This is a genomic window from Rhizobium sp. KNZ14-9A, from assembly GCF_056755015.1.
On record NZ_JBPGXB010000001.1, the window covers coordinates 1,006,967 to 1,117,596 of the forward strand.

Genomic DNA, 110,630 nt, shown 5'->3' on the forward strand with positions numbered 1-110,630 from the left:
GGCCCTGAAGGAAAGTTGGGAAGATGTCACCTCCGGGAGACCACAAGAAGTGGACAAGCAGTTTTCGCCGTTCTCGGATAAAAGCTGATTATCATAGGGCGGATTCGAAGCTGACGAATTTCACGATGAACCTGAAAGGATACCGATGGCGCGGTCGAATATCTTCTGATCGACATGTCCTGCGTCAGGGATGATTCCCTTCGGAGAAGGAAAGGGGCCGGAATGCTGGTGATATTCGACTGTGACGGCGTGCTAATCGACTCAGAAGCCATTTTTTGTTCGGTCGACGCTGAGGCTCTCACCGAGTTGGGCTATCCAACATCCGCATCGACTATTTCCGAACGTTTTGCAGGAATTCCCCATCGGACGGCATGGCAGAAGCTCGCCGAAGAGCACGGTCTGAACCTAAGGGATGATTGGGTTGACGATATTCTGCGCGAATGCGACCGCCGCTTTGCAACAGAGTTGAGAGCGATAGCGGGCACGTCAGAAGCCATAACAAAGATTAAGAACTATGGGCACGAGGTATGTGTGGCGTCATCAACAGAGTTGATGCCATTGGCCGACAATCTTGAGCGCACTGGAATTCTGAAGCATGTCACACCCAATGTCTTCTCTGTCAGTCAGGTCAAGCGTTCGAAGCCTGCGCCGGATGTATTTTTGTTTGCTGCGTCGCAGATGGGATTCGATCCGAACGAATGCATCGTCGTCGAGGATTCTGTCGCCGGTGTGACCGCTGCAAGGCGCGCAGGAATGAGGTCCATTGGCTTTATCGGAGGCGGGCATACTTATGACGCCCTCCAGGCGCGCCTGTCGGAAGCCGGGGCAGCGTCGATCTGCTCTTCAATGGCGGAGATCGGCGATGTGATTGGGTCGATTTAGAACGCATCCTGCCGGGACGCCTTAGGAACGCCCAGCAAGGCGGCTGAGGAGCTGAAGTTCACGATGCTGCTGCCGAGTGGAGACGAATACCCTGAGCCTGGCAAACTGGTTGGGGGCAGCTATGCTTTCGACGCCGCCACACAGACAGTTGCCATCGCTGTGGAGTTCCCCAATGCCGATTACCTGTTGCGGCCAGGGCTGAATGTGCGACTGCGGTCTACGCTGACGGCAGAATGAACGCGTAACCGTTCAACGCGTTCGTTAGGGCCGTTCAGCCATTGAAGGTCAAAAGCGGAGCGGCGGAGCGCCGCCCGGCGGCGGCCGCCGGCAGGGTGGCTTTTATCGATCGCACGACCTGAGATTTTCTCATCTGCCCGTTTCGAAATCGTCGCTTGGAAATATCGTCGGGCCAGTGAACTCTTGTTTTGATTGAAAACAAGAGGAACCGGACCATGACAAAGATCGGCGTATTCATTCCAATCGGCAGCCGCGGATGGCTAATTTCCACGACGTCTCCGATGACAATGCCCAGCTTCGATCTCAACAAGGCTGTCGTGCAGCGGGCCGAGTTCTACGGCCTCGACTTCGCACTCTCGATGATCAAGCTGCGAGGCTATAACGGCCCGAGCGAATATTGGGTGCACAATCTCGAATCGTTCACGCTGATGGCGGGGATTGCCGCCGTCACAAAGAAGATCCAGCTCTTTGCCTCGGTGGCGATGCTGACGATGCCGCCAGCGCTTGTCGCGCGCATGGCTTCAACCATCGATTCCATTGCGCCCGGCCGTTTCGGCATCAACATGGTCACCGGCTGGCAGCCCAAGGAATACCAGCAGATGGGTTTTGAATTGACGCCGGAGCATTTCTCCCGCCGCTACGACTATGCGTCGGAATATGTGCAGATCATGCGCGATCTCTGGACGACTGGTGTTTCAGACTTCAAGGGCGACTTCTTCCAGATGGACGACTGCAAGCTGTCGCCGCGTCCCTCCGCCTATATACCGATCGTCGGCGCCGGCCAGTCCGAACGCGGCATGCAATTCGTGGCGGAATACGGCGACTATAATTTCATCGGCGCCGGCGGCGATCTCAACCAGACGAGCGGCGCGCGCGACATGGTCGCCAAGGTGGAAGCGGCGGCCGAGAAGACCGGACGCGATACGGGCGCCTTCCTGCTGCTGATGGTGATCGCCGACAGGACCGACGAAATGGCATTCGCCAAATGGGAGCACTACAAGGCCGGCACCGATATCGAGGCGCTGGAATGGCAGGCGAGCCAGGCCGGGCAGGATACGGTCGCCAAGGAAGGCTCCACCGCCTCAGCCCTCGTGCGCCAGATCAAAAACCCGCAGCCGACAGGCATGCTCAAGCTGATCGGATCCTACGCCAATGTCGCGCGCATGCTTGATGAGATCGCCTCGACCCCCGGCCTCAAGGGCATCATGCTGACCTTCGACGACTTCGTTACCGGCATCGAACAGTTCGGCGAGCATATCCAGCCGCTGATGAAGACGCGCAATCCTGATCTCCAGGTCGAAAAATCGGCAGCCTGAACAGGCTGCCATGCTCACAAACATAAAAGGGAACGTCATATGGTAAAGATGGGTGTGTTCATCCCGATCGGCAGCCGCGGCTGGCTGATTTCGACAACCTCGCCGGAAACCTATCCGACTTTCGATCTGAACAAGACAGTGGTGCAGCGGGCAGAGCATTATGGCCTCGATTTTGCGCTGGCGATGATCAAGCTGCGCGGCTTCAACGGCCCGAGCGAATATTGGCAGCACAATCTCGAAGCCTTCACGCTGATGGCGGGCATTGCCGCCGTCACGCAGAAGATCAAGCTCTACGCCTCGATCGCACTTCTGACGCTGCCGCCGGCGCTTGCGGCGCGCATGACCTCGACGATCGATTCCATCGCCCCAGGCCGCTTCGGCGTCAATATCGTCACCGGCTGGCAGCCGAAGGAATACCAGCAGATGGGCCTCTGGCCCGGGGACGAGCATTTCCGCCGCCGCTACGAATATGCCAGCGAGTATGTGCAGGTCATGAAGGATCTCTGGGAAACGGGCGGTTCCAATTTTCAGGGCGAATATTTCAAGATGGACGACTGCAAGCTCAGCCCTCGCCCGTCCGGCCGTATCGACATCGTCGCAGCCTGCGCCAGCGATACCGGCATGCGCTTCGTCGGCGAGCATTGCGACTATAATTTCGTCGGCGCCGGCGCCGGCATCAACAATGTCCAGAATTCCGGCGCGAATGCGCAGCGGTTGCTCGACGTGACCGCGCCCTACAACCGCAAGGTGGGCGCCTATACGCTCTTGATGATCATCGCCGACCGCACGGACGAGATGGCCTATGCCAAGTGGGAACACTACAAGAAGGGCACCGACCTGCAGGCGATCGAATGGCAGCGCGACCAGTCGGCGGCCGACAAGAATGCGACCGCCAATTCCACGGCCGGTATGATGGCCAAGCGCGCCGGCGACATGCTGGCGAAGCCGGAGACCGCCGAGCCGACCGGCATGCTGAAACTCATCGGCTCCTACGAGAAAGTCGCGGCCATGCTGGACGAAATTGCCGAAAAGCCCGGCATTGAGGGGATCATGATGACCTTCGACGATTTCATCGTCGGCATGGAGCAGTTTGGCCAGCATATCCAGCCGCTGATGAAATCCCGCAATCCCGACCTGACGATGAAGAGGGATGCGGCCTGAGCCGCGTTCTTTTATCACTGCAAACCCGCCGGGAGCGCTCCCGGCGAGTTTTTGTACGGTCCCGGTCGGCCTTGGGTCAGGCCGCCTGCCGTTCGGCGGCGTTAAAGGCGGCGCCGGCGAGCCGGGCATAGGCAATAACCTTACGGTCGTCGTAGCGGCGTCCGGTCAGCGACAGGCCGACGGGAAAGCCGTTCGGCCCGACCATGCCGGGGACGTTGACGACGGGAACCTGTAACAGCGTCCACATCGAATTGAAGGAGGCGTCACCGGTAAGCTCGATGCCGAGCGGCGCTTCACCTGTCGCGCTCGGCGTCAGGATCAGGTCGTAGCCTGCGGCGATGTCATCGAAGATGGCGCGGCATTCATCGGCGAGCCGATAGGCCCGGCGTGTTTCTTCCACGCTGTAATCGTCGCGGTTCTCGACGATTGCCTTGAAATCCTCGTGAATTTCGGGCGTGGCGGCATATTCGTTGAGGAAGGCGGAGCGGCCTTCCCTGCGCAGGATCTTGCGATGCGCATCGTGGATCGCCTCGAAAGGCGCCGGCAAATCGAGATCGACCGGCACCGCGCCCGCCCGTTTCAGCGCCTCGATGCCGGCCTTCAACGCGGCCTGTGTGGCGGGCTGCGCCTTTTCCCAGACTGGCGAACGGCATATGCCGATGCGGGCGCCGGCAAGCGTTTCCGGCGGCTTTTCAGGCGGCTCGAGCCGGAAGATCTCGGCCAGCAGCTCGAGGTCGCCGGCGGACCGCGCATAGAGACCCAGCGTATCGCAGGTCGCCGAGTACATTTTCAACCCTTCGCGACTGATGGAATTCCAAGTGGGTTTCCAGCCATAAATGCCGCAGAAGGAAGCGGGCCGGATCGTCGAGCCGCCGGTTTGGGTTCCAAGCGCAACTGTCGCCTGGAAATCCGCAACGGCCGCCCCTGAACCGCTGGACGAGCCGCCCGGCGTGCGCTCCGGGGAATGGGGATTACGGGTCTTGCCGCCGCGATTGGTGGTGGCGAATTCGGTCGTGACGGTCTTGCCGACGATGAGCGCGCCGGCCGAACGCAACATGTCGACGCAAGCCGCATCCACGCCGGGCCGGCAACGCTCATAACGCGACGTATTGTGCGCGGTCGGCATATCCCTGGTATTGATGACGTCCTTGACGCCAACAGGAGCGCCGTGCAGCGGCCCCCTATCCGTTGCCTCATCCAGACGGCGCGCCTCGGCCATGATCTGCTCCCGGTCGAAATAGGCCCAGGCCTCCACGTCGGCATCGCGCTCGTCCACCCGCGCGATGATTGATCGCGCCACTTCCTCCACCGTGAGTTTACCCGATCGCGTGAGCGACACGAGCGATGCGGCATCGAGTTCATTCGGCTTTGTCATGATCGGCCTCCGACAATCTCAATAGGTGTAAAAGATGCGCATGATCTCATCAGGATCACGCGTGATGGTCAGCGCCAGCGCCAGGAGCAGCCTGGCCTTCTGCGGATGAGATTATCGGCCGTCAGGAAGCCGAGTTCGGAAAACCGCTTGCCGCGATGAACCAGCCCGCTTCCGACTCGGGTGCCCTGCATGGCGACCAGGCCAGCCTCGCGGGCGCGCACAAGGGCCTCGAGCTGTTCGGTGTGACGATGGCGGGGCAAAACCTGCCGAGACGATCCCTTGAGCACTGACTGCAACGAAGGCGTCGACCTCCGCCCTGTCTGCGCCGGCATAGGCATAGCTGATATCGACGCGTGGGAGTATATCGAGATTCGCCACATCGAATTCGGTGTCGGGTGCGCTGCGCCGCTCGGCGCGGCGATAACAGCCAACGGTATCGCCATCGACATAACCCAGCATTCCGAAATCCGGCGCGCGAAACGTCTGCAGGCGGAAGGTTGCCGTCTTCGTCACCTCGCGGGCGGCATATATCTCGTCATTGAGCAGAACCAGCACGCCGCGCCCGGCAGAAGCGGGGGCCTCAGCCACCCTGACGGCATTGACGAGATTGAGCTTTGCATCGCTCGACAGGCCGCTGAGCGGCCGCTGCGAGCCGACGACGACCACCGGCAGGGCGATCTTCAACGTCAGCGACAGGAAGCAGCCCGTCTCCTCCAGCGTCGCTGTGCCGTGACCGATGACGATGCCGATGCCGGAAAAATCCTCGCCACTCTCTTCGATCGCCTTGCATTGCGCGGCAAGCGCCCGCCATTCTGCAAAGGCGATCGCCACCACATCCGCGACGGCCTGGACCTCCGGCACCGCCTCAAGGATCGCGCCGGCCTGAAGCATATTCTGCTGCTCGCCATAAAAGATGATGTCGAGCGGATCGAGGCCGAGCGAGTAGATTGTTCCCCCGGTTCCGATAAAGGCAATCTTCCGACGCATGGATTCCCCGCTTCCTTCTGCCGCTGCGAAGCGCAGGCTAGTCCGAACGGACGTTACACGCGCGTCAGAAATTCTCAGCGTGGACGTGAGAAATGGTCATTTGGTTTGCGCGCTGCACCGCAGCATAGTTTTCCCAAGAGATCGCGGTCCGGCAAGCAAAGGAGCGGGTTCGGAGCGCCAGGAAGGAGCGAGCCCCATGGATATCAACCAGTTCAAGCTCGGGATGCGAAGATTGGCATCCGGCGTCTCATTGATCACCACAGTCGCGGACGGCAAGAGGCACGGGCTTGTTGCAACGGCTGTCAGCTCGGTGACGGGAGAGCCGCCCTCCCTATTGGTTTGCGTCAACAAGAATGCATCCGCGCATGACCATATCGCCCGTTCGGGTATTTATTGCGTCAATATCCTGTCCGAGGCTGCCCAGTCGATCGCAGCGAATTTCTCAAGTGCCATCGACCGCGACAAGCGCTTCGACAACGGCACCTGGCGCGTGATGAAGACCGGGGCGCCGGCGCTGATGGGCTCGCTCGTCAGCTTCGACTGCGAAGTGCGCCAGGCCATGCCCTACAAGTCGCACACGATTTTCATCGCCGAAATCGTCGCGACGGAAATCTGGGAGAGCGACAGCTCGCCCCTGCTCTATCTCGACGGCCGATATCGCCAGATCCTTGTCGAGCCCGACATCGCGATGACGGCATAGGCGGCGCCTAGAGAACTTAGCCGGAAAAACAATAACGATATCCATCGCCGGCCCGCATGCATGAATTCTGATGAGTGGGAACAAGACAAGGGCCAGAAGGCCCGCAAACGGAGAGACACATGGCTGAGAAGAAAGCTGGCCGCATAACCCGGCGTGGCCTGTTGAAAGGTGCCGCCGCCGCGGCAGGTGCCGCCGCAGGCTCGGGCGTCATCACGGGCTTCCCGACGATCTGGGCGCAGAACATCAAGGACATCAAGATCACCCATGTCGGGCAATCCTATTCGACGATCAAGAACATCCAGGAACAGGCGAACAAGGATCTCGGCTTCCAAATCGAGATGCAGACGGTCGACGTGACCACGCAGATGAACCGCATGCTGACGCAGCCGGAGACGATGGACGTCGCCGACCTCGGCAATACCTCGGTGAAATATCTGCTCGGCAAGCATATCGTGCAGCCGGTCACCACCAAGGAATACAAGTGGTGGGATCAGACGGTGTCGCTCTTCCGCACCGGCAAGTATCCGAACGGCAACGAGGCCTCGCTGCAGGGCTATGCGCCGATCAAGGCGCAATATTACAGCGACGCGAATGCGACGGCCTATTCGATGACCCCGACCGACTGGCTGGTCGGCGTCCCGCTCTATTACAATGCCGATACGCTGGGCGTCCGGCCCGACCTCGTCGGCGACGTGAAGATCGACAGCTGGGCTAAGCTTCTCGACCCGGCCTTCAAGGGGCGGGTGGCGCTGCAGGAAGGCGTCAATGTCGGCCTGCCGGATGCGGCCATGGCGCTCGAGGCGCTGGGCGAGGTCAAATATGTCGACAAGGGCAACATGACCCGCGACGAAATCGACAAGACCATCGCCAAGCTGATCGAATACAAGAAGGCTGGCCAGTTCCGCTCCTTCTGGCTGAATTTCGACCAGTCGGTGCAGCTCATGGCCTCCGGCGAGGTCGTGCTGCAGTCCATGTGGTCGCCGGCGGTTACGGAAGTGCGCACACGTGGCATCCCCTGCACCTTCCAGCCGCTGAAGGAAGGTCATCGCGGCTGGTACATCATGATGTTCGCGATGAATCACCTGACCGGCCTGAAGCGCGACTGCGCCATCGAATATATGAACTGGTACAATTCCGGCTGGGCAGGCGCCTTCATCTCGCGCCAGGGCTTCTACAACACGGTGCCCGAGAACGTGAAGCCGTTCATGACGGCCGATGAGTATGGTTACTGGTATGACGGCAAGCCCGCCCAGGCCGATATCCTCAATCCCTTCGGCAAGATCATGGAGAAGGCGGGTGCGGTGCGCGACGGCGGCTCGCTCTGGGACCGCATGGGCAATATCGGCATCTGGAACACCCTGATGGATGAGGACCGCTATCTCGTCCGCCAGTGGCAGAAGTTCATCGCTGCCTGACCCCTCGGCGGTGGCAGCCATTGCCGCCGCCGGCCCCGGCATCACCGAAAAACAGGGAAACCGCCGATGAGATTGCAAGCGGGAGCAGGAACATCCGTTCTCCAGGTCGCGCCCTTGGCCCTTATCATGATCGGCCTTGTACTGGTGCCGCTCGCCATGATCCTCGCCGTCAGCTTCATGGATTACGGCTTCGCGGAGGTCATCCCGGAATTCATCTGGGACAACTATGCCGACATCTTCACCTCGAGCCTGACGCTCGATCTCTACGAAACGACCTTCAAGTTCGTCGCGATTGTCTGGGCCATCACCCTTGTGCTCGGCTTCACGATTTCCTATTACCTGATCTTCCATGTGCGCAGCTCAGCGATGCGGGCAATCTGCATGGCGGCCTGCGCGATCCCCTTCTGGACCTCCGGCCCGATCCGCATGGTCTCCTGGGTGCCGCTGCTTGGCCGCGAAGGCCTCGTCAACCAGGCGCTGCTGCATCTCAATGTCATCGATCAGCCACTGACCTGGCTACTCTATTCCGATTTCTCGGTTATCCTCGTCTACGTGAATATGCTGACGCTGGCGATGCTCGGGCCGATCGCCAACTCGATGGCGAAGCTCGACCATTCGCTCGTGCATGCCGCGCGAGACCAGGGCGCCAGTGAATGGCAGATCATCACGATGATCATCCTGCCGCTGGTCAAGCCGGGCATCGCCATCGGTTCCATCTTCATCGTCACGGCGGTGATGGGCGACTATTTCGTCGTCAAGCAGATGGGCGGCGGGCAGATCAACACGGCCGTCGGCGCCATCACTACCGAGCTCAATGCCTTTCAATATCCGCCCGCGGCCGCCAAGTCCGTCGTCATGCTGGTCATCGTGCTGACCTTCGTCACGGCGCTGCTGCGGCTGGTCGATATCCGCAAAGAACTGGCGAACTAGGAGACCGGACATGCGCGAAAGAGGACAACCACGCCCCCGCTCGTTTTATCTGCTCTTCGGGATTTTCGTTGTCTACCTCGCCTTCCTCTACGGGCCGATGCTGTGCGTCTTCGTCCTGTCTTTTCAGGGGTTGAACGGCGGCATGAGTTTCCCGATGGTCGGCGTTTCCACGCATTGGTTCCAGGTGCTGTTTTCCGGAAGCGGTGGCGAAGGCGTCGGCGATATACACGAATCCTTCGTGCGCTCGATGCGGCTTGCCGGCATCGTCGCAGTGCTGACGACGCTGATTGCCCTTGCCGCCGGCCTTTCCTATCGCCGCAAATTCCCGGGCGCGAATTTCGTCTTCTACTCCGCCATCACCTCGATGGTGCTTCCCGGCATCTTCGTCGGCTTCGGCATCGCGCTTGCCTTCAACCTGCTCGGCTTCCAGGTGCAGTGGTTCACCTCAGGCATCGGCGCCCAACTCACCTGGTCGCTGCCCTTCGGCCTGCTGATCATGTTCATCGTTCTCGGCCGCTTCAACAGGTCATACGAAGAGGCGGCGACGGATCTCGGCGCGACCAGCTGGCAACGCTTCCGCGAGGTGATCTTCCCTATCATCCTGCCGGGTGTCGTCGGCATCTTCATGGCGGGTTTCACCTCGTCCTATGAGGAGGTGGCACGCACCTCGCTGAATGTCGGCACCGGCAACACGATGCCGATGGAAATCACAGGACTGCTGACGGCCGCGACCTCGCCCGTCCTGTTTGCGATCGGCACTGTCACCACCCTTTTCTCCTTCTCGCTTGTGATCGGTACCCTTCTGCTCGGGACCTATCTCGCCAAGCGACGCCGTCTGCGGGCGCATGCGCATTGACGGAAACTTTCAAGCCAGAGGTGATCCCATGAGACATGAGACAAAGATCGCGCCTGAAACGCCTGCCGCCGAATGGAAGACGCAGCCCCGGCGCAGCAACGACGTCGAGCTGGTGGCACTGACCAAGCGCTACGATTCAAGCGTCGTCGTTGACAATGTGTCGCTGCGCATTCCGGCCGCCTCCTATTGCTGCCTGCTCGGACCGAGCGGCTGCGGCAAGACGACTACCTTGCGGATGATTGCGGGGCACGAGGTGGTGAGCGACGGTGACATTCTGATCCAGGATAAGAACGTGACCGTCGCACCCGCCGTCAGCCGCGGAACCTCGATGATGTTCCAGAGCTACGCGCTTTTTCCACACCTGAGCGTTCTCGACAATGTCGCCTTCTCGCTGAAACTGAAGAGGGTCGACAAGGCGACGCGCCACAGGCAGGCGATGGACTATCTCGCGCTGGTGCAGATGGAAAAGCTCGCCGACCGCATGCCCTCGCAGCTTTCCGGCGGCCAGCAGCAGCGCGTCGCCCTGGCACGGTCGCTGATCACCAAGCCGCGCGTCCTTCTGCTCGACGAGCCGCTGTCTGCGCTCGACCCATTCCTGCGCATCGCCATGCGCGCCGAGCTGAAGCGCATCCAGGCGGAGCTCGGGATCACCTTCGTGCATGTGACCCACAGCCAGGAAGAGGCGATGGCCCTGTCCGACATGATCGTCGTCATGAACGGCGGCAGGATCATGCAGGCGGCGCCCGCCCGCGACATCTTCGAGAAGCCGGCCAATGCCTTCGTCGCGCGTTTCATCGGCGGCCATAACATCATCCATATGGGCAGCCGCCCAGTCGCCGTGCGCGCCGACAAATGCCATGTCTCGCATGCGACCGACGGCCGTCACCTGATGGCCGAGGTCATCGGCCGCGAATATCAGGGGCCGGCCGTGCGCATCAATCTTTTGTCGGTGGACAAGCAGCCGCTTTCGGTTCTGGTGCCGGACAGCGAATTCTTCGCCGAGCCGCATGCGATCGGCGACCGGGTCACCGTCTCATGGTCTCCCGACGACGAATGGTCGCTGGATGCCGCCTGAAAGAGCCTAAGCCAATCTGCGGCTGGTGCGAGCGGTGCCTGTGCCGGCTTTTCCGTTTCGCAAGAAAAGGAGAAGTGGCCCGCTTCGTTCGGGCCATTTAATCGTCAGGAAGCGTAGACGCCGGGCCGGCTGCCGGCTTCGGCGAAGATCCAGTCCTTGAAAGTGTTGATGGCCTGCGAAGAGGCCTGCAGCGGCGAGATAATATAGTAGGGATTGCGGACCGGATAGGGTTCGCCGAGCCTGACGAGCTCACCGCTCTTCAAGGCCTTTTCGATGAGGATGGAACGGCCGAGCAAGGCGCCCATGCCGGCTTTCGCCGCTTCGATCGCCGGGCCGCCCTGATTGAAGCGGGGTCCCTTGGCAACGTCTGTTCGATGCATACCATATTCCCTGAGATAACGCTCCCAGTCTGGATATTGGCCATTGCTGTCGGGCTTGGCCCTGTCGACATGGACGAGGGGCAGCTCGCGCAAGGAATCGAAGCTCAGCTCGCCATATTCTTCCGCAAGCTGCGGCGAACAGACGGGGATGATTTCCTCTTCCAGCAGCAGTTCGACACGGCGGTCGAGATTGGTGCGCCAGTTGCAGATCCAGATGTCCGAAGTATTGGATTCGATTGCCGAGCGCTCGATGAAAGTCGTCAGCGAGATGTCGATATTGGGCGACGTCCTTATGAAGTTCTGCAGTCGCGGCATCAGCCAGAGCGAGGCGACCGAGGCGGAAGCGCCGACCACGACGCGCTCCGGCATATCGAGCGGCTTGCGCAGAGAGTCGATCGCATCGTCGATCAGATCGAGCGCTTCAGTCAGGCGCCCGAGATAGGCCCGCGACTCCGATGTGAGCTCCAAGCGGCTGTTTTTACGAAGGAAAAGCTTGGCCTGCAGGAAATCTTCTAACAGCCGGATCTGATGACTGAGGGCTGTTGGCGTCACGCAAAGCTCATCAGCTGCCCGCACGAGGCTATTATGCCTAGCCGCTGCCTCGAAGGCACGGACCGCGTTCAGAGGTACTCGTCTTCTCATCGACAATTCCCCTTTACAACGTCCTCCCGCGCGTAGAAAAACACGACGGATTTGTTACGGCAAGCATAATTTCTGATCAAACACAGTTACGGTTCATTTTTTAGGCGATCCCCGCCAACGGATTTATTCTGCGGCCGTGACAACCGGCGGCAGCGGCGTTTCCTCCCGCTTGGCGATGCTGCCGAGGTCGAAATTCGTGTTTGTCCGGCTACGCCGGAAATAGACAAAAGAGATTGCCATGCCGACGCAGCAGAGCGCGCCATTGGCAAAAATCGACACCCAGACACCGAAGGAATGGGCAATGAAACCGGTCAGCATAGCGCCGATCGGCGAGGAGCCGGTTATCAGCAGATGGACCATGGCGGCGAAACGGCCATGCATGTCGGGCGGCGACTGGATCTGCAGCGACGCCGTCACCGAGGCGGAGAACGTCACGGCCGAGGCTCCGACGATGAGGAATAGGAAGCAGCTGACGAAAAGATTGCCGGTGAGCGAGATCGCGATCAGCATGATGCCGAAGGCCAGTCCCGACAGCAGCACGCGCCCTACCGAAGGGGCGCCACGGCTCGTCAACAGGAAGGCGGAGATGAAGGAGCCGGTGCCGAGGCAGGAATTCAGCAGGCCGAATTCGGCAGCGCTTGCGTGCACGATATAGTTCGCCACGAGTGGCACGATCGTCGTGAAGTTCTGGCCGAACATGCCGATGAAGGCGGTTGCCAGCAACAGGAAGAGGATCGTCGGCGTGCGCCAGGCATAGTCGAGGCTCTCGCCGATCTGCGAAATGACGCTGGGCTTGCCGGTGAAGCGGCTGGGTTCAAGCTCCTCCGGCCGGATCCGCATCAGGGCGATCAGGATGGCGGCGAAAGTCACGGCATTCATGAAGAAGGCTGCCTCCACGCCGAAGGCGGCGATGACGACGCCGCCAAGCGCCGGACCAATGATGCGCCCGAGATTCTGGACCATGGACGTCAGTGCAATCGCGTTCGGAACGAAGGGAAGCGATACGAGTTCGCTGACAAAAGCCTGGCGCAGCGGTGTGTCGAGCGCATTGATGACGCCGAGGGTGAACGCAAGGACGTAGATATGCCAAATGGTCACCGCGCCGGTTGCGACGAGGACACCGAGGACGACGGCCTGGACTGCCGCGAAAGCCTGGGTGGCAAACATCAGCTTGCGCCGCGGGAAACGGTCGGCCACCGCTCCGCCGACCAGGGCGAAGAGCATGATGGGCAAGAATTGCAGCGAGGCGACCGTCGCAAGCGACAGCGAAGAATTCGTCAAATTGAGGACGAGCCAGGCCTGCGCGGTGGTCTGCATCCAGGGACCGGTCACCGAGACCAAAAGCCCGGAGAAGAAGATCCTGAAATTTCGAACGCCGAGCGCGGCGAACCTGCCCTTCGTCAGCGGCAGCTCAGTGAATGACGCCATCTCGCACCATCAGGCGGTCTGGGTCATCACATAATCGGCGGGTCGCCGATTGACTGCGAAGGCCCAACGTTCGCGAATGGAGGCCTGTTTTTCCATGTCAATTTCTGCGATCACCAGTTCGTCGCTCATGTTCCTGGCCTTCCTGACGATCATGCCGTCGGGACCGGCAATCAGGCTCCCGCCGATATAGCGCACGCCGTTTTCCACGCCGGCCTTGCCGGCGGCGATGACATAGGTCCCGTTGGAATATGCGCCGCCGCACATGGCAAGCTCGGATGCGCGGCGGGCAACGGAAAGGGTGCCCTTCGGCATGACCGGGGTGTTGTAGCCGACGCAGATGATGTCGGCACCGTTGTGAACGAGCGAGCGGTAGGCTTCCGGAAACCGCCTGTCGTAGCAGATCAGCCCACCGAGCTTCAGCGGCCCGGTGTCGTGAACGGTAAAGCCGAGATCGCCCGGCGTGAAATAGCGTTTCTCCAGGATGGTGACTTCGCCATTCGGTTTCGGCTCGACGAAGCCCGGAATATGCATCTTGCGGAATGTCCCGACATGGCGCCCTGACGTGTCGATGAAGGCCATGGAATTGTAGACCTGATGGCCGGAAAGCTCGGCGAAGGGCAGGACGACGGCCATCGCGTGCTGCCTGGCCTTGGCGCCGACGGCGGCGATCGCCTCGTCATTTTCGGCCTTGGCGGCATACTGGCCAGAGAGTTCGTGCACTGTCGCACCGAAATAGGGCGTCAGCGCAAGTTCGGGGAGGACGACGAGCTTCACGCCCCGGTCGCCGACCTGATCGAGGAGCGGCAGGATGCGGGACAATGTGGCGCCGATGCTCGGCCCGGCGGAACCGAGCTGCAGGGCCGCAGCGAGGAATTTCATGACACAGTCTCTTTCTGGATGGCGAGGAGATCAGGCAGCCGCGCTTGCCGGCGCAGCACCGGCGGCGATCTGCTTTAGGGCCTGCTGCACGGATATGACATCGCAGATCTTGAATTGCATGTCGAAGAGCGCAGCAGCATGCGAGAGTTCGATGCGATCGAACACCGCCTCCTCGATCACCTGCATCTTGTAGCCGAGCGCCATGCCTTCCACGCAGGTCGCACGCACACAGCCGCTGGTGCTGTTGCCGCCGACGAGCAGGCCGTCGACGCCTAGATTGTTCAGCATCATGTGGAGATTGGTGAAGGTAAAGCAGCTGGGCGTCTGCTTTTCGACGAGTAGGTCGCCGGGCTGCATCGCCACCTCTACCGGGACTTCCGAATTGATGTTGCGGGCGCTGAAATTGTTCGATGGGTCGGCCGAAGGAAGGCCGCTCAGCTCGTAAAAGATATGTTTGGAGTAGATCACCGGCATTCCCGCCGCGCGAGCCGCCGCAAGCAGCTCTTGCTGGACGGGAATGGCTTTCCAGGCATGAGGGCCGCAGGCGCCGGAATAAACGTCGAGCTGCTCGTATATCGGCTTGTCGAAGCCGCAGGCGGTGACCTGCATGTCGATAAGCAGGAGGGCGTTGCGCCGGCCGGGACCGCTCAGCGTCCGCGGCTTGCGCTTCTCCATGACCTTCTTGTCGTCCTCAGTCAGAAACTTGTCCCAGACAGCCATGTTCCTCATCCTCTTTTTTGCGATAGGCTGAAGGTTAGTCGGGACTTTCCGAAGTTGCGAATGGCTATTTCTTCGGTTGGCGATGAGAAATGCTCAGGCCGAAAATCGAAGAGCTTGTGCAAGGATTGTCGCCAACGCCCCAACTGGCGCTGATTGATGACAGGTGACGAAAGAAAACCAATGCTGATGGACCAGAATTCCGGCGGTATCGAAGACCTGCTGTTCACCAAAGCCCGCACCTTCAACAAATGGCATGACCGTCCGGTCAGCGACGCGCAGCTCGAGGCACTCTATGATCTGATCAAAATGGGGCCGACTTCGGGCAATTGCCTGCCGGCCCGCTTCTATTTCGTCAAGAGCCGGGAGGCCAAGGATCGCCTTGCACCTGCGCTGTCGCGGGGCAATCTCGAAAAGACGATGACCGCGCCGGTGACCGTCATCGTGGCCTACGACAGTGAATTCTACGAGAAACTGCCGCAGCTTTTTCCCCACGCCGATGCCCGTTCCTGGTTCACCTCGAGCCCGTCGCTGGCGCAGGAGACGGCCTTCCGCAACAGCAGCCTGCAGGGAGCGTATCTCATAATCGCGGCGCGCCTGATCGGTCTCGATGCTGGCCCGATGTCCGGCTTTAAAACGGAGATCGTCGATCAGGCCTTCTTTTCCGGTACGCCGATCAAATCCAATTTCCTCGTCAATCTCGGCTATGGCGATCCGAGCGGCAATTTCGATCGCCTTCCCCGTCTGGCATTCGCGGAAGCTGCCGCCATCTTGTGATCGCGGCTGGACAAGACATCGAGATAACTCATCAAGGAGAGCGTCGGTGCACGGATCGTTCAGCGGTCATGGTGTAGCCGAGCGGTGGTTGAACTATCGGATCTGTCAGCTTCATGCCCTTCAACTACAATGCCTCCCGTCGCCATCGCCGGTCAGCAGGATGGGGTCAGAACAAGGTGCGCCGGTAGAAACCGGTAAGGAGTAGATGGTGAAAGTCCATTACAATGAAGAAGTAGCGATCCACATTGACCCCGAGTCATGCGCGGTCAGCCGTGAGGCTGGGCGTGAAGCGTTGACAGGGGAGCGTGTAGGCCAGCCATTGAACCGCGAAATTGACGCTTCTCGGATGCCGACGTTCGTCTTGTGTGCGGAAGGCAATATGAATCGGTGCGACAGCGCGAGTGTCGATTCAACCCGGCGTGAGACGGTTCTCGAAACGGCTCGTGGCTGCAGGTAACCACGCATTTTTCCTTCCTGCGCGGCGCGAGTTCGGCACAAGAACCTTTCGAGACCGCAAAGGCTTTGGGTATCCAGGCGCTTGGCGTCGTGGATCGCAATTCCCTGGCCGGTATCGTCCGGGCCGCGGTTCGACAAGGGTCCTGGCCCTTTGGCATTGGAGGCTGCAAAACGATGAAAATCTCGCGGCAGCTATATCTGCGCGATGTAAAAGTTGGGCGAAGCCCCGCCCACGTGAACGATAAGCTGCGGGTCGGCATTGTCCATGATTGTGAGCTTTAGAACGCTGCAGTCGTCGTGCTCTCCATTCACGTCGGCGTCGCGGCCATCGATTACGGCAAGCTGCTCATGTGCTGACAGTTCGGCCCAGAAGCCATCCGTCGAGAGTAAATAGACGCCAGGCGAGCTGTCCGTTTCCAGGATTTCAGGTGTCATATACTCACGTGAACGAAAGCTCCTGGTGAGGAGATGTCTGGCCGGTGTCTTCGACAGTTCGTCAACTGCGACGTAACCAAACGCATTGGCAAGCGTGTGAGGCTGAGTCCGCCAGTGAATTTTGTCACCTCGATCAATTTGGCCTAGGAGACAGTCGCCGGTATGGATAACTGTCATTCGTACTCCCGGGCCGGTATGCATAATAGCAAAACTGGCCGAGGCCCGAGGGTAACGCGCGCGCAAACCAAGATGGATTCCGCGCAGTTGTTTCGTAAAGTCATCGACATCAAGCCTTCCTTGTAGACCGTTGAACCAGTCGATCACTTCGCGCACAATCGCTTCGGCATATTCTCCACTGTTTTCGCCTGCGGTGGAGCCATCGACAATGATCGCCATCACACCATTGGTATTTGTGCCAATCCCCGCGTGGTCGCGGTTGTCAGCAGTCATTGTGCCCTTGCGGCTATACCAGCTAGCTTCAATGCGCATGGGTGCCGCCATCTGCGCAGTGGCTTATTGTAACATAGCGCTCGCGCACGATAGCTACCCGACCGGTCTGCCCGCGCAAATTTCCCTCAAGGAAATCGTCAAAGTCGCGATGCCTGAGGAGCGCCTGGAATTGTTCAGCGATGTATGTCTTGACGTCGAGATCAGCATTGACCAGTTCCTGACCAAGTTCCTCTCTCCCATCAACGACGAGAAGTATGTCCTCGGCATCTCGACTTGAATAAAGATCATCACCGCCTCTGCCGGCGAATGCTTCCAGCTTTGTCGCTATAAAAAGGGCGGGCGTGAGGAGCCGGATGGTGAGACTTTCAGTGAGTTGGTGAATCTCAGCCGTCTCGATACCTTTTGCGTACCAGCGATTGCTAAAGCCAAGAATTGTTTCATCATCCGGCATGAAATCGACTTTGAGCGGGCCGAGCCGCATTCGGCAGATGACGTCGTCATCCGGGAACTCTTTGAACCCCCTTTCTCGCAGCTGCTCCAGTAGTTGGCCCCATTCGGCAAGCCCCGCAAGATCGACAATAAGGTCGATATCGTCGGTGGCCCTGACATCTTCGAGGGTCACCGGGTCCGTGATGAAAAGTGCGGTCGTACAGCCCCCGACGAACACAAGACGATCGCGCAAATCCTGCTCCAGAGCCGTTGCTACGACTTTCAACATTTCGAGCAGCTGGCCATGGACAGTCGTCATTTATCGAGCATCCTTTTCGAGAGCCGATCGCTTGCCAAACCCACTTCTCGTTGGTTTCCAAGGCGGATTGCGTCGCAGAGTGCCAGATATTCGTAGAGGCGCACGTCCTTTTGGACTGCTTCCGGTACACTCTTGAACAGCGGTTCGACGGACTGACCCATTTCGCGCGCGCTTGGGTGCGGCCAGACGTAAATATAGTTGCCGGCACTGACCAAAAGGCCCTCGAGCATAGGTGCCGCAAAGGCGGTTGGAATGCCTCGCTGCATTGACCCGGGCTTTACCGGAAACGCGAATTTTAGGCCGTGGACGATGAAATTGAACAGGTTCCGCCGGCTGGGCCTGGGTCTGCCAAGCTCGCGATCTTTGCTTGCAATGCCAGAGGCTAGGCTCCTCTTGATCAATTCGTTGACCTCGGTCTTGCTTATACCGAGAGATGCCTCCAAGTTCCGAACGGAGTATGGGTCATCGCCCTGCGCCTCTAGGCGCATGCGTTCGACCCCTTGCTCCTGTTCCTGCTCCTGGAGGCTGATGAGCTTGAGCAGTATGACGATGTCCTGGCTTTTCATAAATTTTTCCAGCTTGCGTCCTCTGTCCTAGGACCAAGGACAGGGAAGCACGACAAATCCCTGTTGTCAAAGCCTGCGCCGTCTCCAATTTTTGTGAGCATCCGCTCTGACCTGATGACCGTAGCGAAAAGAAGAAAGCATCAGGTACCGAAGACAGCGATAAGATCCGCATAAGCACGATCTTTGTTGGTCGGAGGCGGATCTGTTGAGGCGCCCCAATCCCGCTCTTGATGGATGGCTTCCTGGTCCAGCCCCGGATCTCCGTCGATCAACCCGCTGACGGGGTCCGCTAGGCAAGCTGCGGCCGCTTCGGCTTTGCCTTCGCGGTGATCGCGACCGGTTCCGGACACTGACGGGAGCCATCGAGCGGGAATGGCCCGCTCCAAAGATGGAGCCTCAGATGAACACCGATCTTTCGCTTGCGCAGAACCACGCCTTCCAGCTTTCCCGCACCCTGATGGTTCCAGTCACGCTGTTCAGGTCCGGCGACGAGTTCGGCGTTCTGCCGAGCGACGAACTCGATGACGAAGACGATCTGGAGATCGTGCATGAATTCCATCCCTGGCCGGCTCATTGAGCCGGCATTTTCCTCTTCAAGGTGCCGCTTGCGAGCGGCAGGCGGTGAGGGAAGCTTCGCCGCGCCTTGGCACCGACGGTACCGTTGATCTGCAGATCAGCAGATTGCCAGGGCGCGCCCTTGCCCCTTTGCTCTTCGCGGACGCCGGAAACGGTCCCGCGAATTGCGGGAAGGATTAATCTGGAGAGAAGGGCGGACGTGAGAGCGCCGAAAAAAATAATGGAAAAACAGAAACTGGAAGACCTTCGGGACCGTGTCCCGTGCGCCGCGGTGCTGGAACAAGTTGGCTTTGCCATCGATGTCAAGGAAAGCACCCGCAAGGCAGTGAAATACCGGCGCGGTGCGGAAATCGTCATCGTCATCCATGGGGGGCGAGGATGGTTCGATCCGCTGTCCGACGCGAAGGGCGATGTCTTCGCTCTTGCGGAGCATCTGGATGGCGCCACCTTTGTCGAAGCGCTCGACCGCGTGGCCAACCTCGTCGGCGTCAGCGCCACGGATTCTGTTTGGTCTCGGCCGGCCAGAAGCCTCGCTCACAGCATTTCCGTCCCGGAACGCTGGGCAAAACGATGGAGTCCGTGGCAGGGGTCGATGACCTGGCGCTATCTGCGAACCGAGCGCTGCCTTCCGGCAACAATCATCCGGGATGCCATGCGCAGTGACGTCCTTCGGGAAGGCCCTTATGGCAGCATGTGGGCAGCGCATGTCAATGACGATGGTGCTGTCACCGGCTGGGAAGAGCGCGGTCCCGATTGGCGGGGGTTTTCGACAGGCGGTTCGAAGATTCTGTTTCGCCTTGGTTCTTCCGATGCCACTGGCCTTTGCGTCACTGAAGCGGCGATCGACGCCATGAGCCTTGCGGCATTCGAGGGACTTCGCGAGGGCAGCCTCTATCTCAGCACCGGCGGTGGTTGGTCGCCGGCGACAGACGTCGCGGTCCGCAAGCTGGCCGCGCGCGCCGGTGTTGTTCTGGTCGCGGCCACCGACGCCAATAGCCAGGGTGAGAGCTTTGCCGGCCGCCTTCGTGACATTGCCGATGAGGTTGGTTGCGACTGGTTGCGACTGACGCCGCCGGCCGAGGACTGGAATGACGCGCTGAAAGCGCGGGAAGAAGAAAAGAAGGAAAGGACGATGAGGGCGGGACGAGGAGGCCTGCCGCATGCGCGCTGGTCGCGTCAAGGGTAAAGCTTCGCCCGCTTGATAGCGGCCCTTGACCCGCCCGGACGGAGAGGCGGCGTGAGGGGAGGGGTCGTGAAGGACTGAAGGGGAATGGTGAGCCGACAGGCAGCGCCGCGCTTCGGTTCGGACAGGGCCAAAGGAGCCGTCAATGAACACCCCTTCCGCAATCCGTAAAGTCTACCAGGGCCTCGCCGACCGCCATCAGATGTTCAGGTTGTTCGATCGTCACGCACAACGTCCTCATCGGTTCGACGGTGACACGAACGCGCTTTATGCCGGCGAATGGTTCGAAATCACCGAGCGTGAGCATGACGATATGTTCGAGATCCTGCCGCCATTGTGGATCCGGGGCTCGATGTTCGCAATGCGCGAATTCCTGACAGGATCCGTCACATCGGTTTTCTTCGCGCTACGGATCGACGGGGTCATCCGTCACTTCCATGGATATTGCGATCTCTCCGACGGTGGGTCGGTAGAACAGATGCGGCTGGCAATCATCGAGAGGGAAACGCGACCTATGCGATCGATGACGCGGGACGAACGTCTCGAGCATATCTGGAGCGCCACTGCGGACACCTATCGCGGTTACTCCGATGAAACCGCCGCCCCGCAATATCTGCCGGGGCAGCGCGTCATCGCTCTCTACAGCGGGGCTGGGTCTGCCAGGTCAAAACTGCTCGACGACCTGACCGACGATGAGATCGCCAGCAAACTGCCCGTCCAACTGCGGCATCTTCCCGATGCGGCAGCCGCAGCGTTCGAGTGGTCGTAACGTCCCCGCTGCAGCGGGATCCCCAACGTCAATCAGCCTCCCTTCGCCGCGCATGAAGACGATCAATATGCCGTCCGTCGTCAGATCCGCGACGCCGAGCGGGAGATCGAAGCCGCCACGCGGCGCATCGGCGAGATCGGCCAGGACATCGCGCGGCTACGGCCGACCGCCGGCCATGCCTTCACCATGATGGTGCTCGGCCAGGAATATGCCGAGCGCAAGGAGGCCGGCCGGGCGCTAATGAAGGAAATCCTCATGCTTCTGCAGCTTCAGAGCCAAGGCGAGGTTCATCTGGCAACGATCGGCGGCTTCGATTTCGTTTACGAGGGTGAGCGGTTCGGCAAGAGTAAGGGCGATGGCTATCGTTACGAAACGTTGCTCCAACGCACTGGCGCAGACTCCAAGATCGATCTGGCGATCACGGTCACCCCGCTCGGCGCCATCTCACGTCCGGAGCATGCACTCAGCGGCTTTGACGAGGAACAGCACCAGTATCGCCGGCGGCTGGAAGATGCCGAGCGGCGATTGGTTTCCTACCGCTCGCGAGACGGAGGCGCTTTCGCGTTCGCAGGCGACCTGGAGGAAAAGCGCCTGAAGCTGCGGGCAATCGAGGCTCAGCTGTCGGCAGATCTGGACAACGAGACCGTCGCGGCAGCTGCATAGCTGTGTTGCACAATAAATGTTTTCCTGGTGGTCAAAAATCAGGCATAACGCTTTCAGCTGATGCACATGGCGGTCACCTCCCAGTTCCGTCGCAGCAGCTGTTCCCCTCTGGAGGTTTTAGATCTCCACACTTCATGGGCCGCGCTTTCCGCAGGCCCATTTTTTTATTCATCGTTCGCCTCATCGGACGATCCCGAGCGACTTATGCCGCGACCGCACTTGGGCAGCTAACTCGGCCATTATCGTTGCGAGCTCCACGTCAGGAAGGTCTCTGGTTTGACGCCATCCGTCCGCGCCTTCTCGATAAGCGGCTTCAGGGTGTCGTTGACGAATTCTTCCATTGTCGTGGGTAGCGCCGGACGATCATCGCGGAACTTGACTCGCCCATCGTTAAGAGCCGCCGCGGTGTTCTTGTCATAGACCCACCGATCGAGCGTTCCGAATTTTTCCCGGAATACCGTTTCGACCTCGCGATCATTCGGATTGATGAAGCCATAATCCACCCCTCTACCGAGTGCCCGGCCGATCAGCGCGGCGATCTCGGTCATCGTGTAGTCGATGCCCAGTTGCTTTACGGACCGGTGCTGCTCAGTCGGCGTGTCGAACTCCTTCGCCGCAAAATCCGCGAGGTCCTGAATGGAAACCCAAGGCGCTTTGACATCGGGGGCAAGCGTAAAGCCGATCCTATCGTGGTGCGCGATTGCATCCGCCCACCTCCCCAGGTCCTCCATGAACCAGCCACCCTGCAGATGCACCAAGTTGATGTCGCGTAACCGGTTGAGGATCTGGTCCAGGATATGGAAGCCCTGGAAATGGCCAGTGTTTCCGCTGAGCTCGGACCCCATTGCGGTCAGGCTCACGACCAATTTCACAGGAGAATCGCGAAGCGCGTCAAAAAACCGAAGCGCGACCGCAGGGTAGTGCCCATGGAAGTCCTCCGCCGCCCAAAGGGTTTTGACCATCAGGAAGGCAGCGTCAGCGTCTTCGAAGAACCTGCCAAGCTCGCCATCGCCCGTATCGAAGCTCCCCACGAACGGCTCTGCGCCTTTCGCGACAAGTGCTTCGAGGGCGAGCCCCCCTCTCGAAAGAGCTTTGACTGAATGGCCTTTGGCCAAGAGGTTCTCGGTAAGTCGGGCACCGATCCTGCCGGTCGCCCCAACCACAGCAATGCGCATGGCTCATCTCCTACAGTTTGCTGGGCCGATTCTTACAGGATTGCTTGGTGGGCAAAAGTGGAGATAATGCCATATGATCTCGAAATCAGGCCAACCGTTGATGAAGCCAACCTGCAGCACTGCCATAGATCTGAGCCTCTCGCATGGGCAGGCGATGGCGTTCAGAGTGGACTTCGCCGATTATGAAGCCGAGGGGCATCAGCATCAGCACCCGCAGGGTCAACTGATCCTGGCGCTCCATGGCGCGGTGACATGCACAGCGGAAAGCGGGGTCTGGGTCGTTCCACCCGACTGTGGGCTTTGGGTACCCGGCGGCGTTCCGCACAGCAATCAGGTCACATCCAATGCTCGACTGACATACTTGTTTGTCGAGCCTGGCGCGGCGGAGCTTCCGGATGAGTGCTGCACGCTTTCGGTATCGCCAATGCTTCGGGAAATGATTCACCGGATAGCGGACTTATCGGAGAGGGACGCGCGCGACGCTCATGTCGATCGCCTCATGCGGGTCATGCTCGACGAGCTCGCCCTGATGCCGCGGGAGAGGCTGGAGCTACCTGTATCCGACCATCCAAAGATTGCCTTGATCGCTGCGGCGCTTTTGGCAAACCCGAGCGACCGGCGCACGCTCGGCGAATGGGCCGAGCATGTCGCCATCAGTGAGCGAACGTTGAAGCGGCTTATGGTCCAAGAGACGGGATTGAGCTTTGGCCGTTGGCGGCGTCAGCTACATCTGGTCATCGCCCTGCGGCAACTTGCCGGCGGTGCGACAGTCCAACATGTAGCAGGCGACTTAGGGTACGACTCCACCACGGCTTTCATCGTCATGTTCAAGAAGGCGCTTGGGACCACGCCATCGCGCTACTTTGCCGATCGGCTCTTGAGCGCCGAGCGCGCGTGACACGTTGCCCATCCGAAGTCTCGGCGGCTCTGGCTCAATCGATCGGCTCTGACCCTAGATCACGACTTGAAATTGCTCTTCGTCAACAATATCTGAGCATCACTTCCCGATGAGACGATGTCCTGCTCGCTGCAATCGCCGCGGCGTTTGACATAGTCCCGGGATACAGAAGAAGGCGCTCCCCTCACGGGTCGAGCGCCTTTTTATTTCGGAGGCGACCGCAAATCCGGTGCTGCATCTTGACCGCACCCGCTTGGCGGATGAGATCTGCACTCAAACATTGCGTGGGAACATATGCCGTTTTTTCTGGTGACGCAGACATCGCTGGTCGAAGCTCAAGACGAGCAGGAGGCCGCTCAAACGGGCGTCGACCGCCTCCGTTCCGGAGGACAGGTCACTGTCGCGGTTAAATCGGATGAGACAACGGTCACGCACGTCGTTGTCGCCGCACTGGTCGAACAGCCGCTTCCGGTCTCACCTTCCGAAACCATCAATCCATCGCCTTCTACCGTTGCTATCCCTAAAGCTGCTTCTGCCGCACCGGAAAGCAGGAAAGTCATCTTGAAGCGTATGATGGCTGACGCGCTGGCCCTTCTTGGGCGGCGAGCTTAGGTGATCCTCGCGACGTACGGCTGCTGCCGGATCCAATTATCTTCGCGCCCAGCTTCAAATTGATAAGTGAGAACTGAAAAGAGGGAGGGATGAACCCGTCGCAGATCGGTCCTCCTGCCGACGCTGTCGCTCAACCGCCGCCTGCGTCATCCCGGCCGCTTGTTCTTCGCAGGGCTGGCAGCCCCGCTTGAACTTCCCAGCAGGGATGCTCGGCCGCAGTTGCCGCAGTCCGGCCGCTCTGCGGTCCAGGAAGTGTCTTCGAGAAAAAATGAAGACAGGAAGGGCTAGCAAGGCGCCGGTCCATGATCCTCCCGAAAGGAACAGGCCATGCGGATCATGAAGGTTGACCCGCGCGCGCTCAAGGAAAATCCCGACCGGATGCGCCAGTCGACGTCGTCGCCGCAGGCCGAGCACGAAATCCTGTACGAGCAGGATGAACTGGAGGGGAATGATGTCCCAAGCTCGATGCGCTTCGAGAATCCGCGCGCGAGCACGCCGATAGCTTCATCGTAAAAAGCGATCTTGAGGATGCCGATCAACGGGAGGCGACGCCCGGCGTGCGGGAACAGCCTTGAACAAAATACCGACCTCAGTTGATTGGTGCGTAGCTGTTTCTCCACCAGAGAACTGATCAATTCGACCTGAGCCGGCGGCACAGCCCTCCCGTGTTCCGCTGCTTCGCGCTGCCTTGCAGTCAGGCGCCGATCTGGCAACCGGGCGAAGCGATGAGGAGACCGAAATCCTGGAAATAAAACGCGGCTATGGAGCCCTTGGCGAATGCCCGCAGAGGGCGCGCCACCTTCTTGCAGGCCGCAGGAACATTTAGATCAGACCGAAGTTTGCTTAAAAGGCGCGGCGGCCATGTCTCCTCTCGATGTGTCACGAGAGATGTCGCGTCTCCTGCACGACGCCCTCGATCCCGCCGGATCGGGGGTGTTGCATGATCCGGCCGACCCGGCAGCGCGGACAACCCGTTTGAAGCGCCATTTTGTTGAGAAAACCGGTGCTGGCATGATGACCGATCGAAAGTCAGCGATCCGTGTCGGTGACGGCGCCGCATTGAGGAGAAGTGAGAAGACTCTGTCCCCAATCGCCGACGCCTCGGCAGAGGACGTAACGTTTTGAGTTCAGCTTCTACCCAACCATCGAAACCCGCTTTCTTCGGCTACTCGACACGCTCCGACCGCTGCGCGAGTTGACGCCGTTATCCACTCTGCTCGACGTTTAGCATTCCTGCTTTGACGGAGCGCGTCAGCGACGTCGCAAGAGCCGACCGCTTTGGCTTCCCAGAATTTCTTTTTCAAGTGGAGCTGGAACCAAAGGAGACGTTTTGAGGTTCGTTGACCGACTCGCCGGCCTTGACCTCCCACAAGGCGAGATCGCCCCCCGATCGCTACGTCGCCTTGTTCCTCCGGCGCGGTCTCCCCCAGTCGGAGGAATTTTTATCGTTCGGAAGAGGAAATATGTGGGTCTCAGTTGGTCAACTGACCTGCGGCTCCTGTACGAACCACCAGACCGGAAGTACTGGTGTCACCGATATGCGAGCGAGCATGATTAGGGCAAGCCTCAGTCTCGCCCAATATCGATCGGGTATCGGATCCCGGATCTGTATGGACAGAGTCGGTCGCGGCGACGACTCGAAAAATATCCGCAAACTGGCAGCGACGGTGTTGAGAGGTCGGCAAAACACAAATTACGAGAAAGGGCGAGGTGTCTGAGGAGCGGCGAACCCTGCACCGGGACCAACCGATAGTGGAATTCGCTCGGGGCGTGGAGCAGGTCAGAACTGAAACGACCAGATCAACTTGCGAACTTGTCACCGCTTCCGCGCTGTGGGTTGCTCCAGTTGTTATCGGTCAAAACACGTTTGAGGCGCGCTTGTTCCAGGGCGTGCGTTGATTGAGATCACGAGCTGTGCCGTTAGGGCCTACCAGCCGAGAAGAGGACACGTTAGCAGCTGTAAACGGGCGATCGGACAAGGAACGAATTTGGTCGCCCGAAGTTGAGCTGCGAGCCAATAACGAGGTGCTACGATGGTTGAACATCAGCTGCCGAGCCGCCAAACGCAAGAACGGCCCGAAGTGCCTAAGACGCAATATGCCGAAGGGGGTCATCTCGACTACCCGCCGGTCGCCGATGCCGCAATTGCGCAACAGCGGAAGAAATTGTCACTGCCTGACTACACGCTTTTGATGAAACAATCCCTTGAGGGCCGTGCTTAAGCGCCCCGCCGGCAGTTCCTGCTTATAAGTTCGGCTGGAACGAGAGGCGCATGTGCTGGCGGGAGGTACAGCATGAGAGAAGTGTCACCGGCGGGGCTCAGCGATTCAAAGGATATACCGAGCCTATTGTCAAATTTGATTGAGGTTGCATATTACCCGCCTTGATTGTCCCCTTACGGTCTGGTGCTGTGAAGCTTAATCCTTGGAAAGAGTTCGAGCCGATTGTTCTCGTGTTCGAAAACAAGAAGAGGCTGATCAGTACCGCGCATGAGGCGGCCGCCGTACTGATCAAAGATTGGCCTGGTGACGACGGTGACGAGTACTGCGTAGCGGTCCGAACTTGCTGGGAAGTTATCCTCGGAAAGATGGACGCCTTTGAACTACGGCGCGCGTTGTTACGTGCCGCAGAAGAGGCGGGAATTGCTGCCATCGCGGCGGTGCATTGATCGACGTCACCGCTTGCGAACGGGACGCCGCTGCCCATACATTCAGATTTGTTGGATGCCCCTGCTCTCCTGGCCGGTGCCTATCCGTTCAAGCGGCCGGTCCGGCTCCTTGGCGTAACATTGTCGTCGCTGATCAATGACAAAGAATCCAAAAACGAGGAACAATCGCAACTCGGCCTCCGTTTCCGAGCAGAAGAAACTGGAGCAAATCAAGCATTGAAAGCCGAAATGTTCCTATCCTGTATTCGCGTTATCGACCTTGAAACTGCCGGCAACGGGCCGAGCGATGTCTGCGAGATCGGATGGCAGGACGTCGTTCAGGACAAAGATGGGCGGTGGGAAGTTTCGGAGGAGCGTGGCTCGGCGCTCGTGAATCCAGGCCGGCCGATTTCGGCCGACACCATGGCGATCCATCATATTCAGGATTACGAAGTCGCGAGCGCACCGTTCTGGAAGGATATCGCGCCCAGCATCTTGCGGCCACCGCACCCGATCGCCGCGCTAGCCGCGCACCGTGCTGCCTTCGAGCAGCGTCATTGCACGCCAAGACTGGCCGGCGTTACGCCCTGGATCTGCACGTGGAAATGTGCTTTGCGTATCTGGCCGGAGCTTCCAAGGTTTTCCAACCAGATGCTGCGTTATCAGCGCAGGCCCGAAGGCCTGATCCATGAGATCGGCCTGCCCGCCCATCGGGCCATGCCCGACGCCTATGTCACGGCCCATCATCTGCGTGACGAGCTAAATGCCGCTTCATTGGATGAGCTCCTGTTTTGGAGTTCTGAGCCGGGCTTGTTACCGCGGGTTCCGGCGGGTCCTGATCGCGGCAAAAGCTGGGATCGCCTATCTATGGAGACACTCACCGCCTTCACAAGGGATCGCGACGGCGACATTCGCTTCAGCGCCGAGACGGAGCTTCTGCGGCGAGGAGAGAAAGCACCCACGGTGTCGGTTCCCGCCCAGCAGACGCTTTTGTGACTGATTTGACATTACATGATGAGCCCGGACCGCCAACTTGAAGACACGCCATCCGATGATCGTGACAGCCCAAATTGCGGAGCATGATCTCATCCCTTTCGATCTGCTACGTCAGAAACATTTTCCCCAAGACCGGAATTTCCTGCGGGCTCATCTGACGATGTTTCACCGGCTGCCGGGCGAATATGTTGGAAGGATCGTCGCAAGCCTTCAATTTGTTGCGAAGGAGACGCGCACGATTTCGGCCCGCGCTAGCGGCGTCCGTCATCTCGGAGCCGGCGTGGCATTCACAATTGAAAGCACTGAGCTGAACTCGATCCGCGATGCCCTACGCAGCGATTTCGTCCACTGGTTGGGGTCACAGGACATGCAGACGTGGCGGCCGCACATCACGATCCAGAACAAGGTCTCCGTCGCCGAAGCGAACAAGCTTCATCGCGAACTCGCCGGCAATTTCCATCCCTACGACATCACGATTGTGGGTCTCGATCTATGGAGATATCTCGACGGTCCTTGGGCAAGCGAAGCCACAATGCCATTCGCTGATTAGTTCACTGATACCTTCAGAACCGTTTTATGGCTCGGATCCAATCGAAGGAAACTCGGACTGGGTACAAGTCTGGATTTGCTCCGCCTCCGGTCAAGGACCAAAGGCAGAGCGAACAAAGCCTGCCGTGGGAGGAGGGCTTAAGGAACCGACCAGCGTTCTGAGCCAAGCTGCAACATCTGCCATCGGCCCGGCGATGTTCGACGAACTTTTCAGCAGGCTTGGTAAGATCGAAGGGGCGTCCACGCAACTTCGCGGGACGTTGTCGAATACCTCGCACCCGACATAGTCCGTAAAACTATTTCCTGGGACATCAAGATGAACCGCATCCTCAAGGATGATGCGAACAAGAAGCAGGCTGAGGTGGATGTCGTAGCGATCAATGGCAATGCATCAATCACCTCTTCGAGTGCAAAGGCTACAGTCCTATGGCGAAATCCCGGACAGTGATTCTAGCGATGGTTACAGCACAACGTGCCGACGGCCTTCAGTGCCATTAAAAACCATCTCCAGGCTCGAGCGGGAAAAATGCAGGTTCGCTTCGGCTGATCAAGCCGCCTGAATGGATCCGTCTTCATATCGCTCGCCGAAATGCGGATCGGTATAGGCCCTCAGATCTTGCGGAGGATGTCCGAACATGCGCTTGAACGTCTGGCTGCAGGACGTCCGCGATCGGTATCCATTGTCTTCTGCGATCGTCGCGAAAGCGAGATCCGTCTCGATCAAGGCTCGGCGCACGCGCTGCATCCGCCACCGCGTCACATAGTCGAGAGGTGCGACACCCACGACGGACTTGAACTTCTGTGCAAATGACGACCGTGACATGCCGGCAGCCGATGCCATTGATGCGACCGACCAATCCGCGGCCACATTGTTGTGGAAGCTTCGCATGGCGCGCGAGAGCTTTGGATCAGCGAGACCAGCGAGCCAGCTTGCCTGGCCCGGGCCATTTTCGGCGAGATAGGCCCGCAGAGCCTGAACCAGAAGGATATCGGCAAGTCGATCAACGATCACATTCTCGCCGGGTGCGCCTCCACCCGCTTCAAGGCCAAGAAGCTCCAGCGTTCTCCGTAGCGGGCCGGCCCCCGGCGATGAGGCTTTGATATGAATGATCGGAGGTAGGGCGCTCCTCAGCCAGACGGCCCCTTCTTCGTCGAAAACGAACCGTCCGCCAATCACCACCTTGTCGATCGGACCGTCGCCCAACCGGATCGTTCCATCCTCGCCTCGCGCGCCAGCAAAATAAATGTTCCCGTCGATTTCCTGGGCGTTCTCCGAGTTCGAGGTCCTGTAGGGCAGGCCGTCCGTCAGCAGATAGCAGTCCCCAGGACCAAGCTCGATCGGTATCGGGTTCCCCTTGACCCAGAGTCGGAGACTGCCGGAGAGCACAGCCCCGAACTTGATGTGGTCGTATCCCGCGAACCTGAGAGCGTAGGGGCCGGAGGACTCGAACCGGATCGTGGCAACGCGCTGGACCGTGAACATCGTCAAAATATCGGACAGGGGATCCATTTTACACCTTTGGACGATTGGATACTCATTGCGGACTGTAGAAGACGTAGCGTCCATCGCGCAAGTTTCTTGATGGTGTTATCTGTCACTTCAACCGCAGGAGAGACAGATGCAATACAGTCAACTCGGCACGACTGGCACGTTCGTTTCCCGGCTTTGCCTTGGAACAATGACGTTCGGCGGGACGGCCAATCCCATCGGCAATCTCTCGTTGGAGGAGGCCGACCGGATTGTCGGCAGGGTGATCGATGCCGGCATCAATTTCATTGACACGGCGGATGTCTACACGGGCGGCGGTTCGGAAACCGTGCTTGGAGACGCGCTGTCCGGTCGTCGCGCAAATCTGGTTCTGGCCACCAAGGTCAGCAGCCGCGTCGGACCCGGACCGAACGATGTCGGCCAGTCCCGGATCCATATCATGGCCGGGCTCGAAGCAAGCCTGCGCCGGCTGAAGACCGATTACATCGACCTCTACCAGCTCCACAACTTTGACCGCTTCACACCTTTGGAAGAGACACTTGGCGCTCTTGACGATGCCGTCCGGCAGGGAAAGGTTCGCTACATCGGTTGCTCGAATTACATGGCTTGGCAGGTCATGAAGGGCTTGGGCATCTCAGATCTCAATCGATCTGCCCGTTTCGTCTCCGTGCAGTCCTACTATTCTCTGGCTGGACGCGACATCGAGCGTGAACTCGTTCCTGCGGTGACTGATCAGGGGCTTGGATTGCTATGCTGGAGCCCGCTTGCAGGCGGGTTGCTCTCGGGTAAATTCGACCGAAGCGGCACTGAGGACAAGGACTTGCGCCGCGCCAAGCTTCAGTTCCCACCTGTAGACACCAAGCGGGCGTTTGAAATCGTCGATGTTCTTCGCGACCTTGGTCCCAAGCATGCCGCGACGCCGGCGCAGATCGCGCTGGCTTGGCTCTTGTCCCGTAAAGCCGTGACAAGCGTCATCGTCGGCGTCAAGCGCCTTGACCAGCTCGAAGACAATCTCGGAGCGACTGGCGTCTCTCTCGACGCCGACGATCTGCAACGGCTCGACGCGGCCAGCCGACTGACGCCGTCCTATCCGGGATGGATACAGACCTACCGTGCAAATTCGCGCGTCCCGCAAGGCCATCCGTTTGCCGGCCCGAGCTGGGGACCGGGCGACGAGCCTGTCTGATTTCTCAACAATACGAACACATCAAGGAGATGATCATGAAAGCCTGGCAGATCGACGGGTTCGGGACCCCGTTTCAACTTCGCGAAGTCCCCATGCCGGAAGTGCGACCGGGCAGCGTCCTGGTCAAGATCGAGACGTCCTCGCTGATGTCGTATCTGAAGGAGTATGTCGAGGGGAAACTACCCACATATCGGCCACCACACGGCGCGTTCACGCCCGGCGGAAATGGATTCGGCACTATCGAGGCCGTCGGCCGCGACGTATGGCACCTGAAGCCCGGCCAGCGCGTCGTTCTGTCATCACACCTCGTTACCAGCGAGAATGTGGCTGACAAAACGCAGATCCTGATCGGTGTGACCAACTTCGGCGGCGCTGGCGAAGCCCAGATGGCTGACTGGCCTGACGGCACCCTAGCAGAATATGCGCTGTGGCCTGTCTCGGCCGTGACGCCTGTAGACGGCCTTGATCACATTCCAGCAGAAGAATTCTCGATCTTCAGCCGTTGCGTGGTCCCCTACGGCGGGCTCATTCGCGGCCGCTTGGCTGCAGGTGAGACTGTCATCATCAACGGCATCACCGGCGCTTACGGTACCGCCGCCGCACTTGTTGCGCTTGCCATGGGCGCGGGTAAGGTCATCGGCGCTGGACGCAACAAATCGAAGCTCGACGCAATCGCGAAGGCAACCGGTGGACGGGTAACAACGGTGGCGATGAGCGGTGATATCAAAGCTGATGGCGAAGCTCTCCGGGCCGCTTCCGGCGGCGGCGCAGAACTCGCTTTTGATATGGTTGGCCAGGCAAGCGATCCCAGCACGACGCTCTCGGCGTTGGGGAGCCTCCGGCGAAACGGTCGGCTTATCCTCATGGGCAGCATGACGGTGCCGGTACCAGTTGACTACATGCAGATGATGGGCAACAACCTGGAGATCATCGGTCACTTCATGTACGAGGCTGATGCACACCTGAAGCTCCTCAACCTTCTGAGGATCGGCCGTCTCGACATGAGCCCGATCAAGGCGAATGTCTATCCGATGATTGACCTGCCTAACGCAATGGAAATCGCCCGATCGGCCGACAGCCTCGAATGTGTAGTCGTTCGAAACGATCTTGGCTGATCTCGGCCGGGAACAGTATCAATTACCCAAATCTGAAAGGAGAACGCGATGAAGGTCGCTGACATGGTATTCCGTCTTTACGTGGAGACGGACCAGTTTGAAAGCACGATCGCATTCTACGAGACGGCCCAGGCAATCGCCTGCGAGCTGAAATTCGAAAAATACCGAAAAGCGCATCAAGGGCGCCAAGATCGGCAAGGTTCTGATCCTCGCCGGCGCCAAGGAGAATCTCGCAGCCGTCAACGATATCTCTGCGATTTTCTATGTCGACTCGCTCGATGCGTTCATTCCTTGGCTGAAGGATAATGGGGCGGTGATCTTGCATGATCCGGTGACCATCCCCTTCGGCCGGAACATGACTGTCCGCAATCCCGATGGCCTTGTCGTCGAATATTTCGAGCCAAAAGCTGCGCCGTGATCAAGCCGTCCTTCTCTGGCGCTCAACGGAACTGAAGCGTCAGATTTTATTTGACTGATCGTTCAAGAATTCATAACGTTCCGGTATGGCAAGACCAAAAGTTTTTGATCCCGACGTTGCCCTCGATGTAGCGATCGAGATTTTCTCTCAACATGGATATGAGGGAACCTCTGCAGCGGCGCTGACAGCAGGGATGGGCGTCGGTCGGCAGAGCCTCTATGATACATTTGGCGACAAATGGCAGCTCTATCTCATGGCGTTGCGCCGATACGTCGACAGAAGTGTTGCGAAACAGGTCAAGGAGCTCCGGGCAGCACCCAATGCTCTTGATGGTATCGCAGCCCACTTTTCTGTTCTTATCGATGAAGCCTGCGCATCGATCCGACCGGCGTGCTTGGGCGTGGGCGCGATTTGCGAATTCGGCCGCGAGAAGCCGGAGGTCACGGAAATCACCGACGCGTCGAACCGGGTTCTGACACGGGCGCTTACAGCACGCATCATGGAGGCCCAGGCGGCAGGCGAGATTGACGCTGAGTTGGATCCAGAAAGCGCGGCAGCGTTCCTGGCCGCTAACCTTGTTGCGATCAAAATGGCGGCCAGGGCAGGGGCTGGACGTCAGAAACTTCAGTCAATTGCAGCGATGGCTGTTCGAAGTCTGCGGTAATTTTTTTGGCTTATTCTGGAATGATCGTTCAATTACGGTATCGGATGGTCCGCTGCCTAGAAGGAGCATGAATGTGGTGAAGGCAATTGTGTTAAGACAGCGCGGAGCTGCCGAAACGCTCGTCCTGGAAGACATCGAAGCACCGGTTGCTCGCGCCAACGAAGCGGTGGTCGACGTCTCTGCGTCCGGCGTCAATTTCATGGATATCGGGGTTCGCAATGGACTACTCTGGAAGGACAAGGCTCTTCCGCTTGTTCCCGGGGTAGAGGGGGCGGGTACCGTCGCCGCAGTCGGCTCTGGCGTCACTGATCTTCGACCCGGGCAAAGAGTTGCCTGGGTTTACGGCCCCGGTAGCTATTCTAAGCAGATCGCACTTCCGGCCGCATCCCTCGTTCCTCTGCCTGACGACATTACGGATGAGACGGCGGCTGCCCTGATGATGCAAGGGATCACGGCAAGCCACTTCGCAACACGGTTCTACGAGACAAAGCCGGGTGACGTGGCGCTTGTGCATGCGGCAGCGGGCGGCGTCGGTTCCCTTGTCAGTCAGATCGTCAAGCTTAGGGGAGGAACCGTGATCGGCCGCGTCTCAAGCGAGGAAAAGATCGGTGCCGCCCGCGCAGCGGGCGCTGACCACATGATCGTCGATAGGGAGGGGAAATTCGCGCAGCAGGTTTTGGATCTGACTGACGGGAGAGGAGCCGATGTCGTCTTCGATGGTTCCGGTGCATCAACGTTTCAGGATTCAATGGGATCTCTGGCAAGACACGGCGTTCTCGCCTACTACGGCCCAGTACTCGGTGCTCCTCCACCGATCAACGTCGCCACATTGCCGCGTAGCATAAAGATCGGCTTCCCAACCTTTGCCGACCATATTCCTGATCGTGATGCGTTGCTGGAGCAAACCGCGATTTTGTTTGAATGGATCCGAAGTGGCGAGCTCAAGATCGAGGTCGGAAGCCGTTACGCGCTGTCGGACGCGGCTCTGGCTCACGCCGATTTGGAATCGCGCCGCACGACGGGTAAGCTCCTGCTAATTCCCTAATGTCGTCGACCCCTCCCGTAACTGTTTGAAGAAATTCACTTTCACGGGTCGGTGGTTCCAGTCCCTTCAACCCAGCCAGTTGCCAGACCGAACAGTCAGGCGGCGGCAACGGCCCTTGAATATCTAATCATTTGAGTTATATTAATGCTCAAAGGAGCACGGCAAGCGATGTCGTGATATTCATATGGAACCTGCAACAGCAAGAGTTACATCGAAGCGCGAAGTCAAGTCTGATCTCGATCAGATGACCCCGGAGGAAAAGCTTCTGCGGGCGATTTTCGGCGAGCCATCGGAACCCGCGCGTCGCGGTAAGCGGAAGAAGACTGTTTCTGTTTCCGACTTCGAGGAAATCTTTCGAGCACCGGCTTGGCAGCGGATTGAGATGATTCGAGAAGGGATTAGCGCACGAGATGTGAAGCATCTGCAGGAGCGGCTTGGCATACCTCAGAGTGTGCTTCTAGAAAGCCTCAGGATGTCAATCGCCACGTTGAATCGAAAGGTGAGTAGGCAGGAAAACCTATCCCCGGAGGATAGCGAGCGTGTGTTGGGCGTTTCCAAGCTCGTGGGCCAAGTTACCGAAATGGTAAAGCAGTCTGGCGATACAAAAGGATTTGACGCTGCAAGCTGGCTGGCCGGCTGGCTACAGCAATCCGTGCCGGCTCTTGGCGGTGCCCGTCCACTCGATTTCATTGATACGCTCGAAGGGCAGGCAATGGTGTCGCAATTACTCGCCCGGATGCAAAGCGGGGCCTACTCCTGATGCCCGCAGCGTGGCGGATCGCGGCGGACACTCCAGATTACGAAGCGGATGACCTCACAGGAACGGGTGCGAAAGTTACCGGAGGGCGATGGAATGCGCCGGGCTTCGCTTTGCTTTACTGCACGGAAAACATCTCCCTCTCGGCGATGGAGACGCTCGTGCATTTTGCTGCATCTAGCTTACCTTTAAACCGCTACCTCGTCAGAATCGACATCCCTCAAGCCCTATGGGAGGCAAGCGAGCGGCTGGATGCCAAAACGGCGCCGGTAGGATGGGATGCGCTACCAGCGGGGCGCGCCAGCTTGGCCTATGGCTCGACCTGGCTGGCTGAACGTCGGTCTGCCTGTTTGTTCGTTCCTTCGGTCATTGTACCCGACGAGTTGAATGTGCTCGTCAACCCGCTGCACCCAGACGCTAGTAAAATTTCAGCCATGAAGGTCCGCAGGTGGCTCTACGATTCGCGCCTGAAGTCGAAGGCCTAAATCACCTGCAGCCAACCAAGATCAGGCTTCGCGCCGATGAGGCGCGCTCGCGCCCATCGCTGCGTTGACCGTGCGGCTTACGCTCGGAACCGCAAGAATGGCTTGTAGAACCTGACGTCGTACCCTTCGGTCGAAGTACGCAGTTGCGGATCGCAATGAGACCAGACCTCCGCTTGCATGTCGACGATCGCCAGCATGCCGGCGACATTTTCGCCGAGGTTTGCCAGATGCTCCAGTCGCGCGGCGGGATTCACGAACTCTTCGTACACGACTGTTTCGGTCTCGTTGTCATCGAAAAGATGTCGTAGCGGATCGTGCCCGTGTCTTTTTCGCGTGCCAGCCTGATGCTGTCTGCAGCGATGCGCTTGAATTCCTCCAGGCTGCCGACTGGGACGCTTCGAAGGCTGGAGCCATTACGGAAACTGCGCTCCAGCAGAACCCCGATCTCTGTGGCATCATCGACGTCCGGGATGGACAGGGCATCGGAACCGGTGCTGCGATCAAGCGGGCCGGCAAGCAGGATCAGATTCATCACCTCGGGGGCGGCGCGCAGAGCAGGTGTGATGGTCTGTTGTACGGCACCTATTAGATGGTCATCAACTACGACGTCCCGGGCATGGGCCGCGACGCCTCGTGACGGCAATGTCGCGCTCGGACGCCGCGCCGTCACTCACGGCTCAACGCCGAGCCGATCAGCGATGTGATCTTCTCCGTATCCGCTGGAGTCGCCGGATTGTAGACACACAGGCTGAGATCCGTCCGGCCGTCGACCGAGAAGGTCGAATATTCAAAGGCGAGCGGGCCGAGAACCGGATGGCGGATGCGCTTGATGGCCTCGCCATAAATCTCGCGAACATCGTTGTTACGCCACATAGCCCTGAACTCGGGACTGAGTCGGCAGAGCTCATCGACGAGAGGCTCGACCTCCGCCGCGGCCCCGGCACGCGCGGCCTCAACACGGAATGCACCCACGATGTGGCGTGCCACGCTCTCCCAGTCATACTGCAAGGCACGGGAACGCGGATCGAGGAAGACTACGCGCAGCACATTGCGCTGGTGCGGCGGCAGCGAGCCATAGTCGCCCGGCATGACGGTGGCCGCCCGGTTCCAGGCGAGCACGTTCCAGATCGCCGTCCCGGCTCAGTTTAGCAAGGCAATGAGTTCCTGCATGGATGCCATGTCGCTACAACAAGACGGCGACAAAGCTCGCGGAGCTTTCGTTGATGCTGCCCACACCGCGGGGATCCGGGTTTTACCCGATTGATTTCGTGGGCCTGGTTTGTCTCTGCGCTCCAACGCCACCGCTCAACCATGGACATCTCCTGCAGCTCAGTTGGCGACCGTTGCATCTGCGCTATCTCCAATTGGAAACATGGGAGTCGACAGATGAAGGTCCAAAAATTCAGTGTATCTGACGCAAAGCTAGTCAAGTCGCCTGGACAGAATGCCAATATCTATGTCGGAAATCTGATCGACGAGAAAAACGGCGGCCCTGTCACTATCGGTTACGGCAAATACGCTCCTGGTCAGACGCTCACCGAAAAAATGGCCGTCGATGACACGATGATAGTCTTGGAAGGCCGGCTATCCGTTTCCACGCGCGATGGCACCGTCACGGCAGGTCCAGGCGACATCGTCTACATGCCCAAAGGGGAGGCGGTGACTATCTCGACGGAGGGGGAGGGCGCGCTCACTGCTTTCGTTACATATCCGCACTGGGCGGAAGCCCATAAGGGATGAGACGTCATAGTTACACAGCTTGGCATTGCCCAAGCATCCGTCCGTCTGGAGTCTCCAGGAGACGCGCTTGCTAAAAATTTACCGCGATACCGATGGCACCGTCATGTCGGGCGGGGCCGATGAAGATTTGCCGGGCCATGTGATCTGGATGGACCTACTCAATCCCGATGAAGAGGAGATCGACTTCGTCAGACGCCGGGCGAAGGTGAGAGTGCCGACGCGCGAGGCTCTGAGCGAGATCGAGGCGTCAAGCAGGCTGTCGAAGGAGGGTAATCGGATTTATCTCAGTGCGCCGGTCGTCGCACACGCGACGCTCGAGCACGCAGAGCTTTCCCCGGCAGGTTTTATCGTCGGCCCCGATTTTCTTATAACGGTTCGTTACGAGAGCCAGCCCGCTTTCGATGCTGTTGCTGAAAGGCTGGCGCAGGACGAAACCCTGGCCAGCGGCATGGGGGTCTTCGTGGCGCTGCTCGAGGCGATCGTGGACCGCGGTGCAGACGTTCTGGAACATTTGGCGACTGCGGTCGACGAGGTGTCCAAGACGGTCTTTAAGGGAGACCTCAGGGGCTCGGCATCTCCTCGCAGCGCCAATTTCACACTCCGTCGAGCGTTGTCCAAGGTAGGCGCTCTCGGAGACCGATCCTCAAAGGCCCGAGATGTGCTCCTTGGCGTCGGTAGAATGGCCTCGTTCACGCTGGATGTATGTCACGACATGCTGTCGGATGAATTCCGAGATCAACTCCACGCGGTGGCGAAGGATGTTGCTTCGCTGAGCGACTACGAGACACACCTTTCCGATAAGACGCAGTTCCTCCTGGACGCCGTCCTGGGCTTCATCACCATCGAACAGAACGACATCTTCAAGGTGCTGACAATCGCATCTGTCGTTGGCGTGCCGCCCACTTTGATGGCCGGAATATGGGGAATGAACTTCAAGTTCATGCCAGAGCTGAATTGGCCTTGGGGATATCCCTTCGCGTGGGCCATCATCATCCTAAGCGCCGTCGCACCACTGCTTTGGTTCTGGCGCAAAGGGTGGTTTTGAGATTGCAGAAATTCGAAAGCCCACGGAGATTGGCTCCACCAGGCACTCTCGGATCCCGGCCTTAATCTGTTGAGACGTCATCCGCTGGAGAGATTTCTACGTCGGGCGTCAGAGGAAACCGATCGGATCAAACTTACAATGCCTTCCTTCCGAACGGCCGTGCTCTTCACGTGCGCGAGGTCGCCCGAGGGAAGGGGGCGTCGGGAACTCTCGAGCTTGGGATTGACTGCTTCCGCGCCCTTGAAGAAGTCGTCCATTGAGATTGACAGCGCTTGTGCGATCTCGAACAGAACGCTGGCACTAACGCGGTTGGTGCCCTTTTCGTATTTCTGAACTCGCTGAAACGTCTCGTCACGGTTTTCCAACGGAGGCTATCCGCACGTGCGAAGAGGAAAGACTATTGGGTCGCCAGGTCCGGATATTCGGCAACAGCGGCCACCACGAAGTCTATGACCGCACGGACCGCAGGAGTTTTGTGAAGGTCACGGTGAACCAAGAGCCATATGTCGCGTGCGAAGTGTGGTACACGCTCGTTGATCCGAACTAGATCGCGATCGCGGTCGCCAATAAAGCAAGGCAAACCTGCCACGCCCACTCCTGCCCGCACGGCGATTAGGTGTTCGCTTGAGTAAGTCAGTTCACAGACGATCGGACGTCGGCCGGCTATGCCGACCAGCCACGATTGTGCCGGCGTATCGGCAAAAGTCTGGTCCCACCCTATGAACTCCCAGCGGTCGGGGGCGGCCAGATGAGCATAGGAACGGTGTGCATAGAGCCCAAAGGCCATTGTCCCGATCTTCCGTGTCACGCTGCTGATCTCCTCCGGCCTGATGAACCGTACAGCGACATCAGCCTCTCGACGGCTCAGCGAAACCCGCTGCGGTTGCGAGGAGAGCGATAGCCGGATGTCGGGATGCTTCTCCCTGAAACGCGTCAACTGGTCGGTTAGAAGATGCGTTACGAGCACGGGTGGAGCGCTCAGCGTGATCCGGCCAAAAAGCGGGGCGTGAGCGGCTTTCGCCAGACGAGCGATACCATCAGCCGCAGTCTCCATTTCCACGGCCCGGTCGAAAACCTGCCTGCCCACGCTGGTGAGACGGCAGGACCGCGGCAGGCGATCCACCAGTTTCACGTCAAGGTCGGCCTCCAGGGCGGCAAGCCGCCTGCTTACAGTCGCGTGATCCACCTTGAGGCTGCGGGCAGCGCCAGACAGCGTGCCGCTCTGAGCAGCTGCGAGGAAATGCCGAACGTCTTCCCAGTCAATCATCTGTGCAGAATCTCCAGGCTTACCGGCATATATACCGAATTTTCGCAGGGATGCCATCCATGTACTTTGGGCGTCAGAATTTATCATAAGGAAGGCGAACATCATGACCGGACAACGCTTCAAGATCGGCATCGTTGGCGTGCAGCCTGGAAGGAGCTGGGCCGCGCGCGCCCATATTCCGGCTTTGCGCTCTCTCTCCGGCACCTTCGAGATCGTCGGGATTGCCAACACCACCCAGGTCAGTGCCCAAGCGGCCGCAGCCGAAACGGGGATATCAAAAGCCTTCGCCGGCGTTGCCGAGTTGATCACATCCCCTGAGGTCGACATTGTCACTGTCGCGGTGAAGGTACCCCCACATTTCGAAATCGTGAAGGCCGCGATCGAAGCGGGCAAACATGTCTATTGCGAATGGCCGCTCGGAAATGGATTGGCGGAAGCCAGCGAGATGGCTGCGCTGGCCAAGGCACGAGGCGTCCTTGGCGTGGTGGGAACCCAAGCGCGTTTCGCGCCGGAGATCGAGTACCTGAGAAATTTGATCCTCGACGGCTTTATCGGCGAGGTGCTGTCGACGACCTTGGTAGCGCGAGGCGGGACTGCACTCGGCGGCGGCACTATTCCTGACGCGAAGACCTACGGATATTTGCTGGACCGCGCCAATGGTGCAAATATGCTGACGATCCCAGTGGGGCATACGCTGGCGGCGCTGAGGCATGTGTTAGGCGACATCGTGGAAGTTTCTGCTGTAGTAACGACACGGAGACCCATGGTGACAGCAATCGATACCGGTGAAACGTTACCGGTATCGGCACCCGACCAGGTGCTTGTGAGCGGGGTTTTGACCGGCGGCGCACCCATTTCTATCCATTACCGCGGCGGCGCGCCGCGGGACGGCGATGGGTTGTTTTGGGAGATTCATGGGAGCGAGGGCGACATCCGGGTCTCTGGTTTGTCGGGCCACGTGCAAATGGTGCCTCTTTCACTGACGGGTGCCCGCGGCAGGGAGACAGCATTCCGTGCGCTTGAGATTCCCGCCACGTACCGGGCTGGTTGGCCGGAGGATGTCGAGCCTGGGAATGTCGCACGCCTCTATGCAAACATGGCCCAGGATTTACGGGAAGGCACTCATACTGCGCCGAGCTTCGAGGACGCAGTCGCAGTGCATCGAGTGATTGACGCGATAGAGAGAGCGGCCGAAAGCGGACATCGCGTTGTGCTGTCGTGAGGGATTACGTTTTATGCCGTGGGGCTAACACCGAACGTCTACCGCTTCGTCGGCGCTGCCCGCTTGCCATGAAGCTGGCGCTGGAGATCGCACGTATCTTCGATGTCATCAACCGGAGCCGACCACCAGAAACGCAGGATCAGCTTCCGTGTTGGTTTTGGCCGCACTGTTCAAGACGGCGGACGTTCAATCCGGACGCGGCTACGAAAATCAAAACGGAAGCCCGCGTTGCGGCACGGAGACGGTGTCGCCTCGGAAGACATTAAAATCGGCATCGCCATTGCGCCGCTCATGGCTGCCAAGCCTATGAGCACGAACTTCAAAAAGCCGCTCATGACAGCTCCTCCAATCGAACTTCAACCTCAAGCGCTGGGCTTTGTTCCTTTCTCCAATCGGATCGTACGCGGGTATGATGTCCCTATACCCGCGACTGATTTCAGCCACACAACTCGGACGGCATAGTCCCGCCAATCGAAGCGGTGCCAATTATTAGTGCTTAATGGAGGGAATTATGGTTCAAGATCACTTGCCGCTCGCCGGAAAGGTCGCCTTGGTCACGGGTGGTTCGCGCGGCATGGGAGCGGCGATCGTCAGACGGTTCACCAGGGATAGCGCGCACGTTGCCTGCAGTTACTCGTCGTCCAAGGACAGCGCTCTTGCGGCTCGATGGCGTTGCTGACGGCGTCGATGCGCCTAAACCTAGTGAAATAGATCGGGGAGCTCAGACATTGCAATTCTTCGCAATCTCTCGGCTTCCGAAGCATCGATCGATCGGTAGGGAAACCGCAGACGAGTTGCCACGGGTCCCCAATTGCCGATCGCACTCAGCAATTTGTCGAGGGCAGCGTTCGAAAAACCTATGTTTTGGCGGAAAGGGACGATATGATTGTCCATGAATGCGCAGATGCGTCGCTCGAGATCGAGTGCGGCATCGATATTGCTGCGCATCGACGCCGTCCACTTTTGCGCGCCGCGGGGACTGAGGCAGGCGACATTGGAAAACGAGCCTGCCGCCACACCCTCCTTCGTGCCGGTTGCAAGATGGTGGCCGGGAACGAAGAGAGACTGGCCTGCAAGATGACGACGAGCCTCTGCATACCAGGAGCTGTCGCCGTCGGCGAGCTTGATGCCGCTCACGCCAGGCACTGACGCGCAGACCACACCCAGTTCCTTGGGCGTGAGGACGCGCTTTGCATGTGGCGGATTGTAAAGGATGAGCGGAATTCCATCAGCCGTTTGCGCAGCACGGTTCAGGAAGTCGACCGCTTCGGCATCGGTGAGCGGCCACCAGTCTGGGAGTATCACCTGAATGGCGGCGGGACGTAGTGCGCGGGCCCGACGGACGCGATTGAGCATGATCAGCGGGTCGGGCTGGCAGGCGCCAATCACAAAGGGCATCGAGGCTGCGCTGCAGCGCTCGGCCAGCAACGCCTGGATCCTGTCGAACTCCTCCTCAGTCTGATTGTGGAATTCACCGGCGGTGCCGTTCGAATAAATGCCATCGACCTTGGCGTCGATGAGGATGTCGATCTCCTCGCCGAGCTTGTCGAATTCGATGCTATCGTCGGGCGCAATCGGCAAAAGCAGGCTAGCCCAGTTTCCGCGGAGGGTTGGTTGCGACGTCTTCGCATTCATCACTTGTTTCCCTGTGGCGTCAGTTCAGTTGAGATCGTCGCGGATGCAGGCCTTGTATTGGCCTGGCGCGACCTCCCGCAGTTGAGGAACTGTGGCGGCGCAAACATCGAGCGCGCTCGGACAGCGCGTGCGAAAGACACAACCGCTCGGCGGATTGGCCGGGCTTGGAATATCGACTTTGAGGATCTGCCGGTCACGCCGGGCATCCGGATCGGGTGACGGAATGGCGGAGAGCAGCGCGCGCGTATAGGGATGCTGAGGCCTCGCATAAAGGTCGGCGCTCGGTGCGATCTCCATGATGCGGCCGAGATAGAGCACGATGACCCGGTCGCAGATATATTCGACGACAGCAAGATCATGCGAGATGAACAGCATGGTCAGGCCGAGTCGTTGCTGCAATTCGCGCAGAAGGTTGATCACCTGCGCCTGGATCGAGACATCCAGCGCGGAGACCGGTTCGTCGGCGACGATGAATTCGGGCGACAGGGTCAGGGCGCGGGCGATGCCGATGCGCTGGCGCTGCCCGCCGGAAAACTCATGCGCGTAGCGATTGATCGCATCGGCCGGCAGCTCGACCTGCGCCAGGGCGGCTTGGGCTCGTTCAAGCCTGTCGCGGGCCGATCCGATCCCTTGGATCTTCAAGCCTTCCGTGAGGATTTCGCCGATCGTCATGCGCGGTGACAGGCTGGCGAAGGGGTCCTGGAAAATATACTGCATGCGCGGCCGTTGCCGCCTAAGCGCCCAAGCGGAGAGGTCTGTCAGTTCTTTCCCATCGAAACGGACGCTGCCGGACGACGGTTCGACGAGCCGAAGGACGGAGCGCCCGATCGTGGTCTTTCCGCTGCCGGATTCGCCGACAAGCCCGACGACTTCACCCTTGCCGATATCGAAGGAGATGCCTTGCAGGATATTCAGCCGTGCACCGCGGGACGTATAGTGTTTCGAAAGGTCACGGACGGAGAGCAGGGGTTCGCTCATCTAGATCTCCTGCCATCTGATGCAGCGGCTTCGATGCTGCGAATTGATCTTGTCAAGCGCTGGAACCGCGGCGCGACAGGCATCGACCGCGAATTTGCAGCGCGGCGCAAAAGCACAACCGCTCGGCATGTTCATCAGGCTCGGGACCATGCCGGGAATGGCTGCGAGCTTTTCACCCGCCTGTTTCATCCGTGTTGCGTCGCCAAGCCGTGGCATGGAGGCGAGCAGGCCCATCGTATAGGGATGCTTTGGATTGCGGAAAACCTCGCCGACCGGTCCCTCCTCGACGATCCTGCCGGCATACATGACCGCGACGCGATGGGCGATTTCGGCGACGACGCCGAGATTGTGCGTGACGAAGAGCATCGCCATGCCGCGCTCGCGCTGCAGTTTGAGTAGGAGATCGAGAATCTGCGCCTGGATCGTCACGTCGAGCGCCGTGGTCGGCTCGTCGGCAATCAACAGCGCCGGATCGCAGGCGAGCGCCATTGCGATCGTGGCGCGTTGGCGCATGCCGCCGGAGAGTTCATGCGGGTATTGGCCGGCGCGGCGTCTGGCGTCCGGTATGCCGACGCTTTCAAGCAGCGCGACGGCGGCATTCATCGCTGTCTTGCGGTCGGCGCCGCGATGGATGCGGATCGGCTCGGAGATCTGGTCGCCGATCGTGAAGACGGGATTGAGGCTCGACATCGGCTCCTGAAACACCATGCCGATGTCGTCGCCCCTGATCCTGCGCATGCTCTCCTCGTCGAGAGAAACAAGATCCTGGACTGCACCGGAGCGCGTCGTCAGGCGGATGCTGCCCGCGGCGATCACCCCGATGTTGCGGGTGAGCAGTCGCATGACCGAGAGGCTAGTCACAGACTTGCCGGAGCCGGATTCGCCGACGAGCGCGAGCGTCTCGCCGGCGGCGACCGTCAGGTCGATATCGTTGACCGCCGTGATCTCGCTGCCGCGGACGCGGAAGATCGTTCGCAGTCCCTTGATGTCGAGTACGGGTTCGGCGGTCTGTTCCATCGTCCGGCTCGGTTCAGTAGGCCGGTTGCGCGCAGGATTTCGTCGATCCGCGCGGTTTCGGCCTCGTTCAGGGAGGCACGCGGCCGCGGCATGACGGCGGAATCGATGATGCCGAGGCTGCGCATGGCTGTCTTGAAGGCGCCGATGCCCGCGGCGCCGCCGCTGACGCGGCCCTGTGCGACCCAGACGATTTCGAACAGGTGGCAGAGTCGCTCCTGCTCCTTCTTCGCGGCGACCCAGTCGCCGCGCTGCGCGGCATCCCAGAGGCGCACATAGCCGTGCGGATCGACATTGGCGATGCCGGGAACGACGCCGTGGGCGCCCATCAAAAGGGCGTTGTCGACGACGATCTCCGAGCCGGTCATCAGGAAGATGTCCTTGTGTTCGGCAAGGTCGAGGAGCGCATAGCGGAAGTTGCCGTCGTCGCCGCTGGAATCCTTGAGGCCGATGATGGCGCCTTCTTTGGCAAGGGTGACGACGGTCTGGCGCTGCAGCTTGACGTGAACGCAGACGGGAATGTCGTAGGCGACAAGGGGGACGTCCACGGCGTCGCGGATATAACGGAAGTGATCGAGAATCTCTGACTGGCTGGTGACGGTGTAGAATGGCGCCGTCACCACCACCGCATCGGCGCCGGCCGCCTTTGCGACCTTCGAATGGGCGATGACCCGATCGGTGGTCGGATCTATGACGCCGACGATCAGCGGCACGCGGCCATTCACCACCTTGGCCGAATGTTCGATGATTTCCCGCCGGGTCTTTTCGTCATGGAAGACCACTTCGCTCGTTGAGCCGAGTACGAAGACGCCATGGCAACCGGCATCGATCAGATGCTCGAGCACCCGCGTATAGGAGGGATAGTCGACGGTGAAATCCGGATTGAGCGGTGTTACGACGGGGGGGACGACACCCTTGAATTTGGTCATTTTCGCTTCTTTCGATTGTCAGTTCAGTTCGGCACGCGGGTCGAAGGCATCTCTGAGGCCATCGCCGATGAAGTTGATTGCAAGCACGGCAAGGATGAGCGCAGCGCCGGGGAAGAGCCATTGCCACGGATATTGTTCGAGCACGGCGGTCGAGCGCGCCGCGTTCAGCATGTTGCCCCAGCTGGCCGCCGGCGGCGCAATGCCGAGACCGAGGAAGGACAGGCCGGCCTCCAGCAGGATGGCATTGGCGATCTGCAAGGTCGCATAGACCATGAGAATATCGATCGAGTTCGGCAGGCCGTGGCGAAAGAGCAGATGCCCGATGCCGGCGCCCATGCCGCGGGCGGCCATGACGAAGTCGCGTTCACGCAGTTCCAGCAGCCGGGAGCGGATCATCCGCGCCAGCACCGGCCAGGAGAGCAGCGAGATGACGAGCACGGTCGGCCAGATGCCGGTGCCGGCAATCGAGGCGAGCACAAGCAGGAAGATGACGGGCGGCAGGGTCATCACGAGATCGACGAAGCGCATCGAAACGGCGCCCGTCCAACGTCCTGCAAGCGCCGAGATGGCTCCGAAGAGGAAGCCGATGACCGCGGAAAGCGCAGTCGATGCGATGGCGACCAGCAGCGAAATCCGGCCGCCTTCGAGCACGCGCGCAAAGACATCGCGACCGACGCCGTCGGTTCCGAACCAGTGCTTTGCCGTCGGGCCGCTGTTCATCGCCAGAAGATCGATGTCGTTCGGCTGGAACGTCCACCAGAGCGGATAGGACAGGATCAACAGCAGCATCGGAACGGCAATGCAGACGCCGGCAACGGCTGCGCGGTTGAGCAGAAAGCGGCCGAAGGCGCGGGCAAGCGGCCCCGGGCTGCGGCGTTCAGGAGAGCGGCGAGGATTACGCCGCCTGGGCGGCAGCTCTTTATCCATTCAACCTGACTGGTCATCCCGCCATATCAGTCCCATGCGGCTTTACGTCTGTCGCGCTGCCGATCGGTATCCAGTTCGTTACGCGCTGGCATGAAGAATGGCGCCTGTTCGATATCGCGGCCAGATTGCCGCAAGCGACAAGGAGGCCGCAGCTTTGACGACATTTCCGGAAGATCGCGATCCTGTTGTGCCCGCGTCCCTTGCGCTAGCCAGCGACAGCGTGACTTCGCCGCGGCTGTTATTCGATCGTCTATCGCCGATGATTGCCGGGCTGGTTTTCCTTGCCCTCTGGGAAGTATGGGTCCGTTGGCGCGGCATCCCGCCTTATGTCCTGCCCGCGCCGAGTGTTATTTTTCTTTCGCTCAGAGCCAATTTAGTCGACCTGTTGCGCGCACTTGGTAATACGGCGCTCGTAACCTTGGCGGCCTTCATGCTCGCGATGATGAGCGGCATCGCGCTCGGTATCTTGATCGCGCTTTACCGGCCGATCGAAAGGATTGTCTGGCCCTATGCCGTTGCGCTTCAGGTCACGCCGGTCATCGCGATCGCGCCGCTGGTAATCATCTGGGTCGGCCTATCGAGGGTCTGGCTCGCTTTGCTGATCCTTTCGTGGCTAGTCGCCTTCTTCCCCGTATTGTCAGCGACAGTATTGGGGATAAAATCGGTTGATCGTGGCTTGCAGAATGTCTTCACGCTCTATCGGGCGAGCCGATGGCAACGCCTCATCCGACTGCAGCTTCCTGCAGCCCTGCCGTTCATACTGTCTGGCGCGCGGATATCCTCCGGTCTTTCCGTCATCGGAGCTGTGGTTGCCGAATTCGTAGCAGGCAGCGGAACATCCACCGGGCTTGCCTGGACGATCGTGCAGAGTAGCACCATGCTCGATGTCCCGCGGATGTTCGCCGCGCTCTTCCTGCTTGCCGCGTTCGGCATCGTACTCTGGTATTGCATGACCAGGCTGTCCTCCTTCCTTCTTGGCCACTGGCATGAAAGCGAGCTGAAAGATGATAGATGAGCTGCATGCAAACGCTAGCGCGCCTATAGCCGCTCGGCTGAGAGGGCTGACCAAGCGATATCCGAACGGCACGCTGGCAATCGACAGGCTGGACCTCACGATCCACAAGGGCGAGTTCGTCAGCCTCCTCGGACCTTCCGGGTGTGGCAAGTCGACCGTTCTCTATATTCTGGCCGGACTCGCCGCTGCGACAAACGGTGGTGTCGAACTGGCGCGGCGTCAGCAACCCGACGACCTTGGCAACTCAGTCGGTTTCGTGTTTCAAGAGCCGAGCCTAATGCCCTGGGCGACCGTTACCGAGAACGTCGCATTGCCATTGGCGTTGAACGGCTCGGAGACCACCGCGGCTTCCGACGTCAATCGTTGTCTCGCAATGGTCGGGCTGGAAGGGTTTGCGGATGCGTATCCAAGAGAGCTGTCGGGCGGCATGAAGATGCGCGTCTCGATCGCCCGGGCTCTGGTGACAAAGCCAGAGGTGCTTCTGCTTGATGAGCCTTTTGGCGCGCTCGACGAAATCACCCGCACAAAGTTGCATGACGATCTTCTCAAGATCTGGGCAGAGACCGGCTGTACCGTGATCATGGTGACCCATAGCATCACCGAGAGTGTCTATCTTTCCGATCGCGTCGTCGTGATGGCGCCCCGGCCGGGGCGCGTCAGCGGATCTGTCAGAATCGGTGAGCCTCATCCACGAGCAAAGGCGTTCCGCATAAGTTCCTCATTCGCCACGGCCACAGAACAAGTTTCCTCACTTCTGGACGAGGTGGCTTCTGAACCGGCTGTTTGATCAGTCGAGGCGGCTTTCCGCGCCGTAAGTCTCGCGGGAGTTCTCCAGATAACAGAGAGTGACAGCCATTTGGAATCCGGACGTGGCAGAGGCAAGGTTGGCATTTGGCTCTTGCAAGCTACTCGGCTGCGGCCCCCACAAGAACGCCCAAAATTACAAGTGCTCAGCGAGCATGAGGCACGCTGATGGTTCGAGTCCGTTCAAGGCGGCTGGAACCTTACGCAAAATTTTGCGGTCGCATCATTTGCTAAAAATCGAAATGACACGCCTATTGATTTGCTAGCTAGGCAACAGTCTCCGGTTCAACGGTAGGCACCGCTCAAGAAGGTGGGCCACAACTAGCAATCGGCAGTCACTTCCGGACGCGGCGGTCAGTTGGAGTCCGACTGGAAAGTTCTCACTGAAGCCGCAATGCACGGAGATGCAAGCCGCGCCGGTGAGGTTTGCGTGGGAAAGGAATAGAATTTCATCATCACCATCGGCGGAAAGGGCCGGATCGGCTGCAGGCGCGATGAAGGGGATCGTCGGCGTTAGGATCGCGTCGACTTCGGCAGATCTCGTGATTAACTCGTCATGCCAGAGCTGCTGCAGATGCTTCGCCTTGAGATAGCGCGTGGCTGGCTGTCTGAGACCGGCGCGGATCTGCTGTCTTGTACCGGCGGCGTAGCCCTTGGGATCGCTCCTGTAAATGTTCTCGTGAACGATGGCTGCTTCCGGCAGCAGGATGTCGAGCAGGGCCGACGCCATCGCCTGCGGCTCGGGCAGATCCACGGCAAGGAATTCCACGCCGGCAGCCGCGAGCCGGCGATAGGCTTCAGCAAGAACTTCTCGCACACCCGGCTGGATGGCCGGGTGGTTCCATTGTGCGTCCACGATGCCCAGTCGTAGGCTACTTGTATTCGCGGTCGGATCCGGCTGATCGCCGGCGTCCGTAGACAGAACCGAAAAGACCAGCGCGGCATCGCTGACATTGCGGGCCAGCAAGCCGAGATGGTCAAGCGATCGGGACAGTGGAAAGACGCCTTTCAGCGATAGCGCGCCGAAGCTCGGCTTGAAGCCGACGATACCACAATAGGAGGCGGGCGCCCTGACGGAGCCTCCAGTATCGGTTCCCAGCGCCAGCGGCACTATACCGGCAGCCACGGCGGCGGCCGATCCGCCGCTCGACCCGCCTGCGGTGCGCGCCGTATCGAAGGGGTTGTTGGTCTGGCCAAAATCCGGATGGACAACACCGTAGGCGAATTCCAGGAGATTGGTCTTGCCAAAAATGATCGCGCCCGCCTCACGCAGCAGCGCCACGCAGGTCGCATCCTCCTCGGGGATGCGAGGTGCAACCGCTTTGGTCGCGTAGCCTGTGGCGATACCCGCAACGTCGATGATATCCTTGATGGCGACAGGAATCCCGTGCAGCGGTCCCTTATCCATGCCTGACTTCAGTTCCTCCGTCGCTACGCGCGCCTGTTCGAGGACGTTGTCACGCATCGGATCGATGAAGGCGTTGAGCTGAGGGTCGAGCGCTGCCAGCCTGTCAAGCGCCGATCGGCAAACCTCAAGTGGCGTCAATTCCCCGGAACGATAGGCAGCGCCAAGCTCTTTGGCGGAAAGAAAAGCGATATTATGACGCATGGCGTTACCGGCTGATGGCGCTGATGGGTTGGGGCAACCAAGCATGCCTGTAGGAGCAGCACAATGATGGCTGCGGTCATCATCCGCTCAAAAATGCGCAAGAACAGCGGAGACGAGTTCTCTTTCAGTGGTCACGTCCAGCTTCTCGTAAAGCCTCAACTTGTGATTCTTGACACTTCCGACGGTAATATCAAGACGCTCGGCGATCGACGCATTGTGCTGGCCCTGCAGGCACAGCAGAACGATCTGCTTCTGCCGGCCTGTCAGGCTGTGCAGCCGGCTGAACTGTTCCACCCGCTCCGGGAGGTCGCCGGCGTTCCGGCGCAGCACGTAGATGTCGGCGCCTGTAAGGATGGCATCATGTGACGCGCCTGTCAGGCGCAGCAGCGACCAGCCGTCGCGGCCCATCGTTTCGGCCACTCGGTTGCTGCCGATCTCGCTCGGTTCCGGCTCGCGCTCGAATGCCTGAGTCGCGGCATGCGACCAAGTTTCGGACTTATAGAGCACAGTGTTGTTGTCGCTCAGGATCATGATTTCGGATTTGCCGAGATCGTTCCGGTGCAGCAGCAGTGCCAAATGGCGATCGATTGCCCGTAGCATGTGCAGATGATGCATTTCGATCAGCATCTGCTGCAGCTCGTGTGCCAACGCAATCTCCTCCCGGGAGAAAATGCTGTTCTGACGGTCGAGGCAGAGTGCAAGGAAGCTGCGGTCGTTGAGAGGGAAGAGTAGGGCCAGCTCGTCGGCTATCCGCAGCGTCTTGTCGAGATACCGACGGTAGGCATTGTCCAGATCGCCGCTGTTGCGCAGGTCGTTGAGGCTGATGGCATTCAACAAACGTTCCGTCCAGCGGCGCGGCAGCGGATCGAGCTGCCAGAGCGTGTCGGCATAGGCTGCCTTGGCGCTGGCTCCCATGCCGTTCTCCGATACGATGAGAGGCCTCGACCGATCTTCGTATCGCGCCACGATCCAGAAATCGCAGGGAATCATCTGGCGCAGCAGCTCTACCATGCTCTCATAGAAATCCGGGCGTCCGATCTTGGAGATAACCTTGGACATGGTCGCCGCAAAGCCCTGGGGCAGGGAATTGCCCGCAGTCAGTACCTGACTTTCCATCATACAACACACCGTCTCACGAGCACGGCTATCCAAAGCAATTTTCATGCCCTTTCGGGACGGACGAGCTCGACCGCAGCTTCCGGGGTGACTGCAGTCACTATTGGGGGTAATCAGCGCCTAGTTTATTGTCGGTGCATAATTTCTAAGCAACAGCGTTGGTCTACCCGCTGCTGGTAAAAGGGAACAAGAGAATGTCGACCGATATCAAGAAGCCAGGCATGCCGTTTCAGCTTTCCCGCCGGGATCTGCTGCGTCACGGCGCCAACGCCGCCATGTTCGCAGCGGTTGCATCGCAGGTGGACTTCACCAAACCCGCCTTCGCAAACGATCAGAAGTTGACTGGGCCGCTGAACGTTCTCGCCTGGGCAGGCTACGACGATCCCGATCTCATGAAAAGCTTCACCGACCTCACCGGCGTCGAGCTGAACGTAAAGGAGGCTGAAAGCAATGGCGCCCAGCTCAATCTCGTGCAGGCCGGCACCGTCAAGTTCGACGTGATCAACCCCGATGCTGTATGGACCTCCAAATTCGCCGAGGCGGGCCTAACTTTACCGGTGGATACAGCGAAGCTGTCGTCGCTCGACGAGACAATCCCGATGTTCCGCAATCGACCGGAGACTATGTACAACAACGAGGTCTACGCGATCCCGACCCGCTTCGGAGTCAACGGTTTCGTGTTTTGGCCCGACAAGATTTCTGCCCAGTCGGCAACCGATGCCGAGCTTGCATGGGATCCGTCGCTGAAGGGTCGCGTCGAGATCATCGACTGGCCGGAGCTCTACCTCTGGATGGTCGGCCTTTGGAATGGTCTGAAGACCCCGGAGACGGCAACGGGCGACGAACTGCAGAAGGTTCTCGCCAAGATGACAGCATTCCGACCGAACATGCGCGCTCTGCAGGCTGATATGGGCACGGTCAAGACCGATCTGACCAACCGCGAGGCATGGATGGTCTGGGGCTCGTCCAGCGACAACGTCCGCACTACCGCACGTCTCGCCGGCGCCAATGTTGATCTCGTGATCCCAAAGCAGGGTGGCGCCATGTGGATGGAATCGCTGCAGATCGTCCGCGGCACCGAACATTTGGCGTCCGCGCTCGCCTACATCAATTACATGACCAGCGCCAAGGCGATGAAGCAGATGGCATGGGGCGCCGACAAGTTCGCGGTCACCAATGCCAAGGTCAAGGACCTGCTGACCGCCGATCAGGTCAAGGCGCTCGGCCTCGACAAGATGGAAGAATGGGTCTCGCAGTGCACGATGGCCAAGGCACCGGTGGACGATACCGGCTGGGCCGACGCCTGGCAGACATTCAAGACCGCCTGATCCGGCCTGCAGGAGACTTCTGAATGCATATTCGCGTTATCGTGCCTGTTCTCGACAGCGACGCACTCGTCGGCAAGGCCGAGAAGGAATACCGGTCGTTCGCGGGCGATGGCGTGACGATCTCGGCGGTGCCGCTCAAGCGTGGCACCAACTCGATCGAATGCGGCTACAATTCTACGCTTGCCGCGCCAGAGGTGATGCGGCTGGCGCGTGAGGCCGAAGCGGACGGCGCCGATGCCTGCACCATCGCCTGCTTCACCGATCCCGGTCTGGTGGGATCCAGGGAACTGGTCTCAATGCCCGTCGTGGGGGAAGGCGAGGCGGCGCTGCACATGGCGGCCATGCTGTCGACCCGTTTCAGCGTCGTCATCACCGAGAAGCCGTTCTTCTCCCTCATCCGCCGCACCGTTCATCACTACGGGCTCTCGAACAGCCTGGCCTCAGTCATTTCGGCCGATGCCAGCGTGCTGGACCTGAACAAGGAGCATGTGCCGCACATCATCGCGCAGTGCATCGACAGTGTCGAGCGGCATGGTTCCGAAGCCTTCGTCATGGGCTGCACCGGCACTGGCTTCGACATGGCGCTGATGATCGAGGAAGCGCTGGAGGTGTATTTCGGTGCCTATGTTCCGGTCATCGATCCCGGCAAGGTGGCGCTGCATTTCGCTCGCGCCATGGTCGCCACCGGCCTCAGCCACTCGAAGCTCGCCTATCCAAAGCCGGCGTTGCCGCGCAAAGAATATGGTTTCGCATAATGGCTGATGTCTCGCGCAGCCACCATCATGCCTCCGCAGCGGCGGAGAACAACGCCCGCCGCCGGAGGCGGCTGGCCGCTTGCGGACTTGCGCCGCTTCTTCTGTGGCAGCTTGTCTTCTTCGTTGTGCCCGTCCTGCTGCTGCTGGTCATCAGCTTCTGGCGCACGACGAACCACCGCATGGTCCCGGATTTCACCTTCGACAATTACCGCTCTGTCTTCAGTAACGGTGCGACATGGCGTGCGCTGTCGCTCTCGCTCGAAACGGCCGCCTTCGTCACCATCGCCTGCGCGCTGCTTGCCTATCCGATCGCCTATTTCATCGCGAAGAAGGCCGGCTCCATGAAGAACCTGTTGCTGGTGGCCATCATCGCGCCCTTCTGGGTCAGCATCGTCATGCGTGTCGCCGCCTGGCGGCTGCTTCTTGGCGAACATGGTGTTATCAATCAGGCGCTGCTGTCCCTTGGGATCATCGATCAGCCTCTTACCGCATTGCTTTATTCTCCGCTCGCGACCGCCATCGGTCTCGTCTATGCCTATCTGCCGCTCTACGTCCTGCCGCTCTATGCCTCGATCAGTGCCATCGAGGATAACTGGATCGCTGCCGCGAAGGATCTAAACGCCACGCCCATACGCGCCTTTTTCGAGGTCACGCTGCCGCTGTCGCTGCCGGGACTTATCGTCGGTGCCGTCTTCTGCTTTGTCTTCGGTCTTGGCGAATTCGTCACCCCGGCACTGCTCGGCGGCGGCAAGGACATGATGATGTCCCAGATCATTCAGGATCAGTTCCAGCGCCGGCTCGACTGGCCGGCCGGCGCGGCCATCGCCATTGTGCTGTTGGCGATCGTGCTTGTCCTGCTCGCAGGATCGATGAAATGGCTCCGCCAGGCCAGCGGAGAAAAGCTATGACTGCTCGCTCCTCCGCTGGAAGGCTGTTCGGTTCGCGCAACCTGCTCGGCATCTATGCCGTCGTGATCTACGCCTTCCTCTACCTGCCGATCGTCGTGACCGTGCTGTTTGCGTTCGACGCAAAGCCGATACCCGGCCTGCCGCTCGATGCGCTGACGACCGATTGGTTTTCCGCAGCTCTGAGCGACGATCGGATGGTGGGCTCGCTGCTGACGAGCATGAAGTTGGCGGCCATCTCGGCAATCCTGTCGACGCTGCTTGCCATGCCGTCGGCCATGGTACTCGCATGGATGCCGGTTCGCTTCAAATCTCTGGTCATGTGCCTGGTGCTCGGCCCCGTCGTCCTGCCCCAGTTGGTGCTCGGGCTCGGCCTCGTCATCCTGATGCGCGCCGCCCCCGATCTGATCGGTCAGCCCGCGATTGTGCTGGCACACACGACAATCACCTCGAGCTATGCGACGCTCATCCTTTATTCGCGGCTGCTGAGCTTCCGCCGCAGCTACATCGAGGCGGCGATGAACCTCGGCGCCAGTGAATGGGTTGCATTCCGCGAGGTGGTCCTGCCGCTGATGCGACCGGCGCTGATCTCGGTCATGATGCTGGCTTTCACCGATGCATTTGGCGAGTTCGTTATCGCTTGGTTCGTCGCCGGCTTCACCCAGACTTTCCCCATCACGATCTGGACATCCCTCCGCCAGGTCATCTCGCCGAAGATCTATGCACTTTCTTCGATGATCGTAGTCGCAACGCTGGTCCTGAGCGTGGTCTCCCAACTGTGGGCCATCCGACAGACCCGCCGTATAAACAAAGTTCTGCCCGCATGACAGATACATCCTTCCATGGTGTCGAGATCGACGGCATCACCAAGCTTTACGGCGACTCCGCTGCCATTCGGGATGTGTCGATGACGATTTCGGCCGGCGAGTTCGTCACCATTCTCGGCCCGAGCGGCTGCGGCAAGTCCACCCTGCTGCGGATGATTAGCGGCTTTTCCGAGCCGACCAGCGGCGATATCCGCGTTGGCGGGAAAACGGTCGTCGGCCTGCCGCCCTACAAGCGCGACACAGCCATGGTGTTTCAGGACTATGCGCTGTTTCCGCACCGAACCGTCGCCGAGAACATCGCCTTCGGCTTGCGGATGCGCAAGGTTAACAAGCCTGAGATTGCGCGCCGCGTCGACGAGATGCTGGAGCTGATCAATCTCAAGAATTTCGGCAAGCGCCGGGTCAGCGAGATTTCGGGCGGGCAGGCGCAGCGCGTCGCACTTGGGCGTGCCCTTGTGGTGCGGCCGGCCGTGCTGCTGCTCGACGAGCCGCTCGGCGCGCTGGACATGAAGCTGCGCAAGCAGATGCAGGCGGAGCTGAAGAAAATCCACCGCGAGCTTGGCCTGACCTTCATCGCCGTCACCCACGATCAGGAAGAAGCTCTGACGCTCTCCGACCGCATCGCCGTCATGAACGCCGGGCGCATCGAGCAGTTTGACGCGCCGGAGGCACTCTACCGGCGGCCTGTAACGCGCTTCGTCGCCGATTTCGTCGGCGGGGCAAATCTCATCGACGCCGATGTCGGACCTTCGGGCACCTTGGTCGTTGGCGGTAAGCCACTGGCCGAAATGCCTGCCGACATCATCGGCAACCGGCCGGTCGGCACTGCCGTGTCCATCGTCGTTCGCCCCGAAATCCTCTCGACCTCGGGTGTCGGGATCGATGGGATCGGTATCGAGGTGGTGGTGACAGAAGTGTTGTTTTCCGGCGCGGTCCAGCAGATCGTCGGCCGGCTGCCGGACGGCAAGACGCTGGTGGCGCACGAATCCGCGCTCAAGCCTTCCCTCAACCGGGGCGAGATGGTCACCTTCAGCTGGGACAAGACGCTGTCCTGGCTAGTCGATCGCTGAGCAGAAATTTCACTGGATGAAGAAAATGCGTGAACTCAAATTCGAGGAACTGGAGGCGCTTGCGATCGGAGCAGGCGTTCTCGGCACCGGCGGCGGCAACCATCCGCATCTGGAACTGATGTGCGCCGAAGAGGACTATCGCCGCGGCAAGCGGATCCGTCTCATCGATCCGCAGGAGCTTGCCGACGATGCGCGCGTCGCGGTGGTCTGCATCATGGGCGCGCCGCTCGTGACCAAGGAGCGGCTGCCCGAGCCGATCGCCATCCTGCGCGCCGTCAAGCTGATGGAAGAGCACACCGGCAAGCCCTTCGACGCCATCATGTCGATCGAGATCGGCGGCGAAAATGCCTTCTTCGCCATGCTGGTCGGCATGGAGCTGGGCCTGCCGGTGGTTGATGCCGACACGATGGGCCGCGCCTTTCCGGAAGCGCAGATGGCCAGCTTCGCGATCCGCGGACTGTCCGTCGCGCCCTTCGCCATCGCCGATATCCGGAACAACGCCGTGCTGATCCCCACTGCCGAGAACGCCGAGCGCGTCGAGCGCATCGGCCGCAAGGCTGTCGTCGAGCTGGGCTCCATCGCCGGCACCTGCGCCGCGCCGCGCACGGGACGGGAGATCAAGGACCACGCCATCCTCAATTCCGTTGGTCGCGCGCTGGCGATCGGCAATGCGGTGATCGAGGCACGCGAAAGCGGCAGCGACCCCGTCACCGCCGTTCTTGCGGTGGAAAAGGGTGCTCTGCTGTTTTCTGGCAAGATTCAGGATGTGGCCCGCCGCACCACCGATGGCTTCGTGCGTGGCCGCGCCACCGTGCTCGGCAAGGGCGTGTTCGAGGGCCGGACGGTGGAGATCGATTTCCAGAACGAATTCTCGATCGCCTGGCTGGACGGTGTGCGGGTTGCCTGCGTGCCGGACCTGATCACCGTGCTGGACGAGGAAACCGCCGAGGCGATCGGCACCGAAGTACTGCGCTACGGCCAGCGTGTTGCCGTCATCGCCCTGCCGGCCGACCCGATCATGACGAGCGCCCAGGGTCTCGCCAAGGTGGGGCCGCGCGCCTTCGGTTTTGATTTCGATTATCAGTCCTTCGCGGAGATCCCGGCATGAAACGCATCGGCATCGACGTCGGCGGCACCAACACGGATGCCGTGCTGCTCAACGGCAACGAAATCCTCCGCTCCGTCAAGACCGCCACCACGACCGATGTGACGACAGGCATCCGCAATGCCATGGCGCACATCCTCGATGGCGGCAACCCGGTCTATGCCGAAGGCATCCGGGCGATCATGATCGGCACGACGCACTTTACCAATGCGGTCGTAGAACGGCGCGGGCTTTCCAAGGTCGCCGTCATCCGCATCGGGCTTCCGGCCGCCCACAGCATTATGCCGATGCAGGCCTGGCCGGCCGATCTGCGCTCCTGCGTCGAGGGCCCCGTCTTCCTCATTGAGGGCGGCAATGAATTCGACGGTCGACCGATCGTGCCCTTCGACCGTGCCCGCATGGTGGAGATCGCCAGGGAAATTCGCGACGCCGGCGTCACCGCGGCGGCGATAACCGGCGTGTTCTCGCCGCTGACATCGGAGTGCGAGGACGAGGCGGCGGCCATCCTCGCCGAGATCGCCCCGGATCTCTCAGTAACCCTCTCCAGCCAACTCGGCCGTATCGGCCTGATTGAGCGTGAGAATGCGACCATTCTCAACAGCGCGCTGCATCATATCGCACGATATACCGTGACCGCCTTCGAGACGGCGATCGCCGAGAGTGGCGTCGATGCCCCCCTCTACTTGACGCAGAACGACGGCACCGTGATGCAGGCCGCCCACGCCGCGCAGTTTCCCGTTCTCTGCTTCGCTTCGGGACCGACCAATAGCATGCGCGGCGCCCGGATGCTTTCGGGCCTCGACGAGGCCATCGTCCTCGATGTCGGCGGCACGACGACCGATGCCGGTTGCCTCGTCGGCGGTTTCCCGCGCGAAGCCAATTCCAAGGTCGATGTCGGCGGTGTCTCGACGTTCTTCCGCATGCCCGATGTCGTTGCCATCGCGCTCGGCGGCGGGACGATCGTCGATCAGGACAAGAATGTCATAGGACCGGCGAGTGTCGGCTATCGCATCTCGCAGATGGCGAGGGTCGCCGGCGGCAACACGCTGACGCTGACCGATGTCGCCGTCCATCGCGGGCGCATGGATTTCGGCGATGCCGGTTGCGTGGCCGATCTTGCTCCCTCGCTCGCAGATCATGTCGAGGGCTGGATCGAGAAGCAGCTCGCCGATCTCGTCGACAGGATGAAGACCAGCGCTGCCGACATGCCTGTGGTGGCCGTCGGCGGAGGGGCCGCCCTTGTGCCCGATCACTTGCCGGGGGTCTCCCGCGTCGTCAAGGTTGAGAACGCCGGTGTCGCCAATGCTATCGGCGCCGCCATGGCGCAGGTGAGCGGCGAGATCGACCGGGTGTTCCACGACGTCGACCGCGCGGAGGCCATCCGCAGCGCCACCGAACTCGCGCGCCAGCGCGCCATCAACGCCGGCGCCGACGAGGCGTCGCTGGAGACCCTCGATGCGGAGGATACGCCACTCTCCTATGTTCCAGGCAATCCGCTTCGGGTTCGGGTACGGATGATCGGAAATCTGACGATTTAAGCTGCGCGAGAAAAGGTGCCTGCATGGCATCCGTAGCAGAGCTTCGGCTAAGCTTGGCTCAAAATGGCTGTCTTCTGGCTCACACCACGGTCGGTGGTTCGATACGGTTCAAGGCGACAAACCAACCCCTTATCGAATCTGATTGCGCCGGTAGAAAGCGCTCGGCGCAAGAAGTGCTCTTAATGCATATTTTGCGCCATCGCATATACTTTTCCCTTTGCAATTGCCCATCAGCGGGCTGCCAGGAGCCTCCGCGTATACTCATGCTGCGGGTTGTCAAATACCGCATCCCTCTTTCCGCTTTCGACAATTTTCCCGGCGCGCATCACAACAACGCGGTCAGCGACCGCTTCGACAACATCGAGATCGTGGCTGATGAAGAGGCATGAGAATCGATGTTGCTGCTGAAGCCGGTTGAACAAATCGAGCACCTGCGCACGGACAGTCACGTCGAGCGCAGAGACTGGCTCGTCGGCGACGACGAACTTCGGATTGCCGATCAACGCCCTTGCGATCGCAACGCGCTGCCGCTGGCCACCGGAGAGCTGGTGGGGAAAACGCTCGGAAAATTCGGGCGCCAAACCAACCTCGCCCAGCATCGCCAGCACACGTTTCCGCTTGTCTTCGGAACTCAAAATCCCTGCCATTCGTAGCGGCTCAGCGACGATCGAAGCGATCGTCATTCGCGGATCGAGCGAAGAATAGGGATCCTGAAACACCATCTGGCAGTTGCGGCGATAGGTGCTGTAATTCTTGCTGTCGCGCCTGATGGGCTCGCCCTCGAACAACAGGCTTCCGGCCGACGGTTGGAGAAGGCCTACGGCCGTCCTGCCGACCGTCGTCTTTCCCGAACCCGACTCTCCGACGATCGCAACCACCTCTCCGGGATAAACGCTGATCTCGATGCTCTCAACCGCTCGCTTGGAAGCCGGCTTCCACGAGAACCTACCGGAGCCGCGGTAATCGACTGCCAGGTCTCGGATCTCCATCACCGGTACCTGACCGTCGATGCGCCGCACAGGGCCTCGACCTGGAACTGGCGCCAGCAACTTGCGCGTATAAGAATGGGTCGGACGCGCCATCACATCGGCCGTCGGTCCAGCTTCGACGATCTCGCCCTGTGCCATGACGACCGTGCGCTCGGCATAACGCGAGATCATCGTAAGGTCGTGGCTGACCAGCAGGATCGCCGTATTCTTCTCGCGGGCGAGCCCGATCATCAGTTCGAGGACATCCTTCTGGATCAGCGCATCCAGAGCCGTTGTCGGCTCGTCGGCAATCAAAAGCGCTGGCTCCAGCAGCATTACCGAGGCAATCATTATCCTTTGGCGCATGCCGCCGGAGAACTGGTGCGGGTGGCGATCGAGCGCCGTCTCGGGCTCGCTTATGCCGACCCTCTTTAGCATATTGATGATACTCGCTCGCCGCTCGGCGCGCGAATACCGGCGGTGCAGGCGCAATCCCTCATCTAACTGGCGCCCGATCGTCATCGATGGATTTAGCGACGTCATAGGCTCCTGGAAGATCATGCCGACCGTAGCGCCCCGCACCGACCGAAGTTCCCGTGGCGACAGGCGCGCCATATCCTTGCCGTCCAGGGTGACATTGCCGGCGGTCTGTACCACACCAGGCGGCAGGAGGCCGAGGATCGATTTTGCAATCATCGTCTTGCCCGATCCGGACTCGCCGACGATGCCGACGACTTCACCATGGTTGATCGAAAGAGTGCAGGACTTCACAAGAACGGCAGTGGAGTCTCGTGTCGCGATCGTCAAGCCGTCGATCTCCAGGAGAGTAGCCATCAAATTCCTCTCATACGGGGATCGAGAATATCGCGCAGGCCATCACCCAATAGATTCATGGCAAGCAGGGTGAGCGAGATCGCTAGCCCCGGAAAAATTCCAAGCCATGGCGCTTGCGACAGAAACGCCCGGCTGGCGGAAAGCATATTGCCCCATGTCGGCGCAGGCGGCGCCAGACCGAGCCCCAGAAAGCTCAACGCGCTTTCGGCGAGCAACGCCCAGCCCAACATGGATGTCGTCAGAACGATAAGCGGAGCGAGGCAATTTGGAAGGATGTGCCGCGCCAAGGTATACATTTCCGAATTTCCCATGATGCGTGAGGCGTCGACGAATTCCTTCTCGCGAACCGAGATGACCGTTCCCCGCACAATGCGGGTGACGGCAGGCGTGAAGGCCATGCCGAGAGCAAGCACGATGCCCCGAACATTGGCGCCTAAAATGGCAAGAAGGCCGAGCGCCAGCAGAATGCCGGGAAAGGCCATGAGTGCATCGTTGAGCATCATCAGCAACCGGTCAGGCCACCCTTTCCAGTAGCCGCTCACGACGCCGAGCGTCGTGCCGATCACCAGTGCGGTCAACACTGCCAGCAGGCTGATGCCGAGGGAGGGGCCGGCCCCCGCCATCAGTCGGCTCAAGAGATCGCGGCCGAACTCGTCCGTTCCGAGCAGAAAATCGCCTCCCGGCTCCTTCAGCCGTGTCGCAAATCCGAGAGCGAGCGGGTCATGCGGCGTCCAGACGAGCGCGGTTAATGCCGCAACCGCCACGATGAGCATCACAGAGCCGCCGGCCAACAGATTGAAACGTAGCTTCATGATACCGCCACCCTTGGATCGAAAAGAGGATAGACGAAGTCGATCAGAAGATTGACGGCGACGTAGAACAGGGAAATGCACAACAGGCAGCCTTGGATGACGGGATAGTCCCGTGCGAAGATCGCATCGACCAGCAAGCGGCCGAGGCCTGGGATCGTGAAGATCGTCTCGACGATGGCGATGCCGCCGAGCAGGTTGCCGAGGATCAGCCCGAGCAAGGTCCAGACCGGACCGAAGGCGTTGCGGAAGACATGGTGCAAAAGAACCTGTGCTTCTGATAGGCCTTTGGCCCGTGCGTGTGTGACATAATCGAGGCGCAGGATCTCGAGCGTCGAAGCCCGCGCCATACGGACGATGCCGCCGATTTCGTGGATGACCAGCGTTGAGATCGGCATCACCAGATAGACCAGCCCGGCAATCCAGTTATCGGAGATGGAGACATAGCCGACGACTGGAAACCATCCGAGCCGCATGCCGAACAGGAGCAGAAGAAGTAGACCCATCCAGAATGTCGGAATTGACAATAGTAGGGTTGCGCCCGCGACAGTAACGATATCGATGACGCTGTTCTGCCGCCAAGCAGCTATCGTGCCGAGCGGCACTGCCACCAGCCCAGCAAGCGCAACCGCTGGCAGGATGATCTCGAAGCTGATCAGAAAACGACCGACGATCAACGGTAGGACGGCGTCGCCGGTCAGGATCGAATGGCCGAGGTCACCCTGCAAGGCATTCTTCAGCCAGAAGCCAAACTGAATCGGCAGGCTCTGATCGAGGCCAAGCTGTTCTCGCAAGGCACCCAGCGTCGCCGGCGTCGCGCGGTCGCCAAGGATAAGAAGGGCGGGGTCGCCTGGGATCAGACGGATCAGCGCAAAGACACTGACCGCGACCAGCAGCACCGTCGGCACCGACCACAGGAGCCGCTTCAGGAAATAGCGAAACATGACTTCTCCGGCTACCCGACCGATCTCACTGTGTGACCGTCATGCCCCAGAGCCGCGGCTTGCCTTCCCATGGCTTGAAGTTCTGCACGCGATCACGATGCGCCCATGCCGTCAGACCGTTGTAGAGGATAATCAAGGGGGCGTCCGCAAGCATCATCTCGTGAAGCTGGTCGAAGATCTGCTTGCGTTCGGCTGGATCAGTGACGGTCTTCGCCTTGTCGATCAAGGCGAGCGCTGCCGGATTGTCCCAGACCTTACGGGGTTGCTTCGTCTTGTCGCCTGCGAACTGGTCGAAGCTCAGCGCGGGATCGAGGCGGGACGAGTAGGAGAAGGACATCATCTGATAGTCGCCGGAATTGTACTTCTCGAGCTGGGTCGCCCATTCGAGGATTTCGATATCAACCTTGATACCGATCGCCTGGAGCATGGATTGGGCAACCAGCGCCACCTGCGAGCTTGGCATCGGCGCGCGCTTGTTGGCGATCAGCTTGATCGTCTGACCCTTGTAGCTGCTCTGCGCCAGCAATTCCTTCGCCTTTTGGGGATCGTACTGAAACGTCTTCTTCTGTATGTCGTCATTGTAGGGTGACGCGCCGAAGACCGCAGAGTTGCTCGGTTCTGAAAGTCCATCCGAAGCAAAGCCAACCAACTGTTTGAGATCTAGAGCGGCGGCAATCGCCTGCCGGAATTTGACGTCCTTGAAGAGAGGGTCATTGGTCTGGAAAAGAATTGCATGCTTCGATGCATCGCTCGGGGTCAGCACGGCGATGCCTTTTGCGGCCTTCAGCTCCGCGACATCGGATGTCAAGGCCTGGGCGACATCGACGTCACCTGACAGCAGGGCGGCCTTCACCGTCGAGGCATCCGGCACCACGACAAAGGTCACGTCGTCGACGTGCGCTGTCTTGTCGCCGACATAGCCGTCGAAGCCGGTCCCATCCGGCGACTTATAGCCGTCGAATTTTTTGAGACTGACGGATTGCCCTTTTTTCCAATCCACCAGCTCATAAGGTCCCGTTCCAATCGGCTTGTTCCAGCTCCCATCCGCATTCAGCGAGGCGCTGCTCAGAATGCCGGTTCCGCCACAATCCGTACGTGCCAAGGTGTCGAGGAACAGGGCGTTCGGTTTGTCGATATGCATAACGACAGTTTGCGCGTCCGGTGCTTCGACGGAAGTGACCTTAAGGCCGTTGGTGCCGTCGACATCGGGAAGGCAGCGCCACTTCGTCGCCGGATCCGTGTACCGTTTCCAATTCCACAGAACATCCGCGGAAGAGAAGGAATTGCCATTCTGAAAAGTCACACCCTCCCTTAGCTTGAACGTATAGTCCAATCCATCTTCCGAGATATCGATCGACTTCGCCAGCAGCGGCTTGACCGTGCCGCCCTCGCCATAGCCAACCAACCCTTCGACGATATTCAGCATCACGCCATCCGTGTTGTCGTCGCGATTGACGCCGGGATTCGTGCTCAGGATGTCGGCTGTCAGAGCGACTTTCGCTTCCGTGGCTAGAGCAGAACCCGCGGCAAGCAGGGCCGGCAGGAGGATGAGGAGAGGGCCGAATTCTCGTGTTCTCAAAAGCATGTCAGAAGTTCCCCTTTTTGAGTGTCATGAACCGCTGTTGGACGCCTTGCGGTTACGGTGATTGGCAAGGCCGTTCGCCAGGAACGGCTGCGCGGCCGCGAAAACCGGTTCCGCTTCATGCCCCACGCCTGGCAGCAAACTGAATGTCACGGATACGCCGGCATCGAGAAGAGATCGCTCCAAGGTGCGCAGGCGCTCCGGCCGTGTCGTTCCGGCGTCGTTGGCTCCCTCGGCCCAGTAGCGACCGCCTGGGTGGTGGACGATCTCATCCGTATCGAGATCGGCATCGCCGACGATAAGCTGAACCGGCACTTCCATGAGGCGCGGCGAGTCCATGGTGACACCGAACTTCTGCTCGATATCCCGGATGCCCGGCCACCAGTCACGTTGACGGTCGAGAAGGGTAACTGAACCGGGCGCTCCAACCGATACGCCCCACAGCCGTTCGGGACGCAGCAATAGGAAGCGGTGCGCGAAGTGCGCTCCGCCGGAAAAGCCGACCAACCCAAAACGGGTGCCGTCGATGCCGTATCGATCGGACACCTGGGCGACCATATCCTCGAGGATGCGATCATAGCGAATGTCGCCCTCGGTCATGTATTTGAAGCCGTCGAGGTTGCCATCGCCCAGCACATTGCCGGGGAATAAAGGTGCGAGGATCAGGCAGTGGTGGGCTTCGGCGAAGTCCCTGAACTGGTCGCGATGGAGGGTGAAATCCCGATAGCTGCCATGGACGACGCAGAGCAACGAGCGCTCGCCGACATCACCGCACTCAGGAACATACAGACAGTAGCTGAAACGTGGGTCGCTCGACAAGGCGAGGACGGTGGTCGCCCCGCGCTCATAGACTGATAGATCAGAAGTCTGACGCATGGAGGGAGCCAGCGGGGCGTTTGATATTGGCTGCATGTCGTCCCAGTTTTTCTTTAAGCCGAATTTTAGATCCAAAATTGCATCCAAAAGTAAAATCTGGCAAGATGGAATCTTCATCGCCCGTCGTTTAGTTGGTAAGAACCGAACCGTTCGCAGCAAATTGGGAGCTGACAAGAGTGGAGATTACCAAGGTGCGCCGCTCCGACGAGGTGGCGGAGATCATCGCGAGGGATATCCGTTCCGGCGCCTTGAATGCCGGCACCTGGTTGAAACAGGTTGATGTCGAAAGACGCTATCAGGCGTCTCGCGCCGATGTGCGCCGCGCGCTGGAGATCCTGCTACAGCGCCGTCTTGTCGAGCAGATCCCGGAGCGGGGTTTTTATGTTCCGGCGCCCGACGAACGGCGCCAGCAGGAACTTAGGGAGATCCGAGTAACCCTTGAAACCTCGATGGCCGATAGCATCGTGGCGAATGCCAGTGACGAGAGACTCGCTGAGCTAAACGAGCTTGCCGAACGATTCGATTATGCCGTCGAAAACGGTAGCGTTCCGGACCGGTATAAAACGAACCAAGAGTTCCACGTAGCTCTCGCGAATCTCTGTGCAAATCGCGAATTGATCAAGCTCGTCGTCGACCTGCGCGGTTACGTTCCCGCCTCTCCCATGTCGCAATGGCCGGATATGGCGCGCGCGCGCCTTTCGTCGCGTGAGCATTATGAAATGATCGAGTCGATTCGTAGGCGAGAAAGCGATGAATTGAAGCGACTGTTCCGGGCGCACATCTTGCAGCCCGCTACCGATTCTTGAGATCGTACGAAAAGACTGCGTTGCGGAGAACCATCTTGATCAATACCGCGTCGGATCTGGGTGGTAGTATCGTCTCAATTATTCGGGCTACGGGGAGATAGGCGCCATGCCTTTCTAGCTCTTACGTGCGGCGTTTCTCAGATATCGCGCAACCAACTCCGCGTTTGACAGCGGCGCCCACAATGCCGGCAGCCCCCGTTGCCGGGTGCGCGCCCAAGGAGACGCTGATCAGTATGGCGACAAAAGCTGTGGGAACAACTACGATCCCGACAGAAATTATCCGGTGAACCGTCGCGTGAATATCCCGGCGCATTTTTCGCAAGTCAGAGTCGGATCAGGAAAGTCACTTGCCGAGCCACGGTCATGTCGATCAAATCTACGGTGCCGCTCGAGTGCTCGCTCCGAAACTAGCGTTATTCTGCAGCGGCGTCTCCCGCCGAATTTTCACTGAATGTCGAATATGCTCAGAAGACAGTTTGGCAGGGCTTTGCATTCCGACTTGCCTCACACAAACCGCTGCGTGCGCAGCCAGGCTTCGTACCATTCCGGCCAGGAAATCGTCGGGGTGCCCGGTCGGCCCATTCCAAATCCATGGCCACCGCTCGACAGCCTATGTAATTCGACAGGCACGCCTGCGCTTCTGCAAGCTGCTTCCATTAAAAGCGTGTTGTGGGGGTCAGAGATGGGGTCATCCTCTGCTTGTACGAGGAAAACGGGAGGGCACTTACCCCGAACATGGGTTTCAACGGACCACTCCGCAGCTTCGGCCGATGATGCATGGTGCCCGACAAGCTCGTGTGCAGTGGATGTTGTATCATAAGGCTTCTGGACGGTAATCACCGGATAGATCAGCGCTGCGATGTTCGGCCTCGCGCTGTGGTCATCAGCGGTATCTACTGGCCGATACGAGGCAAATGCAGAGCGGGTTGCGGCTAATCCTAAGAGGTGGCCGCCGGCGGAGAACCCCAAGACGCCAACGCGATCTTGTTTGATTTCGAAACGATCTGCGCCAGCGCGGATCATACGCAAGGCCCTTTGCGCATCCTGTAATGGTGCCATAGCACCGTCGTTCCATCCCTCGCCAGGTAAGCGGTAAGAGAGTACGAACGCCGTTATACCGCGACTGTTCAGCCACTCCGCCGCCGGATAGGCTTCGGACTTCATTTCGATGCGTTTGTATCCGCCCCCGCCCGCGACGAGCATGGCCGATCCGTTCGGGCGAGCTGCACGAAAAACCTGCATACTGGGCTCAGCGATGTTGGCCACTGCGCCTTTTTCGTTCGTCCGGACAGGTCCGCTGGGGCCACTTCCATCCAGCGTGCCTTTCGGCCAGACAGGTATGGTATCATCTGCAGCCGACAGCGCCGAAAACGGCAACGCAACTACCGATCCTGAAGCAATCAAAAAAGCCCTGCGATTTAGCAATGTTGTCTCCAAGTTCACCGCTCTGAAATTCGCGGCAATCGAGGCTAGACCGTGGCGTTGTATGTTAAAGGCGTAAATTGAACGGACAACAATTCGTTACTCAGGCCCTGTGGACAAAGAGTATTCCCAAATTGGGAACCGTGATCCAGACTGCGTTTTATATCCAGCTAGTCGCCATCGTTGAGGCAATCAGTCGACCGCACACGAGCACCACTCCGTCCATGGGACGTAAACTCGACTATCGCCGCTCAGGATTTGCATGCTCGTCTGGGCTGGACTTCGTTTGGTCGTGCCAGCGCCTTTCACTTTCGCTAGATCGATCAGCATAAGCCGGTCATGCGCTCTGCGCATGTCCTCGACACTTCCTCCTCCGGAAGGCCTCACCAGTGCGTCGATGCTGCGGGACTTTCGTGGCCGTTAGATGATGACGTGAGCGATGCCGACCTGGAAGCGTCGCTCAAACGGGGAGGCTGGGACAAAGAAGGGTCATCGTCGCGCACCGGAGCCTGACTGGTCGCAGGTCCACCGTGAGCTCAAACGCAAGCACGTGACGCTGCAAGGTCTCTGGGACGAGTACAGAAGCCGCTATCCCGACGGCTACCGCTACAGCCGGTATTGTGACGGAGCGGAAGCCGACCCTTTCCGCACCATAGTGAAGTGAGAACTGCACCGCGACAGCATCACACGGCGGGTCCGGGATCGAATCGGCCGCCAGCTACAAGCTTAACGCCTTCAGGTGGCCACTGAATGCAGCGGTCGATAGCCATGGCAGGGTAGTCAAGTTACCCGTTTCTGGTTCCCGCTGAACATAACGCCACGAAATTTGGAAGCCTTGAATGTCACTCGATGCCGACGAGAAGCCCCTTTCCTTCCGCTGCCAGACTCGCTGGTATCGAGAACTCGAGCGCCTTTTCCAAGGCAAGTCCCACGCTGAAAAGACCCGCCTCGTCGAACGGCTTGCCGACGAGTTGAACTCCAAGGGGAAGTCCGTCCGCGTCGAGCCCACTGGGAAGCGACAGAGTTGGATGGCCCGAAAAGTTGAAAGGTGTCGTGAAAGCGACCGTTGCCGTGAGGGCCTCTTCAGGAAAATCCGGTTCGGACGTTACGTCTTCGATCGATGGCGCGGCCGATCCGACGCCAGGGAGAAGGAGGTAATCCACCTGCGCGAAGATGCTATCGAGCGCCGACGTTACCCGCCTGCGCGCAGCACCGATTTTGACAAGGAGCTCTGGAGTAGCTGCAGCGCCAAGCTCAAGGATTTCGCGGTAGTTCTTTCCGAACATCTGGGATCGTGCAGGATACCGGTCCTTCTGATGCTCCAGTGCTTCTAATCCTGCCAAGGTTGGGAAATACTGACAGACCTCGAGAATGGCTTGAAGATCGACCGGGATGACGTGAGCGCCAGCAGCCACAAGCTTTGCGGCGGCTCGTCGTGTCGCCCTAGCTACATCGGGCGAGGCATAGGCATCGATATAGTCTCCGCCAAGGCCAATGCGCAGACCATTCAACGGCCGTTCGATATCTCCCAATATCTCTCCCACGGGCGCAGCAACGCTGAATGGGTCGGCGGCGTCATGGCCTGCGATGGCCTCGTAGATGTGCGCCACATCCCTCACGGTCCGAGCGATCGGCCCTGGATGGTCGAGACTATCGCTCAAGGGATGAATGCCGAAGCTGCTGAGCCGACCAAATGTCGGCTTCAGGCCTACAACACCGTTGAGCGCGCAGGGAAAACGGATCGAGCCCCCCGTGTCCGTGCCAATCGAGCCGAAACTTAACGAGGACGCGACCGCGACCGCCGAACCACTGGATGATGCCCCTGCCCACCGACCGGCGTTCCAAGGATTGCGCGGCGGAACGTTGGGAGGATTGTAGCCGATCCAGGCGAATTCCGTTGTAACGTGTTTACCGAGAAAGACCGCGCCCCCTCTCTCAGCCGCGAAACAATTGTGGCGTCCCTCGCTGGCTGTCGGTCCACCCAAGCTGGAAACCCACATGCCGTAGGCATATCGGCTGTGTCGAGGATGTCTTTAACGCCTAGTGGCATGCCATGGAGCGGTCCCCGGTAGGTTCCGGCCATGATCTGGGCCTCCGCCTCGCCGGCCGCGTCCAGCGCTTGGTCGAGCGCAAGATGCGCGAAAGCGCCGACATGCGGCTCGACGACCTCGATCCGGGCGATCATCGCTTCGGTCAGTTCGACGGGAGATATATCTCGATTTTTGATAAGCGCAGCCGCCTCCGAAAGTGGCCCCCGGCAAATGTCGTCCATGTTCATGTTGGTTCCTCATGAGGTTGATCGATCGCGGGCACGGACCTGACGATATTGGAGAGCATAAGCTTTTGTGGGGCGCCTATGTTGTCATCCTACAAGTTGATCTTTTTCGCATTTCAAATTGGACCGGTTGCAAGAGCAAAAACCGCACTGCCCCACAAAAGCTTATGCTCCCCGACTTCACTGGCGGAGCATCAGGGCACCATAAACGGCCCTTTAAGTGGAGCCTCGGCGATTATGCCACCTTCTTCCTGCCGCGCGCATTACCTGCCCAGATAGTTCGCTTCCCAGCGGCCTGACCCGATATTTTCCTTCGTCGAGGTCAGCAGCATTTCTATGAAACGTTTAGCCGCCAGCGTCCGCTCCGAGTTTTCCAGCAATGCGATGAGCCAAGTGACTGACAGGCTTTCTATTGGTGCCCAGGCGAGCTGCGTCAGCGGCGAATTGACCATTCCGCAGAATGGCATGATGGCGAAGCCCACATTGCGGCGAATAAGATCGTCCATCGGGGCATATTCGGTTTCCACAGCGACCCTTGCACGACGGCCGATGCGGGCGAATTCGGTCTCGATGAGTGTTCGCAGACCGTCGGGGCGGGGCGTGAGTATCAGTGGGCGGTCTGCCACCATTTCGAGCGTGATGGGTTGGTCCGGTGACAGGCCGCTGCCGGCAGGCCCGACGAGGTACAGCTGTTCCTGGAGCAGCGGTTCCGTGTGCAGATCCGGTTCCGTAAGCGGTGCGGCCAGAATGCCGATATCGATGTCGCGAAAGAAGATTGCTTCACGAAGCTGGAAAGAGTGCGCGCCACGGACACGAAGGCGCACATGCGGATAGGTCTCGACGAAGCTCGCTACCAATTCGCCGGTCAGTACGCGCCCCATGAAGGGAGGTGCGCCAAAGGCAAGCCTTCCTGATGGTGTATTGGCCGCATGCATCACCTCAGCCGGCACCCGTGAAATTTCTTCCAGTATGGCTTCCGCTCTCGCACGGAACACCTCGCCAGCCGGCGTCAGCGTCAGGCCGCGGCCGGTGCGATGAAAAAGAGAAGCGCCTATTTCCTGTTCCAGAGCGGCAATCTGTCGACTGAGAGCCGGCTGCGAGATGTCGAGCTTTTCGGCGACGCGTGACAGGTTGCCGAACTCTGCCGCTTTCAGGAAATATTCCCATTTTCGAAGGTTCATCGCCTTGCCTCCCATTGCCTCGCAGATATGCCTTTAAAGTTATAGCTGAACTGCCGTTCTGTCTATTGATGTAAAGCCGCACAATTGGAATAGTCGCGATGGGTTGAGGAGCCCCGCATTCGAGGAGGAGGTTATTTATGCTCAAGCGCGCAATTCTCATAGCCAGCATTGTTGCCGCAAGTGCGGCACCAGCACTGGCCGAAACCACCATAACCTTTGGATCGCCGCCGATTGCCGAGGTCGAAGCGGTGTTCGTTGCGAAAGAGCTAGGCGTCTTCGACAAGAAGGGTCTCAACGTCGAATTATTGCCGAGCACCTCGAACCAGGCAATGGTTGCCGGATTAGTTTCAGGATCGCATCAGATTGCCGCGATCTCGCCGACAGTTCTGCTGCAGGCGATCGATACGGGAATGGATCTTGTCGTCGTTGGCACTTGTGGCGTCACATCCGCACGCACGGCAAAAAATATGGGGCTCGCAGTTCGCGGTGGCGTCGATATATCGAAGCCAGAAGACCTTATGGGAAAGAAAATTGGTGCTCCAGGTACCAATGGTACGATCGACGTCCTGTTCAAGCAGTGGCTCAAACTCAAGAATATCCCGGAGACGAAGCTGACCTTCATCGAAGTTCCTATCCCCAACACCGCGGACGTGTTGAAGGGTGGTACGATCGATGCGATCATCGCCGGCGAACCTTCGCTCGGGCGTGCGGTCAGCCAGTCGAACGGCAAGGTCGCATTTCACTACATGTCAGAGCTTCCTGAAAACCTGCCATACACGACGTTTGCGACAACCCGGGAATGGGCAAGGTCAAATCCGAACGCAATCAAGGCTTTTCAGGCGAGCCTTGCCGAAGGGGCTGCGTTCGTGAAGGCCAACCCCGACAAAACCCGCGAGATACTCTCGAAGTACACCAAGCTACCTGTCGAGGTGCTCAACACGTTCGAATTGCCCGAGTGCAAGACGGTGCCGACCAAGCAGGGTCTCGACTTCTTTGATAAGGCAATGCGCGATGACGGCCTCTTGACCGGCAATATCGACACTGCCGGGCTGATCGTGCCCTAAGCCGAAACGGCCGGGGTGCATCAAGGCTCCCCGGTCATGCTCCCAGTTTTACAGGTGATATCATGGTCCAGATGACCGGCGCGGAAGCGCTGACCCGTTTGCTCGTTCCGGAAGCCGTTCCATTCGTTTTCGGCATTGCCGGCGGGAAATTGAACCCGCTTCTTCACGCGATCTCGCGCGAACCGTCGATCCGCTACCTCGGCGTTCGTCATGAGGCATGCGGACCTTTGATGGGGGCCGCCATCGCGGCGGCCAGCGGACGGATCTGCGTGGCGCTCGGCGAAATGGGGCCTGGGTCTTCCAATCTGATCGGTGGTCTCGGCACGGCTTTCAACAATAACCTGCCGCTTCTGCTGATCACTTCCAACAACCATCATGCGGCATCCTACCCCAACCGCGGGATGTTCATGGACCTTGATACGCACGCACTGCTGAAGCCGCTCACCAAGTGGAGTGCTGTGGTGCATGATGGACGCCGTTTGCCGGATCTCGTCCGCGACGCCTTCCGGCAGGCACTGACGGGGCGACGCGGGCCAGTTCATCTCGATGTGCCCCAGGAGATTTTCACCACCAAATTCGACTTCGAGGAGGAAGCGCTCTCTCTTCCGCCGGAGGCTTATCGCGCGGTCGTTGGCCCGAGAGCTTCCGCCGCTCAGATCGCCCGGGCGGCGGAGATGCTGACTGAAGCAAAACGTCCGGTGCTGGTGGCGGGCGGCGGCGTCGTCTCTGCGAACGGCGGCAACCTTTTCCGCGAACTCCTCGGCGTGATGAAGGCTCCGGCACTTGCCACCCAGATGGGTATCGGAACGGTTCCGTCGGATTCGCCCTTCTTCATCGGCCACGGCGGCATCATCGGAGGCGACGCCGTTCCGGTTGCATTGGCGGAGGCGGACGTCATTCTGGCAGTCGGCTGCCGCTTCTCCTCGTGGCTGTGGGACGATGGCGGCGCGCTTGCAAAGAGTGGTGCCCAGCTCGTCAACATCAATATCGATCCAATGAGTCTCGGCGCGAACACTCCCCATGCGCTTGGCATCTGGGCTGATGCAAGCAGCGCGCTGGCCGATCTTCTTGCGGCACTCAAGGGCCGCGCCGCACCCGACCGGTCCAAATGGCTCGCGCGGTTGCGCGACGTCTATGCCAGCTATCGCGGCAAGCTCGACCGCATGAACGAGGACGACGGAACGATCATGCATCCGGCCCGCCTTGGAGCGGCACTTGGAAAGCTCCTGCCGGCGGATTCGCTGATCGCTTACGATGGCGGCCACACGTCCTTCTGGAGCAACGACCTCACGCCGGCGACTGTAGAGCGAACCCGCTTCCACGAACCGGGCATGTGCCAGCTTGGCTTCGGCACCCCTTACGCCGTGGCGCTGAAGCTCCTCCATCCAGAGCGGCCGGTCTTCAACATCTGCGGCGACGGAGCCTTCGGCTTCACGCTTTCCGAGCTCGATACGGCCCGGCGCTATGGACTGCCGATCATCAACATCATCCACAACAACGCCTCCTGGGGCGTCATCAAGATGGGGCAGCGGAAGACGTACGATTTCTCGTTCGGCACGGATCTCGACGGCGTCGATTATGCCGACGTGGCGCGCGGCTTCGGTTGCCATGGGGAGCGCGTAACGACTGTAGATGAGATCGGGCCTGCACTGGAACGTGCCATCGCCTCCGGTCTGCCGGCGGTTATAGACTGCCACGTGCGTTTCGAAGCTCATCCGAGCATGCCCTATTTCGCTAAAATGAATGCTTACGGCTTTCAGAAGGGCGTGGGCGGTGGGCCGCATGCGGCTCTCGTGAAAGGAGCATGACGTGGTTGTGACGCAGCTTTCCACCCGCCCGCGGCATGGCGAGGGCAACTCCACTCCGACATCCGGGGAAGCGCGAATTCGCATTCGCGACGTCACGCTTTCCTATGGCTCGCTGCAGATCATCGGTGGCATCAGTCTCGATATCGCGCCGGGCGAAACCATTTGCGTCATCGGGCCTTCCGGCTGCGGCAAGACGACACTGCTGCGCATGCTGGCGGGACTTGCCCGACCGACCTCCGGCAGCGTCGAACTCGACGGATCTGTACTTGGCGGACCGAGCCGTTCTGTCGCGATCGTCTTCCAGGACTATGGAAAGGCACTCCTGCCGTGGCGCACGGCGGCCGGCAATGTCTCTCTGGCGCTCGAAGCGCGCGGGTGCCCCCGCGCCGAGCGACCCGTGATCATTCGCCAATTGCTGGAGAAGATCGGCCTTGGCCGGCACGCCGACAAATATCCGGCCGAGATGTCCGGCGGCATGCAGCAGCGTCTGCAGATCGCCCGGTGTCTTGCGCAGGAACCGAAGGTGCTCCTGATGGACGAACCCTTCGGCGCGCTGGACGCGATGACGCGGCAGGCGCTTCAGGACGAGGTGCTCGGGCTGGTGGCGATAACGGGCGCCACCATGGTCTTCGTTACCCATGACCTCGAAGAGGCGATCTATCTTGGCGATCGCATCATCTGCCTTCAGCCCAATCCGGGGCGTGTCGGGCGCGTGGTGGACGTTCGGTTGGCGAGGCCGCGCGACCAGTTGCTGACCCGCGAGGAACCCGAATTCCTGCGTCTGCGTCGCGAGCTTTACGACCTGATCAAGGACGACCACCAATGAGGGCGGCAGGTCTCCTCAAAAACGGCTGGCGCGCGGCATTGCTGCCCCTTGCCCTGATCGTTGTGGCGCAGGTCGCGGCAACCGTTACCCAACTGGAAAGCGATACCCTCGCCAGCCCATTCGATATCGCGCAAGCCTTCGTTTCCGTGATGGCCGACGGATCTCTTCCGAAGGCGACGCTGGACACGCTGAAAGTTGCCGCGGCCGGCTGTATTCTGGGTGTCGGGGCGGGGTCGCTGCTCGGTATCGTGCTCGGCCTTTCCCGCCTTGCCGATGATGCGCTCGATCTCACCATCGAGCTGCTGCGGCCGGTGCCGGTTGTCGCGCTTATTCCGGTCGTCATGATGCTGCTGGGCTTCGGCGAGAAAATGGAGATCGTCATCATCGGACTTGGCCTGTTATGGCCATCCGTCGTGCTGGCACGCGCTGCAGTCAAAGAAGTGGAACCGCGACTAATGGAGGTTTCGGACGTATTGCAGCTCGGCTTCCTGGCCCGGCTGACGAAGGTCGTGCTGCCCGCGATACTGCCGCAACTCTTCATGTCGCTGAAGCTTGCCGCCGGTTACGCACTAGTCGTGGCTGTAACGGTGGAGATTACCGCCAATCCCCTTGGTCTTGGTTATGGAATCATGATGGCGCAACAGGCGCTGCGGCCGGCGGAAATGTTCGCCTATCTGATCTGGATCGGTGCCATTGGCTGGCTGATCGGCCTGCTGCTCAATGCGGCGCAGCGCGCCTTCTTCCCGGCCTTTGTGAAAGTGAAAGGACAGGGGCGATGAAGCATTTTTCCCTGCGCAAGCTCTTTCTCGGCTGCAGCGCCCTGGCGTTTTTCATCCTGGCATGGAAGCTTGTCACCGACGCGAAACTCGTCTCGCCGATTTTCTTTCCCGGTCCGGAGCGGACTTACGCCGCTCTGGTAAAGGGTCTCGCCGGCGGTGCCATGCTGTCGCAAACCCTGGAGACGGTCCGGCGGATGCTGCTGGGCTGGTTGCTCGCGTCCTTCGTGGGCGTTTTTCTCGGCGCATTGATCGGCGTGTCCCGGCGCGCGCGGGCGTTCATTGCCCCGACGCTGGAGCTGCTCCGGCCTTTGCCCGCTTCGGCCATGATTCCTATCGCCATCGCCTTTCTGGGCTTCTCCGACAACATGGTGCTGGTCGTGATCGCCTTTGGTGCGCTTTGGCCCATGCTGCTGGCCACGATTCATGGTTTCGCGGCCATGGAGCCTCGTCTCTATGAAGTCAGCGCCGTGCTTGGCCTCAGCCGCGCCGAGGTCATCTGGAAACTGGCATTGCCAAGCGCAATGCCGATAATCCTCGCAAGCTTGAGGCTGGGCCTGACCATCTCGCTCATTCTCGCCGTGGTCGGCGAAATGCTTGCGAGCCGGCAGGGACTTGGCCAAAGCATCCTGGCGGCCAGCCGCAGCTTTCGATCGCCCGATCTGTTCGCCGGCATCGTCATTCTCGGTACGATCGGCCTTGTCGGCAGCCGTCTGCTTTCCTTCGCCGAAAGACGCCTTCTGCGCTGGCAGGCCGTCAACCGGTAACCTCTTCTCCTCTCAACTTACTGGATTTCGACATGTTCAAGCTCACCGATGCATCAACCATCATTGATACCGCGCTGTCCGAAGCGCGTGGCCGCTCGCTTGCTCCGCTCGCCGTGGCGGTGCTCGATGCCGGCGGGCATCTGGTCGCCTACAAGCGTGAGGATGGTGCCGGCATCGTGCGTTTCGACATCGCCTATGGCAAGGCCTGGGGATCGCTCGGCATGGGGTTCGGCACGCGTGAACTGACTGAGCGCGCCGCGAAAAATCCTGCTTTCTTTACCGTGCTTGCCTCGGTCAGCGCCGGACGCATGGTGCCGTCCCCGGGCGGCGTTCTCGTCCTTGACGAAGCGGGCGCTGTCATCGGCGCTGTGGGCATTTCGGGCGATCTTGGCGACAATGACGAGATCTGCGCCATCGCCGGCATCGAAAAGGCTGGTTACCGCGCAGCCCCAAGGCTAGTCGCCTGATCGATAACAACATACCGACAAAGGGAGGCTGCCATGCAGCAGAACGTATCGACTTCCGGAAAACCAGGCCAGTTCGTTCGCCTCAACCCCGTAACCGGCGAGATCGCCAGCACCGCGCAGGCGGCGACCGCCGTGGAGGCGAATGCCGCTGCAGACAAGGCAGCCGCAGCCTTCCCGGCCTGGTCGGAGACCGGCCCGAATGCCAGGCGGCAGCTGCTGCTGAAGGCATCGCAGGCACTGGCATCGAGAAAAGACGATTTCATAGCCCTGATGCAGGCGGAGACGGGCTCCACCGCCAACTGGGCTGGCTTCAACGTGATGCTTGCCGCAAGCATGATCGCCGAGGCGGCATCGCTGACGACCCAGATCAAGGGTGAGGTCATTCCCTCTGACAAGCCGGGCTGCCACGCCATGTCGGTTCGCGAAGCCGTCGGCGTCTGCCTCGGTATCGCGCCCTGGAATGCTCCGGTCATCCTCGGCGTGCGTGCCATCGCCACCGCACTTGCCTGCGGCAATACGGTCGTGCTCAAGGCCTCGGAGAAATGCCCGGCGGTACATAGCCTGATCATCGAGTGCTTTCAGTCGGCAGGTTTCCCGGAAGGCGTCGTCAATGTCGTGACCAACGCGCCGGAAGATGCAGCCGAAGTGGTGAATACGCTGATCGACCACCCGGCGGTGCGGCGCATCAATTTTACCGGCTCCACCGGCGTCGGCAAGATGATCGCCCGTCGCGCGGCAGAACATCTGAAGCCGGTCCTGCTTGAGCTCGGCGGCAAAGCGCCTTTCGTAGTGCTCGACGATACCAATCTCGATGAAGCCGTTGCGGCTGCCGCCTTCGGTGCCTTCTTCAACCAGGGCCAGATCTGCATGTCGACGGAACGCATCATTGTGGTTGACGCTATTGCAGATGCCCTTGTGCAGAAATTCCAGGCCAAGGCCGCCACGCTATCTGCCGGCAATCCGGCCGAAGGCAAAGCGCCTCTCGGAGCGGTGATCGGCATGGAAACCATCGAAAAGGTTCAGGCCCTTGTGAAAGATGCCGTTTCGAAGGGCGCCAAGCTCGCAACCGGCGGAACCGCCGAAGGTGTGCTGATGCCAGCGACGGTCGTCGATCACGTCACCAAGGACATGCACCTCTATAGTGAGGAAAGCTTCGGTCCGGTCGTCGCTGTCCTGCGGGCACGCGACGAAGATCATGCCATCGAGCTGGCCAATGACAGCGAATACGGCCTGTCGGCTTCGGTGTTTACCGGCGATGCCGCGCGTGGTCTTCGTGTTGCGCGCCGTATCAAGTCGGGCATCTGCCACGTCAACGGGCCAACCGTTCACGACGAGGCGCAGATGCCGTTCGGTGGCGTCAAGGGTTCCGGTTACGGACGTTTCGGTGGCCAGCCAGGTATCGCGGAATTCACTGAACTGCGCTGGATCACCATCGAGACGCTCCCAGGACATTATCCGATTTGATCCGGTCAGGCCGGCGGCGTCGTGTCGCCGGTTTCAGTCGCTTCGAGGTCAGTCCTTATGAATTCCGCAGTCTGTTCATAATGCCGCTTCAGGAGGCGCATCGCCCCTTCGCTGTCACGATCCAGGACGGCTTTCACGATATCCGCATGTTCCTGGCTTACCTTACGCACCCTGAATGCCTTGCGGCTGGAGAGCGCACGATACCGGCTAAGCTGGTCGGCAAGCTGCTCGCAGAAGCCGATCAGCGGACGCGATTGGCAGCCGCTGATTAGAATGGCGTGGAAAGCCTTGTGCAGGCGCTCCCATTCTGGATTGCTCTGGAACTGCTCGGCATTGAGCGAGCGGGGCGCCCGATCAAGCCGGTGATGGGCCACGATAAGGGCTTCCTCCCAATCGGGGTCGGCGTTGGCGATCGACTCGCGCAGTGCCAAGCCTTCTACCCAGCACCGGGTTTTTGTCAGTTCCCCTAGCTCTTCGAGACTGATTGATTTCACGAAGAAGCCACGCTGCTCCCTTCCGATGACGAGATCCTCGGTGGTGAGTCGGTTTAGCGCCTCCCGCAAAGGAGTTTGCCCTGCTTCATAATGCTCCATCAAAAAACGAAGCTGCAACTTGCGGCCAGGTTCAAGGGTCGCAGACAAAATGTCGCCCTTTAGGCGCTCGTAGATGCTCGAGGCGAGTGTGGCAGGACTTTCCAGCCCCTTATTCGGTGCATCGACGTTCATGTGACTCCCACCATTCCGATCGATTTTCATATACACCACCTCGCCGAGATAGCAAAATTTATAAATTGTCCTTTACTGATCAACTTTTGTATATTATTTGAGGACCAGCACAGGAGGACCGTGTGGGCGGGGAAATAGCAAAACGCTTTAAGAGCGGTTGTGGCTGCGGCGGCATCGACGTTCATTGCCACGTTGTTCCGGCTCAGTTTCCTCTTGCGCCCGGCGGCGCGTCGATCCGCGGCTGGCCTTCCATGACCCCTGTGAGTGATTGCCACGCGACTGTGATCATTGACGAAAAGCCCTATCGCGCCGTGAGCGATGCCTGCTGGGTTGCCGAACGGCGACTGGAAGAAATGGACCGCAGCGGCATCGAGATCCAGGCGCTTTCTCCCATGCCGGAACTCTTTGGCTACTGGATCGACGCTATGCTGGCCAAAGATCTCGTGCGTCATGTCAACGACGTGATTGCCGCGCTCGTCGCGGAAGGCAAAGGCCGCTTCGTCGGGCTCGGCGGCTTGCCGATGCAGGACATCGATCTTGCGATTGCCGAACTGCATCGCATCGTCGGCGAACTCGGTTTCCGTGGCGTCGAGATCGGCAGCAACATAAACGGCGTCTCGATCGGCGACCCGCGCTTCCATCCATTCTTCGCGGAAACAGAGAAACTCCGCGCCGCCGTCTTCGTCCACGCGGTGCGGCCGGCAGGCATGGACCGTCTCGTCGGTCCGGCACAGCTGCAGCAAGTCCTCGGTTATCCGACCGATGTCGGCCTTGCCGCAGCATCGGTCATCACCGGTGGATTGCTAGTGAAATTCCCGAAACTGCGGATCGCCTTTAGCCATGGCGGTGGAACTTTAGCCTCGCTGCTGCCGCGTTTGGAACAGGGCCATTCGACCTTTCCGGCGATCAAGGAGACTATGCCGGAAGCGCCCTCTGCGCTGGCGCGGCGTCTCTACGTGGATACGCTCGTCTTCGACCGAGATACGTTGCAGCGCATAGTCTCGATCTTCGGTGAGGATCGCGTGCTGCTGGGAACCGACTATCCCTTCAATTTCTGCGAAAAGGAGCCTGTCCTTCGTATCAACCAGGCTTTCGCCGATGTCGATCTGCGTGAACGCCTGACGTTCGCGAATGCGCGAGCTTTCCTCGCCCTTGATGAGGTTTGATCAGATGATTGATTTTCCTGTTTCCGCCCTGCGTAGTGTCGAACTGGGTACGCCCGATCTTTCAGTTTCCGTCGACTTCTACACCCGCGTTTGGGGATTGGAAGTGGTTGCCGAAGCCGGAGACAAAGTTTTCCTGGCGGCGACGGGCGACGATTTTCACGTGTTGGAGCTGAAGCAAGGCGATCGCGCTGAACTACGCAAGATCACTTTCCGCGCACGGTCAGCAGAAGACCTGACGTCGCTTTTCAGTAAGACCGTCTCAGCTGGTTGTGTTGTCTTGCGGGAGCTGGGTAAAGCGGATGCGCCTTCGGGCGGCGACCGGTTTGTCATCCGTGAGCCGCAGGGTTCTGTGTTGGAATTCGTGCATGGCGACCGCCGCCGTCAAGGCGCAATCGTTGCCAATCGGCCGCACCGCTTGGCGCATGTGAATATCAACAGCGCCGAGATCGAGGCGCTGTCGGGCTTTTATCAGGATGTCCTCGGCTTCCGCCTGACGGACCGCTCTAAGCTCATGGCGTTCCTGTGCTGCAATACCGACCATCACGCGGTAGTGCTGGCGGAGGCACCTGCAAACGGGCTGAACCACGTCGCTTTCCTGATGCCCGATCTGGAGTTTGTCATGCGCGGCTCCGGGTATGTCATTGATCAGGGTTTTCCGATCGGCTGGGGCGTTGGTCGGCATGGACCCGGCGACAATGTCTTCGCATACTTCGTCGATCCCCAGGGCGTCGTGGTCGAATATACCGCCGAGGTCCTGCAGGTGGACGACAGCTATCGTGTACGAGGCCCGGAAGAATGGGTCTGGCCTCCGGGCCGAACCGACCATTGGGGCATCGCGCCGCCGAAAAGTGACGGCTGCAAGAAGGCTCAGATTTCCATCGGATTTTCCGGCGCCTGACACCGCCGTTTCAGTTTTGAGAGGCTTCCGTGACGAACGAGAATGATATTTCGAACCGCTATGACGTGCTGGTGGTGGGTTTCGGCCCAGCCGGCGCAGTCGCCGCTGGAATGCTTGGCGCGCGTGGACATTCCACCCTGGTCGTTGACAAGCTGACGGGCATTTATGACAAGCCGCGCGCCATCGCAATCGACCACGAAATCCTGCGACACTTCGACAACATGGGCATTGCCGACGAGGTCAGGCCCTATATCGCACCGTTCACCGCATCCCAGCACTTCGGTGCCGAGGGGCAGCTAATCCGCCACATCGATATGGTCCCTGAACCTTATCCGCTGGGGTACACGCCCAGTATGGTGTTTACCCAACCGCCGGTCGAAGCAGTGATGAGGAAGCACGCCGAAAGCTTTGACAGCGTGATGGTCGAGCTTGGGACTGAAATGATCACTCTCGATTCGCGGCCGGACGAGGTCGTCGTAACGCTGAAGGATGCCTCCGGTAAGTCCCGGAAAGTCGCCGCGAAATACTTGGTCGGCTGCGATGGCGCCTGGAGCCAGGTGCGAGAACAGTCGGGTATGAAGTTCGAGGACCTGGTCTTCGACGAGCCGTGGCTGGTGGTCGATGTGCAGGTGCATGAAGATGCCTTGGGCAAGCTGCTGCAAACCTCGGCGCAGTTCTGCAATCCGGCGCGGCCAACGAGCTACATTATGGGCCCGAAGAATCACCGCCGCTGGGAGATCATGCTCTTGCCGGGCGAAGACCCGCGCGAAATGGAAAAGCCGGACAATGTCTGGCAACTGCTGTCGCCTTGGCTGATGCCTGAAGAGGGTGATCTCTGGCGCGCTGCAGCCTATCGCTTTCATGCGCTGGTGGCCGACAAATGGCGCCACGGCCGCGTGCTGATCGCCGGCGATGCCGCCCACCAGCAGCCGCCCTTCATCGGACAGGGCATGTGCCAAGGCCTACGCGATGTGTCTAATCTCGTCTGGAGGCTCGACCGTATCCTCAATGGCAAATCTTCTGAGGACCTGCTCGACACTTATACTGTAGAGCGCAAGCGGCATGTGCGCACCCTCACAGGCAAGATCAAGGCCATCGGACAGACTATCTGCGAACGCGATCCGGCTGCTGCCGCCGCACGCGATGCCAAGATCCTTGCCGAAGGCGGCGGGAAGCCGCTCACCATTACCCGCCAGGAAATCGTCCCGCCGATTGAGGATGGATTGATCGCACAGGAGGGCACCCCGGCGCGGGGGCTGCTCTTCCCGCAACCGGCCATCGTTGACGGCGCTTCTCCGCGCCTGTTGGATAAGTTCACCGGACCGGAGTGGCGGCTGGTTCTCGACGGTCGCCGGATCGGTGCAGAAGCGGGAGAAGCGTTAGCCAAATCGATCGATGGGATCGTGGTCAAGGCCGTCGCTCCTCACGGAGATGACGCTGCCGATCCGACAGCGCTCCGCGAAAAGGATGGCGTACTTTCCACCTGGTTCGACCGGCATGGCGCGATCGCCGCTCTCGTCCGTCCGGACCATTACGTCTTTGGCGCAGCAAGATCGCTCGTCGATCTCAGTGAACAGCTTTCGGATCTGCATCGGCGTCTCGCATGAGGTGAGGCGCGATCCGCTGATTACATCTTGTTACGGTTATTGGGAGGGAAACATGACCGATCCAGCAGTCCAGAAAGGGAGTCCTTGGCGCCCATTTGCGGTGCTCATCCTGCTCTTCTTATTTCAAACGCTAAACTTCTTCGACAAGCTCGTCTTCGGCCTATCGGCGGTGCCGATGATGAAGGAGTTGCAGATCACGCCGCAGCAGTTCGGTCTGATCGGCAGTAGCTTCTTTCTGCTGTTTTCGATCTCGGGCGTGCTTGTCGGCCTGTTCGTCATCGGTCGCGTGCCGATCAAGTGGATTTTGGTGGCGCTTGCCGCGATCTGGTCGCTGACCCAGATCCCGATCTATTTCACCAGTTCCGTGACTGTTCTGGTGGTCTGCCGTATTCTTCTCGGTCTTGGCGAGGGACCTGGCCTGCCGACGGCGCTTCATGCAGCCCATAACTGGTTCAGCCCGGAGAAGCGAAGCGTTCCAAGCGCAGTTGTTCTGCAGGGCATCAGCGTCGGCCTGCTCGCGGGTGGCCCATTGCTCACCTACATCATCGTCCAGTACGGCTGGCGCACAGGCTTCCTGTTCTGCGGCATCATCGGCATTTGCTGGATTTTCGCCTGGCTGTTCATAGGCGGCGAAGGCCCTTATGCGGCGAGCAACGAAAAGACCGTCGCAAGCCAGCCTTCCGAGGCACCAATCCCCGCCCGCAAGCTCTGGCTGGATCCGACTGTCATCGGTGTCATCATTATGTCGACCATGTCCTACTGGATCGTCGGGATGTCCGCGACCTGGCTGCCGCCATTCCTGCAGCAGGGGCTGGGCTATACCCAGGTGCAGACCGGCAGCGTGATTTCCGCGGTGTATATCTTCCAGTCGCCGCTTCTGCTGATCGGCTCCTGGATCGCGCAGCGGATGCTTCAGCGCGGCGTCAGCAAGCGCAAAACGCTCGGCAGCGCTTCGGGTTATGCCCTGCTCGTCAGTGGTCTCGCCCTGATCGGCTCCGTCCATGTCACCGGCATGTTGCAACTCGCGCTGATCGCGATCGCGTTCGCGGCGCCGAGCCTCACCACCATCTATGGTCCGATCACGCTCGGCGCCGTCGCTCCGGCCGTTCAGCGCGGCAAACTCATCGTAGTTATCTATTCCGCCAATGCCGTTTCCGCCCTCGCATCGAACGCGGTAACCGGCATGATCGTGCAGCGGGCCGGGTCCGAGCATCTGCCCGACGGTTACGCGAACGCCATGATGTTCACTGCAGCGATCCTCATCATCGGTGCGGTTGCCGCCTTCGCGCTGATCTTCCCGGACCGCACCATCCAGCGCTTCGGCGACCGCAGCCGCGTTTCCGATCACATGCAGCGGGCCTGACGGCTCGCCACGTCCACACACTCAAGGAGAAACCTTATGAGACTATCCACCGTCAGAATAGCCGGCCGCACAACCTGGGGCGTTGTCGATCAAGATAGCTTCCGCGACGTCGGAACCGTCCTTGCCGGCCGTTATGCCGATCTCAAGACAGCCATCGCGGCCGGGCTGGCTGGCGTGGCGGAGGCAGCTGTCTCCGTCACTGCGACACCGCTTGCGGATATCGAATGGTTGCCCGTCGTCCCGAACCCGGACAAGATCCTCTGCGTCGGCCTGAACTACGAAATGCACCGCGAGGAAACAGGACGTTCCGAAGTCGAGAACCCGACCATTTTTGCGCGGTACGCCAATAGCCAGATCGGTCATCTGGCACCAATCGTGCGCCCAAAGGTATCAACTGATCTCGATTACGAAGGCGAGCTGGCCATCATCATCGGCAAGCCCGGCCGATATATTTCGCGTAGCGATGCTCTCAGCCACGTCGCTGGCTATGCTATCTACAATGACGGCAGTATCCGCGACTTCCAGCGGCACACGCATCAGTTCACTCCGGGCAAGAATTTCCCGGACACCGGTGCTTTCGGCCCCTGGATGATGACACCGGATGAACTCGGCCCGCTGTCGGAACTGCGGATTCAGACCCGCCTTAATGGCCAGGTGGTGCAGGATGCGACCTTCGGCCAGATGATCTTCGATGTTCCACGCCAGATCGAATATTGCTCGAGCTTTACGCGTCTCGAAGCAGGTGATGTCATTGCCAGCGGCACGCCGGGCGGCGTTGGCGCCAAGCGCACTCCGCCACTCTGGATGAAGCCGGGTGATATCGTCGAGGTTGAAATCGACAAGCTTGGCACTCTGCGCAACCCGATCGTGGACGAAACCTGACCAGATCCCTTGCAACCTGGGATACCGGTGCGGTCGCTAAGCAACCGAGGTTATTTATCAGGACCAAGAGACGCCAATGGACGCTTTCTGCATGGGTGCAACCGCTGTAACTTTTGGCCGGCCAATTGGGTCTGGTTCCGAGCTCGCCGCACCGCAGAAAATCTCCCTCGTCTGGTCGCACTCGGACGGGAAGCTCAAAGCGTCCACGAAGGGGTACGACGTCCGCTTCCTCAAGCCTTTCCTGCGAATGCGAAACTAGCCGTGGCATAATGGCGCCGCCCTCGGAAGCATAAGATTTCCCGGTTCGTCAGTGGTCCGGGTAGAGTCCGTGCAAACGGAAACACAGTTCCGCCCGGTCATGCGCGGGATCGTCTGGCAACTGGGTGCCGACATGAACGCCAGCGGACAAAAAGCATCGCGCCTGCTCGGATGGAAGCCGCGCCCTCGGGAATAGGCGATCATCGCGACCGCCGAAAGTCTTGTTCGCTTAAAGGTAGGTGGCCGAGCCATTCACGCTCGCATTCAATCCGTTGTAAAGGACATCGTCATCTTGGCGCCAATCATCCGCACGTGCCGCAAGTTCGAGTCCCCTCAAGGCGTTCACGATCGGCTAGTCTATTCATGGCGAGGCAAACTGTCCTGCCATCAGGTCGGTGAGCCCCCCGGACCTTCCGAGCCGGTCTCTGCCCTGAAAGGCGGACCACGTAGGTACCGACGGATGGGAGTTGATAGTCCGTCATGATCGGCACCGGCGCACCGGGCGCGACATATAGCTCTGCGACAAGCTCGCCCATCGCGACGATGCCGCTACCAGCCATCGACGCCTCTGCCAGGACATGGGCGCTGTCAGCTTTGAAGCGACCCTGCGGATGGACGTAGACTGATCACCATTCGTGAAGGGCCAGGGGTCGGTACCAGGCGTGATCAACGAGTGTTTCAGGGTGTCGGTCGGCCTTTCAGGGGCGCCTTTGTCCGCGACATAGGCAGAACTCGCATACCTGACAGCATCTGATAATGCTGAGTGAGAAACAGTTTTCTGTCTCCGACTGTCCACTGACCCGCGACCTTCGCCGGGATGACCCACCTATAGGCCTGGCGCCGGGATTTGCGATCGCTGTCAACGGATGGAAGGACAAGCCTGTCGGCAGGGTCTTCCATTTATTGCGAAAGCCTTGTAACGCGGGCGGCGAGTTCTGCCCTGTTAGAGCAGCCCATCTTTTCAAGGCAGCGAGTAAGATGTGTTCGTACTGTTGCAAAACCGATATTTAGAACGCGCGCAACGTCCTTATCAGAGCAGCCGCGTGAGACAAGAAGCGCGACGTCTCGCTCGCGGTCGGTCAGGACGGAGAGTGTTACGTCAGGAGCGACGGAAAGAGCGCGCTTGAGCAGAGGTGCCAGAACCTTCAAGAGGCTGATTTCACGGTCCGCGAATTCCGGTCGGCGCTTAGTACGCCAGATGCGCAGATCCGCCAAAGCTCGTCCGTTGTCCTTGAGGAAGACATTGATGCCATGGTCGAGCCCGTCCTTCATCAGGAAGTCATTGAAGAACTCCGTCTTTCTCAAATCCGGTTTGGATATGACCTCATCGACATAGGCCGGACGCCAAAGACTGCGCAATTGCCGTGTCATCGGATCTCGATACTGAAACCAGTTCCGATATGCCTGGATGCTATCTGCGGACTGGTTGATTGCGAAGGGCGCGTCATAGGAGTTTATTTTCGGATTCCATTTGTAAGACGCCAGCACATCCGCCCGCATCAAGCGCAGAATGTCGGGAAAGATCGTTTCCCTGACCTCCGCCGACCCGGGGTTTGTCAGCCTACCGACAATATCGGCGAACAGACTCGCCTCGTCGAATGTCAAATCGAATACAGTCCCACTCATGAGACCCCCAGTGATTGGCGGAATCTTTTTGTCCGCTTAGTTCCCTTTTTAGGTATGGAAGCAAACAACATCCCAAAAAGCAAGAATTTTCGGCTTGCCTGTCACAAGCTCGTTTGCCGTGATGTTTGCCGTCACCACAGCCGCGGAACTTTTCATCAGCGGGCCTGAGGGAGGAAGCGTTCACCAACAAAATTGCGGATGGTCGTGCCTGCACGATCTGGCTAGGCATGCACATGTCGAAACTTTGTGCGGGGACTACGATGACACTCAAGGCATTCACGTTGACTGAGCTCGCCGCCGCCATGGCGCAGGGCACGCTTGGCGCCGAGGAGCTCGTCACCGATCTGTTGACTAGAAAAGCAAGTCTTGCCTCGGTCAACGCCTTTGTGTCGCTGGACGAGGAGCGGGCGCTTCGGGATGCGCGTCAGGCGGATGCGGATCGGGTGAGCGGACGGTTGCGGGGCCCGTTGCATGGCCTGCCCATCGCCTTCAAGGATAACATCAATGTTGCCGGATATGTCACGACGGGCGGAACGCCAGCACTTCGCGACTTCAGACCTTTGAGGGATGCCCAGGTCGCGGCCAGACTTTTGAACGCCGGCGCGATTGCCTATGGCAAGAACGGCATGCACGAGCTGGCCTACGGCGCGACCTCTGTCAATGTCGCCTATGGTACTCCGCGCAATCCCTTCGATGAAACCCGCACTTCGGGCGGTTCCAGCGGGGGCAGCGGGGCGGCTGTGGGCGCGCGATTGGTCCCGGCCTCCATCGGAACAGATACCGGCGGCTCGGTGCGAATTCCTGCTGCCCTCTGCGGCGCGTGGGGTTATCGTCCGACAACCGGGCGTTGGCCGACTGACGGCATCGTGCCGATTTCAACAACGCGGGACACGCCAGGTCCAATTACGCTCGCCGCGACAGACATGGCGCTGCTGGACAGTGTCGTGACATCCTCGCTGCCGGTCTTGGCTTCGCCTATAAAGGGCACTCGGCTCGGGGTTCCGCATAAACATTTCTGGGACGTCGTCGATGCAGAGGTTGCCACGATCTGTATGGAGGCGCTTCAACAGCTCGTTGCTGAAGGCGCGGAGCTTGTTGAGGTTGATTCTCGAGCGCTTCCCGAGCCATATGCCGCCGCCGCGATGTCAATTTCGATTTACGAAGGAAGGCTAGCGCTATCCGCATTCCTCGCCGACCAAGACATAAAGTTGAGCTTTGCGGAGGTTGCCGATCAGGCAGCGAGCCCGGATGTGCGTGAAATTCTTCTCGCCCAACTCGATCCGGCGACGGCCGTCAGTCAGTCGGCTTACGAGAGCGCCATAACCGAGCACCTTCCCGCGTTGAGGTCCGCCTATGCGGATATTTTCAGGTCCAACCGGATTGATGCGCTCGCGTTCCCCGTCTGCCGTCTGCCGGCGCCAGAGCTTGACAAGTCCTCAACGGTCGCAATCGCTGGCAAAATGTTTCCTGTTTTTCCGGCCCTCATTCACAATACGGATATCGGCAGTGTCGCGAGCCTGCCTGGGGTTTCCGTCCCGGTCGGCCTGACGCGCGCGGGACTGCCTGTGGGTCTGGGACTGGATTTTGCGTTCGGGCAGGATCAGGCGCTTCTTGCATTCTCGCTTGCAATCGAGACGCTTTTTTCCGTTCCGTTGCCACCGGCGTGAGGCGATGCGGCAAGCATTCGCTCGTGTTCGTCTCCAGCGAATGGCGGCTCGCCGCCGTGTCCTCAATATTGCTGATGAAGAAAACCTCGATCAGCGCTATTCTTGACCCATTTCGTGATATTTCCAGAGGACTTCGATGAGCCACGACGATCACACGATGCCACCGTCCACACTAGCCCTCCGGATCAAGGCCATCGAAACGCTGATGGTCGAAAAGGGGAAAATCGACCCCGGCGCGGTGACGGAAATCGTCGATATCTTCCAGAACAAGCTTGGTCCGCGCATCGGCGCGGCTGTCGTGGCGCGAGCTTGGTCCGACCCTGCATTCAAGACGCGTCTTCTTGATGATGGAACAGAGGCGCTGAAAGAAATGGGCGTCGGCGGCCTGCAGGGCGAGGCACTGATCATCCTTGAGAACACACCGGAGGTTCATAATGTGATCGTGTGCACCCTGTGTTCGTGTTATCCTTGGACAGTGCTTGGTCTGCCGCCGATATGGTACAAGTCCGCACCCTATCGCAGCCGCATCGTCAGCGAGCCGCGATCTGTGCTTGCGGAATTCGGACTGGATATTTCCAGGGACCGCGAGGTGCGTGTTTTCGATAGCAATGCGGAAATCCGCTACATGGTCCTGCCGGAGCGACCTGCCGGCACGGAGGGCTGGAGTGCGGACAAACTGGTAGCTCTCGTGACCCGTGATTCCATGATTGGCACGGGTGCGCCGCTTGCACCGTCGGCGATCCGAGGAGGGTAGTAGCATGAGATCAATCGCCGATATGGGCGGTATGCAGGGATTCGGCCCGGTCAATCGCGCCGACGATGACACCGGATTCAAGGCGGAGTGGGAAGCCAAAACCTTCGCCGTTAATCTTCTTTCACTCGCGGCCGGATGCTTCAACATCGATGAAAGCCGTCACTCCATGGAGAGCATGCCCCCTGCTGATTACCTGGCGACCTCCTATTTCGAACATTGGCTGTATTCACTGGAAGATCTGCTGATTTCCAAGGGGGTATTCACACAGGAGGAATATCAGGCGCAGATCGCCGAACTTGCCGCGAAGGAGGCTGGCGATGCTGCCTAAGGAAATGGTTGCCATCGCGATAGCCACCGGCGCCTCGACGCTACGCGCAGTCGAGAGTGTGCCAAAGTTCAAGGTGGGCGATGACATCAAGACAACCAACGATCACGTTTCCACCCACACGCGCCTGCCTGTTTATGCACGCGACAAGCGCGGAACCATCGTCGGTTATGAAGGCCCCCATGTCTTCCCGGATGCACATTCGGCGGGACGTGGAGAATGTCCCGATCATCTTTACCGCGTCCGGTTCGAGAGCGAGACGCTCTGGGGTAAAGGAAGTGACGGGCCTGGGGCGGTGTATCTGAGCCTTTGGGAAAGCTACCTGTTACGTGGAGAAGTGTCGTGATGGCAGATGATTTGGCAATCGATCCGCGATGGCTCGACAATGGCCCGGCCTTTTCCGAGCCATGGCAGGCTGAGGCCTTTGCGCTGACCATGCAATTGTCGCGCGCCGGGCATTTCACCTGGGCGGAATGGGTTGCGGCGTTTTCAAGCGAGATCACGGCCTCTCCCCAAGAAGAGGGCGAAGACGTCAACACGGCCTATTATCGACAATGGATGCAGGCTCTGGAAAAGATCGTCGGGTATCGCGGCATGGCAACCGATGATGAAGTGGCCGATTATCAGGAACATTGGCGGCGTTCCTATTTCCACACCGAACACGGCAAGCCCGTTGAGTTCCGCAAGGGGCTAGCGCCCATCCCGCCCGGGGCGCTGGAAGAGCTCGATCACGAGCATGACCATCACCACCACGAACATTGCCACGCCGGTGACCACGAAACGCATTCCGGTCCGGTTGCCGTGAGCCCTGCTCGCCGACACGCTTCGGCTTAACCACTTCTCTGCAAAGACCAACCGACTGAGTGGACGTCTGTGGTGCCGAAGGTTCCGCACTGTTCTTGTTGTTTGATTTTAAAGAAGAAAAACATGGCAATGCGGCTGCCGGATTATCCGCAAAACTGTTGATCCCCGATCCAGGGCACTCCTCCTACTATGCTGAAGCCGGCCCCCGCAAGCAACAGTCCTGCGGCGAACTTGCGACCGTGAAACCGCATTGCGGCAATAAAAATCGACAGAGGAAGAACCATGACATTTTCGCACGACAACATGAGGCTGACCCGCCGCAAGTTCCTTCACGCCGTGGGAGCTGGTGCTGCCGCGGGCGCGGCAACGTCCGTTCTGCCGGCTCCGGCTATTGCTGCCAGCCCCACGATCAGGATCGGCTATATCAGCTCGAAGACCGGCGCGCTGGCGCCGTTTGCAGAGGCGGATCCTTTCATCCTTGGCAAGGTCCGCCAGGTGTTGAAGGACGGGCTTGTCAACAACGGCAAGACCTACAAGGTCGAGATCAGCGATATCGATGACCAGTCCAATTCTGACCGTGCCGCCACCTCGGCAAGCCAGTTGATCAATAATGATGGTATCCATCTCATGCTCGCGCAGGGGGCGCTGACCAACGTTCCGGTCGCCTCGCAATGTGAGACTGCGGGCGTGCCGGGCATCACCACGATGGACCCATGGCAGGGCTGGATGTTCCCGCTGAAGGGGACGCCGGATGTTGGTTTCAACTATGTAAACCACTTCTTCTGGGGCATCGAGGACATCATCTCAACCTTCATCGGTATGTGGGACCTGCAAAGCACCAACAAGAAAGTCGGCACCGTCTGGTCCAACGATCCGCCCGGCAAGGTCTTTGGTAATACCGAAATCGGTTTTCCAGCGTCGCTTGGCAAGGGCGGTTATTCGATTGTCGATGTCGGTGAATTTCAACCGGGTGCGGACGACTTCTCCCGGCAGATCGTCGCTTTCCGCGATGCTGGTTGCGATATCGTGACGGGTCTCTTCTCCCCGCCGGAATGGGCGGTGTTCTGGCGTCAGGCGCAGCAGCTCGGTTTCAAACCAAAGATCGCAACGCCGGCCAAGGCGCTGCTCTTCCCTGCCGGAATAGAGGCGCTCGGCAAGACCGGCGACGGAATGTCTACCGAAATCTGGTGGACGCCAGGCTATCCGTTCAAGTCCACATTGACGGGCCAGTCCTGCGGCGAGATTGCGGTGGAGTATTCCAGGTCATCGGGCAAGCGCTGGACACAGCCGATCGGTGTGGTCCACGCCTTGTGGGAACTGGGCATCAACGCACTGAAGAACGCGGCTGATCCAACCGACCCGGATGCCATACAGGCGGTCATCAAATCGACGAAGATGACGACGGTGGTCGGCGATATCGACTGGGCAGGAAGCCCGATCAAGAACGTTGCCAAGCTCAAGATTGCCGGTGGCCAGTGGCGTCTCCAGCCCGACGGCACCTACGATTTGAAGGTCACCTACAACAAGAACGCCCCCGAGGTTCCAGTCCAGGCCGACTTTACGATGGACCTGGCGCGGAAGGCTGGATGATGGCGGCATCTGACGCGATCAGGGCGCTCACCGTCGAAAATGTCGTGAAGTCCTATGGCGGACCGACCGTATTGGACGGTGTCAGCATTGCGATCGATCCCGGGAAAATTCTCGGGATCATCGGTCCCAACGGTTCCGGCAAGACCACGCTTTTCAGCGTGATTTCCGGTGCTTTTGCGCCTTCTTCCGGCAAGATTTTCCTTGCCGGCCGAGACGTCACCGCACTTGGAGCTTCCGCGCGTGCCGTTGCCGGGATCGGGCGAACCTTTCAGGTTCCGCAAACCTTCTCGCATATGTCGGTCTACGAGAACGTGCTTGTCGCCGTCGAGTTTGCTGCGGGGCTGAAGGGCTGCGAAGGGGAGGAGGCGGCGCTTCAGGCACTGAAAGTCTGCGGGCTTGAGAGTCGCGGAGATCTAGTCGCCGGGGGGCTGCCGCTGCTTGACCGCAAGCGTCTCGAGCTTGCCCGCGCGCTGGCCACGAAGCCCTCCGTTCTTTTGCTGGACGAAATCGCCGGCGGATTGACCGACGAGGAGGCTGCGGACGTTGCGACCATTGTTAAAGCGCTGGCAGCAAGCGGAATTGCTGTTATCTGGATCGAACATCTCGTTCACGTGCTTACCCATGCCGCCGACGAGCTCGCAGTTCTCGGTGAAGGACGCATCATCGCGCAGGGCGAACCGCATGAAACAATGCGGATGCCCAAGGTAAGGCAAATCTATCTCGGTATGGAGCCTGACATCGATGATCTTGATCAATGACCTCAGGGCGGCCTATGGGCCGCTACCCGTTCTGTTCGGCTTCGACCTCAGCGTAGCACGCGGCGAAACGCTGGCGCTGATAGGCGCAAACGGCGCGGGGAAGACCACGACTTTTGCGGTGATGACGGGCCGTTTGAGGCCTCAGACGGGCAGCGTTTCAGTCAACGGCCGAGACATCGCCGGACTGACGCCAATGGACATCGTCAGTCACGGAGTGGCACTCGTTCCCGAGGGTAGACAACTCTTTCCGAGTCTCACCGTGGAGGAAAACCTGCTGGTCGGCGCGCATTCGCGGCGGTCGGGAGGATGGACCCGGGAGCGTGTCTACGAGATTTTTCCGACCGTCGCCGAATTCCGTAAGCGGCCGTCGACCGCGCTATCGGGAGGTCAACAGCAATTGGTTGCCATCGGTCGTGCACTCATGTCCAACCCTGAGGTTCTGCTCTGCGACGAACTCTCGCTCGGCCTGTCTCCGGCAGCCGTCGATACCGTCTACGCTGCGCTTCAGAAGCTGCGGGGGGAGGGGCTCACAACCGTCATCGTCGAGCAGGACATTGCCCGCGCCCTTTCCGTCTCGGATCGCTTTGCGTGCATGCGCCACGGGCAGATCGCGTTGTCGGGTCCGTCTGCCACCGCGGACAGGGCTGAGATCTCAAACGCCTATTTCGGGATGCGTTGATATGCTGGAAACCTTGATCAATGGCGCGTTGGTCGGCGCACTTTATGGCCTTTACGGCCTCGGTCTGTCGCTCTGTCTCGGCCTCATGCGGCAGATCAACCTTGCGCATGGTGATTTTATCGTCTTCTCCGCCTTCCTCGCCCTGCAACTCATGATCCATTTCGGGCTTCACCCCCTTTTGGCGCTGCCAGTGGTCGTGCCCGTCATGTTTGCGGTCGGCTGGGCCTTGCAGCGCTTCATCATCGAGAGGACGCTTGGGCGTGGCGAGATGCCACCTGTCCTGGTGACGTTCGGGCTTTCGGTCATTCTGCAGAACGTCATGCTCGAACTTTTCAGCGCCGATACCAGGAGCCTTGATCCTGGCGTGCTTGGAACGGCGGCAGTGAATTTCGGCTCGGTGGCGATCGGCGTTCTGCCACTCCTCACACTTGCGGTGTCGATCGTCATTTTTACGCTTACGGCGGCGGTCTTCGGCGGTACGCACTTCGGCCGCGCGGTTCGCGCGACGTCGGACAATGAAGCTGTTGCGCAGCTGATGGGGATCGGGACGCGGAAAGTCTTTGCCACTGCCATGGGCTTTGCGCTCGCCATCTCCGCCATCGCTGCGATCTTCTATGGTATGCGTGGCACTTTCGACCCGTCGACGGGTCCAGAACGTATGCTCTTTGCATTTGAAGCCGTGATCCTTGGTGGGCTTGGCTCGATCTGGGGAACGCTTGCCGGCGGGATTATTCTGGGCATTGCCCAGGCGGCGGGCACCTTCATCACCCCGAGCCTCGGCCCACTTGTCGGCCACGTCGTCTTCCTCATTGGCCTCTTGTTGATGCCGGGTGGCCTCTTCACTAAAAGGATACGTGTATGACGCTCGCTTCGCCTCTTGCCCGGTCTCTCGTGGCTGTAGGTTTTCTTGCCGCGGTGCTGTTTGCCATACCGTTTACAGGCTCCCGATACGCTGTCTTGCTGACGACCGAAATTGCAGCGGTTCTGGCCATTGCTCTCATGTGGAACCTGCTTGCCGGCTTCGGCGGTATTGTTTTCATGGGCTTTCAGGTCTTCATCGGCATCGGTGGATACACGCTCTTTATCGCCGCCAACGGGTTCGGCATGTTGCCATTTCCCTTCGTGTTGCTGTCCGCGGTCGTCTGCGCAGGTTTCGCATTGCTGATCACACCTGTTCTTTTTCGCCTGTCGGGTGCTCAGCTCGCCATAGGATCCTGGGTCATTTCGGAAGTCGTCAGACTGATCGTCTATCATACTGGGCTTCTCGGTGGCGGCGGTGGAATCGCGCTGACGGCTGTACGCGGTGTTGATCGTTCCGTCAGGCTTTTTGCAACCTATGGCACAGCTGCCGCCATTTTGTTGATCGCGCTCCTGACCTGCGTCGGGCTGATGCGAAGCCGCTTTGGTCTCGCCTTGCGCGCGATGAAGGACAGTCCACTTGCCGCTGAAGCGATGGGCGTGACAATTCGCAAAACGCAAACCTATGTCCTGCTCATCGCAGCCGCGATCGGCGGTGCAGCCGGAGCCTGCTACTATATGGTTGCCCTGCAAGTGAGCCCGACGGCCGGTTTTTCAATGAACTGGATGGCTATCATACTCTTTGCGGTAATCCTCGGCGGGATCGGAACGCTCGAAGGCCCGATCGTTGGCGTCGCCATTTACTTCTTATTGCGCGAAACGATGGGCAATATCGGATCGCTCTACTTCATCATCCTTGGCGTTCTGGCGATCGGCGTGACATTGTTCGTCCCGGGTGGTGCCTGGGGACTGTTGAAGTCTCTGATCAAGATCGATCTGCTCCCCATTCGTCGCCAAATGCGTGAGGTAGGGCGGAGCGTTTGATCCTCCTGTAATTCTTATCGAACGGTCACTTCAATGATGCAGGCTTGAGAATTGATTGGCCGGCGTTACGCATGGTGACCATGAGGCTTCGCCCCTTTCCGGTCAGAGGCGCGGCGTCTCTCCATCAACGATAGCCAGCAGGCCGGCCAGCGTTGCCGTCACCGGGGTGGCGACGCCAAGTCCGGCACCTGCCTTGCTGACTGCTGCGGTAATTGTGTTTATCTCCATGCGTCGACCCGCAAGTCGGTCCTGCAACATGGATGGTTTGTGCTGTCGATGATTGGCGAAGGCATGTTCCACCGACTGGCGAATATGATCCGCATTAATGGCGAGGCCCTTGGCCGTTGCAACCGCTACAACTTCGTCAAGAATCGTGAAGACGATCGCGCGGGATTCCTGCCGGTCGCCCATCTCGCCAACGGTCAATCCGGTGATGGCTGCGAGTGAGTTGAGGGCGGAATTGAAGGCGAGCTTTTCCCATATCGCCGCTTCAACGTCGGGATCGAGCTTGCAGTTGAGCCCGGCCTTGTCCAGAGCGCTGCCAATCGCTTTCAGTCTCTCCGACCCTTGGCCATTCGCAGCCCAAATCTTGATCTCACCTTCGCCAGGAACGTTGATAAATCCAGGCTCAATCAGCGTGGATGGCCAGTTGGTCATGCCCATGACGATGCGGTCGCGATCCACAAAGGGCTCAATTGCCTCGACGTTGCCAATCCCGTTCTGCACTGTCAGCGCCCAGGTGTCTGGACCCATCAGGTGTTTCGCGGCTTCCATGGCAGATGTGGTGTGCATACCTTTGGTAAAAACGACTAAGAGTTCGAAAGCATCCGTATAGCGATCTGCCGGTCCAACCGGAAGGCGATAGGACTTGTCCCCGAAGAGGCCGGATACCCGAAGCCCGCTGCCGTCAACTGCTTCGATCGTTGCCTGTGATACTTCGATCAGTGCGACGTCATTATCCTGATTTGTCAGGCGCGCGGCGAACAAGCCCCCCATGGCGCCAGCTCCAATTACACCGATCTTCATCTCTCTCTCCCTAATTGTATGGCCCCGATCCAGAAGTGCTTCAATGAAGTGGCTTCACCGAATTAGTTTGCAATCCAATATTTGGATATCAAACTATCTTGCGCAAGCGGAATTTTCTGCATAAGCTTCTGTCAGGCAATAGGGGAGGCAGGCCGGCTGGAAGGGGATTGGTAACAGTTCCTGCCAGGAACCGGCGGATCCAAAGCCGCCTTCGGAGGAGGAAAACCATGGATGAGATTCAGCTGTTAATCAATAACGAGGACCGCGCACCGCTTGCGGGCGGCGTATACGAGCGCATTGATCCTGTAACCGGCCAGGTAGCGACCAAAGCAGCGGCAGGTCAGGTGGAAGACGCCAAATCCGCCGCAGACGCCGCTGCCGCTGCCTTCGCGCAGTGGTCGTCTACGGGGCCGGGCGAACGACGCAAGCTGCTTCTGAAAGCTGCCGATGTTATGGATTCCAAGGCAGGCGAATTTATCCGTCTGATGACGGCTGAAACTGGCGCCACGGCGCCCTGGGGTGGCTTCAACACCATGTTCGCTGCCAATATCCTGCGCGAGGCCGCGGCGATGACAACGCAGATCTCCGGTGAAATCATCCCGTCCGACAAGCCAGGCACACTTGCCATGGGCGTGCGCCAGGCCGCCGGCGTTTGCGTTGGCATCGCGCCCTGGAACGCACCTGTCATCCTCGGCACGCGTGCCATCGCCATGCCGTTGGCCTGCGGCAATACGGTCATTTTAAAGGCTTCCGAACTATGCCCGGGCACCCATCGCCTGATCGGGGAGGTACTGCGCGAGGCGGGCCTTCCCAAGGGTGTCGTGAACATCGTCACGAATGCGCCCGAAGATGCAGCCAAGGTCGTGGAGGCGTTGGTTGCCGATCCGGCGGTCAAGCGCATCAACTTTACCGGCTCAAGTCGCGTCGGCAAGATCATCGCCAAGCTTGCGGCCGAACATCTCAAGCCGGTTCTGCTGGAACTGGGCGGCAAGGCGCCATTCCTGGTTCTCGATGACGCGGATCTCGATGCGGCCGTCAATGCAGCGGCTTTCGGTGCCTACATGAACCAGGGCCAGATTTGCATGTCGACAGAGCGCATCATCGTCAACTCCAAAGTGGCAGACGCTTTCGTGGAAAAGCTTGCGGCCAAGGCGAGAGCGCTACCGGCAGGTGATCCGCGTGGTCATGTCGTTCTCGGCTCGCTCGTGACGCCTGAGGCGGCCGAACGGGTTCAGGAAATGGTCGACGACGCCGTCGCCAAGGGTGCGGCACTTGTGGCCGGAGGTAAGCGCAACGGTTCCATCATGGAAGCGACGCTTGTCGATCACGTGACGCCTGACATGCGAATCTATTCCGAAGAATCCTTCGGTCCCGCCAAGAGCGTGATCCGTGTCAACGGTGACGAGGAGGCGATCCGTGTTGCCAACGATACGGAATACGGCCTGTCGTCCGCCGTCTTCAGCCGGAATGTCGAGCGCGCTATGGCGGTCGCCCGGCGGATTGAAAGTGGAATCTGTCATATCAACGGTCCCACCGTCCACGACGAGGCGCAGATGCCGTTTGGCGGCGTCAAGGCGTCGGGTTACGGTCGGTTCGGCGGTCGTGCCGCGATTGCCGAGTTTACCGATCTGCGTTGGATAACGGTGGAAGACGCGCAGCAGCATTATCCGTTCTGACATATTCCGGAGAGTATTTGTGAGACCATCAGCCAAATCCGTCGAGGATACCCTGAGCCAAAACGATAGCGACCTTCTCATTCCTGAAGCCTTCAGGGATGTCATAGGATATCACCTGCGCGTGGCCCAGGAAGTATCGTTTCAGGCGTTCAGCGCGATGCTGGAAAAGACGGATCTTAAGCCGGGCTGGTATTCGATCCTCACGATCCTCTCCGAACATGAGGAGTTGACCCCTTCGGAGTTGAGCAAGGTGTGCGGCCGGGACCGCTCCACCCTTACCTCGACGCTGAAGGGACTCTCCATTCGCGGCCTGATCGAACGGCGGCAAAATCCGGATGATCAGCGCAGCTACAGCGTCAGCCTCACCAAGGAGGGGCGCGAGATGTATTCGAGGCTGCATGCTTTCGCGCAGGAGCATGACCGCCGCCTCGATGAGATCGTCGGCAAGGACAAGGATATTCTGATCGCAATCCTGGCGAGGATCGTCGACTCGCTTGGAAAGGGCTGAACCGGCCCGGCGGTAGTCGAAGGCCCATGGCCGGCTGACCGCCGATAACTGGAAGACATCTCGACATACGGGTTTTCCCGTTCAATTCGGTTTCCGAGGAGGAGCCGGAAACGCTAGCGGCTTGCCCGCATTTTTCAGCAAGGGAGGAAGACATGCTGAACCGAATTTTCAAAGGTGGCCTGGCGGCCGCTGCACTGGGACTTGCATCCTTTATGGCAGGCGCGGTCTCGCCGGCCGACGCGGCAGACAATCCGATCCATCTGAAAATATCGCTTTGGGTTCCGCCGACCCACCCGCTCGTCAAATCGGCGCAGGAATGGGCAGACAGCATCGCAAAGGACTCTGGCGGCTCGATCACGTCGTCGATCTTCCCTGCTGAACAGCTCGGCAAGGCTTTCGACCACTATGACATGGTGCGCGACGGGATTGCCGATGTGGGTTATGTCAGCCCAGGCTACCAGCCCGGTCGCTTCCCCTTCATCAACGCCGCCCAGCTTCCGTTCACCGTGGCCAACGCCACTGGTGGAACGGCGGCGGTCGATGGCTGGTATCGCGAATATGCGCCCAAGGAGATGGCGGACACGCATTTCTGCCTCGCCTTTGTTCACGACCCGGGCACCCTGCATTCCGTCAAGAAAGTTGTGCTGCCCGGAGATTTCAAGGGGCTAAAGGTTCGCCCGGCGCAGCAGACCATCGGCGAAATGGTGACGCTTCTTGGCGGAACCAACGTGCAGGCGTCTGCACCGGAATCGCGTGACGCTCTGGAACGCGGCATTGCCGACGCCATCACCTTTCCGTGGAACTCCGTGTTCCTCTTTGGGATAGACAAGGTCACGAAGTATTCGATCGATGTCCCGCTCTATACCACGGCCTATACGTGGTCGATGAACAGGGACGTCTATGACAATGCGTCCGCCGATCAGAAGAAGGTGCTGGATGCCCATTGCAACACCGAATGGGCGGTTAAATTGTCCTCGGCCTGGACCGCGTTCGAAAATGCCGGTCATGCCCGCATGAAAGCTGCGTCCGGCCACGAAGTGGTTGAGCTGACCTCGGAACAGCTCGAGGCGTGGCGCAAGGCAGTGTCCCCGTTGCAGAGCAAATGGGAAAGCCAGGTGACGGCAAAGGGCGGAAACCCAGCCGAGGTTCTCGGGAAACTGAAGAAGAATCTGACCGACAACAAGGCAGCGTTCTGAGGTGGTAACGGCCGGTCCCGTGCGGGGGCCGGCCCATCGCTCACGGCAATTGGGAGGAAGCCATGACGCCTGAAACACATGAAAGCCCCGCAGCCACCATTACGGAACCAAAAAACCACATGGACCGCTTCATTGCCGGCATAGAATGGATCGCTGCCGGTTTTGTCGGTCTGGTGGCCGCTGATATCTTCATATCGGTTATGCTTCGCTATTTCTTTTCCCATGCGATCCCGGACGGTTATGATTTCGGACGCATGTTTCTCGGCATTCTGATTTTCTGGGGTATTGCCGCGACCAGCTATCGTGGCGCCCATATCACCGTCGATCTCGTATGGGAAAATGCCAGCCAGAAATACAAACGCTGGATCGATGTTTTTGCGACGCTGGTGCTGCTGTTCGTCGTGACGGTGCAGACGATCATGCTGTTCGACAAGGTGGTTCAGACCCGAGCCCAGAACGTGCTCACCTACGACCTTCAGCTTCCGGTGTGGCCTTTCTTCCTCATTGCCTGGCTTGGCGACGTTGCCGCGGTTGTGCTCATCGCGGTGCGCACCTTCCGTCTCGTGTTTTATCCGCAACGCGTGAATGTGGATCACGCCGACAATCCGGTGGAGTGATGCCATGACACAAAATTTCGTAGCCGTAGCCGGATTTTTTGCACTCTTTGCGCTGATGCTGTTGCGCGTTCCCGTTGGCATGGCGATGGGCCTTGTTGGCGTAACCGGCTTCGGCGTGATCGCGGGCTTTGGCCCGGCCCTGAAGCTGATCGGCCAGACGTCCATGCGCACCGTAACGGATTATACGTTCGGCGTTATTCCGATGTTTCTTCTGATGGGCGCCTTCGTTTCCAACTCCGGCATGAGCCGCGAACTTTTCCGGGCCGCCAATACGTTCATCGGCCATCTGAAGGGCGGCCTCGGGCTGGCAACGATACTTGCCTGCGGTGGCTTTGCGGCAATTTCCGGCTCGTCGGTTGCGACTGCCGCTACATTTTCGACAGTCGCCTATCCAGAAATGCGGCGGCTGAAATATCCGGAAAGCTTCGCTGCCGGCACCATTGCCGCGGGAGGAACGCTGGGCGCCATGTTTCCGCCTTCGACCGTCCTCGTTGTTTACGGCATCATCACCGAACAGGATATCAGCAAGCTGTTCATGGCAGGCTTGATCCCGGGGATCATTGCAATCCTGATGTATATGACGACCATCGTGATCATTGGTCGTGTGCGTCCGAACCTGTTGCCCGCCGCCCCGAAGAGCTCATGGAAAGAACGGCTCGATGCCATCAAGGACATATGGGCGCCGCTCTCTCTCTTCCTCTTCGTCATCGGCGGTCTCTATGGCGGCCTCTTTACGCCCACCGAGGCGGGGGGCGTCGGTGCCGGTGGCGCCTTCATCATCGGTGTCCTGCGGCGGAGGCTCGACAGGGAGAAGATACTCAATTCGCTGCTGCAGGCGACACGCACGGCAGCCGCTGTCTTCACAGTCCTGATCGGCGCGCTGATTTTCGGCTATTTCCTGACGATCACCGGGACGCCGCAAAAAGTGACAGCGTTTCTCGGTGGTCTGGGCCTGGGTCCTTACGGCGTGCTGGCTCTGATCCTTTTGATGTATCTCGTACTGGGCTGCCTCATGGACGCGATGGCGATGATCATCCTGACGGTGCCGATCGTCTATCCGGTCATCCTGTCGCTCGGTTTCGATCCTATCTGGTTTGCGGTCATCATTGTCATGACGGTGGAACTCGGGCTTATCCACCCGCCGGTCGGCATGAACGTCTTCGTCATCAAGAGCGTCGTGCCGGAATTGACCTTTTCCCGAATTTTCAAGGGCGTGGCGCCGTTCATCGTCACCGACCTCATCCGCCTTGGGCTGCTGATCGCCTTTCCCATCCTGGCGACGTGGCTTCCGGCCCATCTCTAAATTACGAAAGCGAGTCAATTCATCATGAACAAGAAGGCTGCAACAATTACCGCCGGGGGCGCTCTGCTGGCACGTCTGAAGGCCGTTGGCGTCGATTACATTTTCGCCAATTCCGGAACGGATTTCCCGCCGATCATCGAGGGGCTGGCGGAAGCATCCGCAAAGCAGATTCCGCTACCAAAGGCGATCGTCATTCCCCACGAAAATGCTGCCATGGGCATGGCGCACGGCTATTATCTGGCGACGCGACGTGCGCAGGCCGTGATGGCGCACACCAATGTCGGTCTCGCCAATTGCGCTATGGGTGCCATAAACGCTGCAACCGAACATGTGCCAATGTTGCTTTTTTCAGGACGGACACCCGTCGTGGAGAAGGGGCGGCTTGGTGCACGAACCGTACCGATAGGCTGGGGTCAGGAAATGCGGGACCAGGCGGCGATGATCCGCGAAACGGTAAAATGGGACTATGAGCTCAAATTCCCTGAGCAGGCCGTGGACATTGTTGATCGAGCCTTCGCGGTCGCCAATTCCACGCCGCGTGGGCCGGTTTACTTAAGCCTGCCGCGTGAGGTGCTGTGCGAGCCATGCCCTTCGGACCAACTCGAGGCGCCGGCAACCATTGCCGCAGCCAGTGCAGGGCCACGCCGGGCCGACATCGAAACGGCTGCAAAACTCCTCAGCGAGGCGAAAGCTCCCTTGATCATCGCGCAACGTGGTGCAGGGTCGCCCGAAGGATTTACGACGTTGTCCCGCCTTGCCGAAGATTGGGGCATTGCGATTTGCCAATATTGGGCGATCCAGCTTGCTGCACCGACCGACCATCCGATGGCCGTGGGCGGCGACCCTGCCGACTGGCTTGCTGAGGCCGATCTCGTACTGGTCATTGATAGCCTGGCTCCATGGTCACCGGACACTCACACGCTGAAGCCGGGCTGCAAGGTCGTTCATATCGGCGAAGATCCACTTTATGCGCGCTTCCCAGTCCGCAACTTCCCCTGCGATCTGGCACTTGTTGGCGATGTGGCCGAGGTCATCATTGAACTCGCTGCCGCCGTTTCCAGCTTTTTGCCGCAGACGAAAATGCTCCGCGAGGCGCGCCGCTCCGAGGTCGCAACTGCATCCTCCAGGCGCCGCGCAACCGTTCTGGAACGTGCAGCCGCAGGCCGAGGGCCCGTGATGTCGAAGGCTTTTCTCAGCACCCGCCTTTCCAAGGCGATCGAGGGAATGGACGCGGCGGTACTTTCGGAGCTTGGCGCACCCCTCGAGGAGTTGACATTGCGCTCGCCCGACACCTGGTTTCAGGAACCACATTCCGGTGGTCTTGGCTGGTGCTTCCCCGCAGCGCTCGGCATGAAACTCGCGCAGCCAGACAGGCTGATCATCGCCACGATGGGGGACGGTTCCTACATGTTCTCCAACCCGGTTGCCTGCCATCAGATCGCGGAAGCGGCGGAAATTCCGCTTCTGATCCTCGTGCTCAACAATTCCGAATGGGGGGCAGTGCGCCAGTCCGTGCTCGGTGTTTATCCGGATGGGTATGCCTCCAAGGCAAACACCATGCCGCTGGTTTCGCTTGCGCCGACGCCGGACTTCACAAAAGTGGCGGCGGCGAGCCGTGCCTGGACGGCCCAGGTGGATCGCGCAGAGGAACTCGACGCGGCTCTGGCAGCCGCGATCGAGCAGGTGACGGTACACAAGACCCAGGCTCTTGTCGAAATCCGGATCGCGCCGTAATGACCCTTCTCAACATCGAAGAATACAGGCAGCGCGCGCGGCGCCGATTACCGCGCTTCGTCTTTGACTATCTGGACGGCGGTTCAGAAGACGAGGTCGCACTGAAGGAAAACCGCAGGGCTTTCGAGGCGATCAAAATGACGCCGCGGCTGCTTAACGATGTTTCTGTTCGAGACCAGAGCATCGATTGGTTCGGGCAGCGCCTGCCGATGCCGATCGTTATCGCACCGACCGGGCTTAACGGCCTTTATCGCCGCGATGGCGATATTCTGCTTGCAAGGGCTGCTGCCAGATTGGGCATCCCCTTCGCGCTGTCGACGGCCTCCAATAATTCTATCGAAGAGGTCGCCAAGGCTTCGGATGGCGATCTGTGGTTCCAGCTTTATGTAATGAACCGCGATTTCGCCGATCAGCTGATGGATCGGGCGCTTGCGGCCGACTTCAGTCATCTGGTTCTGACGGTGGATGTTGCGATGGGCGGCAAGCGGGAGCGTGATGAGCGGAACAATTTCGTGATACCGTTCCGCTTTCGCACGAAGACAATCGTCGATGTCCTTTGCCATCCCCGCTGGCTTTGGCATGTGGGCCGGCACGGCACGCCGTCTATGGCTAATCTCGCCACGGACACGGTCACAGATCCCAATAGGCAGGCAGCACTCCTCTCCCGCAAGATGGATGCGAGCTTCGATTGGGACGATTTGAAACGTCTGCGCGACCGCTGGCCACGTCGCCTGCTGGTGAAGGGGCTTTTACATCCCGACGACGCTGAGCGTGCTGTTGCACTCGGCGTTGATGCGGTCGTTGTCTCCAACCATGGCGGCCGTCAACTCGACATAGCTCCCGCGCCTATCGACGTTTTGCCTCGTTTCTCCTCCCTCAACGCTCCGATCATTGTCGATAGCGGCATCCGGCGCGGCAGCGACATCGTCAAGGCGATCTCGTTGGGCGCTAGCGCCGTGATGATAGGCCGCGCTGCCTTGTTTGGCCTCGCCGTTGGCGGCGAGCAGGGGGTAGTTGAGGTAATCGAGATTCTGAAAAGCGAGATCGATAGAACGCAAGCCCTTCTAGGGAGGACTGGGATCTGATCGATGCCGGAAAGAAAGCCGTGGCGCTGAAGACCGGAGCCGCATTTTTTCAGCGTGCAGAGAGCTTTGCAATGGTACCGGCGGTCACCTAGATGTCGCCATTCTCGGAGCACTGCAAGTCACTCAGCACGGTGACGTCGCCAATGGAGGGTCGGTCGAAAGGTGTGCCTGCCGTCGGTGGCGCCATGGATCTTGTCCACGGCGCTAAACAGTACTGACAACAATTTGCGTTGGCGTGGGACACGGGCATCGCGGTTGCATTGGAGCGCCTATAGAGAGCGCGTGAGTTGTTTTCATTTTTTTCAGGCTGGAGAGGAGAGGGTGAGTTAAATGGGAATGAGGATTGGAACTCCTAAGGAGCTATCCATAGGAGAATCGCGTGTTGCAATGACGCCGGACTCGGCGCTGCAATTGCAAAAGCTCGGGTACGAGTGTGTTGTCGAAACAGGCGCGGGCAAGGCGGCGGGATTTTCCGACGACGCCTATCGCGCAGCCGGTGTCACCATCGTCGATAGCGCCGATGCGCTTTATACAGGTGCCGACATCATCGCCAAGGTTCGTCCGCCGGAAACGTCGGAGATTGATCGCCTGTCTTCGGACAAGACGCTGATCTCGTTCTTCTATCCCGCACAGAACAAGGACCTTCTGGAGCAGGCGAAGGAAAAGGGCGCAAATGTCATCGCCATGGACATGGTGCCGCGCATTTCCCGCGCCCAGAAAATGGACGCGCTGTCCTCCATGGCCAACATTGCCGGTTATCGCGCCGTCATCGAGGCCGGCAATAATTTCGGCCGCTTCTTCACCGGTCAGGTAACCGCCGCCGGCAAGGTGCCGCCCGCCAAGGTGCTGGTCATCGGTGCCGGCATTGCCGGTCTTGCCGCCATCGGCACGGCAACCTCGCTCGGCGCCATTACCTATGCCTTCGACGTGCGCCCGGAAGTGGCCGAACAGATCGAAAGCATGGGCGCCGAATTCGTCTATCTCGATTTCGCCGACCAGAGCCAGGATGGCGCAGCGACCGGCGGTTACGCCGCCCCCTCCTCGCTGGAATTCCGCGAAAAGCAGCTGGAGAAATTCCGCGAGCTGGCACCGCAGATCGATATCGTCATCACCACGGCGCTGATCCCCGGCCGTGATGCCCCGAAACTGTGGCTCGCCGACATGGTGGCGGCAATGAAGCCGGGTTCTGTCGTCATCGACCTCGCAGCTGAGCGCGGCGGCAATTGCGATCTGACGGTGCCCGACCAGCGTATCGTTTCCGACAATGGCGTCATCGTCATCGGCTATACGGATTTCCCGAGCCGCATGGCCACGCAGGCCTCAACGCTCTATTCCACCAACATCCGTCATATGATGACCGATCTGACGCCCGCAAAGGACGGCAAGGTCGTTCACAACATGGAAGACGACGTCATCCGCGGCGCGACCGTCACCTATCAGGGCGACATCACCTTTCCGCCACCGCCACCGAAGATCCAGGCGATCGCCGCGCAGAAACCCAAGGAACGAGCAAAAGAGCTGACGCCTGAAGAAAAACACGCGAAAGAACGGGCCGAGTTCAAGGCGCAGACCAAAAGCCAGGTCGGGCTGCTGGTCATTGGTACGGCGGCCCTGCTTCTCGTCGGTCTTTTTGCACCGGCAAGCTTCATGAGCCATTTCATCGTCTTCGTGCTCGCCTGCTTTATCGGCTTCTCCGTCATCTGGAATGTCAGCCACTCGCTGCACACGCCGCTGATGGCGGTGACGAACGCGATTTCCGGCATCGTCATTCTCGGCGCCCTCCTGCAGATCGGCTCCGGCAACTGGCTGGTGGTGCTCCTCGCCTCACTTTCCGTCCTGATCGCGACGATCAACATCGTCGGCGGTTTCCTCGTGACACGGCGCATGCTCGCCATGTTCCAGAAGTCCTGAGCCGTGTAGGGGACACTTTATGACCATTGGTATCGTTTCCGCGGCCCATGTTGCCGCAGCCGTTCTTTTCATCCTTTCCCTCGGCGGCCTCTCCGGACAGGAAAGCGCCAAGCGCGCCGTCTGGTACGGCATAACAGGCATGGGTCTTGCCATTGTCGCCACGGTCTTCGGACCTGACGTCGGCAACTGGTTCATTGTGCTGCTGATGCTGGCGGGTGGCGCCGTTCTCGGCTACTTCGTCGCAAACCGCGTGCAGATGACCGAGATGCCGCAGCTTGTTGCAGCACTTCACTCCTTCGTTGGTCTGGCCGCCGTCTTCATCGGCTTCAACGCCCATATCGAGGAAGCGCATGTCGCCTCGCTCGATGAGACGGCGCGTTCCCTGTTGACAGGCTTTTCCGCCCTCCTCGCCCACAAGACGCCGGTAGAACTGGCCATCATGAAGGTCGAGGTCTTCCTCGGCGTCTTCATCGGCGCCGTCACCTTCACCGGTTCCGTCGTCGCCTTCGGCAAGCTTGCCGGCAAGGTGGACGGTAAGGCGAAGAAGCTTCCGGGCGGACACGTCCTCAATGCCGGTGCCGCGATCCTGTCGCTCGTCCTGCTCATCATGTATTGCAACGGTGCCGGCGCATGGACGCTCGTGCTGATGACGCTTGCCGCCTTCTTCATCGGCTATCACCTGATCATGGGTATCGGCGGCGCAGACATGCCTGTCGTCGTCTCGATGCTGAACAGCTATTCCGGCTGGGCGGCGGCCGCCATCGGCTTCACGCTCGGCAACGATCTCCTGATCGTTACAGGTGCGCTTGTCGGCTCCTCGGGTGCGATCCTGTCCTACATCATGTGCAAGGCCATGAACCGCTCCTTCATCTCGGTCATCCTCGGCGGCTTCGGCGCGTCGACAGGGCCGGCGATGGAGATCATCGGCGAGCAAATCGCCATTGATGCGAACGGTGTGGCGGCGGCGCTCAACGATGCGGAGTCAGTGATCATCGTTCCTGGCTACGGCATGGCGGTCGCACAGGCACAGCAGTCGGTCTCGGAACTGACGTGCAAGCTGCGGGCTGTGGGCAAGAAGGTCCGTTTCGCCATCCACCCGGTCGCCGGCCGCCTCCCAGGCCACATGAACGTGCTGCTCGCCGAAGCCAAGGTCCCTTATGACATCGTGCTCGAGATGGATGAGATCAACAACGACTTCCATGAGACCGACGTCGTCATCGTCATCGGCTCCAACGACATCGTCAACCCGGCGGCACAGGACGATCCCAACTCGCCCATCGCCGGTATGCCGGTTCTCGAGGTCTGGAAGGCCAAGCAGGTGTTCGTATCCAAACGTGGCCAGGGGACCGGCTATTCCGGCATTGAAAACCCGCTATTTTACAAAGAGAACACGCGGATGTTCTACGGTGACGCCAAGAAGAGTTTGGGCGAGCTTCTGCTGCAGATTGCCTAATCTGAGGTAGGACTGCTCTGGGGAAAAATTAAGAGCCATGGGGTCAAGTATGACCCCATGGCCCTTATGCGTCCTCGGCCACGCCAACGCTGTCCGGATTGTTTAGAAAAGCGTATGACACTGAGGCTCTGGCGTTTTTGGGAGAAATTGGCAGGATAGAAATCCCGCGAAGCCGTGATAATTCCGGCCTCTGCATGGGTTTGCTATAAAGGAGACCTCGGGCAACGTCGCATCCTTTTGGGCCCATCGTCGCAGTTGATGAATGATCTGTCGATTTTGAGCGTGTCGACAGGAAAGCGGGCCAGATAGCTCGATGGCGCCACATGAACCGTCCGGGCGGCTCGACTATATCTTACGGCGCAAGCGCGCCGGATACCGGCTCAACTGCCTTTGTCTGCGCCATCCGCCATACCCGGGGCGAGAGGCCGATATGGGTAAGAAAGAAGCGTGAGAAGTAGGCAGGATCGGAGAAGCCGAGACGGTAGCCGATTTCCTGGACCGGCATTTGAGTGAACACCAGTTCACGTTGGGCTTCGTCGATAAGTTTACGGTTGATCAGCCGCTGAATGGTGCCGCCGGTGAGTTGCTTTACGATTCGGTTCAGGTGCGTTGAAGAAATGCCGAGTTCGCGCGCATAGAAGGATGCCGGCCTGTGTGAACGGCAATGTTGATGGATCAGATCGACGAGTCTGTGCAAGCGGCGTTCGTTTTCGTTGGCGCCATCCTCCTCGTCGCGGCCCTCGGTATATAGACGGGCCGTCAGCCTCAAAGCTACTGTTAAGTAAGTCTCGCATAGTCCCGATGGCCCGGTCCTCCGCGCGGCAATTTCTGCGGCGAGACGGCGCAGCGTGTCGGCAATGTACTGACTGTCAGAGTTCTCTGCGCTCAACTCTGTCAAACGCGGTGCTGCTAGCCATTCGCCCAACCGACTGTGCTCGGCCGACATGGGAGGCAAATGTAAATTCAACACCGTGAATACATAGCCGTCGATGTCACTGGAGAAGCGAAATCCGTGCCGCGCGGATGCAGGCACGGTAATTACGGCCGGAGGAGTGATCGAATGCACTTCGTCCGCGAAGATAGCGTCTCCCGAGCCAGTTTCGATGTACAGGATCTGAAAGAACTGCACATGGCGATGGAGTTTGATCTCCCAGCGATGTCGACTGCTGCGCGACGGAATTGTTTCGCAATGCAACCAGAATTCCGGAGAATCGCCAGTTTTTTCACCGTAGAGATCGTATGTGGGAATTGAGCGCATAACTACCCGTAAAATCCGAGATGTTCACTTTGTCCAATTGTATGGCCGCAATGTCCATGGAGACGACACGTTGCGAATGGCAGAATTACGAAAATGCAAGTCTTGGGAGGGCGAGATGCGTACGCAGGTTGTAGTCATTGGTTCGGGGCCGTCCGGCCTGCTGCTGGGTCGGTTGCTGGCAAAGGCCGGCATCGAGGCGGTCATTCTGGATCGGGTCAACAAGGACTATATTCTCGCACGTGTGCGGGCCGGTGTCCTGGAGCAAGGCACCGTCGATCTCATGGATAATGCAGGAGCCGGTGCACGGATGCATGCAGAGGGCCTGCCGCATGACGGCTTTTCGCTCGCATTCGGCGGGCGCGACCATCGCATCGACCTCAAGGACCTGACGTGCGGCAGGGGCGTCATGGTCTACGGGCAGACCGAGCTGACGCGCGACCTGATGACACTGCGGGAAGCGGCCGGCGCGACGACGATTTACGATGCATCCAATGTCTGCCCGCACGACTTTGATGGCCAATCGCCTTATGTGACCTATGATCACGGGGGTGTTACTCATCGCATCGACTGCGATTTCATCGCGGGATGCGACGGTTTTCATGGTGCGACTCGCAAGGCAATTTCGCAAAACGCTATCCGTACCTTTGAGAAGATTTATCCGTTCGGCTGGCTCGGCATTCTGGCCGAGGTGCCGCCGGTCAATCACGAGCTTATCTATGCCAATCATCCGCGCGGCTTTGCGCTTTGTTCAATGCGGTCGGAAAAACGCAGCCGGTATTATCTGCAATGTCCGCTTGACGAGAAGATCGAGGATTGGAGCGACGACCGTTTCTGGGACGAGTTGCGCCGGCGACTTCCCGCTCACCATGCCGAGGCACTGGTGACCGGGGCCTCCTTCGAAAAATCGATCGCTCCGCTACGCTCCTTTGTTGCCGAGCCGATGCGTTTCGGCAAACTCTTTCTCGTTGGCGACGCCGCCCACATCGTGCCGCCGACCGGTGCCAAAGGCCTCAATCTCGCGGCGAGCGATGTCCATTATCTCTTTTCCGGTATCGCCGAATACTATCAGGAGCACTCGGTCGCCGGTATCGAGGCCTATTCCGCCCGGGCCTTGGCCCGCGTCTGGAAGGCCGTGCGCTTCTCCTGGTGGATGACGACGATGATGCATCGCTTCCCGGAAACCGGCGCATTCGACCAGAAGATTCAAGAGGCCGAGCTCGACTATCTTAGCCATTCGCGAGCCGCGGCGATGGCCCTTGCTGAAAATTACGTGGGGCTACCATTTTAAGACTGCTCCTGTCCAATTCCGAAAAAACGCCTCCACTCCGCCGGATAATATCGTCGTATAACAGCGAGGCTAAGTGCGGTTCGTTCAGCCGCAGATCGATGGCGTCGATCTGCCGGCAGGCCGCCGTCGATTTCGCCGATGGGCTGAAGAACACCGCCTCAGTTGGTCCTTGTGTCTCCTCGTGTCGCTGGTAAGCGCGGCTCCAAGGTGTCGTTCGCTTTCGAAAACGCTTAGCGAGGTAGCGGCACACGTATCCAAACTATCTCACTAGTCCTTCACCTTTCCGATATTTCGCCAAGGCCATGCTGGCGGTCTTTTGGCTCATGAGGCGACTGCGGGCTGGACATTCAACGCATGGCTGAGCAACTCTTTACTGTAGGGGGTCTTTGGAGATAAGAAAATCGTCTCCGTTGAGGCAGATTCAACCACTTCTCCCTGTTGCAGAACGACAACTCTGTCAGCAATGCTTCTTACCACTGCGAGGTCATGAGTGACGAACAGCATGGCCAAGCCATCTGCCATCAAGCCGCGCAGCAGTTCGATGATCGATGCCTGTACTGACACGTCGAGAGCAGACGTGGGTTCGTCGCAGACAAGCAGTTCCGGCTGGCAGACCAATGCCCGCGCGATAGCCACCCGCTGTCTTTCGCCACCCGACAACTCCGAGGGATAGCGCGACATCAAATCGGGCGACAGACCAGCCCGCCCGACTGCTGTTCGAACTGCCTGAATGATGTCGTGCTTCGAACCTGGAAAGAAATGTCGTACTGCGCACCCGATACTGTCGCCGACGGTACGTCTGGGGTTCAGCGACGCGTATGGATCCTGAAAAATGTACTGTATTTGCCTATGAGAATCCTTGTTCCTCCGCTCCGACTTCTGCGGCAGAGTCGTGCTCCGAAATCTGACCGCACCATCATAGTTGGAATGCAAGCCGATGAGGCAACGCGCCAACGTGGACTTGCCGCTGCCGGATTCCCCGACCAAGGCGACGCACTCTCCCTTAGCGATGTCTAAGGACACATTTCGCACGACTTCGAGAGGACCGTATCTAGCCACGAGGTTCTGGACCGAACATATCCGTTCGTCGTGTGATCTCGCGAGGAGCAGCGAGACGACATGTGCTCCCTTCTCGATCGTGTTCGGTTTGTAACAGCGGATGCTGGAGGTCCCGTCTGTAACGAGGTGAGGTTCCACCGTGGCGCACAGGTCGTCGCCGATCCGACAGCGCGTTGCGAACAGGCAACCCGAACCTCGGTTTCTCAGGTCCGGGGCCGCCCCCGGAATGCCCTGG

Annotated in this window: 110 protein-coding genes and 9 pseudogenes (2 of these 119 running past the window's edge); 81 read left to right on the top strand and 38 right to left on the bottom strand. The window is 59.5% G+C overall.

The annotated features are described in order from the left end of the window. From ACR9ZQ_RS05230 to ACR9ZQ_RS05240, 3 genes and pseudogenes are all read left to right on the top strand, one after another. Positions 1-88, top strand: the final stretch of a protein-coding gene (locus tag ACR9ZQ_RS05230) for a GrpB family protein (RefSeq protein ID WP_481427119.1). It extends 491 nt beyond the left edge of the window; the window shows 88 of its 579 coding nt (coding positions 492-579); its start codon lies off the left edge, out of view; its stop codon occupies positions 86-88. A gap of 134 nt (positions 89-222) precedes the next feature. Then, positions 223-882, top strand: a complete 660-nt coding sequence (locus ACR9ZQ_RS05235; protein WP_481427120.1) for an HAD family hydrolase — start codon at positions 223-225, stop codon at positions 880-882. A 45-nt stretch (positions 883-927) separates the two neighbouring features. Then, positions 928-1,119 (top strand): annotated as a pseudogene (locus ACR9ZQ_RS05240) (hypothetical protein); the annotation flags it as partial. 34 nt (positions 1,120-1,153) lie between these two features. Here ACR9ZQ_RS05240 and ACR9ZQ_RS05245 read toward each other — a convergent pair. Next, complete coding sequence (locus tag ACR9ZQ_RS05245; RefSeq protein ID WP_481427295.1) at positions 1,154-1,390, bottom strand: hypothetical protein; 237 nt, start codon at positions 1,388-1,390, stop codon at positions 1,154-1,156. Between ACR9ZQ_RS05245 and rutA (ACR9ZQ_RS05250) the strand changes: the two genes are divergently transcribed. Then, positions 1,335-2,435 carry a pyrimidine utilization protein A gene (gene rutA, locus ACR9ZQ_RS05250; RefSeq protein ID WP_481427121.1) on the top strand — a complete coding sequence of 367 codons (1,101 nt, stop codon included), beginning with the start codon at positions 1,335-1,337 and terminating at the stop codon, positions 2,433-2,435. The two genes, ACR9ZQ_RS05245 and rutA (ACR9ZQ_RS05250), sit on opposite strands and share 56 nt — an antisense overlap. Before the next feature lie 39 nt (positions 2,436-2,474). Then, complete coding sequence (rutA, locus tag ACR9ZQ_RS05255; protein ID WP_481427122.1) at positions 2,475-3,596, top strand: pyrimidine utilization protein A; 1,122 nt, start codon at positions 2,475-2,477, stop codon at positions 3,594-3,596. A 76-nt stretch (positions 3,597-3,672) separates the two neighbouring features. Here rutA (ACR9ZQ_RS05255) and ACR9ZQ_RS05260 read toward each other — a convergent pair whose 3' ends face one another. Continuing rightward, the gene (locus tag ACR9ZQ_RS05260) at positions 3,673-4,971 is read right to left on the bottom strand and encodes an amidase (RefSeq protein WP_481427123.1); all 1,299 of its coding nucleotides are present in this window, start codon (positions 4,969-4,971) and stop codon (positions 3,673-3,675) included. Between the two features lie 111 nt (positions 4,972-5,082). Next, on the bottom strand, positions 5,083-5,958 hold the full coding sequence (locus tag ACR9ZQ_RS05265; RefSeq protein WP_481427124.1) for an asparaginase: 876 nt from the start codon (positions 5,956-5,958) through the stop codon (positions 5,083-5,085). Positions 5,959-6,154: 196 nt separating this feature from the next. Here ACR9ZQ_RS05265 and ACR9ZQ_RS05270 point away from each other — a divergent pair, with 196 nt between their 5' ends. The 5 genes from ACR9ZQ_RS05270 to ACR9ZQ_RS05290 all read left to right on the top strand — a co-directional run bounded on the left by ACR9ZQ_RS05270 (position 6,155) and on the right by ACR9ZQ_RS05290 (position 10,934). Beyond that, positions 6,155-6,658 (top strand): flavin reductase family protein, encoded by a 504-nt coding sequence (locus ACR9ZQ_RS05270; protein WP_481427125.1) that lies wholly within the window; start codon positions 6,155-6,157, stop codon positions 6,656-6,658. A 119-nt stretch (positions 6,659-6,777) separates the two neighbouring features. After that, positions 6,778-8,073 carry an ABC transporter substrate-binding protein gene (locus ACR9ZQ_RS05275; protein ID WP_481427126.1) on the top strand — a complete coding sequence of 432 codons (1,296 nt, stop codon included), beginning with the start codon at positions 6,778-6,780 and terminating at the stop codon, positions 8,071-8,073. Positions 8,074-8,139: 66 nt separating this feature from the next. Next, a complete protein-coding gene (locus ACR9ZQ_RS05280; RefSeq protein ID WP_481427127.1) occupies positions 8,140-9,003 on the top strand; it encodes an ABC transporter permease in 864 nt (287 codons plus the stop codon). A gap of 10 nt (positions 9,004-9,013) precedes the next feature. Then, positions 9,014-9,859 (top strand): ABC transporter permease, encoded by an 846-nt coding sequence (locus ACR9ZQ_RS05285; RefSeq protein ID WP_481427128.1) that lies wholly within the window; start codon positions 9,014-9,016, stop codon positions 9,857-9,859. A gap of 28 nt (positions 9,860-9,887) precedes the next feature. Further along, complete coding sequence (locus ACR9ZQ_RS05290; RefSeq protein ID WP_481427129.1) at positions 9,888-10,934, top strand: ABC transporter ATP-binding protein; 1,047 nt, start codon at positions 9,888-9,890, stop codon at positions 10,932-10,934. 104 nt (positions 10,935-11,038) lie between these two features. On the opposite strand, the gene ACR9ZQ_RS05295 is transcribed toward ACR9ZQ_RS05290, so the two are convergent. The 4 genes from ACR9ZQ_RS05295 to ACR9ZQ_RS05310 all read right to left on the bottom strand — a co-directional run bounded on the left by ACR9ZQ_RS05295 (position 11,039) and on the right by ACR9ZQ_RS05310 (position 14,983). After that, positions 11,039-11,956 (bottom strand): LysR substrate-binding domain-containing protein, encoded by a 918-nt coding sequence (locus tag ACR9ZQ_RS05295; RefSeq protein ID WP_481427130.1) that lies wholly within the window; start codon positions 11,954-11,956, stop codon positions 11,039-11,041. Between the two features lie 123 nt (positions 11,957-12,079). After that, on the bottom strand, positions 12,080-13,384 hold the full coding sequence (locus tag ACR9ZQ_RS05300; protein WP_481427131.1) for an MFS transporter: 1,305 nt from the start codon (positions 13,382-13,384) through the stop codon (positions 12,080-12,082). A 9-nt stretch (positions 13,385-13,393) separates the two neighbouring features. Then, entirely contained in the window at positions 13,394-14,263 is an 870-nt protein-coding gene (locus tag ACR9ZQ_RS05305) for a nitrilase-related carbon-nitrogen hydrolase (protein ID WP_481427132.1), read from the bottom strand. 30 nt (positions 14,264-14,293) lie between these two features. Next, complete coding sequence (locus ACR9ZQ_RS05310; protein WP_481427133.1) at positions 14,294-14,983, bottom strand: cysteine hydrolase family protein; 690 nt, start codon at positions 14,981-14,983, stop codon at positions 14,294-14,296. 186 nt (positions 14,984-15,169) lie between these two features. On the opposite strand from ACR9ZQ_RS05310, the gene ACR9ZQ_RS05315 reads away from it, so the two are divergent. Then, on the top strand, positions 15,170-15,757 hold the full coding sequence (locus ACR9ZQ_RS05315) for a malonic semialdehyde reductase (RefSeq protein ID WP_481427134.1): 588 nt from the start codon (positions 15,170-15,172) through the stop codon (positions 15,755-15,757). 648 nt (positions 15,758-16,405) lie between these two features. Here the strand turns inward: ACR9ZQ_RS05315 and ACR9ZQ_RS05320 are convergent. From ACR9ZQ_RS05320 to ACR9ZQ_RS05330, 3 genes are read right to left on the bottom strand one after another with little or no spacing between them, the layout of a single operon-like run. After that, the gene (locus tag ACR9ZQ_RS05320; protein WP_481427135.1) at positions 16,406-17,137 is read right to left on the bottom strand and encodes a hypothetical protein; all 732 of its coding nucleotides are present in this window, start codon (positions 17,135-17,137) and stop codon (positions 16,406-16,408) included. Then, a complete protein-coding gene (locus ACR9ZQ_RS05325) occupies positions 17,127-17,846 on the bottom strand; it encodes a nucleotidyl transferase AbiEii/AbiGii toxin family protein (protein ID WP_481427136.1) in 720 nt (239 codons plus the stop codon). Before ACR9ZQ_RS05325 ends, ACR9ZQ_RS05320 begins: the two co-directional genes overlap by 11 nt. Further along, on the bottom strand, positions 17,843-18,412 hold the full coding sequence (locus ACR9ZQ_RS05330; RefSeq protein WP_481427137.1) for a hypothetical protein: 570 nt from the start codon (positions 18,410-18,412) through the stop codon (positions 17,843-17,845). The genes ACR9ZQ_RS05325 and ACR9ZQ_RS05330 overlap by 4 nt, the downstream gene beginning before the upstream one ends. A 400-nt stretch (positions 18,413-18,812) precedes the next feature. On the opposite strand from ACR9ZQ_RS05330, the gene ACR9ZQ_RS05335 reads away from it, so the two are divergent. From ACR9ZQ_RS05335 to ACR9ZQ_RS05350, 4 genes and pseudogenes are all read left to right on the top strand, one after another. Next, a complete protein-coding gene (locus tag ACR9ZQ_RS05335) occupies positions 18,813-18,989 on the top strand; it encodes a hypothetical protein (protein ID WP_025419229.1) in 177 nt (58 codons plus the stop codon). A gap of 219 nt (positions 18,990-19,208) precedes the next feature. Continuing rightward, the gene (locus ACR9ZQ_RS05340) at positions 19,209-20,174 is read left to right on the top strand and encodes a DUF3991 and toprim domain-containing protein (protein ID WP_481427138.1); all 966 of its coding nucleotides are present in this window, start codon (positions 19,209-19,211) and stop codon (positions 20,172-20,174) included. Between the two features lie 142 nt (positions 20,175-20,316). Then, positions 20,317-20,940 carry a DUF1419 domain-containing protein gene (locus ACR9ZQ_RS05345; protein WP_481427139.1) on the top strand — a complete coding sequence of 208 codons (624 nt, stop codon included), beginning with the start codon at positions 20,317-20,319 and terminating at the stop codon, positions 20,938-20,940. Positions 20,941-20,985: 45 nt separating this feature from the next. Further along, positions 20,986-21,603, top strand: a pseudogene (locus ACR9ZQ_RS05350) (lactate dehydrogenase); the annotation flags it as partial. Between the two features lie 239 nt (positions 21,604-21,842). On the opposite strand, the gene ACR9ZQ_RS05355 reads toward ACR9ZQ_RS05350, so the two are convergent. Further along, positions 21,843-22,778, bottom strand: coding sequence for an NmrA family NAD(P)-binding protein (locus ACR9ZQ_RS05355; protein WP_481427140.1), 936 nt, complete (start codon positions 22,776-22,778; stop codon positions 21,843-21,845). A 73-nt stretch (positions 22,779-22,851) separates the two neighbouring features. Between ACR9ZQ_RS05355 and ACR9ZQ_RS05360 the strand changes: the two genes are divergently transcribed. From ACR9ZQ_RS05360 to ACR9ZQ_RS05405, 10 genes and pseudogenes are all read left to right on the top strand, one after another. Continuing rightward, complete coding sequence (locus tag ACR9ZQ_RS05360; RefSeq protein WP_481427141.1) at positions 22,852-23,676, top strand: AraC family transcriptional regulator; 825 nt, start codon at positions 22,852-22,854, stop codon at positions 23,674-23,676. A 294-nt stretch (positions 23,677-23,970) separates the two neighbouring features. After that, the gene (locus tag ACR9ZQ_RS05365; protein WP_047637134.1) at positions 23,971-24,288 is read left to right on the top strand and encodes a hypothetical protein; all 318 of its coding nucleotides are present in this window, start codon (positions 23,971-23,973) and stop codon (positions 24,286-24,288) included. A gap of 327 nt (positions 24,289-24,615) precedes the next feature. Continuing rightward, positions 24,616-24,801 carry a hypothetical protein gene (locus ACR9ZQ_RS05370; RefSeq protein ID WP_481427296.1) on the top strand — a complete coding sequence of 62 codons (186 nt, stop codon included), beginning with the start codon at positions 24,616-24,618 and terminating at the stop codon, positions 24,799-24,801. After that, a pseudogene (locus tag ACR9ZQ_RS05375) lies at positions 24,744-24,863 on the top strand (DUF2934 domain-containing protein); the annotation flags it as partial. The gene ACR9ZQ_RS05370 and the pseudogene ACR9ZQ_RS05375, both read left to right, overlap by 58 nt. 286 nt (positions 24,864-25,149) lie before the next feature. Further along, positions 25,150-25,413 carry a hypothetical protein gene (locus tag ACR9ZQ_RS05380; RefSeq protein WP_162747866.1) on the top strand — a complete coding sequence of 88 codons (264 nt, stop codon included), beginning with the start codon at positions 25,150-25,152 and terminating at the stop codon, positions 25,411-25,413. Between the two features lie 908 nt (positions 25,414-26,321). After that, positions 26,322-26,510: a hypothetical protein gene (locus ACR9ZQ_RS05385; RefSeq protein ID WP_113325639.1), complete on the top strand. Its 189-nt coding sequence runs from the start codon at positions 26,322-26,324 to the stop codon at positions 26,508-26,510. 188 nt (positions 26,511-26,698) lie between these two features. Next, positions 26,699-26,956: a DUF982 domain-containing protein gene (locus ACR9ZQ_RS05390; RefSeq protein WP_310390007.1), complete on the top strand. Its 258-nt coding sequence runs from the start codon at positions 26,699-26,701 to the stop codon at positions 26,954-26,956. Between the two features lie 120 nt (positions 26,957-27,076). Further along, positions 27,077-27,931 carry an exonuclease domain-containing protein gene (locus ACR9ZQ_RS05395; RefSeq protein WP_481427142.1) on the top strand — a complete coding sequence of 285 codons (855 nt, stop codon included), beginning with the start codon at positions 27,077-27,079 and terminating at the stop codon, positions 27,929-27,931. Between the two features lie 37 nt (positions 27,932-27,968). Beyond that, positions 27,969-28,481, top strand: coding sequence for a 2'-5' RNA ligase family protein (locus tag ACR9ZQ_RS05400; RefSeq protein ID WP_310390004.1), 513 nt, complete (start codon positions 27,969-27,971; stop codon positions 28,479-28,481). A gap of 315 nt (positions 28,482-28,796) precedes the next feature. Then, complete coding sequence (locus ACR9ZQ_RS05405) at positions 28,797-28,928, top strand: hypothetical protein (RefSeq protein ID WP_477922669.1); 132 nt, start codon at positions 28,797-28,799, stop codon at positions 28,926-28,928. A 99-nt stretch (positions 28,929-29,027) separates the two neighbouring features. Here the strand turns inward: ACR9ZQ_RS05405 and ACR9ZQ_RS05410 are convergent, their stop codons facing one another. Further along, on the bottom strand, positions 29,028-29,990 hold the full coding sequence (locus tag ACR9ZQ_RS05410) for an AraC family transcriptional regulator (protein ID WP_481427143.1): 963 nt from the start codon (positions 29,988-29,990) through the stop codon (positions 29,028-29,030). Positions 29,991-30,099: 109 nt separating this feature from the next. On the opposite strand from ACR9ZQ_RS05410, the gene ACR9ZQ_RS05415 reads away from it, so the two are divergent. From ACR9ZQ_RS05415 to ACR9ZQ_RS05440, 6 genes are all read left to right on the top strand, one after another. Beyond that, positions 30,100-31,155, top strand: coding sequence for an aldo/keto reductase (locus ACR9ZQ_RS05415; protein ID WP_481427144.1), 1,056 nt, complete (start codon positions 30,100-30,102; stop codon positions 31,153-31,155). Positions 31,156-31,190: 35 nt separating this feature from the next. Next, complete coding sequence (locus tag ACR9ZQ_RS05420; RefSeq protein ID WP_481427145.1) at positions 31,191-32,270, top strand: zinc-binding dehydrogenase; 1,080 nt, start codon at positions 31,191-31,193, stop codon at positions 32,268-32,270. A 503-nt stretch (positions 32,271-32,773) separates the two neighbouring features. Then, positions 32,774-33,352, top strand: coding sequence for a TetR/AcrR family transcriptional regulator (locus tag ACR9ZQ_RS05425; protein WP_481427146.1), 579 nt, complete (start codon positions 32,774-32,776; stop codon positions 33,350-33,352). 76 nt (positions 33,353-33,428) lie between these two features. Then, positions 33,429-34,397: a quinone oxidoreductase family protein gene (locus ACR9ZQ_RS05430; RefSeq protein ID WP_477922848.1), complete on the top strand. Its 969-nt coding sequence runs from the start codon at positions 33,429-33,431 to the stop codon at positions 34,395-34,397. Between the two features lie 184 nt (positions 34,398-34,581). Next, a complete protein-coding gene (gene parS / locus ACR9ZQ_RS05435) occupies positions 34,582-35,157 on the top strand; it encodes a type II RES/Xre toxin-antitoxin system antitoxin (RefSeq protein WP_477922678.1) in 576 nt (191 codons plus the stop codon). Then, entirely contained in the window at positions 35,157-35,639 is a 483-nt protein-coding gene (locus ACR9ZQ_RS05440) for an RES family NAD+ phosphorylase (protein WP_481427147.1), read from the top strand. Before parS ends, ACR9ZQ_RS05440 begins: the two co-directional genes overlap by 1 nt. Positions 35,640-35,716: 77 nt before the next feature. Here ACR9ZQ_RS05440 and ACR9ZQ_RS05445 read toward each other — a convergent pair whose 3' ends face one another. From ACR9ZQ_RS05445 to ACR9ZQ_RS05455, 3 genes and pseudogenes are all read right to left on the bottom strand, one after another. Then, positions 35,717-35,893, bottom strand: coding sequence for a hypothetical protein (locus ACR9ZQ_RS05445; protein ID WP_481427148.1), 177 nt, complete (start codon positions 35,891-35,893; stop codon positions 35,717-35,719). Continuing rightward, positions 35,890-36,309: a hypothetical protein gene (locus tag ACR9ZQ_RS05450; RefSeq protein ID WP_481427149.1), complete on the bottom strand. Its 420-nt coding sequence runs from the start codon at positions 36,307-36,309 to the stop codon at positions 35,890-35,892. The genes ACR9ZQ_RS05445 and ACR9ZQ_RS05450 overlap by 4 nt, the downstream gene beginning before the upstream one ends. After that, positions 36,306-36,773: pseudogene (locus ACR9ZQ_RS05455) on the bottom strand (MmyB family transcriptional regulator); the annotation flags it as partial. The gene ACR9ZQ_RS05450 and the pseudogene ACR9ZQ_RS05455, both read right to left, overlap by 4 nt. 22 nt (positions 36,774-36,795) lie before the next feature. Here ACR9ZQ_RS05455 and ACR9ZQ_RS05460 point away from each other — a divergent pair. From ACR9ZQ_RS05460 to ACR9ZQ_RS05470, 3 genes are all read left to right on the top strand, one after another. Then, complete coding sequence (locus ACR9ZQ_RS05460; RefSeq protein ID WP_477922849.1) at positions 36,796-36,903, top strand: DUF982 domain-containing protein; 108 nt, start codon at positions 36,796-36,798, stop codon at positions 36,901-36,903. Between the two features lie 122 nt (positions 36,904-37,025). Beyond that, positions 37,026-37,379 (top strand): cupin domain-containing protein, encoded by a 354-nt coding sequence (locus tag ACR9ZQ_RS05465; RefSeq protein ID WP_405049791.1) that lies wholly within the window; start codon positions 37,026-37,028, stop codon positions 37,377-37,379. A 67-nt stretch (positions 37,380-37,446) separates the two neighbouring features. After that, positions 37,447-38,424: a magnesium transporter CorA family protein gene (locus tag ACR9ZQ_RS05470; RefSeq protein WP_477922685.1), complete on the top strand. Its 978-nt coding sequence runs from the start codon at positions 37,447-37,449 to the stop codon at positions 38,422-38,424. Positions 38,425-38,501: 77 nt separating this feature from the next. Here ACR9ZQ_RS05470 and ACR9ZQ_RS05475 read toward each other — a convergent pair whose 3' ends face one another. Together ACR9ZQ_RS05475 and ACR9ZQ_RS05480 are read right to left on the bottom strand one after the other, a co-directional pair. After that, positions 38,502-38,789 (bottom strand): helix-turn-helix domain-containing protein, encoded by a 288-nt coding sequence (locus ACR9ZQ_RS05475; protein WP_481427150.1) that lies wholly within the window; start codon positions 38,787-38,789, stop codon positions 38,502-38,504. Positions 38,790-38,821: 32 nt separating this feature from the next. After that, positions 38,822-39,691 (bottom strand): LysR family transcriptional regulator, encoded by an 870-nt coding sequence (locus tag ACR9ZQ_RS05480; RefSeq protein ID WP_481427151.1) that lies wholly within the window; start codon positions 39,689-39,691, stop codon positions 38,822-38,824. A 103-nt stretch (positions 39,692-39,794) separates the two neighbouring features. Between ACR9ZQ_RS05480 and ACR9ZQ_RS05485 the strand changes: the two genes are divergently transcribed. Then, entirely contained in the window at positions 39,795-40,913 is a 1,119-nt protein-coding gene (locus ACR9ZQ_RS05485) for a Gfo/Idh/MocA family protein (protein WP_481427152.1), read from the top strand. A gap of 170 nt (positions 40,914-41,083) precedes the next feature. Here the strand turns inward: ACR9ZQ_RS05485 and ACR9ZQ_RS05490 are convergent, their stop codons facing one another. Further along, the gene (locus ACR9ZQ_RS05490; protein ID WP_162748193.1) at positions 41,084-41,248 is read right to left on the bottom strand and encodes a hypothetical protein; all 165 of its coding nucleotides are present in this window, start codon (positions 41,246-41,248) and stop codon (positions 41,084-41,086) included. Between the two features lie 176 nt (positions 41,249-41,424). On the opposite strand from ACR9ZQ_RS05490, the pseudogene ACR9ZQ_RS05495 reads away from it, so the two are divergent. Next, positions 41,425-41,574: pseudogene (locus tag ACR9ZQ_RS05495) on the top strand (SDR family NAD(P)-dependent oxidoreductase); the annotation flags it as partial. A gap of 38 nt (positions 41,575-41,612) precedes the next feature. Here the strand turns inward: ACR9ZQ_RS05495 and ACR9ZQ_RS05500 are convergent. The 5 genes and pseudogenes from ACR9ZQ_RS05500 to ACR9ZQ_RS05520 form a co-directional block, all read right to left on the bottom strand. Further along, positions 41,613-42,548 carry a dihydrodipicolinate synthase family protein gene (locus tag ACR9ZQ_RS05500; RefSeq protein ID WP_481427153.1) on the bottom strand — a complete coding sequence of 312 codons (936 nt, stop codon included), beginning with the start codon at positions 42,546-42,548 and terminating at the stop codon, positions 41,613-41,615. A gap of 24 nt (positions 42,549-42,572) precedes the next feature. Beyond that, positions 42,573-43,526, bottom strand: a complete 954-nt coding sequence (locus ACR9ZQ_RS05505) for an ABC transporter ATP-binding protein (RefSeq protein ID WP_481427154.1) — start codon at positions 43,524-43,526, stop codon at positions 42,573-42,575. Next, positions 43,527-44,543 (bottom strand): ABC transporter ATP-binding protein, encoded by a 1,017-nt coding sequence (locus ACR9ZQ_RS05510; RefSeq protein WP_481427155.1) that lies wholly within the window; start codon positions 44,541-44,543, stop codon positions 43,527-43,529. Positions 44,544-44,554: 11 nt separating this feature from the next. Then, positions 44,555-45,469: pseudogene (locus ACR9ZQ_RS05515) on the bottom strand (dihydrodipicolinate synthase family protein); the annotation flags it as partial. An 18-nt stretch (positions 45,470-45,487) separates the two neighbouring features. Beyond that, on the bottom strand, positions 45,488-46,396 hold the full coding sequence (locus tag ACR9ZQ_RS05520) for an ABC transporter permease (RefSeq protein ID WP_481427156.1): 909 nt from the start codon (positions 46,394-46,396) through the stop codon (positions 45,488-45,490). A 23-nt stretch (positions 46,397-46,419) separates the two neighbouring features. Here ACR9ZQ_RS05520 and ACR9ZQ_RS05525 point away from each other — a divergent pair, with 23 nt between their 5' ends. The 3 genes from ACR9ZQ_RS05525 (at position 46,420) to ACR9ZQ_RS05535 (ending at position 48,198) form a co-directional block, all read left to right on the top strand. Beyond that, positions 46,420-46,554, top strand: a complete 135-nt coding sequence (locus tag ACR9ZQ_RS05525; protein ID WP_481427286.1) for a hypothetical protein — start codon at positions 46,420-46,422, stop codon at positions 46,552-46,554. 101 nt (positions 46,555-46,655) lie between these two features. Further along, positions 46,656-47,411, top strand: coding sequence for an ABC transporter permease (locus ACR9ZQ_RS05530; protein ID WP_481427287.1), 756 nt, complete (start codon positions 46,656-46,658; stop codon positions 47,409-47,411). Beyond that, positions 47,401-48,198, top strand: coding sequence for an ABC transporter ATP-binding protein (locus tag ACR9ZQ_RS05535; RefSeq protein WP_481427157.1), 798 nt, complete (start codon positions 47,401-47,403; stop codon positions 48,196-48,198). Before ACR9ZQ_RS05530 ends, ACR9ZQ_RS05535 begins: the two co-directional genes overlap by 11 nt. Before the next feature lie 279 nt (positions 48,199-48,477). On the opposite strand, the gene ACR9ZQ_RS05540 is transcribed toward ACR9ZQ_RS05535, so the two are convergent. Together ACR9ZQ_RS05540 and ACR9ZQ_RS05545 are read right to left on the bottom strand one after the other, a co-directional pair. After that, on the bottom strand, positions 48,478-49,824 hold the full coding sequence (locus ACR9ZQ_RS05540) for an amidase (protein ID WP_481427158.1): 1,347 nt from the start codon (positions 49,822-49,824) through the stop codon (positions 48,478-48,480). Between the two features lie 87 nt (positions 49,825-49,911). Further along, positions 49,912-50,943: a helix-turn-helix transcriptional regulator gene (locus tag ACR9ZQ_RS05545; protein WP_481427159.1), complete on the bottom strand. Its 1,032-nt coding sequence runs from the start codon at positions 50,941-50,943 to the stop codon at positions 49,912-49,914. 191 nt (positions 50,944-51,134) lie between these two features. On the opposite strand from ACR9ZQ_RS05545, the gene ACR9ZQ_RS05550 reads away from it, so the two are divergent. Genes ACR9ZQ_RS05550 through ACR9ZQ_RS05580 form a run of 7 tightly spaced genes read left to right on the top strand, consistent with a single transcriptional unit; the run spans position 51,135 to position 58,468 of the window. Further along, entirely contained in the window at positions 51,135-52,268 is a 1,134-nt protein-coding gene (locus ACR9ZQ_RS05550) for an ABC transporter substrate-binding protein (protein WP_481427160.1), read from the top strand. 23 nt (positions 52,269-52,291) lie between these two features. Next, complete coding sequence (locus ACR9ZQ_RS05555; protein WP_481427161.1) at positions 52,292-53,023, top strand: aspartate/glutamate racemase family protein; 732 nt, start codon at positions 52,292-52,294, stop codon at positions 53,021-53,023. Continuing rightward, positions 53,023-53,931 (top strand): ABC transporter permease, encoded by a 909-nt coding sequence (locus ACR9ZQ_RS05560; protein WP_481427162.1) that lies wholly within the window; start codon positions 53,023-53,025, stop codon positions 53,929-53,931. The genes ACR9ZQ_RS05555 and ACR9ZQ_RS05560 overlap by 1 nt, the downstream gene beginning before the upstream one ends. Beyond that, positions 53,928-54,755, top strand: a complete 828-nt coding sequence (locus tag ACR9ZQ_RS05565; RefSeq protein WP_481427163.1) for an ABC transporter permease — start codon at positions 53,928-53,930, stop codon at positions 54,753-54,755. Before ACR9ZQ_RS05560 ends, ACR9ZQ_RS05565 begins: the two co-directional genes overlap by 4 nt. Next, positions 54,752-55,825, top strand: a complete 1,074-nt coding sequence (locus tag ACR9ZQ_RS05570; RefSeq protein WP_481427164.1) for an ABC transporter ATP-binding protein — start codon at positions 54,752-54,754, stop codon at positions 55,823-55,825. Before ACR9ZQ_RS05565 ends, ACR9ZQ_RS05570 begins: the two co-directional genes overlap by 4 nt. A 25-nt stretch (positions 55,826-55,850) precedes the next feature. After that, positions 55,851-56,933 carry a DUF917 domain-containing protein gene (locus tag ACR9ZQ_RS05575; RefSeq protein WP_481427165.1) on the top strand — a complete coding sequence of 361 codons (1,083 nt, stop codon included), beginning with the start codon at positions 55,851-55,853 and terminating at the stop codon, positions 56,931-56,933. Next, positions 56,930-58,468 (top strand): hydantoinase/oxoprolinase N-terminal domain-containing protein, encoded by a 1,539-nt coding sequence (locus tag ACR9ZQ_RS05580; RefSeq protein ID WP_481427166.1) that lies wholly within the window; start codon positions 56,930-56,932, stop codon positions 58,466-58,468. The genes ACR9ZQ_RS05575 and ACR9ZQ_RS05580 overlap by 4 nt, the downstream gene beginning before the upstream one ends. Before the next feature lie 230 nt (positions 58,469-58,698). Here the strand turns inward: ACR9ZQ_RS05580 and ACR9ZQ_RS05585 are convergent, their stop codons facing one another. From ACR9ZQ_RS05585 to ACR9ZQ_RS05605, 5 genes are read right to left on the bottom strand one after another with little or no spacing between them, the layout of a single operon-like run. Beyond that, complete coding sequence (locus tag ACR9ZQ_RS05585) at positions 58,699-60,270, bottom strand: dipeptide ABC transporter ATP-binding protein (protein ID WP_481427167.1); 1,572 nt, start codon at positions 60,268-60,270, stop codon at positions 58,699-58,701. Beyond that, positions 60,270-61,085 (bottom strand): ABC transporter permease, encoded by an 816-nt coding sequence (locus tag ACR9ZQ_RS05590; RefSeq protein WP_481427288.1) that lies wholly within the window; start codon positions 61,083-61,085, stop codon positions 60,270-60,272. Before ACR9ZQ_RS05590 ends, ACR9ZQ_RS05585 begins: the two co-directional genes overlap by 1 nt. Beyond that, a complete protein-coding gene (locus ACR9ZQ_RS05595; RefSeq protein WP_481427168.1) occupies positions 61,079-62,023 on the bottom strand; it encodes an ABC transporter permease in 945 nt (314 codons plus the stop codon). Before ACR9ZQ_RS05595 ends, ACR9ZQ_RS05590 begins: the two co-directional genes overlap by 7 nt. Before the next feature lie 25 nt (positions 62,024-62,048). Further along, positions 62,049-63,608 (bottom strand): ABC transporter substrate-binding protein, encoded by a 1,560-nt coding sequence (locus tag ACR9ZQ_RS05600; protein WP_481427169.1) that lies wholly within the window; start codon positions 63,606-63,608, stop codon positions 62,049-62,051. A 24-nt stretch (positions 63,609-63,632) separates the two neighbouring features. After that, a complete protein-coding gene (locus tag ACR9ZQ_RS05605; RefSeq protein ID WP_481427170.1) occupies positions 63,633-64,598 on the bottom strand; it encodes an alpha/beta hydrolase family protein in 966 nt (321 codons plus the stop codon). A gap of 59 nt (positions 64,599-64,657) precedes the next feature. Here ACR9ZQ_RS05605 and ACR9ZQ_RS05610 point away from each other — a divergent pair, with 59 nt between their 5' ends. Then, the gene (locus tag ACR9ZQ_RS05610; protein ID WP_481427171.1) at positions 64,658-65,287 is read left to right on the top strand and encodes a GntR family transcriptional regulator; all 630 of its coding nucleotides are present in this window, start codon (positions 64,658-64,660) and stop codon (positions 65,285-65,287) included. A 504-nt stretch (positions 65,288-65,791) separates the two neighbouring features. On the opposite strand, the gene ACR9ZQ_RS05615 is transcribed toward ACR9ZQ_RS05610, so the two are convergent. Continuing rightward, entirely contained in the window at positions 65,792-66,712 is a 921-nt protein-coding gene (locus ACR9ZQ_RS05615; RefSeq protein WP_481427289.1) for an alpha/beta hydrolase, read from the bottom strand. A 390-nt stretch (positions 66,713-67,102) separates the two neighbouring features. Between ACR9ZQ_RS05615 and ACR9ZQ_RS05620 the strand changes: the two are divergent. After that, positions 67,103-67,334: pseudogene (locus ACR9ZQ_RS05620) on the top strand (IS21 family transposase); the annotation flags it as partial. Positions 67,335-67,551: 217 nt separating this feature from the next. On the opposite strand, the pseudogene ACR9ZQ_RS05625 reads toward ACR9ZQ_RS05620, so the two are convergent. Beyond that, positions 67,552-68,987 (bottom strand): annotated as a pseudogene (locus ACR9ZQ_RS05625) (amidase). Between the two features lie 260 nt (positions 68,988-69,247). Beyond that, entirely contained in the window at positions 69,248-70,165 is a 918-nt protein-coding gene (locus ACR9ZQ_RS05630; protein WP_481427172.1) for a LysR family transcriptional regulator, read from the bottom strand. A gap of 137 nt (positions 70,166-70,302) precedes the next feature. Between ACR9ZQ_RS05630 and ACR9ZQ_RS05635 the strand changes: the two genes are divergently transcribed. The 7 genes from ACR9ZQ_RS05635 to ACR9ZQ_RS05665 all read left to right on the top strand — a co-directional run bounded on the left by ACR9ZQ_RS05635 (position 70,303) and on the right by ACR9ZQ_RS05665 (position 77,337). Continuing rightward, positions 70,303-71,229, top strand: a complete 927-nt coding sequence (locus tag ACR9ZQ_RS05635; protein ID WP_481427173.1) for an ABC transporter substrate-binding protein — start codon at positions 70,303-70,305, stop codon at positions 71,227-71,229. A gap of 62 nt (positions 71,230-71,291) precedes the next feature. Beyond that, positions 71,292-73,037: a thiamine pyrophosphate-binding protein gene (locus ACR9ZQ_RS05640; RefSeq protein ID WP_481427174.1), complete on the top strand. Its 1,746-nt coding sequence runs from the start codon at positions 71,292-71,294 to the stop codon at positions 73,035-73,037. Between the two features lies 1 nt (position 73,038). Beyond that, positions 73,039-73,863 (top strand): ABC transporter ATP-binding protein, encoded by an 825-nt coding sequence (locus ACR9ZQ_RS05645; RefSeq protein WP_481427175.1) that lies wholly within the window; start codon positions 73,039-73,041, stop codon positions 73,861-73,863. Continuing rightward, positions 73,860-74,642, top strand: coding sequence for an ABC transporter permease (locus ACR9ZQ_RS05650; RefSeq protein WP_481427176.1), 783 nt, complete (start codon positions 73,860-73,862; stop codon positions 74,640-74,642). Before ACR9ZQ_RS05645 ends, ACR9ZQ_RS05650 begins: the two co-directional genes overlap by 4 nt. Beyond that, on the top strand, positions 74,639-75,406 hold the full coding sequence (locus ACR9ZQ_RS05655) for an ABC transporter permease (protein ID WP_481427177.1): 768 nt from the start codon (positions 74,639-74,641) through the stop codon (positions 75,404-75,406). The genes ACR9ZQ_RS05650 and ACR9ZQ_RS05655 overlap by 4 nt, the downstream gene beginning before the upstream one ends. A gap of 32 nt (positions 75,407-75,438) precedes the next feature. After that, entirely contained in the window at positions 75,439-75,873 is a 435-nt protein-coding gene (locus tag ACR9ZQ_RS05660) for a GlcG/HbpS family heme-binding protein (RefSeq protein WP_481427178.1), read from the top strand. 33 nt (positions 75,874-75,906) lie between these two features. Beyond that, the gene (locus ACR9ZQ_RS05665; protein ID WP_481427179.1) at positions 75,907-77,337 is read left to right on the top strand and encodes an aldehyde dehydrogenase; all 1,431 of its coding nucleotides are present in this window, start codon (positions 75,907-75,909) and stop codon (positions 77,335-77,337) included. A 5-nt stretch (positions 77,338-77,342) separates the two neighbouring features. On the opposite strand, the gene ACR9ZQ_RS05670 is transcribed toward ACR9ZQ_RS05665, so the two are convergent. Next, the gene (locus tag ACR9ZQ_RS05670) at positions 77,343-78,062 is read right to left on the bottom strand and encodes a GntR family transcriptional regulator (RefSeq protein ID WP_481427180.1); all 720 of its coding nucleotides are present in this window, start codon (positions 78,060-78,062) and stop codon (positions 77,343-77,345) included. A 122-nt stretch (positions 78,063-78,184) separates the two neighbouring features. Between ACR9ZQ_RS05670 and ACR9ZQ_RS05675 the strand changes: the two genes are divergently transcribed. Genes ACR9ZQ_RS05675 through ACR9ZQ_RS05695 form a run of 5 tightly spaced genes read left to right on the top strand, consistent with a single transcriptional unit; the run spans position 78,185 to position 83,978 of the window. Further along, positions 78,185-79,228, top strand: coding sequence for an amidohydrolase family protein (locus ACR9ZQ_RS05675; RefSeq protein WP_481427181.1), 1,044 nt, complete (start codon positions 78,185-78,187; stop codon positions 79,226-79,228). A gap of 4 nt (positions 79,229-79,232) precedes the next feature. After that, a complete protein-coding gene (locus tag ACR9ZQ_RS05680) occupies positions 79,233-80,126 on the top strand; it encodes a VOC family protein (RefSeq protein WP_481427290.1) in 894 nt (297 codons plus the stop codon). A gap of 29 nt (positions 80,127-80,155) precedes the next feature. Further along, positions 80,156-81,733 (top strand): bifunctional 3-(3-hydroxy-phenyl)propionate/3-hydroxycinnamic acid hydroxylase, encoded by a 1,578-nt coding sequence (locus ACR9ZQ_RS05685; RefSeq protein ID WP_481427182.1) that lies wholly within the window; start codon positions 80,156-80,158, stop codon positions 81,731-81,733. 52 nt (positions 81,734-81,785) lie between these two features. After that, the gene (locus ACR9ZQ_RS05690) at positions 81,786-83,096 is read left to right on the top strand and encodes an MFS transporter (RefSeq protein ID WP_481427183.1); all 1,311 of its coding nucleotides are present in this window, start codon (positions 81,786-81,788) and stop codon (positions 83,094-83,096) included. A 36-nt stretch (positions 83,097-83,132) separates the two neighbouring features. Beyond that, positions 83,133-83,978, top strand: a complete 846-nt coding sequence (locus tag ACR9ZQ_RS05695) for a fumarylacetoacetate hydrolase family protein (RefSeq protein WP_481427184.1) — start codon at positions 83,133-83,135, stop codon at positions 83,976-83,978. A gap of 1,158 nt (positions 83,979-85,136) precedes the next feature. On the opposite strand, the gene ACR9ZQ_RS05700 is transcribed toward ACR9ZQ_RS05695, so the two are convergent. Further along, the gene (locus ACR9ZQ_RS05700; RefSeq protein ID WP_481427185.1) at positions 85,137-85,862 is read right to left on the bottom strand and encodes a response regulator transcription factor; all 726 of its coding nucleotides are present in this window, start codon (positions 85,860-85,862) and stop codon (positions 85,137-85,139) included. A gap of 260 nt (positions 85,863-86,122) precedes the next feature. Between ACR9ZQ_RS05700 and iaaH the strand changes: the two genes are divergently transcribed. The 10 genes from iaaH (at position 86,123) to ACR9ZQ_RS05750 (ending at position 94,281) form a co-directional block, all read left to right on the top strand. After that, complete coding sequence (gene iaaH, locus ACR9ZQ_RS05705) at positions 86,123-87,529, top strand: indoleacetamide hydrolase (RefSeq protein WP_481427186.1); 1,407 nt, start codon at positions 86,123-86,125, stop codon at positions 87,527-87,529. Positions 87,530-87,665: 136 nt separating this feature from the next. Next, entirely contained in the window at positions 87,666-88,283 is a 618-nt protein-coding gene (gene nthA, locus ACR9ZQ_RS05710) for a nitrile hydratase subunit alpha (protein WP_481427187.1), read from the top strand. 4 nt (positions 88,284-88,287) lie between these two features. Next, positions 88,288-88,611 (top strand): hypothetical protein, encoded by a 324-nt coding sequence (locus ACR9ZQ_RS05715; protein ID WP_481427188.1) that lies wholly within the window; start codon positions 88,288-88,290, stop codon positions 88,609-88,611. Then, entirely contained in the window at positions 88,601-88,954 is a 354-nt protein-coding gene (locus tag ACR9ZQ_RS05720; RefSeq protein WP_481427189.1) for an SH3-like domain-containing protein, read from the top strand. The genes ACR9ZQ_RS05715 and ACR9ZQ_RS05720 overlap by 11 nt, the downstream gene beginning before the upstream one ends. Continuing rightward, complete coding sequence (locus ACR9ZQ_RS05725) at positions 88,954-89,442, top strand: nitrile hydratase accessory protein (protein ID WP_481427190.1); 489 nt, start codon at positions 88,954-88,956, stop codon at positions 89,440-89,442. Before ACR9ZQ_RS05720 ends, ACR9ZQ_RS05725 begins: the two co-directional genes overlap by 1 nt. A 252-nt stretch (positions 89,443-89,694) precedes the next feature. Next, positions 89,695-91,002, top strand: a complete 1,308-nt coding sequence (locus ACR9ZQ_RS05730) for an ABC transporter substrate-binding protein (RefSeq protein ID WP_481427191.1) — start codon at positions 89,695-89,697, stop codon at positions 91,000-91,002. Then, a complete protein-coding gene (locus tag ACR9ZQ_RS05735) occupies positions 90,999-91,760 on the top strand; it encodes an ABC transporter ATP-binding protein (protein ID WP_481427192.1) in 762 nt (253 codons plus the stop codon). The genes ACR9ZQ_RS05730 and ACR9ZQ_RS05735 overlap by 4 nt, the downstream gene beginning before the upstream one ends. Continuing rightward, complete coding sequence (locus ACR9ZQ_RS05740; protein WP_481427193.1) at positions 91,744-92,439, top strand: ABC transporter ATP-binding protein; 696 nt, start codon at positions 91,744-91,746, stop codon at positions 92,437-92,439. The genes ACR9ZQ_RS05735 and ACR9ZQ_RS05740 overlap by 17 nt, the downstream gene beginning before the upstream one ends. Before the next feature lies 1 nt (position 92,440). Next, positions 92,441-93,301 carry a branched-chain amino acid ABC transporter permease gene (locus tag ACR9ZQ_RS05745; protein WP_481427194.1) on the top strand — a complete coding sequence of 287 codons (861 nt, stop codon included), beginning with the start codon at positions 92,441-92,443 and terminating at the stop codon, positions 93,299-93,301. Next, positions 93,298-94,281, top strand: coding sequence for a branched-chain amino acid ABC transporter permease (locus tag ACR9ZQ_RS05750; RefSeq protein ID WP_481427195.1), 984 nt, complete (start codon positions 93,298-93,300; stop codon positions 94,279-94,281). Before ACR9ZQ_RS05745 ends, ACR9ZQ_RS05750 begins: the two co-directional genes overlap by 4 nt. 102 nt (positions 94,282-94,383) lie before the next feature. On the opposite strand, the gene ACR9ZQ_RS05755 is transcribed toward ACR9ZQ_RS05750, so the two are convergent. After that, positions 94,384-95,307: a ketopantoate reductase family protein gene (locus tag ACR9ZQ_RS05755; RefSeq protein WP_481427196.1), complete on the bottom strand. Its 924-nt coding sequence runs from the start codon at positions 95,305-95,307 to the stop codon at positions 94,384-94,386. A 227-nt stretch (positions 95,308-95,534) separates the two neighbouring features. Here ACR9ZQ_RS05755 and ACR9ZQ_RS05760 point away from each other — a divergent pair, with 227 nt between their 5' ends. The 10 genes and pseudogenes from ACR9ZQ_RS05760 (at position 95,535) to ACR9ZQ_RS05805 (ending at position 106,790) form a co-directional block, all read left to right on the top strand. After that, positions 95,535-96,983, top strand: coding sequence for an aldehyde dehydrogenase (locus ACR9ZQ_RS05760; protein WP_481427197.1), 1,449 nt, complete (start codon positions 95,535-95,537; stop codon positions 96,981-96,983). 19 nt (positions 96,984-97,002) lie between these two features. Continuing rightward, positions 97,003-97,491, top strand: coding sequence for a MarR family winged helix-turn-helix transcriptional regulator (locus ACR9ZQ_RS05765; RefSeq protein ID WP_481427198.1), 489 nt, complete (start codon positions 97,003-97,005; stop codon positions 97,489-97,491). A 152-nt stretch (positions 97,492-97,643) separates the two neighbouring features. After that, entirely contained in the window at positions 97,644-98,687 is a 1,044-nt protein-coding gene (locus tag ACR9ZQ_RS05770) for a TRAP transporter substrate-binding protein (RefSeq protein WP_481427199.1), read from the top strand. A 62-nt stretch (positions 98,688-98,749) separates the two neighbouring features. Beyond that, a complete protein-coding gene (locus ACR9ZQ_RS05775; RefSeq protein WP_481427200.1) occupies positions 98,750-99,304 on the top strand; it encodes a TRAP transporter small permease in 555 nt (184 codons plus the stop codon). A gap of 4 nt (positions 99,305-99,308) precedes the next feature. Beyond that, positions 99,309-100,607: a TRAP transporter large permease gene (locus ACR9ZQ_RS05780; RefSeq protein ID WP_481427201.1), complete on the top strand. Its 1,299-nt coding sequence runs from the start codon at positions 99,309-99,311 to the stop codon at positions 100,605-100,607. A 24-nt stretch (positions 100,608-100,631) separates the two neighbouring features. Then, entirely contained in the window at positions 100,632-102,341 is a 1,710-nt protein-coding gene (locus ACR9ZQ_RS05785; protein ID WP_481427202.1) for a thiamine pyrophosphate-requiring protein, read from the top strand. Then, positions 102,341-103,426, top strand: a complete 1,086-nt coding sequence (locus ACR9ZQ_RS05790; protein ID WP_481427203.1) for an alpha-hydroxy-acid oxidizing protein — start codon at positions 102,341-102,343, stop codon at positions 103,424-103,426. The genes ACR9ZQ_RS05785 and ACR9ZQ_RS05790 overlap by 1 nt, the downstream gene beginning before the upstream one ends. Then, positions 103,402-103,638 (top strand): annotated as a pseudogene (locus ACR9ZQ_RS05795) (CoA-transferase); the annotation flags it as partial. The gene ACR9ZQ_RS05790 and the pseudogene ACR9ZQ_RS05795, both read left to right, overlap by 25 nt. 124 nt (positions 103,639-103,762) lie before the next feature. Beyond that, on the top strand, positions 103,763-105,337 hold the full coding sequence (locus tag ACR9ZQ_RS05800) for a Re/Si-specific NAD(P)(+) transhydrogenase subunit alpha (protein ID WP_481427291.1): 1,575 nt from the start codon (positions 103,763-103,765) through the stop codon (positions 105,335-105,337). A gap of 19 nt (positions 105,338-105,356) precedes the next feature. Further along, positions 105,357-106,790, top strand: a complete 1,434-nt coding sequence (locus tag ACR9ZQ_RS05805) for an NAD(P)(+) transhydrogenase (Re/Si-specific) subunit beta (protein WP_481427204.1) — start codon at positions 105,357-105,359, stop codon at positions 106,788-106,790. Between the two features lie 352 nt (positions 106,791-107,142). On the opposite strand, the gene ACR9ZQ_RS05810 is transcribed toward ACR9ZQ_RS05805, so the two are convergent. Continuing rightward, complete coding sequence (locus ACR9ZQ_RS05810; RefSeq protein WP_481427205.1) at positions 107,143-108,048, bottom strand: helix-turn-helix domain-containing protein; 906 nt, start codon at positions 108,046-108,048, stop codon at positions 107,143-107,145. A gap of 115 nt (positions 108,049-108,163) precedes the next feature. Between ACR9ZQ_RS05810 and pobA the strand changes: the two genes are divergently transcribed. Beyond that, the gene (gene pobA, locus ACR9ZQ_RS05815) at positions 108,164-109,336 is read left to right on the top strand and encodes a 4-hydroxybenzoate 3-monooxygenase (RefSeq protein WP_481427206.1); all 1,173 of its coding nucleotides are present in this window, start codon (positions 108,164-108,166) and stop codon (positions 109,334-109,336) included. Positions 109,337-109,657: 321 nt separating this feature from the next. Here pobA and ACR9ZQ_RS05820 read toward each other — a convergent pair whose 3' ends face one another. Beyond that, a protein-coding gene (locus tag ACR9ZQ_RS05820) for an ABC transporter ATP-binding protein (RefSeq protein ID WP_481427207.1) crosses the window boundary here: on the bottom strand, positions 109,658-110,630 show its 3' portion. The gene runs 794 nt beyond the window's last position; 973 of the gene's 1,767 nt are visible here — the last part of the coding sequence; the start codon falls outside the window, past its right edge; it ends in the stop codon at positions 109,658-109,660.

What these genes read in the sequence shown, in the direction of transcription:
- ACR9ZQ_RS05790 (WP_481427203.1), top strand. Translation starts at nt 102,341, where the DNA reads ATGACCCTTCTCAACATCGAAGAATACAGGCAGCGCGCGCGGCGCCGA.
- ACR9ZQ_RS05260 (WP_481427123.1), bottom strand. Translation starts at nt 4,971, where the DNA reads ATGACAAAGCCGAATGAACTCGATGCCGCATCGCTCGTGTCGCTCACG.
- ACR9ZQ_RS05735 (WP_481427192.1), top strand. Translation starts at nt 90,999, where the DNA reads ATGATGGCGGCATCTGACGCGATCAGGGCGCTCACCGTCGAAAATGTC.
- ACR9ZQ_RS05805 (WP_481427204.1), top strand. Translation starts at nt 105,357, where the DNA reads ATGACCATTGGTATCGTTTCCGCGGCCCATGTTGCCGCAGCCGTTCTT.
- ACR9ZQ_RS05755 (WP_481427196.1), bottom strand. Translation starts at nt 95,307, where the DNA reads ATGAAGATCGGTGTAATTGGAGCTGGCGCCATGGGGGGCTTGTTCGCC.
- ACR9ZQ_RS05345 (WP_481427139.1), top strand. Translation starts at nt 20,317, where the DNA reads ATGAACACCCCTTCCGCAATCCGTAAAGTCTACCAGGGCCTCGCCGAC.
- pobA (WP_481427206.1), top strand. Translation starts at nt 108,164, where the DNA reads ATGCGTACGCAGGTTGTAGTCATTGGTTCGGGGCCGTCCGGCCTGCTG.
- ACR9ZQ_RS05555 (WP_481427161.1), top strand. Translation starts at nt 52,292, where the DNA reads ATGCATATTCGCGTTATCGTGCCTGTTCTCGACAGCGACGCACTCGTC.
- ACR9ZQ_RS05305 (WP_481427132.1), bottom strand. Translation starts at nt 14,263, where the DNA reads ATGAAATTCCTCGCTGCGGCCCTGCAGCTCGGTTCCGCCGGGCCGAGC.
- ACR9ZQ_RS05295 (WP_481427130.1), bottom strand. Translation starts at nt 11,956, where the DNA reads ATGAGAAGACGAGTACCTCTGAACGCGGTCCGTGCCTTCGAGGCAGCG.
- ACR9ZQ_RS05480 (WP_481427151.1), bottom strand. Translation starts at nt 39,691, where the DNA reads ATGATTGACTGGGAAGACGTTCGGCATTTCCTCGCAGCTGCTCAGAGC.
- ACR9ZQ_RS05575 (WP_481427165.1), top strand. Translation starts at nt 55,851, where the DNA reads ATGCGTGAACTCAAATTCGAGGAACTGGAGGCGCTTGCGATCGGAGCA.
- ACR9ZQ_RS05510 (WP_481427155.1), bottom strand. Translation starts at nt 44,543, where the DNA reads ATGGAACAGACCGCCGAACCCGTACTCGACATCAAGGGACTGCGAACG.
- ACR9ZQ_RS05465 (WP_405049791.1), top strand. Translation starts at nt 37,026, where the DNA reads ATGAAGGTCCAAAAATTCAGTGTATCTGACGCAAAGCTAGTCAAGTCG.
- ACR9ZQ_RS05655 (WP_481427177.1), top strand. Translation starts at nt 74,639, where the DNA reads ATGAAGCATTTTTCCCTGCGCAAGCTCTTTCTCGGCTGCAGCGCCCTG.
- ACR9ZQ_RS05545 (WP_481427159.1), bottom strand. Translation starts at nt 50,943, where the DNA reads ATGATGGAAAGTCAGGTACTGACTGCGGGCAATTCCCTGCCCCAGGGC.
- ACR9ZQ_RS05730 (WP_481427191.1), top strand. Translation starts at nt 89,695, where the DNA reads ATGACATTTTCGCACGACAACATGAGGCTGACCCGCCGCAAGTTCCTT.
- rutA (WP_481427122.1), top strand. Translation starts at nt 2,475, where the DNA reads ATGGTAAAGATGGGTGTGTTCATCCCGATCGGCAGCCGCGGCTGGCTG.
- ACR9ZQ_RS05600 (WP_481427169.1), bottom strand. Translation starts at nt 63,608, where the DNA reads ATGCTTTTGAGAACACGAGAATTCGGCCCTCTCCTCATCCTCCTGCCG.
- ACR9ZQ_RS05235 (WP_481427120.1), top strand. Translation starts at nt 223, where the DNA reads ATGCTGGTGATATTCGACTGTGACGGCGTGCTAATCGACTCAGAAGCC.
- ACR9ZQ_RS05340 (WP_481427138.1), top strand. Translation starts at nt 19,209, where the DNA reads ATGGAAAAACAGAAACTGGAAGACCTTCGGGACCGTGTCCCGTGCGCC.
- ACR9ZQ_RS05420 (WP_481427145.1), top strand. Translation starts at nt 31,191, where the DNA reads ATGAAAGCCTGGCAGATCGACGGGTTCGGGACCCCGTTTCAACTTCGC.
- ACR9ZQ_RS05810 (WP_481427205.1), bottom strand. Translation starts at nt 108,048, where the DNA reads ATGCGCTCAATTCCCACATACGATCTCTACGGTGAAAAAACTGGCGAT.
- ACR9ZQ_RS05660 (WP_481427178.1), top strand. Translation starts at nt 75,439, where the DNA reads ATGTTCAAGCTCACCGATGCATCAACCATCATTGATACCGCGCTGTCC.
- ACR9ZQ_RS05595 (WP_481427168.1), bottom strand. Translation starts at nt 62,023, where the DNA reads ATGTTTCGCTATTTCCTGAAGCGGCTCCTGTGGTCGGTGCCGACGGTG.
- ACR9ZQ_RS05415 (WP_481427144.1), top strand. Translation starts at nt 30,100, where the DNA reads ATGCAATACAGTCAACTCGGCACGACTGGCACGTTCGTTTCCCGGCTT.
- ACR9ZQ_RS05270 (WP_481427125.1), top strand. Translation starts at nt 6,155, where the DNA reads ATGGATATCAACCAGTTCAAGCTCGGGATGCGAAGATTGGCATCCGGC.
- ACR9ZQ_RS05310 (WP_481427133.1), bottom strand. Translation starts at nt 14,983, where the DNA reads ATGGCTGTCTGGGACAAGTTTCTGACTGAGGACGACAAGAAGGTCATG.
- ACR9ZQ_RS05700 (WP_481427185.1), bottom strand. Translation starts at nt 85,862, where the DNA reads ATGAGTGGGACTGTATTCGATTTGACATTCGACGAGGCGAGTCTGTTC.
- ACR9ZQ_RS05330 (WP_481427137.1), bottom strand. Translation starts at nt 18,412, where the DNA reads ATGAAAAGCCAGGACATCGTCATACTGCTCAAGCTCATCAGCCTCCAG.
- iaaH (WP_481427186.1), top strand. Translation starts at nt 86,123, where the DNA reads ATGACACTCAAGGCATTCACGTTGACTGAGCTCGCCGCCGCCATGGCG.
- ACR9ZQ_RS05770 (WP_481427199.1), top strand. Translation starts at nt 97,644, where the DNA reads ATGCTGAACCGAATTTTCAAAGGTGGCCTGGCGGCCGCTGCACTGGGA.
- ACR9ZQ_RS05560 (WP_481427162.1), top strand. Translation starts at nt 53,023, where the DNA reads ATGGCTGATGTCTCGCGCAGCCACCATCATGCCTCCGCAGCGGCGGAG.
- rutA (WP_481427121.1), top strand. Translation starts at nt 1,335, where the DNA reads ATGACAAAGATCGGCGTATTCATTCCAATCGGCAGCCGCGGATGGCTA.
- ACR9ZQ_RS05640 (WP_481427174.1), top strand. Translation starts at nt 71,292, where the DNA reads ATGGTCCAGATGACCGGCGCGGAAGCGCTGACCCGTTTGCTCGTTCCG.
- ACR9ZQ_RS05540 (WP_481427158.1), bottom strand. Translation starts at nt 49,824, where the DNA reads ATGCGTCATAATATCGCTTTTCTTTCCGCCAAAGAGCTTGGCGCTGCC.
- ACR9ZQ_RS05290 (WP_481427129.1), top strand. Translation starts at nt 9,888, where the DNA reads ATGAGACATGAGACAAAGATCGCGCCTGAAACGCCTGCCGCCGAATGG.
- ACR9ZQ_RS05585 (WP_481427167.1), bottom strand. Translation starts at nt 60,270, where the DNA reads ATGGCTACTCTCCTGGAGATCGACGGCTTGACGATCGCGACACGAGAC.
- ACR9ZQ_RS05630 (WP_481427172.1), bottom strand. Translation starts at nt 70,165, where the DNA reads ATGAACCTTCGAAAATGGGAATATTTCCTGAAAGCGGCAGAGTTCGGC.
- ACR9ZQ_RS05580 (WP_481427166.1), top strand. Translation starts at nt 56,930, where the DNA reads ATGAAACGCATCGGCATCGACGTCGGCGGCACCAACACGGATGCCGTG.
- ACR9ZQ_RS05385 (WP_113325639.1), top strand. Translation starts at nt 26,322, where the DNA reads ATGGTTGAACATCAGCTGCCGAGCCGCCAAACGCAAGAACGGCCCGAA.
- ACR9ZQ_RS05715 (WP_481427188.1), top strand. Translation starts at nt 88,288, where the DNA reads ATGAGATCAATCGCCGATATGGGCGGTATGCAGGGATTCGGCCCGGTC.
- ACR9ZQ_RS05565 (WP_481427163.1), top strand. Translation starts at nt 53,928, where the DNA reads ATGACTGCTCGCTCCTCCGCTGGAAGGCTGTTCGGTTCGCGCAACCTG.
- ACR9ZQ_RS05410 (WP_481427143.1), bottom strand. Translation starts at nt 29,990, where the DNA reads ATGGATCCCCTGTCCGATATTTTGACGATGTTCACGGTCCAGCGCGTT.
- ACR9ZQ_RS05355 (WP_481427140.1), bottom strand. Translation starts at nt 22,778, where the DNA reads ATGCGCATTGCTGTGGTTGGGGCGACCGGCAGGATCGGTGCCCGACTT.
- ACR9ZQ_RS05695 (WP_481427184.1), top strand. Translation starts at nt 83,133, where the DNA reads ATGAGACTATCCACCGTCAGAATAGCCGGCCGCACAACCTGGGGCGTT.
- parS (WP_477922678.1), top strand. Translation starts at nt 34,582, where the DNA reads ATGGAACCTGCAACAGCAAGAGTTACATCGAAGCGCGAAGTCAAGTCT.
- ACR9ZQ_RS05315 (WP_481427134.1), top strand. Translation starts at nt 15,170, where the DNA reads ATGGACCAGAATTCCGGCGGTATCGAAGACCTGCTGTTCACCAAAGCC.
- ACR9ZQ_RS05780 (WP_481427201.1), top strand. Translation starts at nt 99,309, where the DNA reads ATGACACAAAATTTCGTAGCCGTAGCCGGATTTTTTGCACTCTTTGCG.
- ACR9ZQ_RS05650 (WP_481427176.1), top strand. Translation starts at nt 73,860, where the DNA reads ATGAGGGCGGCAGGTCTCCTCAAAAACGGCTGGCGCGCGGCATTGCTG.
- ACR9ZQ_RS05570 (WP_481427164.1), top strand. Translation starts at nt 54,752, where the DNA reads ATGACAGATACATCCTTCCATGGTGTCGAGATCGACGGCATCACCAAG.
- ACR9ZQ_RS05275 (WP_481427126.1), top strand. Translation starts at nt 6,778, where the DNA reads ATGGCTGAGAAGAAAGCTGGCCGCATAACCCGGCGTGGCCTGTTGAAA.
- ACR9ZQ_RS05360 (WP_481427141.1), top strand. Translation starts at nt 22,852, where the DNA reads ATGATCTCGAAATCAGGCCAACCGTTGATGAAGCCAACCTGCAGCACT.
- ACR9ZQ_RS05605 (WP_481427170.1), bottom strand. Translation starts at nt 64,598, where the DNA reads ATGAAGATTCCATCTTGCCAGATTTTACTTTTGGATGCAATTTTGGAT.
- ACR9ZQ_RS05265 (WP_481427124.1), bottom strand. Translation starts at nt 5,958, where the DNA reads ATGCGTCGGAAGATTGCCTTTATCGGAACCGGGGGAACAATCTACTCG.
- ACR9ZQ_RS05460 (WP_477922849.1), top strand. Translation starts at nt 36,796, where the DNA reads ATGAGTTCCTGCATGGATGCCATGTCGCTACAACAAGACGGCGACAAA.
- ACR9ZQ_RS05725 (WP_481427190.1), top strand. Translation starts at nt 88,954, where the DNA reads ATGGCAGATGATTTGGCAATCGATCCGCGATGGCTCGACAATGGCCCG.
- ACR9ZQ_RS05425 (WP_481427146.1), top strand. Translation starts at nt 32,774, where the DNA reads ATGGCAAGACCAAAAGTTTTTGATCCCGACGTTGCCCTCGATGTAGCG.
- ACR9ZQ_RS05500 (WP_481427153.1), bottom strand. Translation starts at nt 42,548, where the DNA reads ATGAATGCGAAGACGTCGCAACCAACCCTCCGCGGAAACTGGGCTAGC.
- ACR9ZQ_RS05530 (WP_481427287.1), top strand. Translation starts at nt 46,656, where the DNA reads ATGATTGCCGGGCTGGTTTTCCTTGCCCTCTGGGAAGTATGGGTCCGT.
- ACR9ZQ_RS05535 (WP_481427157.1), top strand. Translation starts at nt 47,401, where the DNA reads ATGATAGATGAGCTGCATGCAAACGCTAGCGCGCCTATAGCCGCTCGG.
- ACR9ZQ_RS05370 (WP_481427296.1), top strand. Translation starts at nt 24,616, where the DNA reads ATGCGGATCATGAAGGTTGACCCGCGCGCGCTCAAGGAAAATCCCGAC.
- nthA (WP_481427187.1), top strand. Translation starts at nt 87,666, where the DNA reads ATGAGCCACGACGATCACACGATGCCACCGTCCACACTAGCCCTCCGG.
- ACR9ZQ_RS05320 (WP_481427135.1), bottom strand. Translation starts at nt 17,137, where the DNA reads ATGCGCATTGAAGCTAGCTGGTATAGCCGCAAGGGCACAATGACTGCT.
- ACR9ZQ_RS05335 (WP_025419229.1), top strand. Translation starts at nt 18,813, where the DNA reads ATGAACACCGATCTTTCGCTTGCGCAGAACCACGCCTTCCAGCTTTCC.
- ACR9ZQ_RS05720 (WP_481427189.1), top strand. Translation starts at nt 88,601, where the DNA reads ATGCTGCCTAAGGAAATGGTTGCCATCGCGATAGCCACCGGCGCCTCG.
- ACR9ZQ_RS05635 (WP_481427173.1), top strand. Translation starts at nt 70,303, where the DNA reads ATGCTCAAGCGCGCAATTCTCATAGCCAGCATTGTTGCCGCAAGTGCG.
- ACR9ZQ_RS05680 (WP_481427290.1), top strand. Translation starts at nt 79,233, where the DNA reads ATGATTGATTTTCCTGTTTCCGCCCTGCGTAGTGTCGAACTGGGTACG.
- ACR9ZQ_RS05760 (WP_481427197.1), top strand. Translation starts at nt 95,535, where the DNA reads ATGGATGAGATTCAGCTGTTAATCAATAACGAGGACCGCGCACCGCTT.
- ACR9ZQ_RS05380 (WP_162747866.1), top strand. Translation starts at nt 25,150, where the DNA reads ATGTCTCCTCTCGATGTGTCACGAGAGATGTCGCGTCTCCTGCACGAC.
- ACR9ZQ_RS05485 (WP_481427152.1), top strand. Translation starts at nt 39,795, where the DNA reads ATGACCGGACAACGCTTCAAGATCGGCATCGTTGGCGTGCAGCCTGGA.
- ACR9ZQ_RS05520 (WP_481427156.1), bottom strand. Translation starts at nt 46,396, where the DNA reads ATGGATAAAGAGCTGCCGCCCAGGCGGCGTAATCCTCGCCGCTCTCCT.
- ACR9ZQ_RS05690 (WP_481427183.1), top strand. Translation starts at nt 81,786, where the DNA reads ATGACCGATCCAGCAGTCCAGAAAGGGAGTCCTTGGCGCCCATTTGCG.
- ACR9ZQ_RS05665 (WP_481427179.1), top strand. Translation starts at nt 75,907, where the DNA reads ATGCAGCAGAACGTATCGACTTCCGGAAAACCAGGCCAGTTCGTTCGC.
- ACR9ZQ_RS05740 (WP_481427193.1), top strand. Translation starts at nt 91,744, where the DNA reads ATGATCTTGATCAATGACCTCAGGGCGGCCTATGGGCCGCTACCCGTT.
- ACR9ZQ_RS05440 (WP_481427147.1), top strand. Translation starts at nt 35,157, where the DNA reads ATGCCCGCAGCGTGGCGGATCGCGGCGGACACTCCAGATTACGAAGCG.
- ACR9ZQ_RS05785 (WP_481427202.1), top strand. Translation starts at nt 100,632, where the DNA reads ATGAACAAGAAGGCTGCAACAATTACCGCCGGGGGCGCTCTGCTGGCA.
- ACR9ZQ_RS05300 (WP_481427131.1), bottom strand. Translation starts at nt 13,384, where the DNA reads ATGGCGTCATTCACTGAGCTGCCGCTGACGAAGGGCAGGTTCGCCGCG.
- ACR9ZQ_RS05405 (WP_477922669.1), top strand. Translation starts at nt 28,797, where the DNA reads ATGAACCGCATCCTCAAGGATGATGCGAACAAGAAGCAGGCTGAGGTG.
- ACR9ZQ_RS05365 (WP_047637134.1), top strand. Translation starts at nt 23,971, where the DNA reads ATGCCGTTTTTTCTGGTGACGCAGACATCGCTGGTCGAAGCTCAAGAC.
- ACR9ZQ_RS05285 (WP_481427128.1), top strand. Translation starts at nt 9,014, where the DNA reads ATGCGCGAAAGAGGACAACCACGCCCCCGCTCGTTTTATCTGCTCTTC.
- ACR9ZQ_RS05490 (WP_162748193.1), bottom strand. Translation starts at nt 41,248, where the DNA reads ATGAGCGGCTTTTTGAAGTTCGTGCTCATAGGCTTGGCAGCCATGAGC.
- ACR9ZQ_RS05325 (WP_481427136.1), bottom strand. Translation starts at nt 17,846, where the DNA reads ATGACGACTGTCCATGGCCAGCTGCTCGAAATGTTGAAAGTCGTAGCA.
- ACR9ZQ_RS05550 (WP_481427160.1), top strand. Translation starts at nt 51,135, where the DNA reads ATGTCGACCGATATCAAGAAGCCAGGCATGCCGTTTCAGCTTTCCCGC.
- ACR9ZQ_RS05670 (WP_481427180.1), bottom strand. Translation starts at nt 78,062, where the DNA reads ATGAACGTCGATGCACCGAATAAGGGGCTGGAAAGTCCTGCCACACTC.
- ACR9ZQ_RS05775 (WP_481427200.1), top strand. Translation starts at nt 98,750, where the DNA reads ATGACGCCTGAAACACATGAAAGCCCCGCAGCCACCATTACGGAACCA.
- ACR9ZQ_RS05745 (WP_481427194.1), top strand. Translation starts at nt 92,441, where the DNA reads ATGCTGGAAACCTTGATCAATGGCGCGTTGGTCGGCGCACTTTATGGC.
- ACR9ZQ_RS05280 (WP_481427127.1), top strand. Translation starts at nt 8,140, where the DNA reads ATGAGATTGCAAGCGGGAGCAGGAACATCCGTTCTCCAGGTCGCGCCC.
- ACR9ZQ_RS05505 (WP_481427154.1), bottom strand. Translation starts at nt 43,526, where the DNA reads ATGAGCGAACCCCTGCTCTCCGTCCGTGACCTTTCGAAACACTATACG.
- ACR9ZQ_RS05800 (WP_481427291.1), top strand. Translation starts at nt 103,763, where the DNA reads ATGAGGATTGGAACTCCTAAGGAGCTATCCATAGGAGAATCGCGTGTT.
- ACR9ZQ_RS05750 (WP_481427195.1), top strand. Translation starts at nt 93,298, where the DNA reads ATGACGCTCGCTTCGCCTCTTGCCCGGTCTCTCGTGGCTGTAGGTTTT.